This is a genomic window from Acidicapsa borealis, from assembly GCF_059115245.1.
This window is the reverse complement of the sequence record NZ_JCACNY010000001.1, coordinates 6,045,408-6,142,574: the sequence shown is the minus strand read 5'-3', so window position 1 is coordinate 6,142,574 and position 97,167 is coordinate 6,045,408. Positions and strand designations below refer to the sequence as shown.

Below are 97,167 nucleotides of genomic sequence, written 5' to 3'. Positions count from 1 at the left end.
CGTTCTGGTACATTTCGGGTATATCTAAAGTAACTTTTCCCGTGAGAAGATGATTGGCATCAATAGTTTGAGTTTTCCAGCCGGTGCTCTATCGGTCCGTGCGAGACTGGCGATGAATCCCTAGAGGGCTCAAACAGGTTGACCGGGGCTTTCTGCACACCGGGAAATGCAGAATGGAAATGGACAGAGCCAGGATGTCACAGGAACAGGTGCCGCGACGCTTGTCGCAAAGGTCACTGCAACAGTTGGGGCCTCAGCCCCGGCTCGGCCTGTTTCGGACTTTTGTGCTCCCAAACCTGGTTTTCTGGTTTGTAGTTTTCGCATGTGCCTGCTTTCCTTTGGTTTGCCTGGCGGCGGAAGCGCCAGCAAAGATTACCCGCGTAGAACAGGTGGTGGCGCTAACGGGCGAGCAAGCCGGCAAGAAGATTCCCGTGGAGTTGGAAGCGACTGTAACCTGGACGCCCCCGACCGGACACGACTTCTTTGCTCAGGACAACGGTTTCGGTGTGTATGTCCTGTTCAGTTCGGATATTGGTCTTCGGCCGGGCGACCGCGTAGCCATTACCGGCGTAACCGACAACAGCTTCCGGCCGGAGATTGAAAGCAGCCAGGTGCGGCTGATTTCGCATGGAAAGCTGCCTGCAGCGCAGCCGGCGAAATTTGAAGACCTCATTGAGGCCAAGTGGGACAGCCAGTACGTCCAGGTGAAGGGACGGGTGCTCGCGGCCACGACAGACGGCACGAAGCCGGGCGATGCTCTTCGCATTCGTCTAAGCATGGAAGGGGGTGCGATCGACGGCGTGATCGCACGTCCGGGCAGCCTGCGTGCGGAAGATCTTCTGGACGCCCAGGTCCGCCTGACGGGTGTGGCGGGGGGGGAGTTCGACGGTCGCGTGCAGATGTCGGGAATCCTGCTCAACATCAATTCCGCGGAAGATTTGGTTGTTTTAACTTCGCAAACCTCCGATCCGTGGGCGATTCCGGCTCTCCCGATGGAGAGCGTCATTTCCGCATACCGCAACAACAACCAGAGCCGGCGAGTGCGGATTATCGGTACGCTCACCTATTATGAGCCGGGCAGCCTGGCGGTGGTCGAGAATCACGGCGTCGGCACCCTGGTAAAAACACGTTCGCAACAGGCTCTGCAGACCGGTGCAGGTGTAGAGGCGATCGGCTTTCCTTCGGTCGACCAGGAAACCGTGCAGTTGGAGAACGGCCAGATTCGGGAATTCAAGCAGGCGAAACGGACGCAACCACGCACCATCTCCTGGGAAGACGCGTCGATGGGAGAGTATGCCTTCGATCTGGTCTCAATGGAGGGGGAAGTCGTGGCCGTCGTGCCTGACAGCCAGGCCGATATGATTGTCGTTAAATCGGAAGGTCATCTCTTTTCTGCGACGCTGCGGCAACGCTCTTCCAATGCGTCCAATGCCAACGGCGATCTGCCGTTGCCAACGGTGGGCAGCACAATTCGTGTGACGGGCGTCTGCTTTGTCGATACGGACAATCACTGGCATGACCGGCTGTGGTTTGAATTACGCATGCGGTCAATGGACGACATCGTCGTGGTGAACTCGCCGGGCTGGTGGACGGCGCGACGGTTGGGTTATCTGAGCACGGGTTTGAGCGTCGTGATTCTGCTGGCGATGATCTGGGCAGGCATTCTGGACCGGCGGGTGCGCCAGCAGAACGCCATCCTGGCGAAACAGAGCCAGGAGGATGCGATTCGCGAACGGCGGCTGGCGCGGCAGGAGTTGCAGCGGAGCCACATCCTGGAGCTGATCAGCAGCTCCGAGCCGTTGCAGGATGTGCTGCGGGAGATTGCTGCCATGGTTTCCTCCCGGCTTTATGGGGCTTCTTGCTGGTTTGAGCTCCAGGGGGAAGGCGACAGTAATGCCGAGCTGGAGCGGCCGAGCGGCCCCGGCGTTGTTTACAGGGAGTTGTTCGCCCCCGACGGCACCCGGCTGGGATTGCTGCTGGCTACGCCGTTGCTACGCACCTCACCGGACAAGGAGATCGCTTCCGCTCTGGGCGCTGGCGCCAGGCTGGCGGAGTTGGCTATCGATACCCGCCGTCTGTATACCGACCTGCGCCATCGCTCCGAATACGATCTGCTGACCGATATTCCCAACCGCTTCAGCATGGAGAAGCACCTGGATCGCCTGATGCAGGGTTCGCAGACGACGGTTTTCGGTCTTATCTACGTCGACCTGGACCGCTTCAAGCAGATCAACGACCAGTATGGCCATCGGATGGGCGACCTCTATCTACAGGCTGCGACCGGCAGAATGAAGTTCCAGCTGCGTAGCGGCGACATCCTTGCCCGCATTGGCGGGGACGAATTCATTGCGCTGGTGCCAGTCTTGCATGGCCGTGAGGATGCAGAGGAGATCGCGATGCGGATGGAACGGTGCTTCGACGAGCCGTTTGAGATCGAGGGCATCCGCTTCCTTGGGTCAGCCAGTGTTGGCCTGGCTGTCTATCCCGACGACGGCACCACGAAGGAAGACCTGCAGCGCTCCGCCGATGCCGCGATGTACGCGAACAAGGAAGGCAAGCGCCACCAGGAAAAGCTGGCCGAGGCAATGCAGCGGGCGTGGAGCGAAGATCTGCTCCACTAAGCCCGCTCCTCTTCAGACGCTCTTATTTCGCGTCCGGTTTTGCCTTGGCTTCCGGCTTCACTACCGGTGTAAGCGCTGGAGCCAGCGGATCGCCCCATATGTAGTGATTGAACCAGTTCTCGTTTTCCTCCATCACGGCGCGCTGCTGCTTGGGCTTGTTGATGGGGTGGCCGAAGCCGTCGTACACCACCATCTTGACCGGAACGCCATGATCTTCGAGCGCCTGGCGCAACTCGAAGGCGTTCGCGATGGGCACGCGCCGATCCGCGCCGCCGTGCTGAATCAGCGTGGGTGTTTTTGCCTTGGCGATGTAGGTGATCGGAGAGGTTTTCGCGTAGATTGCAGGATCATCTGACGGGGTGGCGTGCAGGTACTGCGGGGCAAACGGCGTGATGTCGGTGTTGTAGTAATACGTCGCCCAGTCCGAAATGCCGGCGCCGACCGACACTGCCTTGAAGCGGTCGCTCGACGTGGTGATGAAGGCTGAGATATAGCCACCTTCGCTCCAGCCCATCGAGCCGACGCGGTCCTTGTCCACGAAGCCCTGCGCGATGAGCGAGTCAACGCCGGAGATGACATCGGCGTAGTCGCCTACGCCGAGATTGCGCACGTTGAGCGAGCGAAACTTCTCGCCGTAGCCTGCTGAGCCGCGGTAGTTGGGGCGCAGGATCAGTGCACCTTTGGCGACGAAGCGCTCCATCGGGTAGTAGCGGTCGGGGGCGATGAGCGGCAAGTCGACACCGGTTGGTCCGCCGTGGATGACGACCAGCAGCGGGTACTTCTTCTTCGGATCAAAGTCGGCTGGCTTGTAGAGCACGCCTTCGACGGTTGTGCCGTCGCCCGATTTCCACTGGACCACTTCCCTCTTCGCGGTGTCGAAGCCGCTGAGTTGATCGGCAAGGTGCGTGATCTGGACGGGCGTAGCAGCGGGCAGAGCTGTCGCGTAAATCTCGGGAAACTGGTTCGTGCCTGCGCCACGATAGCTGATCTCTTTGAAGTCTTTCGAGAAGGAGAACTGCCCGGCGAATTCGCTGCCTGGCGTTGCAATCTGCTTCACGGACTTGGTGCCCGGATCGAGCAGGAAAAGTGCTGATTTCGTTTTCTGGAGCGCGGAGAAGTAGATGCCTTCGGGAGCCCATTTGAGAAGATCCGGGTCTTCATCGAAGCTGGCTGAGAGCACATTCGGTGTGCCGCCATCGGCTGGGACGACCGCAATGTGGCGGTTGGTGTAGTAGAAGAATTTGCTGCCGTTACTGGTGGTGTAAGCGATCTGCGAGCCATCGGGCGACCACTGCGGATCGCTGTCCGGGCTCTCGGTGGACACGATTTTCTTCACCGAGCTGTCCGCAACGGTGACGGTGTAAATATCCGAGGAAAAGTCGGAGATCAGGTCCGGATCGCGCTGCGCGTCAAAGGCGATGCGCTTGCCGTCGGGCGAGAAGACAAAACTGCCGACGGTGAAGGTGTCGCCTGCTGTCAGGAGCTTCGGCTCACCGATGGCGGCGGTGCGGCCAGCGGCGTCGGTCGTGGGTAGATCGACAAGCCAGAGATGCGTCATCGTGTAGTCCGCGTGGATGACGCGGTACTCACCGAAGCTCTCCGTCCGATCCTTGGAGGCCTTGGTCTCGGGAGCCTCGGCGGCGATGGCGATGTGCTTCGAATCCGGCGCCCATTCGAAGCCGCCTACGCCCTCTTCCATCTTGGTCAGCTGCTGCGCTTCGCCACCATCGGCGGGCATCCAGTACACCTGACGCTTGCCTCCGGGTGAGCCGGCCAGCTGGGCCGCGCGATCGGAGAGGAACGCGATCCATTGGCCATCCGGCGACCAGGCTGCCGCGTTGCTGGACTTTGCCGCCGCGGTAAGGCGATGGCGCGCACCGGTGGCTGTATCGGCGATCCATAGATCGGTTTCGAAAGCGTTGGCGTCCCAGTTGGTCCTCGTCTGTTCGTAGATGACATGCTTGCCGTCGGGCGAGATACGCGGGTTGGAAACGCTCTGCATCTCGAGCGACTGATCGATCGTTGGCGTGCGGGTCTGCGCGATAGCGGACTGGAGAAAAACAATGCAGATAGCGAGAGGAAATGAGAGCTTGAGGGCGGTGCGGAGCAAGGGCATTCTCCTTGAGCGGTGGTGAGCGCAGTATACCTGCGCTCACCTGCCCTGCCCTTGCCTTCTACTTGCTGACGCGGATCATGACCACGCTGTGCGGAGCGACGTTGGCCTTGTAGCCATCGGCGGTTGCGCCTTTGTCAGCGTGGGCCCAGAGGTCGCGCACTTTATGCTTGCCCTTCCAGTTGATCTGGCTCCAGTCGATGTGCGCTTCGCCTGCCGTAGTGCCGCGATTGAAGAAGCCCACGGCATAGTCGCCGTTGGCCAGCGGCTTGGTCCAGACGACCAGATCGCCTGTTGCTGAGAGCTGCGTACCGCCTGCGCCGAGCGCATCCTGATCGATGGCGATCACTTCCTTGTTGAGCAGGATGTCGCGAATCTCCGGAGTCATCGTGCGAATGTCATTCCCGGCGATCAGCGGCGAGGCAATCAGCGCCCAGAGGCTGAAGTGCATGCGGTACTCTTCGGTCGTCATGCCACCGTTGCCGATCTCGAGCATGTCAGGATCGTTCCAGTGGCCGGGGCCGGCGTACTTCGCTAGCTCAGTCTGCGCGAAGCCGATCTTGTCCATCGAGTCATAGCGGTCGCGGATATCGCCGGTGGTACGCCAGAGGTTCGCGCCGACCTGCGTTCCCCACGTCTGCACCTCGGACCGGCCGTACTGGCAGAGCGAGTAGACGATGGGTGCGCCGGTTGCCTTGAGCGCGTCGCCCATGCGCTGGTAGACGGCGTGCATGTCCGGGTCTTTCCAGACACGGGAGGCGCTGCACCAGTCGTACTTCAGGTAGTCGATGCCCCAGGACGCATACATCTTCGCGTCTTCCGTCTCGTGCCCGTAGCTGCCGGTGAAGCCGGCGCATGTCAGGGGTCCGGGTGAGGAGTAAATGCCCAGCTTGAGACCCTTGGAGTGCACGTAATCCGCGAGCGCCTTCATATCCGAGAAGTTGGGGTTGGGATGCAGGATACCGTTGGCGTCGCGCTTATCTTCCCAGCCGTCGTCGATGTTGATGTAGACATAGCCGGCGTCTTTCATGCCGGTTGACACCATGGCGTCGGCCATCTCGCGCACGGTCTTGTCATCGATCTTGGTGCGGAACTTGTTCCAGCTGTTCCAGCCCATGGGTGGAGTCTTGGCAAGGCCGTTGGCTGGAACCTGATGGATCGCGGGCACCTCGACTTTGGGCAGGCTTGCGTAGTCCACCGGCGCCGCACGATACGACGGGAACGGAGTTCCGCGATGCGCGATGACCGGCCCCTTCTGCGCACCCTGCATGGGAGACGGAGTTCCCGGCGGCGGACCACCCGCCGCGGGCGGTGGCGGAAGCGGCATCGCGGGATTGATCTCGAGCGTGTCACCAACGATCTTGCCGGTGGCTTCGCGATTCTGAATGCTGCCGTAGCGGTCGATTGCGACGGTGAAATGGAATTCGTTGCCGGTGAGTTGGCCATCGATGATCGGAGGGTCCCCGAAGGGTAGGCCTTCGCTGCCAGTGATCTTGCCATTGACCGACTTGAGCCGGAAGACGAGTTCTGTGTCGCCGTAGGGGCCCATCCAGTGGGCGATCCATGTGCCGGTGAGTCCGGCGTCGTTGGGTGCTTCGGGGCTAGTTTGCGAATAAGCGGTTGACGCAACGGCGAGCATGAACAGTGCGATCCAGCGTAGCGAGCGATTGGTTGTCATAGGGCCTCGAGCGGCTTGCGTTCCGCGCAGCCATTGTAAGTCAGGGACTCTGCCTCATTCGCCGCGTTCGAGACAAACTTGAAAATCAGCAGTTGCCTAAGGCTTTTTCGCAGATGCTTTCTTGGCCGGCTTAGCTTTCTTTACCGAAGCAGCCTTCTTTGTCGGGGCTTTCCTGGCAGCCGCTGCCTTCTTCGCAGGCGCAGCCTTTTTTGCGCTTTTCTTCCTTACGGGCGCTGCCGCGGGCGGAGCGTCTTCCGGAGTGTCGCCGGGCGGCAATGCGTCGAAGCGATGGTTCTTGTAGGGGTCGAACCGGTAAGGATTCACGGCAATCGCAGCGGGCTTCGGTTTTGTCATGGCGGCAGCATACTCTTCGTACGAATTGCTGAGAAGCGTTTTCTAACAGCAATCTGCGGGCAAAACAAAAGCCGCGACCCTGGTTGGGATCGCGGCTTGATGTTTGAGACTTGTCGAAATGCTTAGAGCTCTTTGACGCCTTCGACGAAGGCGCGCAGCTTGCGGCTGCGGCTGGGGTGACGCAGCTTGCGCAGCGCCTTGGCTTCGATCTGGCGGATACGCTCGCGGGTGACCTGGAAGCTCTGCCCGACTTCTTCGAGCGTGTGCTCGGAGCCGTCTTCGAGGCCGAAGCGCATCTTGATCACGCGCTCTTCACGCGGGGTCAGGGTGCGCAGGACCTGCGAGGTGTACTCCTTTAGGTTCACGCTGATCACGGCCTCAGAGGGCGAGACAGCCTGACGATCTTCAATGAAGTCGCCAAGATGCGAATCTTCCTCTTCGCCGATCGGGGTTTCGAGCGAGATCGGTTCCTGCGCGATCTTGAGTACCTTGCGGACCTTGGCGACGGGAATGTCCATGCGGCGGGCAATCTCTTCGCTCGAAGGTTCGCGGCCAAGCTCCTGCACCAGTTGACGCGAGGTGCGGATGAGCTTGTTGATGGTCTCGATCATGTGCACCGGGATGCGGATCGTACGGGCCTGATCCGCGATGGCGCGGGTAATGGCCTGACGAATCCACCACGTTGCGTAGGTCGAGAACTTGTAGCCGCGGCGATACTCGAACTTGTCCACCGCCTTCATCAGGCCGATGTTGCCTTCCTGAATCAGGTCGAGGAACTGAAGTCCGCGGTTGGTGTACTTCTTGGCGATCGACACGACGAGACGAAGGTTGGCTTCAATGAGCTCGCGCTTCGCCTTCTCGGCGTCCATGTCGCCCTGGATCATTTCGCGCTGCGTGCGGCGCAGCTCAACAACCGTAACGCCGGCTTCCGACTCAACCTTTTCGAGGTCGATACGGCAGTTCTTCTGCTGGCGCCGGTATTCCTTCTTCAGGTCCTCAGACTTCGAAGCATCGTGCTTCTGGTCGAGAGACTTGATCTGCCGCTCGAGCGAACGCATGATCTCGACGGTCTTGTTGACCTTGTCGAGCAGGCGCTTCTTTTCCTGGCCGGTGTACTTCAGTTCACGAACGATGCGCGAGATCAAGACCATTTCGCGGGCGATAAGCCAACGGGTCTTGCGCGCTTCGCGAGCCTTGGTCTTGGCTGCGAGGGTTTCGAGCTTCTCGTTGAGCAGCAAGATTTTCTTCTGGTGCTTTACGAGCGCGTCAATGCGGCCGGCCGTGGCGCGAACGCGGGCCTGCACTACATCTTCGGTGAGCTCTTCTTCATCGAACGTGACCACTTCCTTCACGTTGCGGACGCCGCGCTTCAGGTCCTCTCCGAGGGCCACGATTTCGCGTATCACCACGGGCGAACGGGAAAGCGACTTGAGCACGCGAAGCTGCCCGCGCTCAATGCGCTTGGCGATTTCGACTTCGCCTTCGCGGGTGAGCAGCGGCACGGTGCCCATCTCGCGGAGGTACATGCGGACGGGGTCGTTGGTCTTTTCAAGGGTACCCGGGGTCAGGTCCAGCTCAACGTCTTCGCCGTCTTCCTGGTCGAAGTCCTTATCGCCGAACTTGGGCCCGTCGAGCAGATCAATGCCCTGAGTACCAATGGTGGTAATCAGGTCGTCCAGATCGTCGGCATTATGCATATCGTCGGGCAACATGTCGTTCACGTCGCCGTAGGTCAGATAGCCTTTATCCTTGCCGGTGTCGATCAGGCTGGAAATATCGTCTTCAAATTTGTCGTCAATAGCCAAGGCGCTCACATCTCCTGCGCGAAAATTCTGGACCGCTTCTGGGAGCAGGCGCACTGCGATGAACGGTTCCGGTGCCAAAGTGGGCGCTGAAAAATAATTCAGCACGCCCGGCAAACCGATGCCGTACAGGCAAAAGCGACCCACAACATCGGGAAGCGATGTCCGGTTGAGTTGCTCGGATCAGGATATTCAGCGCAAGTGGCCTATTTTGGCCTGCCCGCGAGCCGTGGCTCATGTGTGGGGCAATGGGGCGCACATCCTTCAGAGAATACAAGAATACCACAGCGAACCTCCCGGATTAACAGCAGAACCCCTGACAAAGTCAAGTATTTTCGCCTTGCAGTCGGGGCGGGGCCGTATTCCTGCGGTCTCGCTCTGTGTATATAGATGCTATAACTCGGAAATTAGTTCCAAATCGCCATCTTTGGTCAAGAAGTCGCCAGCACGCAATCAGATCGGCATGGATTTCAGCAATTTCCGCATATTCCGCTTTCCGTGCGCGATTCCGATAACTCGGACCGGGCTGGGCTCCGGTATGTATAAGACGAGGTAGTTAGGGTACGCGGGAATAGGCCAGAATCGAATCGGACGTTTGGTGATGCCTTTACGAACCGATCCCATCATAGGATTCGTACCGAGCAGATGACACGCGCTGTAGATCGCTTCCTCAACCTGGTTCGCAGCATCCACATTGTCCATCGAGATGTAGTGCCAGATTCTGTCAATATCATTCGCCGCTCTGGGAGTTAACCGGTATGGATGCGACATAATTCATGCTGTCTTTCGATTTTGGCGACGTTCCTGCAGCATTTGTCTGACCTGGTCCGGATCCAGCAATTCGCCTCGCTCAGCCTGTGCATACCCTTCTTCAATCTGAGTTGCGATTTCTTCGCGATTCTCAATCAACCAATCGTCCATGTCGTGCTGCGCCTGGATAATTGCAAACGCCTGATCCAGCACTTCCTCCAGCGTTCTGCCTGACAGGATCTCCTGTTCGAGAATTTTCTGGTGCTCAGGTTTGAGTTCCAGGATCATGTGTCAACCTCCAGTCGGATGCTGGTAAAAGTATATGCAGTTTTCTCTCATCACTACTGGTGCAAGCTGCGGATTTCGCGATCTACGGCTAGTTTGCGCTGGGAGAGAGCGGCCACTTCGGCGAAGTCTCCGCGTCGCTCGGCTTCCGCGATCTGCGCACGCAGGGCACGCTGCTCGTTTTCGAGACGGCGCAAGTGGAGACCGTGCAGGGCGCCCTCAACCGCCACTTCATCGGGCGGATGATTTTCCTGCAGCAGCACCTGGGCGACGAGGGCGCGCTGGCCGGGATCTTGGACCGCCACCATCGGGTCCGGAGCGGGTTGCGCAGCCAGGGCCAGCAGGGCTTGAAATGCCGAAAGATGCTCAAACCACTCCGGATGCTCCAGAATCGGGCCGCTGGCGGTGTGCCAGCAGGCCTCGTTCGTGGCCAGCGCGCGGAGCAGGATGCGCTCGACTTCGGTCACCGTTGGCGTGCGGGATTCGACACGGGCGTCGAGATGATCCTGGCGCTTGAGCGCAGCCTGGCGTAGTTCATCCTGCAACACAGCGGAGTCGATGCCCAGCTTCTGCGCTGCGTCGTGGGCAAACTGGCCACGCTCCAGCGTCTGCGGAATGCGCCGGATGTGGGGAAGCAGGTAGTTCATCGCCTTGATCTTGGATTCGGGATTGGCTCCGGGAAACTGCTGGCGGGCGCGCTCGATCAGATAATCCGACTGGCGGCGGGCTCCCTTGATGGCCGCGACATAAGCTTCTACGCCGCGCTCGCGGATGAAGCGGTCCGGGTCGAGGCCGCCATCGAGGGTGATGACCTTGATCGAAAATCCCTCCTCGGTCAGAAGGCCGATCGACTTCTCGGCGGCATTGGCTCCGGCGGCATCGGGGTCGAAGTTGACGATGACGTTGGTCGTCTGGCGGCGCAGCAGGGCCACCTGGTGCTCGGTGAAGGCTGTGCCGCTGGTGGCGATCACGTTCAGGATGCCGCGCATGTAGACCGAGATACAGTCCATCTGGCCCTCGACGAGCAAGGCCCACTCGGCGGCGCGCATCTGGGCTTTGGCCTTGTCGAGATTGAAGAGGACCTGACCCTTCGAGTAAAGCGGCGTTTCGGGGGAGTTGATGTACTTCGGTCCCGCTTTGTCGCCTGTCTCTAAAGCGCGGGCAGTAAAGGCAATAACTCGTCCTGACTCATTCGCGATCGGGAAGGTGACGCGCTTGCGGAAGCGGTCGTAAAGGCGCCCCTGAACGACGTTGCCGCCCTGGTCTTCCGTATCTTTCGAACTGAAAAGACCGGATGCTCGCAGAGTCTCACCGTCAGCCATCGGCGCGAGCTTGTCGCGCAGGCCGTTGAAGTTGTCCGGCGCGTACCCGATGCGGAATGTCTTGATTGCCTCCGCCGTGACGCCGCGCCCGGCGAGGTATTCGCGGGCCAAGGCACCCTCCGGCGACCGGAGCTGTTCTTCGAACCACGTTGCTGCGGCCTCGTGCAGGTCCAGCAGCTTACGCCGCATTCCGGCTTCGGCGGCCTCTTCTGGCGAGTTGTACTCGCGCTTGGGCAGCGGAATGCCGCACTTTTGCGCCACGATACGGACCGATTCCGGGAAGCTGGCGTTCTCTATCTTGCTGACGAAGCTGAAGATATCCCCGGACTGGCCGCAGCCGAAGCAGTGGAAGAACTGCCGGCCGGCATGTACGGAAAACGACGGCGACTTCTCTTTATGGAAAGGACAGAGGCCGGAGTAGTTTTGCGCTCCCGCCTTGCGCAGACGGATGTAGCCGCCGATCACCTTGACGATGTCGGCCTGCTGTTTCACGGTTTGGGCGAAGTCGGACATGAATTCTGGAGGAGCGGGCGCTGTCTTCAGGATACCGCCTGTACCACTGGCTGGAACGCCTCTTGCGGTGGGAAACGAGGTGTTAAATCGGCCAAAGTGATCATCCGAAATGCCCTGATGTGATGGGAAAACATGAGTCTCTGCGGGCGAATCGAGCGATAAAGTGAAGGTGGCAGGATGCACCTTCCGGCGATGAGAACGACTGGAAGCAGGTCGTTAACGTCATAACAATTTCGCCGTCTCAGGTTGACACAGGACGCTTACTCGAAGAGCCTTAAGTTATTACGTTGTTATCAGGTCTGAAAGCTGCGAACGTCTCCAGACTGTTTCAGGCAGGCGAATTACCACCGGAGCAGCCAGACCAATCCATCATCGGCCCCCAATCCTCCCATCCTGGGCGGCCCCAATTCATAGGAGTACATCTGTATGCCATGCAAGCCTGTTAAAGCTAGGCTTTTTGCCTTTGCTCTCGCAGCAATTCTGTGTTGGGTTACGATCCTGCCAGTGACAGCCCAGACATCTGGATCCGGCAACATTACCGGAACTGTAACCGATTCAACGGGTTCCGTCGTGTCGAACGCGGCCATCGTGATCACCGACGTCGATACCGGCGTTTCCCGCACGCTCACCACCAACGACTCCGGCGAATACACCGCCACCTTCCTGCAGCCGGGCCACTACGAAGTGACGCTGGGCGGCAACTCCTTCGGCAAAGTCTCCCGCACGAACCTTGTCCTGACAGTCGGCCAGGTGCTGACGGTGGACGCCGTTCTGCCCGCTGCCTCGGTTTCGACCTCGGTGGAAGTTTCGGGCGAGTCTCCTCTGCTCGACACGGAAAAGACCGAAGTCTCGCAGACCGTGGACCAGCAGCTGATCTCTAACCTGCCAGTGAACGGGCGTAACTGGAGCGACTTTGTCCTCCTCACGCCAAACGTGGTGCAGGACGGCGGTTCCGGCCTGGTCAGCTTCCACGGAATCAGCGGCCTCTACAACCAGAACTATGTGGACGGCGCGAACAACAACGAAATGCTGTTCTCGGAAGCCCGCGGACGCGCTTCCGGCGCTCCTTATATCTACTCACTGGACTCGATCAAGGAATTCCAGGCGGAAACGTCAAACTACTCCGTCGAATTCGGCCAGGCGGCAGGCGGTCAGGTGAACGCCATCACCCGCTCCGGAACAAACGCAATCCACGGCGATCTCTTTTATTATCTGCGCTATCCGGACCTGAACGCGCTGGACCCGTACAACAAGTACCAGGGTCTGCATGGCGGAAATCCCTTCCTGCTGACGCAGCCGATCCACCAGCAGCAGCAATTTGGCGGCTCAGTAGGCGGACCGATCATCAAGGACCGGCTCTTCTACTTCTTCACGTATGATGGCTTCCGTCGCGTTGGCCGCGTGCTCTACGCAAACACCAACACGCTCTCGCTGACCCCTCAGACGGATTCGAATGGCTCCGGCACAATCATCACTCCGACGCAGTGCCCGGCGACGATCACCGCAGCCCAGTGCACCTCCGCCATTACCTTCCTGATCGACAACTCTGGCGGGGCAGGTTCGCCGCCTTCGCGCTTCAGCAAGGAAAACATCTTCTTTCCGCGCCTCGACTGGCATATCAACAGCCGGAACGACGCGTTTGTGAATTACAACTTCGCGAACTTCGACTCGACCAACGGTTACTCGGGCGCGCCGACCTTCACCAACAGCTCGCCCTCGACCAACGGGCCGACCAGCTACCACGAGCGCTTCCTCGTCGGCGGCCTGACGACCCAGTTGGGCAACACGACCGTGAATCAGGTCCATTGGCAGTATGGACGCGATCTGGAGACGGCGGGCGCCAATGCGGCTGGCCCGAGCATCGGTATCGGTTCGCTGCTGACATACGGCATGCCAAACGCGCTGCCGCGTATTGCTGAGCCGGACGAACACCGCACCCAGCTTACGGATGTGGTTTCGATGATCCATGGCCGCCACACGATCAAGTTCGGCGGCGACGTCAACCTCGTTCACGAAATCATGATCAACCTCTTCCAGGGCGGCGGTATCTACAACTACAGCGGCTCGACGGCAGTCGCGAACTTCCAGAACTGGGCTGCTGACTCGTTCCAGGGCCAGCCAGGGGACACCGATCCTTTTGCCGGATACCACTACACCAGCTTTGTGCAGACGGTAGACCAGATCAACAAGGGCAACCGCGCCGGCGCCGACGACTTCTGGATGAAGATGTTCGACGGCTTTGCCGAGGACTCGTGGAAGATTCGTAGCAACCTCACCATCACCGCGGGTGTTCGCTATGACGTGCAGCTGACGCCTAACCCGACGAAGAACAACACCAACTACGGCGACCTCTCCACCTACTACAGCAGCACGATCAAGAACGTGACCGATCGCGTGCAGCCTCGTGTGGGCTTTGCGTGGCAGCCGTATGCAGGTACTGTGGTTCGTGGCGGCTATGGCCTCTTTTCCGGCCTGAACCAGGGCAGCACGTACTACGCGATGCGCGTGGAGAACGGCGTTGTCCAGGTGAACTACAACTACACCGGTTGCGGAAGCAGCTGCAACGCGTCCAACTCGGCGGCTGCAGGACTGATCTATCCTAATGTGCCATTCAAGCCGACTGGCCCTTCACTCGACAACTCGCTCTATCCGAACGGCGGCGCTCCGCCGACCGTCGAAGGTACGGCCAAGGTCGGTGTGCAGAGCTTCCACGGGCTGGACCCGCAGTTTGTTCCACCGCTGGCGCATGAAGCTGACCTGAGCGTGGAGCAGCAGTTGCCCGGCAAGCTGACGCTTTCGGTGGGTTACGTGGGATCGCGCGGGCTTCGCCTGCCGGTCTTCCTGGATGCCAACCTGGTGGGCCAGACGCCGCACGGGCTGCGCTCGTACGACGTGCTGGACAAGAGCGGCAAGGTCACCCAGCAGTTGACCGTACCGGTGTACCTGCGGTCGGACCGCATTAACTCCTCGCTGCAGAGCTACAACACGGGCTTCAGCGTGGCGAACTCCTGGTATAACTCGCTGGCAGTGACGGTGCGCCGTCCGTTCGCCAACGGCCTAGAGATCCTGGCGAACTACACGTGGTCTCGCGCCACGGATACGGACCAGGTTGCAGGTGCTTTTGGTACCTTCTACGGCGGCAACCCTGTGCTGGACCCGAACAATGTGCGCGGTGAGAATGGGCTTTCCGATCTCGATGTGCGCAACCGCTTTGTGGGCAGCTTTGTGTACCAGCCACACGTTTTCGAAGGCAACAAGTGGATGAAGCTGACGCTGGATGGGTTCAAGTTCTCGGGAACCGATACAGCTTCCGCGGGTCAGCCAATTACGGCTTCGATGAGTGGCACGGTTTACAACGGCGGTTCGTCGAGCTTTGGCGCGGCGGGCAACATTTACGGTGGCGCGATGAGCTCAGGCTCCGGCGCGGCGACCACTGGCCGTCCCCCGCAGATCGGGCGTAACTCGTTGATCGGACCGGGGTTCAACGACTTCGACTTCCGCGTGACGCGGGAGATTCCGATCCACGATGCGATGCACATGGAGATCGTTGGCGAGGCATTCAACCTGCTGAACCATGAGATCATCACCGGTGTGAACTCGACCTATTCGACGTACATTGGCGCTGGAGCCACCACGGGCGGCATCAAGTGCGAAACCACTGTTTCGACGGAAGCTCCGCTGCAGGGCTGCATCATTCCCTACACGGGCAAGGGAACGGCGGCGTTCGGGAACAAGTCGAGCACCAACAACGTGTTGTATGGGCCGAGGCAGCTGCAGGTTTCGGCTAAATTTTTCTTCTAACTTGCTTTAGGAAATGCGAACGGCCCCTGCCAGGGTTCTGGCGGGGCCGTTTTTTTTGGCACATTCTTTCGCAGGGGAAGAACTTACGAATGGAGGGGGAGGGTATTTATTTTCCTCTGCCAACGAAAGGCGAGAAGCAGATTCCCTTCGGGAATGACAACTAAAGAGCATGTGCTGCTGAGCTGTTTCTTATGATGCGCTTTTCGGTAGAAAATACTCACAATCTGCTGGCAGATTTTTTCAGACGTTCTGCTGAAGGCTCAGGGTGTTGCCGAAGGGGTCGGTGAACCAGGCGATCTGAGTGCCGCCGGGGGCGGTCCAGATGGCGAGCGGGTGGTCGGCGTTGAGGCCGGGGTAGCGGGTGAAGTTGACGCCCGCGTTGGTGAGCTGCTGGACGGTGGCAGCGATGTCGGGGACGGTCCAGCCGAGGATGGTGAAGGGCTGGGGCTTGAAGTCTCCCGCGAACGTGGCGCGGAGCGTGGTGCCGGTGGAGGCGCCGATCGCTGAACCTGGGAGGTCGTCATTGCCGGAGCGGCTGATGCCTTCTCCACCGGTGCCGGATTCGCCTTGTAGATTTTCGCGCAAGTCGCCGGAGATCTCGCTAGGGATATGGAGCCGGAAGACGAGGGCGAAGGGCGACTGGTCTTCGACAAAGGTGAGGCCGAGCTGGTCGCGGTAGAAGGTGAGCGCTTTGGCTTTTCCCGTCTCGGTGTCGCTGATGGGGACGAAGGCTACGGGTTGGGCGGTCGCGAGTTTTTCTAAGGTGCTCATTCTTATTCTCCCAAATCTATAGGATGCAGTTCTGACTGCTGACCGCATTGATTTTCTTCCGTGAATTGACGCGGTTCAATCCCCTATCTTTGCATCAGGGGTCGATGATGCCTGACTGGTTTCGAAATACTAGTTGGTCGCCTGAGATTGAGGCGCAGTTTCTTGCAAGGCTGAAACGCAGCCGCAGCCAAAGGCCGCAATATCTAAAGATTCAGGCATGGACATTGAGGTCGACTGAGCCGCGGGTTGCTTTGCGGCTGATCGAGCTGTATTTCGAATCTGGAGATGAATCCTTCATGGCAGACGCATTGAACGTGCAGGCGGAAGCATATGTGGCGTTGGGATTAATTGATGAAGCCATCGATTCTTACCGGCGTTCACTTCAATGGGAGGAGACGCATCGTGGTTCTACCACGAGGGCGCGCTTCAATCTGCCGCTTTTGATCGCTACCTATGGCAGGCGGGAGCTTTACGACTTTGCTATCGAAACATTGGAGGCCCGTAGTTTGAACATGGTTTTCCCGGTTGAGGTCTTCATGTATTCAAGTGCATTGGCAATCGTGTATTCGGAGCTTGGGAATTCCGAACTGGCGTTGCGTCATGCGGAGCATGCACTGAAGATGGCTGACATCAAAAAGTCTCCACTATCGCGGCATCCCGATCTGGGACTTGTTAAGGGCGAGTATGAACCAGTCGTTGAGCGGATAAGGGCTTTGGTGGACAATGAGGGCGCAAACAAAACGAAGAGCGACGGTTTTGTGGACAAAGTGCGGCGAGCGTTGCGCTTGCATTGATGCCACGCAAAGACTTATGGGCTCATCGTTCGACGAGAACCGGCCGTTACCGCTTGTCTTGGAAGTTCAAGTAGCCCCACTTTTCCGGGACGTGCATGTTGATTACGCCTTGGGGGGACCAGACCCAGTTGGCTTCGTGTTCGCCGGGTTGCTGGTGGCCCTGGAGCCATTCGACGCGGCTGAAGTTGAAGCGCCATTGGTCGCCGGCCTTGGGGTGCGCTACGGGCAGGCGGCTGGTGTAGGCGGCGAAGGGGATGGCGATTTCTACGGTCCAGCCGTGGTCTTTGTCGGACGCGTTGTTGAGGGTGCCTTTGAGGGCTACTGCGGTTTTGAGGCCGGGGATGTTCCAGCTGTCGTCGGCTTTGCCGCCCTGGTTGTAGGGGCGGTTGAGGTAGAGGTCCCAGCTGGTGTTGCGGGCGTTGATCTCGAACTCGAAATAGCCGGGGGCCGGCATTTTCTGGCCTGCGGGGCCTTCTACGGTGGCTGGGGGTTTCACGAAGAATTCGAAGTCGTTGTCTTTGAAGATGACGGAGTCGTGTTCGGTGAGTTTGGCCTGGAGGTTGGGTTCTTCCAGCTCGGCGGCGATGTAGAGGTACTGGTCGTCCCAGAGCAGCTTGGCGCGGGTGCGGTAGCGGGGCTTGGGATTGGCAGGATTGGCTGCGCCTTCGATGTCGATAAAGTCTTCGGTCCAGGGGGCGGTGCGCCAGGCTGGGTCGTCCAGTTTGCCGTCGATCTTGATGGGCTTGGGGGTGTGGAGGCAGTTGTAGGTGAGGGGTGTTTCAGGGGTGGGTTGGGCTTGGGAGAGGCTCAATAGGCTGAGGGCGAATAGGGCTGCCAGGGGCTTTGCGGCGGATAGGTACATGGGCGGTATTGTTGCATACGCGGACTGGCAACAGCAGATTCCCTTCGGGAATGACTGCAAGAAAGGCAAGGGCAACGACGGGCTGGGATTTGTGATTCCCACCCTAGCGACAAAAACAAAGGCGTCGCGAGGGTGGGGCACCCGCATTTGTTCTCGCGCCAGTGAAGACAGGCTTGCTTTTGCGGCTGGCTGCCTGCTGTTCGTTGCTATCTGCTTGCTGCTATCTGCGGCCGTAGCCGCCTCGGTCGCCGCCTCTGCCTCGGCCACGATCACCTCGGTCGCCTCTGCCGCCGCGGTCTCCACCTCTACCGCCTCGGTCGCCGTAGCCGGTGCGGACTGGCATTTGGGGGATGGGGGCTGGGAGGTCGGTGCGGCCTTTGGGGTAAACGACTAGGTAGCGCTCCTGGCCTTCGCCGAGGGATTGGGTCTCTACGTCTTCGATGGAGCGGAAGGCGAGGTGGAGCATACGGCGTTCGCGGGAGTTGGTGGGGGGGAAGCTGTAGGGGGTGCCGGTCTCGCGGACGCGCTCGGCGGCGGTTTCGGCGGAGAGCTGGATCTCCTGCTGGCGGAGGGCCTTGAAGTTGAGGGCGTCGAAGCTGACGAGGTCGTGTTCGCGGACGTCGAGGCGGAGGATCTGGATAGCGAGGTGCTCGAGGGAGCGGAGGAGTTCGCCGCCGCGCTGAGTAAGCAGGGGTGCGTCGAGGCCGTTGAGCTCGACGTTGAGGACTTCGGCGCCTACGTGTTCGCTGTCTGCAGGGACGGGGCTGGCGCTGATGCGGTACTTCAGCTTGAGGCCGCCGAGCTTGACGATCGAGTTGAGGAGAGTGGCGACTTTCTGCGCGGCCTGCTGAATGTTATCGATTGGCATGACGACTTAGTATTGCAAATTACCGGGGCAGGTGGGAATTGCTGGGCGGCCAAAAGCGATTTTCCGCGGTGGATCTCAATTCGATGCCGCAGGGGCTGAAGCCCCTTTTTCTGTTCGCTCGGATAGTGCCGGGGATAAATCCCCGGCCTACCCTACTGGCCCAGTGAGCAGGATACAGCTAGCGCTTGGCGCGGATGGGTGCGGGCTGGAGAGTGTTGTTATCGCGGAAGTGGCGGACGGTGGCTTCGGCTCCGAAGGCGAGGGCGAGGACCAGGCCGGTCGAGACCACGTCGCGTCCGTAGAAAGGCAGGCCGGCGATGTAGGCGGTGATGAGGCCGCCGAGATTGCTGGCGTACATGCTGCCGGGGCGGCTGAGGATCTGCCAGGCGGCAAAGTTGGAGATGAGGAAGAAGGAGGTGGGGCCGAGCAGGCCGGTGGCGATGAAGCGGACGGCTGAGGTGCGCGCGGAGAGCAGGATGTGGCCGAGAGCGATGGCGGCGGCGTACCAGGCCCAGGTGGAGAGGTAGTTCACTACGTTGAACTCGGAGCTGTAGACCTGGGTGGTGAGGTAGTAGTCGACCGCGGCGAAGGCGGCGACGGGGAGGAGCATCTCGCGCCAGTTGCGGCGGGCACCGAAGTAGAGCAGGGCGCCACCGACGGCGGTGAATCCGTACCAGCCGGAGTGGGGAATGACGCGGCTCAGGAGAGCGGCTAGCAGGAGCAGGTATGCGGGCATTGGTACCTCGGGTGCTGGATGGACCAGTGATCTTTCAGCGATGGATTGACAAGACGATACGGGAATCGACAGAAGTCTATGACCATTCTGGGGATTGAATGGGCTGGGGTCAACCGGGAATTGTTGATCGAGTCAATAAACGCGGTGATGCGGGTGAAATTTCGCGTGTAACGCTCCATCAGCGGAGTAGTTTCGCGATTTCGGTCATTTCGAAGTGGATGCCCTTCTCCGGGTGGGAAAAGGTGGTGCTGTCGGCGAGGCGACCCTGGTGGAAGCGCTGCCAGACCGGGAACGCACCGGCAGCGGGTGGGTCGATGAGCCAGATCTGGGGGATGCCCATTTGCTCGTAGAGGTCGAGTTTGCGCATGATTTCGCGGATCTTGTTTTCCGGGCTCAGGACTTCGAAGACGGCGACGGGAGGGAGGGTAGCGATCTTCTCTCGCGGATTTGCGGCGTCGAGGATGGTAACGTCGGGGACGAGAAAGTTCTCGCGCCTGACTTGCACGCGCAGTTCAGGACGGATACGGATGTTCCATTCGTCTTCATGCTGGTGAAACCAGTAGCAAATAGCGCCTAGCCAGGAGGAGTGGTCGTCTTCGCCCACGGGTCGCTCCATAATTTCGCCATCGATGTATTCGGCGTCTGGCTGATAGTCGGAGCGGAGGTAGACTTCGACGGGAACCTGGGTTGTCGCGGCCATGGCGCTCTCCTATGGGTCTTGATTCTACGCCTACTTTTGTTCTCTGCCTCCGATGAACTGGCCGGCTTCTTCCTTGCTGCCGTTGGGGCCATCGACGATGTAGACCCAGCCAGCCAAGCCTGTGGTTGGCAGGGTGGCGGCTAGCGGGCGGCTGGAGCCGGTGCCCATGCTGGTGTCGAGATAGGCGTAGGCGAAGCGGAGGTCGCTGAACTCGATCGTGGTCCAGTTGCGGTTGGCGGGGAAGTCTGGCGGGGGCTGTTTAGGGGCGGCTTGCGGGCCGATGTCTCGGACGACTGGCCACTGGGACCAGTCGAGGTAGACCTGGCCGAGGCGCGACTGGCGGGCGGCGATGATGGCTGGGGTCCAGGCTGGTTTGAGGAGGACGTTGTTGCGGGGGTCGGATTCGACTTGATTGGTGCGAGTGTCGACTTCGGCGGTTTGCCAGGTGGTGCCGGTTTCGAGCAGGGCGTGCCAGCGGAAGGGGCTGAACGGATAGGGTTCGAGGGCGGTGCGGCTGGCTGGGGTGGCTGTGACCTGAGCCTGGGCTACTAGATTGGAGGCTTTGGCGTGCTGTGACCAGCGGAGGCCCCAGACGGCGACCATTCCTATCAGGGCGAAGATGGCCCAGCCGCGGCCTCGGAACTGCTGGCGGTGGGCGCCTACTTCGCGGTCGGTGAGGCCGAGGAGGGCGGGAACGATTATGGCGAGGAGGAGGAGTGCCCAGAGGACGGGGTCGGCTATGAAGACGAGGTCGCCGGAGTACCAGCGGGTGTTGAAGGGGAAGAAGGGACGGACACCGTAGTTGTTGGTCCAGTCGAGCAGGATGTGGCTTAGCGCGGCGATGAAGGCGGAGAAATAGACCCAGAGCCAGCGGATGGGTTGGGGATCGCGGATGGGTTTGCGGCGGGAGCTGATCGCCTTATCAACGCACCAGACGAAGCCGGTGATGACCAGCGCGACGACGGGGACGGCGACGAAGGTATGGGTGATGCCGCGATGGTGGGCGAAGCTGACGACGGGCCCGGCGACGCCCCAGAAGACATCCATGTCAGGGGCTTCGGCGGCGAGGGTGGCGGCCAGTGTGGCGTAGGCGGTGCGGCGGTTGAGGCCGGCGCGTCCGATGCAGGCTCCGGTGAGGAAGTGGGTTACTGGCTCCATGGTGGCCATTCTAGCGGGATTGTGGAGGGTTCGTTGCCTGATAACGGCCAGTGTTCACAGGAAGACTTGCTGTACCCCGCTCTGGGGTGGGGTCAGGAACGCTGCGGATAGATTCCGCGTAGTATCACTGGGATTGTTTTTGGTTGGCAATTCTGTCAGGATCTGTACTTACTTCCATGCGTAAATCGAAAGAAGTTCCACTTACTTTGCTGGCTGCTGCCGCGATGGTTTCGATCGGCTGCCATAACGGTCCGCGCCATTGCGTGGATGCGCAAAATCACCTTATGCCGGACTCCTATTGTGAGGTCTCTCACGGTGGCGGCTACTTCTATGTGTATGGCGGTTCGAGTGGCGGGCATATCGGTGATTCTGTCGTCGGAGCCAGCAGGTCGAGCGTGAGCTTTGGCGGGTTTGGGCACGGCGGCGGCGAAGGCGGCGAGTGATGCGAAGGCGCACGATTACGCCACGAGCCGACTGGCAGCGGAAGGTAGAGCGCGTTGGGCTGACGTACCACTCGCTCGACGATGGCAGCCCTTATTGGGATGAGTCTGCATACTGGGAGTTTTCCGCGGCAGAGATTGACCGGCTGGAGGCGGCTACGGCGGAGATTCAGCGATTGGCGCTGGCTGCTGGTGGAGTGATTCTGGAGCGCGACTGGCTGGGCCGGATGGGCATTCCGGCGAAGGCTGCGGCGCTCATTCGCGAGACGTGGCAGAGCGAGCCTCCGGCGCTATATGGACGGCTTGATCTGGCCTTTGACGGGCCGCAGATCAAGCTGCTCGAATACAACGCGGATACGCCTACTTGTCTTGTGGAAGCGGCGGTGGCGCAGTGGTATTGGCTGGAGGAGTGTTTCCCCAAGGCGGACCAGTTCAATTCTCTGCATGAGAAGTTAGTGGCTAAGTGGAAGGATCTGCTGCCGTATGTTTCTCAGCCGGTCTACTTCGCCCATGATGGGGCGGAGGAAGATGGGATGACCATTGCCTATCTGCAGGACACGGCGCATCAGGCGGGATTGAAGACCTCCGGGCTGGCGATGCGGCAGGTGGGATGGGACAGCGCCGGTGAGCGGTTTGTCGATGGGCGGCGGGATGAGTTGCGGACGATCTTCAAGCTGTACCCGTGGGAGTGGATGCTGGGGGATGCGTTTGGGGATCATGCGCTGGCGACGATGAATGCTGCTTCGCAGAAGCCGGTGGCGGGCAAGGTCCAGTGGATTGAGCCCATCTGGAAGATGATGTGGTCGAACAAGGCGGTGCTGGCGATTCTCTGGGAGCTGTTTCCGGATCATGAGCTGTTGCTGCCTGCTTATCTCGATGGACCGCGCAAGATGCAGAACTATGTGCGTAAGCCGCTGGTGGGACGTGAGGGCGCGGGGGTGCAGGTGTTTCGTAACTGGGCTGAAGAGGGCGGTGCGGCGAAGGCCAATGCTCTCGATGCCAAGGCGGCTGGCGGAGGCTATGTTTACCAGGCGATGGCTTCTATGGCGCAGGCGGATGGGAAGACTGCGGTGTTGGGGAGTTGGCTGATCGATGGTGAGCCGGCGGGGATGGGGATTCGGGAGTCGGATGGATTGATTACGAATAACTTGAGCCGGTTTGTGCCGCATTTGTTTCGGTGATGGCCGGCCGGAACAGCAGATTCCCTTCGGGAATGACAACCAGAAAAGCAAAGGCAGGTGCAACGACAGGCTGGCATTTGCTACTCCCACCTTAATCGCAAGTGCGCGATGAAGGTGGGCCACCCGGCGTTCGGTTGTACTGCCTGCTTGCTTATAGAAGCTCTGGCTATTCTTCGATGATTGCCAAGTCCCAGGGCTTCAGGGTTATGGATTGGTTGGGGTTGACTGCTGTGCTAGTTAGCAGGTCTTTCCCTGCGGCGTAGGGGTAGTTGAAGGTCTGAGTGTCGCTGGAGTAGTTGAGGTAGTAGTGGAGTTTTTTGCCTTCGCGGTTGGTGCCGTGTTTTACGTGGACTGGGGCTGGGAGATGCTGGTCGGCGCTGGCCAGGCCTGCGCTCTTGATTTCATCGGCGATGAGTTTGGCTTGCAGGGTGTCGGAGAGTTCTGTGCCTTCGTAGGTGAGCTGGCCTGAGCCGAAGTGGTTGCGGGTGATGGCTGGCCATTTTCCGAAGAAGGGGTGGTCGTAGTATGCGAGGGCTTCGGCGTGTTCGAGCAGGAGGAACTCGGCCCAGGTGCTGACCTTGTTTTCTTCGCCTGCATGGAAGGGGTCACCTTTGAGGGCGAGCGGCTTTTCTAAGTTGGAGAACTCCTGGTAGCTGAAGCCTGCTGCTTCGCGGAGTGGGCCGGGGGCGCGGGTCCAGCGGACTGCAGAGTTTTCGTTGGCGAAGCCGGATTTGAAGCACATCAGGACATGGCCGCCATTTTTGACGTAGTCGCTGATGCGCTTCAGGAGGGCGTCATCGGCCACATAGAGCGGCGGAATGACGAGCAGCTTGTATTGCGAGAAGTCGCCGCTGTTGGGGAAGACGAAGTCTACTCCGATGTTCTGGTTGTAAAGGCTGCGATGGAGCTGGCCGAGGACGGTGGTGTAGGCGTCGCCGGGGACGCCGGGGGTCCAGCCATTGCCGTATTTGCGGTCATAGGGCATGAAGACGATGCCGTTGTCGGAATCGACGCTGTAGAGGATGGCGACCTGATTCTTGATCTTGAGGTCGACGAGCTGGGGGCCGATTTTCTGGAGTTCGTGAGCGGTTTTGGAGACTTCGGCGTAGACGCGGTTGGGTTCGAGATCGTGGCTCAGGATGCCTTTCCAGTAGGTCTCCTGCCCGGCGTGGATGGAGTGCCAGTGCCAGTACTCGACCATGTTGGCGCCGCTCGAGAGATAGGTATAGACGTCGAGGCGGACCTGGCCGTCGTAGGGCGGGAACTGTCCAGCTGAATCCCAGCCGAGGGTCTGGGCGTTGGTTTCGGTGATGAGGAAGTTGTCGCGCTTGAGCGAGCGGGCCCAGTCGCTTTCCTGCGCCTGCCAGGCGCCGTCCATGTGGTCCTGAGTGCCGTGGTAGGTGTTGTTGGCGACGATGTCGAGAGCTTTGGCGACGGCCAGCTCGTCCTTGTCTTTCTTCATGGAGCCGCCGTAGTCGTGGGTGACGAACTGGTCTGGGCCGCGGAACTGACGAACGAGACCGGCCTGCCAGGTGAGGAAGTCTGCGACCCGCATCTGCTGCCAGCGGGACCATTCGAGCTTGTAGCTGGTGCTGGTGGCGTGGTCGGGGCGGGGCATGTTTTCCCAGCCGTTGACGTCCTGGCCCCAGTAGTTAAGGAACCAGGCTTTGTTCATGGCATCGGTGGTGACGAATTTCTTCTTGAGGTGCTCGACGAAGCCGTTGAAGACGTCGTCGTTGTAGGCGCCGTAGGAGGTGGTTTCGTTGTCGATCTGCCAGCCGATGACGGTGGGGTTGTTGCGGTAGTGGGCGACCATCTTCTCGATGACGCGTGCGGAGTACTTGCGGAAGATGGCGTTGTCGGTGTCCATGTTCTGGCGGATGCCGTAGGTGACTTCGCCGCCGACGAGGGGCGCGCCCTGCGGGCGGACGAGGATTTCGGGGTGGGCATTGGCCATCCAGGTGGGGATGGAGTAGGTCGGGGTGCCCATGATGACCTTGATGCCGGCCTTGCTCATGGCATCGACGACGGTGTCCATCCATGCGTATTCGAAGTGGCCGTCGGAGGGCTCCCAGAGCGCCCAGCTTGATTCGCCCATGCGGACGACGGAGATGCCGGCGTCTTTCATCATCTGGACGTCTTTTGCGAGGCGTTTGGCGCGTAGGGCTGGCTGGCCGTCGCCTTCGTCGGGCATGTATTCGTTGTAATAGGCGGCGCCGTAGAGGATGGTGGGGAGCGGCTTGGAGGTGTTCTGGGCGTGGGCGAAGGGCGCGGCGACGAAGGCCGAGAGGAGGCCGATGGAGAACGTTTTCTGGAGGCGGCGGAAACGGGATTCGTGCATTGGCTTCACTTCCGTTGGGGGTTTCAAAAGACGGTTCATCCTACAGGATGGAAAAGGCGGCGCGCATCTCAAAACCGCGATGGCACAGAGGAACTAGATTACGGCGGTGCAATTGGAACCAGTTCTTTTTCGCGCGGCGGGGAGATAATTGAGAGTCCTGCGGGATGTGTGTGGCTTCCAATAGACGTTGCTGGCTGTACGAAATTTGTTCGAGAAAGAGGGCCTTTGATGCGTATTTCCCCCACCCCATTTGTTGTTTTCCATGTGCGGCCGGTGATGGCTGCGGCTTTGCTGGCGGTTGCCATGTCTTCTGTGGCGCTTACGGGTTGCAAGTCCGCGCAGGATAAGGCGCTGGAACAGGCCAAGGCGCAGGCTGCCTCGAGCGGGCAAGCACAGCAAATTGTGAGCACGGATAAGGACGGTAATACGGTGACGACGGTGGTGCAGCCGCCGGTGCCCGGGCAGCCGGGACAGGTTGTTTCTACGACTGTGACGCCGAAGGGCGCGACGGCTGCGGCACCCGCACCCACTACGGATCAGGCTGCGACGGGAACGGCTCCTGCTCCCGCGCCGACTCCGGCTCCTGCGCCGAATCAGCCTCCTGTCGTTTCGCCGGTGCCGCCTCCGCCACCGCCACCGATTAATGTGGCTGCGGGGACGACCCTGGTGATTCGTGTGGATCAGACGATCAGTGCGAAGGGCAGCCGGCCGGGAGACAAGTTTACTGGCGAGATCGTGGAGCCGGTGACGGCTGGCGGCCAGGTGGTGATTCCGAAGAAGACGCCGGTGGGCGGTGAAGTAGTGGCTGCGAAGGGTCGCGGGAAGTTCAAGGGAGCGGCGGATATTGAGCTTAGGCTGGTATCGCTGACGCTGGATGGGAAGCAGTATCCGCTGGATACGAAGGATGTGCTGCGGACGAAGAAGGGCAAGGGCAAGCGGACGGCTGCTTTTGTTGGAGGCGGCGGTGGATTGGGCATGCTGATTGGCGGACTGGCCGGTGGCGGCAAGGGTGCGCTGATTGGCGGTCTGGCTGGGGCTGGCGCGGGTACGGCGGGTGCGGGATTGTCTGGGAATAAGGATCTGGTGATCCCGGCGGAGTCGATTGTGCGGTTCAAGCTGGCGGATGATTTGGAGATTGACCGGGACTGATAGGGCAGCGATGTTGGCCGCGATGCACAGGAATAGCTAACAGAGAACAGCAAAAGCCTGAGGTTGACAGCCTCAGGCTTTGCTTTGCTCGTTGTTTGATCCGCTGGTGGAGGTTGGTTATTGGTCCGGGTCGTCCTGGTCTGGCTCGGGGCCGTTGGCGGCCATGCTGCGGAGGACGGAGACGGGCTGCATCTGGTACTGGTCGGGTGGGGTGGCGCCTGCGAGGTAGCGCACGAAGTAGTCCCAGCGGCGGCGTGTCATGTAGAGGGTGGCGTACGCATAGCCGTGAGGGACGTTGGGAATGAGCAGGAGGTCGAAGTCCTTATTGGCTTTGATGAGGGCTTCTACGACGATCAGGGTGTTGTTCGGCGGGACGTTGTCGTCCATGGTGCCGTGGGCCAGGAGTAGATGGCCTTTGAGGTTCTTGGCGTAGTTCTGGTTGGCCTGGGTGTCGTAATTGCTGGTGCCGTCGGCGTTGACGACGGGGACGCCTGCCCACTTTTCGGCCCAGTCGTCTTCGTAGTCGCGCTGGTCGTGGTTGCCGCTCTCGGCGATGCCTACTTTGAAGAAATCCGGGTAGTGGAACATGGCGGCGCCCGTAGCGTTGCCTCCGCCGGAGTGACCCCAGATACCAGCGCGGTCGAGGTCGATGAAGGGGTACTTGGCGGCGAGCTGCTTCATGCCGGTGACCTGGTCGGGGAGGGTGTTGTCGCCGAGGTCGCCGAAGTAGGCTTCGTGGAAGCTCTTGGAGCGGAGGTTGGTGCCCATGCCGTCAATACAGACGACGACAAAGCCGAGTTCTGCGAGGGCCTGGTTGTCTCCGCGGGCAGCGCTGAAGCTGCGGCTCCCGCAGGAGCCGATCTGAGGGCCGGGGTAGACGTAGTTGATGATGGGGTATTTCTTCGATGCATCGAAGCTGGTGGGCTTGAACATGAGGCCGTAGAGGTCCGTCTTGCCGTCGCGGGCTTTGACGGTGATGGGGGTGGGCGGGACCCAGCCTGCGGCGAGGAGTTTGCTGATGTCCTGCTTGGCGACTTCCATCAGCTGCTTGCCTTCGGCGTTGCGGACGATGGTGATCTGGGGCTGCGTTGGGGTGGAGTAGGTGTCGACGAAGTAGCGGCCGTCGGGGGAGAGCTTGATGGTGTGATCGGCATTCTCCGGCGTGAGGAGCTTCTGGCCGGTGCCGTCGAAGTGGATGCTGTAGAGGTGCTGGAAGTAGGGGTCGCGACCCGCTTCGCGGCCTACGCCGAGGAAGTAGATGGTGCGAGCTTTTTCGTCGACGCGGAGGACCTGGGTTACGTTGCCTTCGCCGTGGGTGATCTGGTTCTTGAGCTTGCCGGTGATGAGGTCGTAGAGGTACAGCTGGCCCCAGTTGTCGCGCTCGCTGAACCAGAGGATTTCGTTGGACTTGGGCAGGTAGTGCCAGTTGACCTTGTTGTCGCCGCTTTCAAAGAACTTGGGGGCGGACTCGGTCAAGACTTCGCGGACTTCGCCGGTGGCGGTGTCAGCTACGCGGAACCATTCCTGCTTGTGGTCGCGGGAGGTGGAGACGAAGGCGAGGTAGGTGTTATCGGGGCTGAATTCGACGTCGTCCCAGGTAGTTCCGTGGCAGGCTACGTCATCGCAGATGGTCGAACGGTGCTGGTCGGGCGGCATCTTGAGGCGGGTCATTTTGCCGGTCGGGAGGTCAATGACGACGCGTTCGATCATGGTGATATCTTTGTCGCCGACTAATGGGTACTTCCAGGCTTCGAGCTTGGGGTGGCCATTGGTGACGGGGACGAGGTACATTTCGCCGGTCTTGCGCTGGTCCTGCTGGAAGGTCGCGATCTTCTTCGAGTCGTCGGACCAGAGAACGATGGCGGCGTCAGAGTGCTTCCAGCCGGCGTTGTCGGTAGCGTAGCCGTAGTCTTTCTGGCCGTCGGTGGTGAGCTGGGTTTCTTTGCCGGTGGCCATGTCGCGGAGCCAGAGGTTCCAGTCGCGGATGAAGACGCCCAGCTTCTTGTCGGGCGAAAGGTTGAGGCGCTCCTTCGGCGGCGCGGGCGCTGCGGTACAGGTGTAGGCGGCTGCGAGAGTGCAGTGGTAGGTGGCGCCGGCGTAGGTGAAGTCGAGGATTGAATCGTGGTCGGTCAGGGCGAGTTCGGAGAGCTTTAGGTGGTGGGCGTCGTCTTTGAGCTCTGGCTTGGCTACCGCCTTTAGAGCTTCCGCTAGTTTTGTGTGGTCGAAGGCTGGGGCGTGGGTGCCTTTAGCGGGGTCGACGAGGGTGTAGGTGATGCCGGAGTCGTCGACGGCGCGGTACCAGAAGCGGGGTTCCTTCTCGTCTTTCCCATCTGGCAACCATTCCGCTTTGACTACGCCCTTCCAGGCGAGCGGGGTGACGTTGTAGGACATGAACTTTTCGGCCTGGGCGTAGTCGGCGGTGGTGTATTGGCGGGGCTGGCTTGCGACCTGCGCGACGGAAGGGATGGAGAAGCTGCAGGCCAGAGCGGCGGCAGTAAAAATGGCGGATCTGTGGATGGACACTTCGCGGGTTCTCCCGGAATTCGAATTACGCAGGCGGTTGCTGGCTGACTCGCTGTGGCATTGCGTGTGGGGACATCTTATATCGGGGAGGGCTGCGGGCAAAGATTCGCAGGGCTGGCGATCAGCGCGGCGCTATGGTTTCTGGTCAGCTGTTCCCAGCCAGGGGCGGCCGTTTTCCCTGATCCAGGCTTCGAGTTGCTGCCGGGCATGATCGTAGCCAATTTTGGACATTTCGTCGCCGCGATGGAAGTCGCGGATGGCGAACTGGTCGAGCGGGATGGTCATGTAAAGGTCGGCATTGTCCTGAATCTGCTGCTTGTGGCCTACGCCGCCGAGACGGATGAGGCGCATTAGAACGTCCGCGAGGGTGCCCATCTTCTGCTGGCGGCGGAAGGGATTGAAGTTGCGGGCGGCGACGCGCCAGCCGGAGACTTCCATGCCGAATTCCTGCCCGGCGGTGAACTCGGTTTCCGGGGAGACGTCGACGGCGAAGACGGTACCTGCCCCGGCGGTGTTGGTGATGGCGGCGCGCATGACGTCGGCGGGGATGTTGTTGACCAGGCCGCCATCGACGAGGACATCACCGTCCCAGCCAAGGGGTGGGAACATGCCAGGGGCGCGGCAGCTGGCGACGACGGACTTGAGCGCGGAGCCCTGGCGATGGACAACCATGCGGGCGTTGACGAGGCTTGCGGAGATGGCGAAGTAGGGGAGCCAGAGGTCTTCGATATCGAGTTTTTCAAGGTATTTGCCGAGGGCCAGCGTGACTTTTCGGCCGGAGAGCAGGCTGAGAATGGGCAGCGTGTAATCGCCCTTGAGGGCCTGGGCGCAGCCGTGATCCATGACTTCGAGCATCTGGTCGTGGGTAAACTCCTGGGCGCAGGCGGCGGCGATGATGGCACCCATGCTGGTGCCGCCGACAAAGTCGATGGGGATGTGGAGGTCGCGCATGGCATCGACGACGCCGATGTGGGCGAGACCGAGGGCGAAGCCTCCGCCGAGCACGAGGCCGACGGACTGGCCATTGAGGGCGCGGGCGATGCGGCCAACGTCGCCGGGGTGATGCTGGCCGAGACTATTGCGGCGGACGTGTTCGTGGGCGGTGAAACCGAGGGCGCGCTTCCAGCCGATGGTGTGGGTGACGCTTCCGGGGCCTTCGGTGTGGGTGAGGATGAGCGTGGTTTTGACCGAAGGGATGGTCTTGCGATTGAGGCGGACCATGGTTTGTTCGCTCTGGCGAGGGTCGGCGGGACCGCCGGCAACGACAAGCAGGACGTCGGCCTGTCGGAGGCAGCGGGAGGTCCATTCGCTTTCTTCGAAGCCGGATTGGTAGTCGGCTTCGTAGACGACGTGACGATAGATCCGTTCGAGGTCATCGAGCCAGGCGAGGAGGCGCCGTTGGGCTACTTCGGCGACCTGGGCGGTGAGCTGCTGTGCGGAATGCCTGCGTTGGACTGGCTGGAAGACGCGGTCGACGACGGTGCGGCTGAGGTGCAGGGTTGGTCCGAAGGCGGAGAGCTGGCGGACGAGCTCTGCGGCGAAGTCGCGGGCGCTGCCGGTTTGCTCCGTGGGTGAGAGGGGCAGGATGGCGATGGCGACGGGCGGGCGATTGAGTTGTCGAGATTGTGACGTGCGGTCGTGATTTTGCCGGCTGAGCCGGCCGGCGAGCTGGCGCGCAAAGAGGCCGAGGATCTCTGTTGGATGAGCGGCGACGAGGCGGTCGAAGGCGGTGCGATCGAGGCGCGCGAGGTGGGAATCGCGGACGGCGACGGCTGTGGCGGAACGTGCCTCTCCGGTGAGCATGGCCAGTTCGCCGAAGAGGTCGCCCTTGCCAAGTTCGGCCAGCTCGGCTTGTTCGGCTGGCTCGCTGGGTTCAGATGGGCTTCCGAGGGATGCCGATTCCGGCGTGCGCATAAGGCGGATTCGGCCGCTGAGGATGAGGAAGATGGCGTCGCCGGGTTCGCCTTTGTGGAAGAGAGTCTGGCCTGCGCGGACGTCGATGCGGGTGAGAGCCAGCGCGAAGGCGTGCCTGGCGGTGGAGGAGAGGCTGCTGAGCTGGCTGCTCTGGGCTACGGCTGTCGCGATCGAATAAGCATCCAGGCGTTCCACCATCCAGACGAGGGTGGGGGCCATTTCACCTGGAGATTCCGAGCAGAGCTGGTCGAAATCCGCTGCGGATAGGCATGCGACGGTGGTGGGCTCGGTTGCGGTGATGGTGGCGGGGTTGGGATGGCCGGTGAGAAGGGAGGATTCGCCGACGATCGAGCCGGGGCCGGCTGAGCCTAAATCGAGTGCTTGATTGAGGTGAGGGCTATCGAAGGTTGGGTTGGCGGCATGACTGGTGAGGGCGAGATTTCCGTTGAGGACGAGGAAGAGATCGTTGCCGGGGTCGCCTTCCTGGGCCAGCACTTCGCCGCGGGCGAGTGTTCGCAGCGGCATCCGCAGCGCGATGCGGCTGCGGATTTCGGCGGGCAGCTGAGCGAAGGCGGGTGTGGCGCTCAGCAGGGTGGCGATGGCGTCAGACATTGGTTGGCTGCGAAGAACAAGGCGATTGTAACCAAACTCGAAAAGCGAGGTCTTGCTATTGAACCATGTGGATGGTGTGCAGCCAGAGTTCTGCTGATTTGGGCCAGGTGGTGATGGGCCATTTTTCCTGGGGGCGGAGGCCGTAGCCGTGGCCGCCTTCGGCGTAGAGGTGGAGCTCGGCTGGGACTTTGGCTTTCTTCAGTGCGAGGAACCAGGTGGTCGCGTTTTCTACGTGGACTGGGTCGTCTTCTGCCTGGACGATGAAGGTGGGTGGGGTCTTTTCGGTGGGGTGCAGATCGAGCTTGTCGAGGAAGTTGCTGGTTTCGTCGGCAAGGTAGCCGGGGTAGATGACGACGGCGAAGTCGGGGCGGCAGGAGACCTGGTCTGTGGCGTCGACGGGGGTGTCGAGGCGCTTGTCGTAGTGGGTGCTGATGGCGGCGGCGAGGTGGCCTCCGGCGGAGAAGCCGAGGACGCCGATCTTGTTGGGGTCGATATGCCACTCGGCGGCGTGGACGCGGGTGATGCTGACGGCGCGCTGGGCGTCTTCGAGGGCGGCTGGGGATTTCGGATAGGGGCCGGTGTCGGGGACGCGATATTTGACTAGTAGGCAGGCAATACCCGCTCCGTTGAGCCAGTCGCAGACTTCGGTGCCTTCGAGGTCGATGGCGAGGATGTTGTAGCCGCCGCCGGGGAAGACGACGACGGCTGTGCCGTTGGGGGTGCCTTTGGCGGGGTAGACGGTGAGCGTTGGCACGGAGACGTTGTGGTGGATGATGATGGGGTTTCCTGCAATGAGGTCGGCCTTGGCTTTGGAAGAGGTGTCGGCTTCGGGGCCGGTGGTGGGGACGGGGTCGGGCGCGGCGGCGGGCCAGAGGTTGAGGGTAGTCAGGGTGGACGGTGGCGGCCAGACGCTTTGGGCAATTGCGCCAGGGGTGGCGGCTGCAAGGAGAACGGCTAGAGCGGCGGCGGATTTGCGCATAGTTGGGTCTGGCCTTTTGATTTCGCAGCGATGATTGCAGAGTGCGGGCGGCTCGGGCAACTATGGCTGACGGTTCCCAACACCGCACGGGGATGCCAGATGCTGGAATGGAAACGTTACACCCCTTACTTGAGGTGCGGGTATTGGTATATCGTGGCTTGCAGTTCACATCAGGCTCGTGGGTGGATGGTCTAAAAGGAGCGGCGGATATGAATTCTGTTTCGAGACGGCGTTTCATGGCGGTAACCGGTGCGGTTGGCGCCGTGGCGATGGCGGAAAACTTGCTGCCGCGGATGGCGAATGCGGCCGGGCTGGCGTGGCCGGTGGGCATTCAGCTCTACATGGTGGGCAAGGCGCTGACGGCTGATCCGGCGGGGACGCTGAAGCAGCTGTATGCCTGGGGCTACCGCGAGGTGGAGACGGCGGGGCTGGCCAAGCTCTCTGCAAAAGAGTTCCGGAAGTTGCTGGACGATACCGGGCTAAAGTGCCCGAGCGCGCATCTGCAGTTTGCTCCGGAGGAGATCGAGGCGCAGTTTGAAGTGGCGAAGACGCTGGGCGCGCACTATGCGGTGAGTTCGGTGCTGCATGGGGCTGAGCCGAAGCCTGAAGGGCTGGGCGTGGACGGGTTCAAGAAGGCGGCGGCGCTGATGAACGAGGCCGGAAAGAAGGCCAAGGCCGCAGGCCTGCAGTATGCGTATCACAATCATCATTTCGAGTTTGAGAAGATGCCGGATGGGAGTCCGGGCTACGACATCATCCTGAAGGAAACCGATCCGGCGCTGGTGAAGTTCGAGGTGGATTGCGGCTGGATGAGCATCGCCGGGCACAATCCGGTGGAGTACTTCAAGAACTATCCGGGGCGGTTCAAGATGTTGCACATCAAGGACTTCAAGCCTGTGGCGACACCGATCACCAGCTTTTCGGGAGATCGTCCGGTGGGGCGGGACCTGGGCACGGGGTTTGTGGATTACAAGCCGATCTTTGCTGCGGCCAAGGCGGCGGGTATTGAGCATATCTTCGCCGAGCAGGAAGAGCCGTTCCTGGTTTCGCAGATGGAGTCGGCGAAGGCGGACATTGCTTATCTGCACAAGATCAGCTCCTAGGAATCAGTTCCTAGGAATTTGAATCTCGGGTTTGAATTTCAGTACATCAGTTCGGGGCATTTCACTTTAGAAGCAGGAGACTGGAACATTGAGCAATTCTTGGAATCGTCGTGGTTTTCTCAAGGCAGCTAGCGTAGCCACTGTGGGTTCACTGGCAAGCGGCAAGCTGCATGCGTTGAGCGGCCTTCGGGCTGAGGGAGCAAGGGCCATTTCGGCCAATGATCACATTCAGATCGCGCTGATTGGCGCGGGTATTCAGGGGCAGGGGGATACGAAGCACGCGGTTGAAGTTCCGGGCGTGAAGCTGGTGGCTGTGGCGGATTGCTACCAGGGCCGGCTTGACCATGCCAAGGAAATCTGGGGTAAGGACATCTTTACCACCAAGGATTACAACGAGATCCTGGCGCGCAAGGACATTGACGCGGTCATCGTTGCGACGCCCGATCACTGGCACAAGACGGCGGCGTGCGACGCGATGAAGGCGGGCAAAGATGTTTATCTCGAGAAGCCGATGATCCATCTGTACTCGGACGGGCCGGAGATTATTGAGACGGCGGCTTCGACGAAGCGGATTCTGCAGGTGGGCAGCCAGCGCGTGAGCTCGATTGTGTACCAGAAGGCCAAGGATCTGCTGGCGGCCGGTGCGATCGGTCAGTTGAACATGATCCAGGCGCGCTGGGACCGCAACTCATCGCAGGGCGCGTGGAACTACACGGTGCCGCTGGATGCTTCACCGGAAACCTGCGACTGGCCGCGCTTCCTGGGATCGGCGGAGAAGATTCCGTGGAACCCGGAACACTTCTTCCAGTGGCGCAAGTGGAAGGCGTATGGCTCGGGTGTTGCGGGCGACTTGTTTGTGCATCTCTTCAGCGGAACGCACTTTATTACCGGTGCGAAGGGGCCGACGCGCGCTGTAGCTTCGGCGGCGTTGCGGTACTGGAAAGATGGGCGTGACGCTCCTGATGTGATGCTGGGCATCTTTGACTACCCCGAGGGCTTCAACCTGAGCTTGCGCGTGAACTTTGTGGACGGCGGCGAGGAGAGCGAAGGCTTTGTGTTCGCCGGCAGCGAAGGGCAGATGGAGATTGCCAATAACTCGGTGATTGTGACCCGTGCTCCGCGAGAAAAGGGACCGGGATTGACGATCGGCACCTATACCGAAGCGATGCAGGGGCAGCTGATCGAGAAGTACCACGAGAAGTATCCGATCGAGCATGAGAAGGGTTTGCCGCCGCTCAGCGAGGACAAGTACTCGGCTGATCCGATGTATTCGGACAGCTATGACCACTTCCACAACTTCTTCAACTCGGTGCGCAGCCGCAAGCAGCCGGTGGAAGATGCGACGTTCGGCTTCCGCGCGGCGGGTGCTGCGCTGCTGGCGAATGAAAGCTACCAGAAGGATGCCGTGGTTCACTGGGATCCGATTGCGATGAAGCTGGTTTAACCACCAACGCAGGTGGGCTCGAAACGGGTGTCCGGAAACGGACGCCCGTTTTTTGTTTTTGGGCTTTGGTTACGCCAGATTTGTGGGGATGTTGTTGAAATCACTGAGGCTCGGTCTGGAAATCGACGTGCATACTGTATTCAACCGCGACTTGAGCTAGAGACGCGAATGGAGGCAGGGCATGTTCAGCGTGATGCAGGATCTTCGATTGGCGGTACGGCAACTGCGGCGTTCGGGGACGTTTACGGTTACCGTGATCCTTACGCTGGCGATTGGCATTGGGCTGAATGCGGCGATCTTCACGATGGTGGACTCGATCCTGCTGAAGCCGCTGGGCTACCACGATGCGGACCGGATCTATTCGCTGAACACGCGCTTTCTGGATGAGAAGCGGGCTATTCCGCGCGTCGGCGGGGATGATTTCAAGGACATGGCGACGCGGGTTTCTTCGCTTGAGGCGACGGCCTTCTATAACAACTATCAGGATGGGATTCAGGCTGGGTCGCGGATGCTCTACACGGATATTGCGCTGGCCAGTCCGCAGTTTGGGCAGGTGATGGGCGTGGAGCCGGTTGCGGGGCGGCTGTTTCTGAGCAACGGCACGGTAAGCAATCCCGATGAAGTGCTGATCAGCAATGGATTCGCGCGGCAGAACTTCGGCTCTGCGTCGCAGGCGCTGGGGCAGACGATGAAATACTTCGGGGCACTGCGAACGATTGTGGGCGTGCTGCCGGATGGGTTTTCATTCCCGGGGAAGACACAGGTTTGGGTGGAGGGGCCTTCGTTCCCCGACGTTGCGAACCGGACTTCCTACAACCAGCGGGCGATCGGAAAAGTAAAGGCGGGGGTGTCAGCGGAGCAGCTGAATGCGGAGCTGGGGACGCTGTCGCGGCAGCTGGAGGCGGCGTATCCGGAGGACAAGCAGAAGGCGCTGGAGGCGGTGTCGCTGCAGGAGCAGCTGGTGGGCAAGATTCGCCCGACGCTGCGGCTGCTGCTGGGCTCGGTGGCGGTGGTGCTGCTGATTGTCTGCGCGAACATTACGCATCTGCAACTGGTGCGGGCGACGCAGTTGCGGCGGGAGATTACGATTCGGACGGCGCTAGGGGCTACGCGTGGTGCATTGGCGCGGCGGGCGGGGCTGGAAGTGCTCCTGTTGGCGCTGGCGGGATGTGCGGCGGGTGTACTGATTGCGCTGCCGGCGCTGCGGCTGCTGGTCCAGCTGGCGCCTCAGGAGATTCCGCGGCTGGCGGAGATTCACCTGAACTTCGACGTAGTGCTGTATTCCTTCCTGATCAGCGTCGTGACGATGTCGCTGGCGGCGATGCTGCCGTTGTGGCGGGCATGGCAGGTGGACCCAGCGGGAGCGATGAAGCAGGATGCTTCGCGAGGGACGGAGAGCCGGGGGTCGGGCCGGCTGCGGCAGGGTTTGGTCATTGGCGAGGTTGCGCTGACGTTGATGCTGAGCGTGGCCGCGCTGCTGCTGGTGAAGCAGTTGATTGCCGAGTCAGAGCAGGATCTGGGGTTTTCTCCGGAACGGCTGGTGATGCTGGACACGCACATGGCTCCGCACATGGGCAACCCTGATCCGAAGGCGCGGTATGCCGTCGATTCGCCGGATGGCATGGCGGATGTGGCTTCGCTCAACCAGATGCTGGCGCGGCTGCGGGCTGTTCCGGGTGTGGAGGGCGCCGATGCGATCTCCGGAGCGCCGATGAGTGCGGGCGGATCGAATGTGGGCTATGCGATCAAGGGACGGGCGGATTTCAAGCCGGGTGTAGAGAACCTGCCGGTAGCCAACATCATGGCGATGACGCCGGGATACTTCGCGACGATGGGTATTCCTGTACTACGCGGGCGCGGTCTTATGGAGACGGATGTAGCGGGTTCGGAGCCGGTGGTAGTGATCAGCGAGTCGCTGGCGAAGGAGCAGTTTCCGGGGCAGGATCCGATTGGGAAGCAGATCAAGTGCGGTTGGGATTTTCTCGAGGGCTGGATCACGATTGTGGGTGTGGTGGGCGATGTACGGCAGGATTCGCCGGCTTCTGTTCCCTTCCCCACGTTCTACACGCCGTTGACACAGCATGCGCATGCGGCGACGGATATGCAGGTGCTGGTGCGCACACGCACGGAGGCTGGTGTGATGTCGGCGACTCTAGCGAAGTTCATGAAGCAGAGCTTTCCTGAGGTCGCGGTGCTGAGTTCGACGATGAAGGAGAGCGTTGGCGAGACGGAGCGGGCGCAGCACTTCCGGACGCTACTGTTTGCGAGCTTTGCCGGGGTGAGCATTCTGCTGGCGATGACGGGGATGTACGGGGTGACTGCTTACACCGTAGCGCAGAAGCGGTTTGAGTTTGCGCTCAGATTCGCCCTTGGTGCGCAGCGGCCACAGGTGCTGGGCTCGGTGCTGCGGAGTGCGCTGACTGTCGCGGCAATTGGCGTGGTGGGTGGTGTGTTGTTGAGCATGGCGCTGATGCGGGTGGTGGTCAGCCTGCTGGGGAAGATGCCTGCGTTCGATGCGTTCTCGTATGCGGTGGCGGCTGCCGGGGTTTTGGTGGTGGCATTGATAGCTACGCTGCAGCCGGCATATCGCGCGGCTACGGTGGAGCCGATGCAGGTGTTGCGGAACGAGTAGCTGGCCAGAGAACAGCAGTCAGGGAACAGAGAACAGCAAAAGCATGTGCTCCGCCCAAGATGACAGCGCTGGTGATTGGGGTATTGATGCGACCCACCTTGAACGGCAAAGGATTCCGATCAAGGTGGGTCGCCCGGTGGCTGATCATTCCGGCAGTGGCTTGATTTCTACTGTGCGGCCGGTTTTGGCCGATTCTGCTGCGGCGGCCAGGATCTGGACTACGATCATGTTGGTTTCGAGTGAACTCATGTCGCCTGCGGGGTTGATCTGGCCACGGAGTACTGCGGCAAGGTAGTTGAGTGAGCCGGCTTGATTTTCTGGCAGCGGCGGGACGGAGATTTCGGCTTCGGCCTTTTGTCCGGCGTAGCGGGCGCGGACGTGGTCGGCGGCTTCCGTGATGGCGTAGCCGGTGGCGCCGTAGACTTCCATGTCCTTGCGGGCGAAGGGCCAGGTCCAGGAGGGTTGCAGGACGGCCTGGGCCTTGGGGTAGCGGACAATGATGGTGGCGTCGTCGTCGACCTTGGGATAGGTCTCGGGCTTGTCCGTGAGGGCGACGGCGGTGACGCTGAGCGGGGCTTCGCCGTGCATGATTACGGTCATCATGTCGGCTCCGTAGCAGCCGAAGTCGAACATGGCGCCTGCGCCGTTCTTCACAGGGTCGGTGAGCCAGCCGAGGAAATCCTTGCTGACGCCGATCTCCTTGGGGCCTTCGTGGCCGTCGTGAACGACAACGCGGCGGATCGGTCCTAGCTTGCCGGCTTTGGCCTCCTTGATGGCCTCGGTGTTGCTGGCGTACCAGGTGGTTTCGTAGTTGACGAAAACCTGGACGTGATGCTCGCGGGCGGCTTTGCGGATGGCGAGGGCGTCTTCGACGGTGGTGGCCAGCGGCTTCTCGACCATCGACGGGATACCGCGGCTGGCGGCGGCTTCAATGACTTTGCGGTGGTCGACGATGCTGGTGTAGACGAGGACTGCGTCGGGGTGAAGTTGGTCGAGCATGGTGTTCATGTCGGAGAAGAACAGCTTGGTGTCGAGGTGAAATTGCTTCGCGTATTTTTCCTGGAGCGCTTTGTCCTGCTCGGCGATGCCGACAAGTTCGGCGTTGGGATTGCCCTTCATGCTGTGGAGGAAGCCGAGGGCGTGGTCATGGGCGAGGCCGACGATGACGACGCGGATCGGTTTGTCCGCTGGTAACGGTGCCGCGGTGGCAACGGGCAGGATCGAGGCGGCTAACGCGAGTACGACGCAGGTGAGCGGAACGCGCAAAGTTTTCAGGCGGATCATCATGGGCACCTTTGGATTGGCTGATTGGCGTGCGGATCGTCCGGGATAAGGGTAAATGCTGACGGCGGCTTCGACCTGAGGCATTGAGTACGGATTCGGTTCGAAGCAGATTCAGGATGCCGAGTCTGCGGGGGTTGGTGTATCTTGGCTCTCAGTATGAAAACGTATCGTTACCATGCCCTCTCTGCCCTGGTTGCCGCGACATTCGCGATTGCCGTGCCCGCTTTTGCCCAACAGGAAGCCGGCGCACCGAAGCCGGAAGATACGGAAGTCTACGAGCCGGTGCCGCCTGTCGTGACTCCGGGGAATGCCGCTACGGCCAGCGCGCCTTCGGACGCGATTGTGCTGTTTGACGGCAAGAATCTGGACGAGTGGGTGCAGAATGCCGACAAGTCGCCGGCCAAGTGGATTGTCCACGACGGCATTGTGACGGTGAGCAAGGCGAAGGACTCGGGCAACATCGAGACCAAGAAGAGCTTCAAGAACTACCAGCTCCATCTTGAATGGCGGATTCCGGAGGGCATCACCGGCAGCGGACAGGCGCGCGGAAACAGCGGCGTCTTCCTGGCTTCGACCGGACCGGGCGACGCTGGCTATGAACTGCAGATTCTTGACTCCTACGAGAATAAGACATATGTCAACGGCCAGGCAGCCAGCATTTACAAGCAGGGCGTTCCGCTGGTGAATGCGAACCGAAAGCCAGGCGAGTGGCAGAGCTATGACATTATCTGGACCGCGCCGACGTTCAACGCGGATGGTTCCCTGAAGTCGCCGGCGTTTGTCACTGTGCTCTTCAACGGCGTGCTGGTGCAGAACCACTTCCAACTGCAGGGTGAGACGCGGTACATCGGCAAGCCGTTTTACAAGGCTTTTGATGGCGCGCCGATCAAGCTGCAGGCGCATGGAGACCACAGTGAGCCACTCAGCTACCGCAACATCTGGGTTCGCGAGCTCAAGTAATTGGGCTGTCATCCAACCTTCATCGGCCTGACTTTTTCCACAGGCAAAAGCGTGCTACTGTAAGTTACTCTTTCGGCGGAAGGCGGAAGAGTAACTTACATCAATGCGCAGACGCACATGGTTGCTCCTGGCTGCACTGCCCGCCCTTACGGCGCTGGGCATTGCGGCCTTTGTCGTTTCCGGGGTGCGGCGGTCGCTGGATCGGGCGCGTGCCGATGTGGCTTCCGAAGGGCGATTTCCGGCGGAACTGCGCACGCTGGGTACTCTGCCCAATCCCGGATTTGAAACGATCGCTTCGCCGGCCAGTTATCGTTCCGCGGCGCTCTATCAAGGCAAATTGTATGTGGGAGGGTCGGCTGGCCTATTCGTCTACGGCGCTGGATTTGGCGCGGGCAACACGCTGCTGAAGAGCTATCGCGTGGGCGTGAATCTGCCTGCTGCGCCACTGGGAGCGATGGCCGTGGGACGGTTGCGTGGCGATGCTGCTCCGTCGCTGATGATTGCGACAGCGGGCGAGGGAGTGCTGCTGTTCTCTGAGGAAGCCGCAGGCAACGGCGTCTTTCGACAGCTCTGGGCTAAGGATGCGGAGGCGCGGGATGTTATTGCGCTGCTGCCTTTGGCGAGCGGCGAACTACTGATTGGCACGCGCAAGCGTGGACTGCTGGTCTATCGCGGTTCAGGGGCCAAGGGCGCGATGCTGGAGAGCTTTCATCCGCAGTTGGCCGGGCTTTCTGTGACAGCGCTGACGGCGGACGAGACTGGCTTCTGGGTGGGCACGCAGAATGCCGGAGTGCGCCACTGGCATGGCGGTGAGATCGATACCTTCACTCACGGTGCCGGAGATTCGGGCGCGGTGGCCGGAGATCTGCCGGATGACCAAGTGGATGCAATTGCCGAGTACGGTGGCAAGGTATTCGTGGGAACTCCGCTGGGGGTTGAGGAGTTCGATAACGGCCGTCCCGCGCGTGTGCTGGCGAGGAATCTCTTTGCTCATGCACTCTATGCAGATGATGCGGGTGTGACGATTGGCTCGCTGGAGCAGGGAGTTCAGCGAGTGTCGCTGCATGGCGGACGCCGGCCGGGTGCTGCGAATCTTCGCAGTGATTTCACGATGCAGGGCGACGCTGCGCCGAGTGAGGCAATGCAGTTCCTGCCGGACCGCTCAGAAGTGAGCGGACGCGTGTTGTATGCGGTGATGCGGGACGGACTGCGGCGTGAGAGTTCCGATGGAAGCTGGTCGCCGATGGCGGCGAATCTGGACGCGCATGACAACAAGCTGACGGACGGCAATATTTCTGCGCTAGCCTTTGGCCCGGATGGACGGCTATGGGTTGGATACTTTGATCGCGGGCTGGATGTGGTGAACATCGACGGGGATGCGTCTGCTGCTGCGGAGCATCACGAGAATGATCGTCTCTTCTGCATCAATCGCATCGTGCTCGACCCGCGCCGCAATACGATGGCGGTGGCGACGGCGAATGGGTTAGTGCTATTCGATACGCAGGGCAAGCCGCGTCAGGTTCTCACGCACAAGGACGGGCTGATTGCGGATCATGTGACCGACGTAGCTTTCACGCAGGACAGCATGATTCTGGCGACTCCCGCGGGTGTCACCTTTGTGGATGCTGCCGGCGTCGCGAGTCTGTATGGCTTTGAGGGACTGGTGAACAACCATGTCTACGCTCTCGGAGTTGCGCCGCATGGAGATGAGTTTCTGGCTGGCACACTTGGAGGGATCTCTGTCTTCCGCAAGCAGAGTATTGAGCGCAATCTGACCGCGACGAACTCAGGCCTGAAGCACAACTGGGTGACGGCAATTGTTCCGTTGAGTGACACCGATGCCAAGCAGGAGTGGATGGTTGGGACCTATGGCGCAGGCGTGATGCGACTTGGCACGGATGGTCTCTTTACTGCGATGGATGGCGTGAGCGCGCAGATAGTGGTCAATCCCAATGCGATGCTCTCGACAAATACACATATCTTTGCGGGGACGCTGGGTAGCGGGCTCTGGGTATGGTCGCGCTCGACGGGCCGCTGGCGGCAGGTTACGGCTGGTTTGCCTTCAAACAATGTAACGGCGCTGGCGGAACACGGTGGCGAAGTGTATGTGGGTACGGACAATGGGTTGGTGCGGATTGCGGAGCGGTTGTTGGACTGATATCGGGCTAGGCGTGGCAAAGATTTGTGTGCGCTGGAATGGTTAAGAGCGGGATACGGAGATACAACGGTGATCGGCCTTCGGAGTTGGCGTACACGTTCTGCACAACTTATTCTTCTGGCACTGTGCTGCCTCCAGCCGTGCGTTGTGTGGGCCGATGCTGGCGTGTTGATTCCTCGCGATAAGCAGGCTCCCGACTCTGCAGTGCTTTCGCTGACCGAGATGAAGGTCGAGATCCGCATCGACAATGGGGATGCGCGTGTTCGCATTACACAGATCTTTGCCAACCATACGGACAAGATCGAGGAAGGCACGTATGTCTTTGCTCTTCCGGACCGCAGCACCGTCTCTGACTTTGCCGTATGGGATGGTCCGGTACGGATTCCTGCAGTGATACTGGAGCGCAGACGTGCGGAAGAGCTATACGACCAGGCGCGTATGCAGGCCATTGATCCCGGCCTTTTGGAAACGGGCGATGCCAGCAATGGTGGCGATGCTGCAAAGACTTCCATCTTCAGCGTGAAGATCGTGCCTATTCCAGCGTGGGGAACGAAGCGACTGGAGCTTGAGTATCATCAGAAGCTTTCTGTCAGCGATTGGAAGCAGTTTCTTGCGCTACCGCTCAAGCCTGGAGCGTATCAGCAACAAAAGGCCGGTCATCTACAACTGAGCTTTGAACTTCACTCCGCGCATGCCATTGCGGACTTTCAGCTTGCTTCGAAGCTCTATCCGCTGCAGATGGATGCTGCGAACAATGGCACGACTGTGATGGGTCGATACGAGGGCAAGGATATATCGCTCGATGAAGACTTTGCCGCGACGTGGAAGATCGATGCCGGGCAGGCGGATAAGCTTCAGGTGATCACCTATCGCAATCCGCGCGCACCACTGCCTCCACCCGACGAGAAGGCGCCGCAGAAACCGACTGTCGCTGAGCCCGGATTCTTTCAGGCTGAATTGCCGTTGGGTGAGGGTAAGGCTGCGGTTACACCAGCTCAGCCCGCTACGCCGCACACCGTAGTGCTGCTGTTCGACAATTCTCTCTCGATGCAGTGGGACAAGCTGGAGCGCAGTTATGCCGCGCTCGAAGCACTGTTACGGAACCTGCATGCTGAGGATCACTTCAATGTCATTTTGTTTAATCAGGACGCAGTGCTCTTCAAACCGCAGGTGGTATCGGCGGATACTGCGGCGATCCAGCAGGCGCTGGATTTTGTGCGCGCCAGCAAGCTACGCGGAGGTACGGATTTAGGGAAGGCTCTCTCAGTCGGATTGAAGCAGTGCTCAATGGATAACTGTTCGCTGGTATTGATGACCGATGGCGGTTCGGATCGAGGAGAGACAGTGGTTGCGCGAAAGATTGCTGCTAACTATGCGCAACAGTGGAAGGCTGCTGCGCATGCTCCGCGCACGGATGTATTTGCGGTGGGCGATGATGCCAACCTGCCTCTACTGAAGATGCTGGCGAGCCATGGCGGGGTGCTGGAGCATGTGCTCTCGACGGAGCCCATTGCGTTCAAACTGGAGGGGTTTCTTTCGCGTATCGCGCGCAATCCGGTCACTGGTCTTGGACTTGCGGTGCAGCCCGAGGGCAAGGTGAGCATGGTCTATCCGCTGGATGACGAAGTCTATACGCGATCGATGGCTTCGTGGGTGGGGCAGTATCGCGGTGCAGCAAGAGGTGTTTCATTCAGTGCGCACGCAACACGCGACGGCGGGCAACTCGATGCGTCGGTCAAGGCCGATCTGCCTACAGAAGCACTGGATCATCCGCAGTTGCCGCGGCTTTGGGCGCAGGCACGCGTGAACGCACTGCTGGATCAAATTGCCCGCGAAGGAGAGTCGCGACAGCTTATCGACGAGATTATCGCACTGGCACGCAGATACAAGCTGGTCACGCCCTATACTTCTTTTCTTGCGGCTCCGCGTGCTCTGTTACGGCCCCGGGTAATTCGCCCTGGCGACCCGATTCTGCGTGTGCGGACTGATCCTGCTATTGAATCGGTGGTGGCCTTGTTCCCCTTCGGATTGACGAAGCCTCTACGTCATCTTCCGGACGAGGACACGCCAGGCGACAACGGCGGACGATTGTGGGAGACGCGCTTCCTTGCTCCTTCCGATATGAAGGACGGCACATACAATGTTCGACTGATTCTGCGCGATAACAAAGGCAACACCTATCGCGAAGGCAAAACATTTGTGATTGCCAGCACACCGCCGACGGTGAAGCTGCTGCTCAGTCACAGCCAGTTGCATGCGGGGGAGACGCTGCAGTTGAAAGCCAGTGCATCGTCCAGCACGCGTACACTTGTGGCGCGTCTTGAGGGCGTGGCACCGGTCAATCTGCAGTGGAATCGCGCAGCAGGAGCGAACGTGGGAACGCTGACGATCCCTGCAACTTTTCCCATCGGACGCTACACGCTCACTGTGACTGCCGAGGATATCGCTCACAACATGGGGAGCCAGGAGGTGCAGGTTGAAGTTGTCCCGTAAACCTCAAACATTGGCGCTCATGGCAATCAGCGCGTGTGCCATCTCGCTGATCGGATGGCAGGCTCGCGCATCTCTGCCGCGATGGATGCAGGATGCGATAGGCGGTAGCGAGATTGAATCCGCGCTGTATCGCGCCATGGACTTGCCCTCAGCTAAGACGATGTATCCACGGCCTCCTAATGAAGCTGAGCATGAGCTGAGTGCCTTGATTAGCAAGGCTCCGCAACAGGCTGAGCTCTATTCCTTGCGCGCGTTGGCGGAAGAGCAGGCTCTCGATTTCAAGGCAGCCGAGGCTGATTGGAAGGCCCATGCTTCCCGCGCTCAGGACACTGTTGGCGCGAAAGCTGAGCTCGCCGATTACTACCATCGCAGGCTTGAACCGCAGAATGAAGCTCAGGTGCTGATGCAGATCGGTGCGTCGCCTGCCTCTCCTCTCGAACAGTATGAGTCAGTCACGAATCAGCAGTCCTGGAAAGCATTTGAGCGGTTGCTGGTACTCGCCAGCGACCAGCGGATGAGCGATGATGTCGTGGCCGCTGCGTATCGCGCGTGGATCGGCCGCTATCCCGAGCAGAGCTCTCTGTATGCGCGTGAATTTCGCTGGCTGCTCGAGCGCAAGCGATGGGACGCTGCTGCGGCTCTGCTGGCGCAGTATAAGCATGCCTTTCCCAACGATGCCGTCTTTCCTGTGAAGGCTGCTGCACTGCTCGAGTACAGGCGGGGATCCAAGGTTGAGGCACTGGTGATCTACGATAAGGGCTTTGAACCACTCTGGCCTTCCGAGCTGGTGGCAAGCTACTACTCTCTCCTGGCTGAGACACACAATCAGCGACGCTTTGCTGCCGAAGCACGCGGCAAGCTGGCGCAGTCGCCGGATGATTTGAATGCGATGGCGCGGCTCTTCTACTACGCGCAACAGCAAGGGCATCTGGAGGAAGCGGCGCAGATTACGGAAGCCTTTCGTCGTAGCAAAGAGAGCCGCAGAGCTGCGTGGACGGCGCAAGAGTTATACACACTGGCGCAATTAACGGAGGCGATTCACGCGTATCCAGAGGCTGCTCGCTATGACTTCGCGCTCTATCATGCGCAGGGTTCACTCGCGAACGGGAGTTCTCCTCAAGCTGAAGGTCTGAGCAGCATGATTCGCATTCTACTGACTGCACCTGAACAGCCTGTCGCGCTCGGATCCGGCAACCTGACGATGTATCGCGATGCGGCCACGCTCGATCACGGACCTGGATACTGGAACGGAATATTGTCGCTATGGCTGAACAGCACATCGCCTGAGCAGTCCTACATTGAAGAAGAAAGCCGTGCGCGACCCTATTTTCATCGCGCGAAGGCCGTGGAGCTACTGGCGATGCTCGACAAGCAGTCGCCCACAGCAGTGGAGCGCGCTGGACTGCACAAGCAACTCATCGGCTTGCTTGCGGAGTACGGTGAAAGTGATCTGGTGATTGCAGGCGGCAGTAATTTTCTTTCCACCTTCTCTGCTGCTTCGGACCGGGAGAATCGTTTTTTCGTAGCCATGTACATGGCGGACGCCTACGCTCGGAAGAGCGATACTGCCAGTGAATTCGCTTTGTATGAGCGGATGCTGACAGAGTTGAGTGGGCAGGCGGGCGGCATGCCGTTGACGCTGGCCTCAACCGCAGCGTCCGCGACGAACAAGAAGAGCGTCGCGCCAGAAGTCTCAACTGATCCCGCTGCCGATACGGATGGTGCAACGACACAAACGAACGCGCAGACGACACGGGCCTTTGAACTTGAGACGACTGAACCCACCAGCACTGCACCTGTCGTTGCACAGATGTACCAGCAGTTGCTCGAACGATATCTCGGAAGGCTAACAGCCGCGGGCCAACTGCCACAGGCACTCAAGGTCTTGCGCACACAGCTTGATCGTAATCCGAACGATCCCTTGCTCTACGAGCGGCTGGCTGAATTTCTGCAACAGAACAATCTCAGCGCGCAGCAGGAGGCAGTGTATAGCCAGGCGATTCAAAAGTTTCAGAACAAGAGTTGGTACGACAAGCTGGCAAGGCTTTATCTGCGGGAGAAGAAGCGCCAGGCTTTTGCAGATCTAACGAAGCAAGTTACGGACATCTTTCATGGAACGGATCTTGAAGAGTATTTCGGACAGGTGAGCCAAGGTGGTCCGGAGTTGTTCCTGCAGTTGAATCTCTACGCCCATCAACGGTTTCCGCATAACGAAGTGTTTGTCCGCAATCTGCTGCAGGCATATCAGACGAAACAGACACGCGATCCAGCTGCATGGGAGAAGCTGTTGCGCGAGCACTGGAGCGATTCACAGCCCTTGCGGATGCAGTTCTTTGACTATCTAAGCCGCAATGGCAAGCTGAATTCAGAGTTGTCGCAACTGCATACGCTGATCGCCGATACGAAGAAGCAACAGGCGAATCCAGCGGCGACGCGGGAACTGGCAGAGATTGAGATGTGGCGTTCGCACTTTGAAGACAGTGCTCCACTGCTGAGTGATCTTGCCGATTCCTATCCTGCCGACGAAGAGCTCGGCGTGCAGGCATCGAGTGTATTTCGATCACTGGCTTATTTCGATGAAAAGCAGACGCAACGTGCCGTCGGCATTGAAGCACACCTGCTGGCTGCGAGGCCTGCCGACATGGAGCGACTGGCTCGCATTGGCGATATCTACTCCGACTCCGGCGCGGACGGGGTGAGTGGACACGAGGATATTGCGGCGGCGGCTCTATACTGGCGTCGCATGCCGTCGGTGCATCCGGGAGATGCGAACGGCTATCTGCAGGCGGCGACCGTGTTCTGGGATTACTTTCAGTTTGACGACGCGCTGGCTGAGATTCGCGAGGCTCGCACCAAGTTCAGCAAGCCAACGCTCTTCGCTTATGAGGCTGGCGCGATACAAGAGGGTAAGCGAGACCTTCCCGCTGCGATCCGTCAATATGTGCAAGCAGCTTGCAGTGATGAGGGGAGCACGCCTGCGTCTTCACGGCTTCTGCAACTGGCACGGCGCAAGGCCACGGCGCAAAGTGTAGACGAAGAAACGGCTCAGGCACTTTCTCGGCAAAGCAGTATCGCAGCGTTGCAATTGCGAGCACGCATTTTGACAACGCAGAAGCGGGAGGCTGAGATTGCGCCCATGCTCACTGCGGCTCTGGCCAAGGCTTCTACGACTGAGCAGGCCCAGGCCATTGGAGCCGAAGCGCAGTCACATTTGCTCGACGTTGTATACGAGCAGGCGCTGGAGCGAGAAATTGCGCTTGCGAGTGATCCGGTACAGAAGATCGAGCTGTCGTATCAGCTTGCCCGCTCCCTTGAAGATCGCAAGAACGTGCAGGGCGCAACGCATGTGATCGAACAGGTTTATCGAGAAAACCCAAAGCTTGTGGGGGTTGTGCGGACTACTGTGGATTTTTACTGGCGCAACCAGCAGCAGGCGCAGGCCATTACAGACCTGGTAAACGCCGCCGATGCGGCGAAGGCGGTTCAACCAATACTCAGCCGCCAGTACGCGTTGGAGGCTGCGAACAAGGCCAACGAGTCCGGTAACTATGCACAGGCTCGCGGGCTTGCGGTTTCGCTGCTTGACCCTGCAGCTGCTGCTACAGCTGGAGCCGATGTTTATGATCCGCAGGCGCTCGCACTGGTTGCGAACAGTTATGCGCTCGCTGGGGACGGTGCAGGGTTGAAGGAGTTTTACCTCGCAGAGTTGAAGTCGATTCGGGATGGCGGGGCGAAGATGAGCGCTGCTGATCGCAAGCAGAAGATTGTGCTGGTGCAGCGCTCCTTGATTCCCGCGTACACGAAGACCAAGGACTACGCGGCGGCGACGGAGTTGTACATTGCCATCCTGAGTGCGTATCCCGAGGATGCGGGTGCGACTGCCGAGGCGGTTGAGTATGCGCAGCGCCATGGCCGGCAGCAGCAGTTGCTGGACTTTATCAACACCACCGTCAAGGCATCTCCTCGTGACTCGCGCTTCGCTATCATGCAGGCACAGATTGAAACGGGATTCGAAGCATACCCGGCGGCGATTGATGCGTACGCCAGGGCGATTGCGATTCGTGGCGATCGCGCCGACGTGTTTGCCGCAAAGGCTGATCTGGAAGAGCGTTTGCAGAGGCTTGATGACGCATGCAAGGAGTATGAGCGCCTGTATGTACTGAGTTATCACAATCCGGACTGGATGGTGAAGCAGGCCCAGGCTCGCGCACGACAAGGACGGAAGGAAGATGTCGTGAAGGCTCTACAGCGAGCATGGATCGATGGCCACCCTGTTCACGCCACGGATGATTTCCATGTCGCTACGCAATTGGAGGAGTGGGGTCTGGTCGAGGAAGCTCTTCACTTTGCAGAAATGGGTGTGAAGGCTGAGGGAGATGAGCTTCTCGCTGGTGCGAGTCCCGGCAGCCACACGGGGGACGATGCGCAGGGCGCTGTGATCTATACGCGATTGATGACCCGCGTGCGACAGCAAGAGAAGGCGCTGGCCACTCTCGATGAGGCGCGCAAGGCTGCAGACGCCTCACCTAATTCGCCAGGGCTGTTTGTTGAGCAAGTAGAGAAGCAGGGAGCGCTCTCGGTTGGCGACAGCGAGTGGCGCAAACACCGGATTGAACAGCGTCAGCAGAGTGCTACACAACGCTACAACAGCGCGGTCCTTGAGATGGGCAAAGTAGCAGGCGCCTATTTCACGCCGGAAGAGAAGACCCAATTTGTGGGCCTTCTTGAAACACGCTGGCGGATGATGGAGCATGCTGCATGGCCTGAGCGGTCGCGATGGATCGACGTTGCGGTGAATGCTTGTGTGCCCGATGTGGAAGCAATGATGCGCAGGCAGATTCTGCTCGACCGGAGCGTGGAGAATGGCACGGCTTCCGATGCGCAGTTCACTCCTTACGTTGAACTACAGCAATCACGCATGGAATATGTTGAACTGGCGAAGACGCTTGAAACCTATGCGTTGAAACTCAAGCCGGAGCAACGTGCGGCAGTTCGGATCGCAGAGGTGAAGGCCTATCGCAATGCCGGGGAAGAACTCGCTGAGATGCGTGCATTACGCATGGTCGGCTTTGCTGGCAATCATCATTCGGATTTGCGCGAACGATATTTGCAGCTCCTGTTAAAGCATGATGTACGTGGCTTCGAGTCTTACGGCATTGGTAGTAAGGATGATGCGAATGCTCTGGCAGCGGCGGAATACTCCATGGCTCATGCGCCCTTGCCGGTAACGCGTGCAGCGATGCATGCACATGGAGCGAGCTTTGGTGCAACGTGGGAGCCGGCATACTCTGCATTGACCGGGCTCTACTATCGCGATACCAGCACCACAACAGAGGCGGCGTTTCATCAGACGCTGGGCGATGAGCAGAATATTGGTGAGCGGCTGAAGGCGGGACCCTCCGCGGCTACTTCGGCAGTCACGGGAGGCACATGGTTCTACTATGGCATGCGCTACGGCGTTTATCGCACGCTGGCTGTGCAGAAGGATTGGCCGCAGCATGATCCGGAAGACTTTCTTGCGGCAGGCCTGGAGCGCAACCCCGACGCGGCGGTGAATTATGTTGAGCTTGCGCGTGCCTATGCTGACGCGGGGGAAACCGATGCGGCATTGACTGAGTATCACCATGCGCTTGAGTTAGCACCTGACTCGCCTTCGCTCTACGATGGCATCGCGGTGCTTCTATGGCATGCGCATAGAAACGATGAGGCGATTGCGAATTGGCGGCAGGCACTTATGGCTCTCAATCGTGTACAGAATAACGGCCCTGCGCCGGAGAGCTTCTGGACTGGCTTCACGCTCATTGCCCAGCACATTGGCGAGTATAAGCTGAGTGTGCAATTGCATCCGGAGTTGGATAGAGTTCTGCGAACTTATATTGCGCGCAACGGCGACTACCGTGTTCTGGAGCTTATCTGCGCTGCGCTGCAGGCCTCGGAGAGCAGCAAGGCAGGCGTGGATTGGATTCTCTCGCTGAGTACTGCTGCATCCAGTCCGGCGGGGGTGTTGCTCGAGATCGTGGACGCGGAATGCCTGCCTGACGAGGCACGTGAGCCCGTTCTACTCCGGGAACTCGAGTTGGATCGCATCGCTGCATCGCACAACGATCGCGACACCGGGTACATGGTTGACAGAGTTTCGCAGGACAAGCGAAAGCTGGCTCTCTACTACTACTCGCAAAAGCAGGACGCCAAGGCGGAAGCATTGGTTGAGAGCATGAGTGCGAAGGAGCAGATGGAGGATGATCTAGTCGTTGCTCATCTCCTCAGTGCATCGCGGAGCAAGCGACTGGATACATTGCTATCCCGCTATCGCACCGCTACAGACTCTGTCGCTACCACGATTCCTGGCTCTGATGTACTGCGAAGAGCCGCAAGGGAACTCACATTGCAGGGCGACAATGCAGGAGCTCTGGCCGTTTGGGAGTATGTGTTCGAGCGGGAACGAACGCTGGGTGGCGCCAATGCAATGGACTATCTTGCTCTCGCTGAAGCTCGCATTCAGACAGCGGATGTCAAGGGCGCGGTGAAGTTGCTTCATGATATGACGATGCTGCCGGGCGACGTCTATGCAAACTACGATCTGGCTGCCCGGCTGCTTGAGAAGAATAAGCTGTCCAGCGAGGCTGTTCCGTTCCTATTACTACTCTCGAAGAATGTTCCGTGGGACAGCAGTTACGGAGTCCGGCTGGCCGTGGCCCAGCTTCATGCGGATAAGAGTGATGAAGCTGCTGTGTCCACGCTGCGCGCGGTGGCTGCCGGAAAGGCCAGTCCGTACGATCTCCGCGCGCAGGCGGCACTGGCTTTACGCGTTTCCGCGCATGCACTGGACGCGGAGACGCAGTCGGGAAGCGATGAGTTAAGCTTGCTGACTCTGCGTACCCTCTCAGCGGTACAAGCCGAACGACCCTACTTTGTTTATGCGCGGGCTGCCCTTGCAGATGCGACGAAAGACGCAGCACAACGAGAGCGCATTCTGCGCGGAGCTATTTCGATCAGGCCACACGATGCGACGAATGCCAGGGTATTTGTGCGAGACAAAATTGATGGCGAGCAGGGTGCCTTTGAACTCTCCGCTTACGCGCTCAGGACCAAGTTGTTCGATGCAGAAGCGTCTGCAGGGCGCCATGCCACAGCACTCGACGTACTGGATCGATTGCTGAATGGCGCTTCTGCCTATGGCCAGTCGACCATGCAGGATGTGGAAGGGGATGAAATGGGCAGCACCGGGAACGACCACCCCGGTTCAGGAAGTGAAGACATTGGCATGGAGACACAAGATTCCAGCGCCGCCAGCAGCCGTCAGAATTTGACGCTGGAGGCGCTAGAACGCGCGGCACCGATGCCTCGCGATCGAAGGCTTGCTGTTGGAGATTCTAAGGGGATTGCTCTTGCATTGCGGATTGCACAGACATACGAACATGCTGACGATAGCGGTTCAGCTGTTGCGTATCTCCGGCTTGCGGCGTATTTCGAGAAGGATGCGAAACTCCATGCTGAACTGGAGCGGCGTATTCGGAACATAGACAGTACGCTGACTCTCGAGGTGCGCAATGAAGAGCGAAGACCTCACTTACAGCGGGCTCTGGATCAGAGCGGAGTGGTGCGGCCGCAGCTCACGATGGCGGATCTTGCGCACGAAGGGGTGGCTCATGAATAAAACGATGAGCATGCGTGGATGGATGGCGAAGTTGCGATCGCGGCCAACGCGAAGACCGCTCGTGATTGCTTGCATTGTTTTCGGATTCATGGCGGCAACCTATGGCACGCGCGCTGCATGGTTTGCCTTCGGTGCGGCAGATGGTGGTGCGCCGCTGATGGCAAAGATGCTGCCGCAAGGTGCGCTGCTGAGCATTGAAGCGAAGGATTTCTCTGCGCTGCTGAAGCGTTGGAACAGCTCGCCAGAAAAGACTGCCTGGCTGAAAAGCGACAACTACAGCGTATTTTCAAACTCACGCCTGTTTGGCCGTCTTGTTAGCGCACAGGATGAGTTTGCAGTGGCCGCGGGTTTGCCTCCCGACGAAAGTTTTTTGAAAGAAGTTGCCGGGCGCGAAAGCATCTTCGCCTGGTACGACATTGGCAATCTCGAGTTTCTCTACATCACGCGCATGCCTTCTGCTACTGCGGAAAAGACGCGCCTGCTGCAGCTGCGTTCGAAGTTTTCCGCGCGGCAGGTGGGCAACCAGACCTTTTACGTGCGCACGCAGGGAGATGCTGAGAAGGGCGAACAACAGCGCACAGTGGCCTTCGCCACCAGTGGAGACTGGCTGCTCCTCGCCACGCGCGACGATCTGATAGCAGGCGCACTTACACTCATCGCCGACACAGATCACACCGCTGCGACCAACTCACTTTCGGCGGAACCTTGGTTCGCGGATGCGCACGGGGCGGCGAAGGCACAGGGCGATCTGCGCATGACGTTAAATCTCGAGAAGATCGTGCCCACTCCATACTTCCGTAGCTATTGGGTGCAACAGAACGTCACCGAGATGAAGGAATGGCGCTGCGCTCTTGCAGATCTCTTTACCGGCACGGACGCATTTCATGAAGAGCGAGTGCTGTTGCCGAAGTCGACGAGTGAAGCAACCACTGCGCCGGATCTTGCTGAGTTGACGGCGCTACTGCCAGAGCGTTCAGGCGTCTATCGCGCAGTGGCTGCGCCGACCGTGGACGATGCAGTGACCAGGTTGAATGAAAAGCTGCTGCAACGCGGGGCGGGAGGCGCGGGCCGATCGGTCGTTGCGCCGACAGCGCAGTTGCATGTGGAGGACGTGGGCGCTACGAGCGATCTCGAAACACGCATTGATGCGGAGCCCTTGACGATAGCACCTCGTGCTGGAGCCGAACTCGACGCGCTACGCGATGTGCTCGCTCGTTCGGAGCTGCAGTCGATGATGACGGTGAGCCGCACTGGGCAGGCAGTTGACGGCATGTGGATTCCCTTTCAGTCCGCCGTGGTATTGAGTGCTGCTAAAGAGTGGGATGTAGCAGCGTTGCAGGCGGCGCTGCAGCGGCCTTGGGGGGAGCGGCTTACGGCGAGTTCGCTGGGGCTCGAGTGGAAGTCCGACGGTGCCGTGTATTCGATTGGCGACGTGCGTCCGATGGAAGTCGCGGTGAAGGGGAAGCTGTGCATTCTCAGCGACAACGACGGGCTGCTGCGGGAGATGCTTGCTGGGCACCCGAAGACCGGCACGTCGAGCAATGCACAGGCTACCTTGATCGCTGGCCTTGATCTTAAGGGCGAGCGTGCCAGCTTTGAGCGCTGGACTGGCATGGTGGACCGCGGAAATTCGGGGCAAACGAAGAATGGAGACGCTGGTTTGGACGGCTCCAATGGCGGAGAAGGCGCAGCCCCTGCCTTCTTTTCGCAGAACATGCGTAGCCTCGTCGAGGTGTTTGCAGCGCTCGACAAGGAGAGCCTAGTGGAGCGCAGGACGGGCGCGCTTACGCGGCAGACTGTGACCTACACATGGCACCGATGAACCGCTGCGTCTCTGCGAGTGCGTTGGTTCTGCTGATGTGCGTTACATGGACAGTGCCGGAAGCAGCACAAACGCCCGGCACGCAGAGTTCTGCGCTCTATGCACAGGCTGTATCGAGTCTGCTGGATCACCAGTTCCCCTCTACGCAGATTGACTACCTGCTGATGGATACGCAATCGCAGCAGGTGATTGCGATGCGCTGGCGCGATGCTGAGACGCCGATGCCACCCGGGTCGCTGCTGAAGCCGTTTGTTGCGTTGGCCTATGCAAGGCTGCACATGAATCACGCCATCACTAGCGATCCCTTTCCTGCCTTCGTTTGCCATGGCAAGAGCGATGGCTGCTGGCGTGTCGGCGGCCATGGTGCGATGCGACTGGAACATGCGCTGGCCGGGTCCTGCAATGCCTACTTCCTTGCCCTGGCTCGGGAACTTGCTACTTCTCCTGGAGGACTTGAAGCATTGCAGGTGACTGCTGCTGAATATGGCCTGCCTGCGCCTCCTGATCCCTTGGGCACGGAAGATAGTACTGCGGGAATGTGGATTGGCGTGACGCCCGAATGGCGTATACCGCCTCGTACGATGGCCGCGGCATATGCAAGGCTTGCATCGCAGCCTGGCTCATCCGTGGCCGGCCGCCTGCAGGCAGGTATGAAGCTGGCTGCGCTTCCGGGAGGTACGGCATGGCGATTGCAGAACCGTGATAGAGACACATTGGCAAAGACCGGCACAGCTCCCTGCGTACCGCGCAGCAACCGGCAGGAAGACCGCTGTCGCGTGAATGGCGATGGGCTCGTCGTCGTTGTGACTGGTTCGGAAGGTATGAGGGCGCAATCCGGTATGCTTTGGCTGGTACGCCAGCGCGGAACCACCGGTGCAATGGCTGCAGAGCTTGCGGGCAGGATGATGAAGCAGCTTGAAGATGCCGATGGGAGTCGCGCCGGTCACTCCGTCAACTGAGGTCGAGATGCGCTGGATGGCAATGCAGTTGAGATGCGAAGCGGCAGACCAGTCCATACCGCTTGCTGTGCGGATGCTGGTGCTGTTCTGTCTATTGGGCTCAGCATGGATTTGTTCAGCGCAACGGCCAGCTGGACATACGGTACGCATCAGTGTGCTCTCGCTCTTTCACCCAACCACACTGCGGTTGCAAGCCGCTCCGGGAGCGACGCTACAGGTGGTTATGAACGGCACAATGCACACCCTGACTAGTGCAGAGTCGGCTTCCATTGTGCGGGATGACAGCGGCAAGCTGCGATTCCAGACCGGCTCGCACGAAGAAGAGAATGCTCTCCAGGGAACGAGCGTTGTCGCTGTGCCTCGCGCTCTTGTGGCAACGGATGAAGCTCCGGTGTTCTCAATTGAAGTGCCCGGCAAACTGCGCCGCTCTTACGCTGGAACGCTGGAGATTCGTGTTCACAATCGACAGCTGGAGGCCATTGTGACCATGCCCCTGGAAACGGCGGTTGCTTCGATCGTGCAGGCCGAGAGCTCCTCTGGCGCGGGCATGGAGGCACTGAAGGCGCAGGCCGTGGCGGCGCGCTCTTTTCTGGTTGCGCATAGAGCCGGACACCATGGATTCGATTTCTGCGATACCACGCACTGCCAGTTTCTACGTTCGCCGCCGGCCACACAAAGCCCTGCCGCGAAGGCTGCGGCGGCAACGGAGGGTCTGGTGCTCACCTATCGTGACGAAAGCTTAGGGCAGGATGCCACGCTGGCTGCCATGTATGCGCGCAGTTGTGGCGGACGCACTCGTACATTGCGCGAGATTGGAGTACGCAAGCCGGGGGGCTATCCGTACTACGCTGTCCGCTGCGTTTATTGCTCGCGTCATCCGGAGGCATGGAAGCGTCCGCCTGGAACCGCGAGTATTCGTAGTGAGCAGGACCGGCTTGCTTGGAACCGCATTCACGGCTGGTCTGCTCTGCCCAGCATTGGCGCAACGCGGAAGAATGGGAGCGCGGAGGGGGCGGGGGTCGGTCATGGGATAGGACTATGTCAGCTCGGTGCTGCCGATATGGCCCGGCGAGGTGCAGGCTTTGCGGAGATCCTGGCGCACTATTACCCCAACACGCGGCTGAAGCCGATCGATCTCTCCTCCTTGAACGCTGCCCAGTAAGATGCTCGATTCCTGCGTTGAGTTTCGCGGCTTGCGTCCCTATGATGTGGGCATGCAGACGCTCTTTCGCTTCAGCAAGCGCACTGTTCCATCAGCCGTGCTTCTCGCGCTCACCGCATCAGCAACATTGATTGCGCAAGCGCCCGATGTGACCCTATCCAGCGGCCCTGGCAAGGCGGGCATTCCGGCGCACGAACGCAAGGGATTTGTCGCTCTGAATGAGCATGCGCTCCGCTCCGACCTTGCCTACATCGCGTCGGATAAGCTGGTCGGGCGGATGAGCCTGGAAGCGGGCGACGATGCCGCTATTGCGTGGATTGCCGGCGAGTTCGCCAAGGCAGGGCTGAAGCCCGCCGCGACCGATGCGGCAGGCAAGCCAACCTTTCAGCAGAGCTTTGAGCTGGTGGAATACCGCCCCGATCGCGCCGCGTCCAGCATCACGCTGACCCGTGCCGGGCAGCCTACCGAATTCAAGGCTCCGCAGGCCTTCGGCGTTTACAAGCACTCGGTTGACGTGACTGCGCCGGTGATCTTTGCCGGCTACGGGATTACCGCTCCCGAGCTGGGTTATGACGATTACAAAGGCATCGACGCAAAGGGGAAAATCGTGCTGGTCTTCGACCATGAGCCGCAGGAGGATGACCCCAAATCCATCTTCAACGGCACGGGCAACACACGCTATGCAACGTCGCGCGTGAAGCTTTTGAATGCCCAAGCCCACGGAGCCGTTGCGCTGGTGCTGGTTGCTGAGCCGAACCGAAAGCACCTCACCAACGCCGAGCGCACTGCTCGCATCGGCGGCAGCGTGACGCGCGCCATCCCACTGCCGTCGCAGGCGATTGCCGACGATGAGTTGCGTATTCCCGCAGCGCTGGTGCAGGACGCGGTTCTCGCCGCCCTACTGGCGAATTCCGGCACTACTGGCAGCGCGCTGCAGGCTGCGATTGATAAGGATCTAACCCCGCAGAGTCGCGCGCTGCCGGACACAACGCTGACGCTGCATCTGCGCAATACAAGCGAGCGGACCGGCACCACCAGCAACGTTGCCGCGCTGCTCGAAGGCAGCGACCCCAGCCTCAGTGCAGAGACCATTCTGATCACCGCGCATCACGATCACGATGGATTCTCTCCCTCGCAACCTGGTCAGTTCGGCGTTGATGAGAACGGCAAGCCAACCCCACCCGGACCGGATACGAAGCAGGTGTGGCACGGCGCCGATGACAACGGTTCCGGCACGGTCGGCGTGGTGGAACTGGCCAAGGCCTTCGCCGCGAACGGCGCCCGCCCGAAACGGTCAATTCTCTTTGTGGTCTTTGCATCGGAAGAGCGCGGACTGCTTGGCGCCTATTGGATGGCGGCGCATCCACTGCGTCCGCTGGCGACAACGCGCGCGCAGATCAACTTCGATATGATTGGCCGCGATGAGCAGGCGAGTCCGCAGACGGATGGCCTGATTACCATCCCTGCCAACACCACGAACCGCCTCAACCTGATTGGCGCGCTCTATTCGCCGGACTATGACCGCGTCGTCAAGGAGGAGAACAAGTTGATCGGGCTCGACCTCGACGATCGCTTTGATCATGAGTCTGCGCTGAACGTCTTCTTTCGCAGCGACCAGTTCCCTTTCGTGCTCAAGAACATCCCCGCATTCTGGTGGTTCACCGGCTTCCATCCCGACTATCACCACGTTACGGACACGGCGGAAAAGATTGACTACCCCAAGATGCATAAGATCCTGGAGCTGGCTTACCTGTCTGCATGGCGCTTCGCAGAGGACGGGAAGACGCCTGCGTTCATTGCCAATCCGGGCCTGGCCGCGACGCCAGCGCGCTAAGTCCGACGGTCAAAGAAGAAGGGGAACAGGCAAGCAGCCGGTTCCCCGTTTCCGATACACTGTTGTCTGCGACGCCCGTCGCCGGCAGGGCCTATAGCTCAATTGGTTAGAGCAGTGGACTCATAATCCATTGGTTCCAGGTTCAAGTCCTGGTGGGCCCACCAGACCTTCTTCTTCCGGTATTTGAGTAGATTTCCGCGCCTTCAACTTCGAACCCGGTCAATTCTATTCCTGAGCAATTGCATGACGGTCGCGCGCAACTGCCTGGGTGAACTTCATGCGGATTCCGTTCTTCGGCCGCAGGATGACCATCGGACGCGCTTCGATCGTCTGGCCTGGGGGCAGCTCAAAATCATATTTTCTGAGCAGAACGCTCAGAATCATCAGGACTTGCAGCATCGCGTAGTTACCGCCGATGCAGCCCCTTGGGCCCGCTCCGAAAGGCAGATAGGTAAAGGGTGTTTGCAGTTTTTCGTTCGCTTTGGCAAAGCGCGCCGGGTCGAAACGTTCCGGGTCTTCCCAATAGCGTGGCGCATGGTGGGCACCGTAGACGAAGACGATGACCGTCGATCCTCGAGGTATTTCGAGATCGCCTACGCGGTCGTCCGCAACAGCCATGCGGTCGATCATCCAGAACGGTGGGTAGAGGCGAAGCGCTTCCTGGATCACCTGCGTGGCAAACTCGAACCTGGAAACGTCGCCGAAACTCAACGGCGCGTCACCCAGAACGGTATCAAACTCTTGGCGCACCTTTTCCAGACCATCCGGGCGCGAGCTTAAGAGGTAGAGAAGCCAGGATAGAGCATTCGACGAAGTCTCATGGCCGGCGACCAGAAGCTGCATGCTCTCGCTTAGGACCAGCTCGTCGCTCATCCCTTCGCCGTCCGAGTAACGCGCATCCATCAGCGTTTGCAGCAGATCGTGGCCGGGCGCCTGGTGGCGGCGTTGCGTGATGTATTCGAGCAGAACGCCATCTGCGCGCTTACGCATCTCTTCATGTTTGCGGAGTTCGCCCGAGAGTTCAAACCAAGGGTTCAGGTAAGGCTGAAGCGTTTGGCGAACGATAAATTCCTGAACGGTACAGATGGTATGGCTGACGAGGTCGATGTCCTCTTCTTTCAGCTTCGCGCCGAAGAGCGACCTGGCAACCATCGCGAAGGTCATCTTCATGAGCTGGGGGTAGATATCTACAGGGCCTGCCGTTATTTGCTCGTCGAAATCCCGCAGCGACTCTGCAAGAGAACCCTGCATGATCGCTGAAAGCGCCTCTAGTTGCTTGCGATCAAACCCCTTCTGGATAAGCCGCCGCTGGGTGCGCCACGCTTCTCCGTGGGTGGTGAGAAGGCCTTTCCCGAGGAAGTGGCCCATGCGCTTTACTTGAATATCGGACTTCTGGTAATTCTCCGCGTTTGCCTTCAGGACATGCTGAATCACAGCGGGATTGGTTGTAACGATGGCCTCTTTCAGGCCGCCCAGATAGAAACGGAAAGTGTCGCCGTAGAGCTCGATGTACCTGGAGAGAACCTTCGCCGGATTGAGGAACATCGCGCGTGAGTCGGCAAAGGAGCGAAATCGGGAGACGACTGGGGTGGGTTGCGGCACGATTACGCCTCGCTGTCACGGTGGCTTCCCGGCTGCGGGAGTTTCACTGTGGATATTCTATGTGGTTTGGCTGAAGCGTTTGGGTCGACTTAAGTAACAGAGACGGTGAGGACGGTGGGCAGATCAGTTCTCGTTGCCCAGTTGCCTCAAAAGTATCAGATGATGCCAGATTGCTTTGGTCATCGTCGGGTGCTGCCGGTAAGGAACGCCAAATTCTTCGGCAGTCTCTTTTGCGATCTTCGTGAGCTTAGCGTAGTGCGTGTGGCACACGAACGGACACAGATGGTGAGCGATGTGGTGGTTCAGCCCGCCAACGAGCCAGCTCACAATCGGGTTGGTCGTCGCATAATCTGCCGTGGTGGCGAAGATGTGATACACGCTGTTGTCAAACTCGTTGCGGCTTGCCGGGAAGTACGTGGTGTCGATGGTGTGCGTAGTCTGGAACACCAGCGCTACGCTCAAACCAACCACCAGGTGGACAAGGAGAAACGATCCGGCGACCAGCAGTGGTGCTTTGCCCAAGACAATCTCCGGAAAAATCAGCATGTAGGTGAGGTAGAAGGCCTTGCTGGCGAATAGGATGACGTACTCACGCCGCGGATGTTTGGTGCGGCGTAAGTAGTCGTGGGAGGGGAAGAAGAAGGATTCAAAGTCGCGTACGAAGACGTAGTCGAGAGAGAAAAGCGCGTAAAGGACGAGCGCGTAAATATGCTGAAAGCGCTGCAGCGGAGTGCGCGGCTCATGGGGTGTAAAACGCAGCAGACCGCGGCCGGTCAGCGCGTCGTCTTCTCCGTGGACATTGATGCAGGAGTGGTGACCGCGATGATGCAGGATGCGCCACATATACGAGTTGATGCCGCAAAGATCGAAAACATAGTTGAGGAGCTTGTTTACGAACGGCACCGACGAGACTGCGTTGTGGTTGCTGTCGTGGGCGATGTTGAGCAAGAGGAATGTCTGGGCGAGGCCGCTCAAGAGGTAGAGGGCTACGAACTTCCATGAGTCCGGCCGGAACGCGTAGAGAGCAATCCAGCTGCCCGCCAGAACTGCCAGACCCGCAGCGATCTTGACCCACATCGAGCCGTCGGCCTTGGGAGAAATCTTGCCGTCGGCAAACAGGCTGTCCAGCCGGCGGCGCAGGACTTTTGGGAAGGAAGATGCGGCGGCAGGATCGAAAACAGACTGTCGTGGCGAGACCTGGGCCGGAGCAAGATCTTCTACATCTGGACACAGAGAGATTTCCGCTTCGGTCTGGGACGTCACCGGTGCCTCCGCAATCGCGTTCAGTCTATTTGACGCGTTCTGAACTTCAGCATCGGCGGGCCAGAGCACGAGCGGATCTGTCATCCCACCCATTCAGCGTCAAACACCTGATACTATCGGGTAGCTCTGAGAATAATCAAGGAAATTCGATCCAGGTCAAGCATGCGTGAAGTGGTCGCGCATGAGATGCAGGTACACAGTGCAATGATGCGCGGCTCTGTTAACATGATGTGACCACGCCACATGACGCAACGGCAAAGATTTCTATGCTTTTGCTCTCAAATTGGCCTACACTACGGTTCCGCACTCCGAGACTCAGCCGTTCTTCACCCTGCCGGGACACGGAGAGCCGCGAGACGTTACGTGTTTCTGATGACTGGGCTTTGCTATTCAACTTCGGGGGTATTGCTGACCTATTATGGCGTCGATTCTGGACCAACTGGATAGGCTGGGTGATGAGCACCCGCACAAACTCCTGTACTCGTACCTCGACCTGAACGGTAATCCGATCGAATGCTATTCCTACGCGTCGTTTCTACAGCGAACGAAGGTGATTGCAGGGCACTTGCGGAGGGAACACCGGTTCGCGGCTGAGGATCGGCTCCTGCTTGCCTACCCGCCGGGGCTCGAAATGATCTGCGCGTTCTTCGGTTGTGTGCGCGCTGGATTGATCCCGGTGCCGGTCTATCCGCCTGGTTCTCGTGGCTTCCAGAGCGCCCTGTACAAAATGGTCCATATCGCCAGGGATTGCCAGGCAGCCGGAATTCTGACGAGCAAGGACTACCACGCTTCTTTGAAGACGAATCTCGCACGGAGCGGCGTTTCTGCGTCCGGCGTCGACGTGGACTACATTTCCAGTCTTCCGTGGATCGTCACGGAGAACTTCGTTGATCCGCATGCGGATACGGACATGGATGAACCTGTTTTCGACCCTTCGAAGATTCTGTTCCTCCAGTACACTTCGGGATCGACGATGGAGCCCAAAGGCGTCATCGTGACGCACGACAACATCCTGGATACATGCCCGCTTGTGATCGACCACCCAGAGCCGGTCGTGGTGTCATGGCTTCCCCAATATCACGATATGGGATTGATTGGGTGCTATCTCTATCCCGCTCTGAAGGGCGGCACGACGTACGGCTTCGCCCCGATGGACTTCATTCAGCGACCCGGTCTGTGGTTCGACGCGATGACGACCTGTCGGGCCACAGCGACGGCAGCGCCTAATTTTGCGTACGACTATTGCCTTCGCGCCGGAAGGCTTTCGAAGGACAGTCTGGAAAGCTGCGATCTGAGTTCGCTTCGCGTGTTGATGTGCGCCGCGGAGCCGGTGAAGCCGGATACGTTTACGCGATTCCTGGAAGCATTCCAGCCTTATGGATTGAAGTCTGAGAGTTTCTATGCCGCCTACGGGCTGGCTGAGAATACCCTGGCGGTTTCGCTTGGCGGCCGGAACATTATCTCGGTCAACAAGCGCGCACTGGCCCTGGGCAAAGTTCGGATGACGACCGAGGTTTCCGAAGTCGACGCGGCAACACAGGTCGTCAGTTGCGGAATTCCTCTTCCCGGTATCGACGTGAAGATTGTCGAACCAGAGCAGCACAACGCTCTTCCGGAGGGCCACGTTGGCGAAATCTGGATCGCCGGCAGCGGCAAGTGCCTGGGCTATTGGAACAATCCGGAACTCACGCTGAAGCAGTTTCGCGCGCGACTGGTCGATGACAGTCCTTACGACGATGGGTACCTTCGGACCGGCGATATGGGCTTCTTCCATGATGGCGAGCTGTTCGTCTGCGGCCGTATCAAGGACATGATCATTCTGCGCGGGCAGAACCATTATCCGCAGGATATTGAGAGTGTGGTGGAAAAGGCGTCGGGCATGATCCGCCACAATTGCGTGGCCGCCTTCCAGATCCATGAGGATAGCGAGCCTGCACTCGCAATCGTGGCTGAGGTCAAGAATCCCAATGTGCTGCCGGACGCGCGTATGATTGCCGCCGCGGTGCGAAATTATCTGAACGTGGAAGTGGCGCTGATCTCTTTCATTGCGCCTCGCGCCATACCGAGAACCAGTTCCGGCAAGATTATGCGCCACCGCGCCAAGCAGATGTGGGTTGCGGGCGAGTTTACGGTGCTGTCTGAGTTCTCGCGGGAGAAAGATGCCGGGGTTTCCGAGTCTGGTTCGGAGAGCCAGTCGCCTTTCGACGTGTTGAAGGCCCGTTACAACCTGACAGGGAACGAGTCGTACAACCTGGTCGAGGCCGGCCTCGATTCCCTGGACCTGGTCGTCTTCATGCATGAGCTGAAGGAGCTCTTGAAGGATAAGGGCGCAGAGATGTTAGCGCGGCAGGTCGACATCGGGGTAATTCAACGGGTCAGTGTAGCCGATCTTTTCCGGCTGGCGGAGCAGTTGGAGAGCGCTCCCGAAGAAGCGCTGGTTGAACTGCGCCATGCCCTGGGCGCCTTCCGGGAAGAGCAGCGCGAAGCGGAAAAGCAAATGATGTCTAACGACAGGATGCTCGCTTTTACGCCGCCGGAACCTTCGTCATTGCCCGTGGCATCCAGCTTGAATCATGTACTTCTGACGGGCGGAACCGGCTTCATCGGACCGTTTTTGATCAAGAGTCTGCTCGAACAGACGCGGGCTAAAATCTACGTTCTGGTACGGGCTTCAGACGAGGATCGTGGGCAGCAGAGGCTGAAGGCCGCCATGGAGTCGATGGGGCCTTGCAGCAGCGGGCTGATGCAGATGTTCGAGACGCGTGTGGTTCCCATTTGCGGCGATCTGGGACAGCCCATGCTGGGACTGGCTCAGGACGCCTGGGATTTCCTGGCCAATGAGATGGACGCGGTCTTCCACAACGGCGCGACCGTGAACTACCTGTTCAATTACGACCGGATGCGCGACGCCAACGTAATGGGCACGAACGAGGCATTACGGCTTGCGTTTGAAGGACGGCCCAAAGACTTCAACTACGTGTCGACGACCTTCATCTTCGGCTGGGCGGTCAAGAGCACACTCTTTGAGACCGACGGCAACGAAAATATGGAGCTGCTCGATTTCGGCTACAGCCAATCCAAGTGGGTGGCGGAAAAGGTGGTGGAAGATGCGCGCAGGAAGGGACTTCCCGTACGCATCTTCCGGCCTGCCCTGGTCAGTCCTTCAGTTGACGGCGGCGGCAACAACTTCGATATCGCTGTCCGCCTGGTTGCGTTCATGGTCAATCACGGCATCGGAGTCGATACGCTGAATCAGGTCAGCTTCGTCCCCGCGGACGTTGTGGCGAACAACATCGTCGCGATCTCTAACACTCCCGGTACTGAGAACAAGACGTACCACGTGGTGCGCGACGATTATTCGAACATGCTGGACATCACCGCGCTCATTACCAAGTCGACCGGCCGGCAATTCGAGATCTTCAGCCTCTCCGACTTCGTTCCTGAGCTGATCCGCAGATGCCGCAAGGAAGATCTGCTGTTTCCGCTGCTGGATTTTCTGGTGGGTTCTGTCGACAACATATCCGCGATGGAGTTCAAGCGCTACGAAAGCTCGGAGTATCAACTGGCTCGCGATGCTTCGACGTGGGGCATTGCAGATCCGACGCTGGAAGACACCGTGAACGGCATTCTGAAGTTCATGTACCGTAAGGGCATTATCTCGGTTGCGCCTCGCGAGCTGGATCCTGCGCCGCAGGCCGGAAGCCACCTGGCCTGGACTGACGCATAAAGGCCGACGCTCAGGGCTCTTCGCATAATCCAGGATTGCTTGACCTGCGGCAGTATCGGAGCCAGCTCCGTTACTGCCGCTTGAAAACCAGCTTCTCGTTGATATGCTGACCCGTTACAAAAGTGCCGGTACTCGTAAGTGTCATCTGCTGTCCATCCGCGGAAACTACCCACCGGTCCTTCTGCGTCACCTGGTCGTCTCGGCGGTAAGTTGCGTCTACCGTATGCGGATCGACTAGCTGAAGCGTTACCGTATCGTTGCGGGAATTCTTCACATCGTACGTCTTGCCGTCAAAGCGGGCCGTAAAGCTGAACTCGCCAGAGAAGCGCACCCCACCGCTCCCATCCGCTTCGATCTTGAGCAGTGGTCCCTGTCGTAAGTGCGTCTTGCCGAAATCCTGCGTCCACTCGCCCGCAAACGGGTCGCCTATGGTCTTCGATCCACCGGTTCGCGTCCATACTGTGATCTTGTCCGCTTGACCTGGAGTTACCGTCGTGATCGTCAGCTCTTTCCCGTCCTTCGAAATCTGGTCGCGAACTGTCGCGGCCAGCACTCCATTCTTCATTTCCTTAATTTCGGTCTGCGTCTTGCTGATACGGTGCAACTCAATTTGATTGAACGCCGGATTGCCTGGAACGGCTGTTTCATGACCGTCCGGTTTGGCCGTAAAATCAAAGCGGGTTTCACCCGACATAGCGACATGCACGGCGCCATGAACCGTTGCGATGGAGAGTTTGTTGGGAGGATCGAGCGTGGACTGAGACGAAATGAGCGTCCAGGAGCCAATCCAGGATTCAGTCGAGGTGGCGACGGGTTCCGCAGCGACAAGACTCGCGGCAGTTCCCAACGGAAAGGCGGTGGCCAATCCTAGTAACAAAAGCTTACGCATTGGTTCTCCTGAGCTTCCCTATGGCGGCAAGCTTGAATAGATTGATGGTGGCCGAGGTGTCGATCCGGCCAGAAACATGCATCTTAACCACTATACGAGCCGGCTATGGACCGGTTATGCAGTGAAACCTCCACTTTGAGGCGGAGATCCTGAGAGGATTTCGCTCACGCTGCCGGACCGTTGGAACATCCGGAGGAACATCCGGTAAATTTCGCCGATTTTCAAGGACATCATGAGTTTCGAGTATTTGCGCCGTTTCTGGTTGGCCGGGATAGTGTTCGCCGCCGTTGTCGCGCTTCTTCCCTTCTCATTTCACTCCGAGCGCCATCTTGAGACCGCGACCCGTCTCGAAGTCAGCGAAGCGCAGAATGTCCAGCAGGAACTGGCGACCCGCTTTCACTCCCCTTTTGTGGACCGCGTGGTCCTGGTGGTCGAAGGGCTTCCACCCGCGGACTCAGAAGACGGCGGACAAGCGCTGGCAACGATTGTGACGGCACTACGAGGGATGCCCGGCGTCTCCGGGGTCGTTTCCTATCTGGATTTGCGCGATCCGATTTTTCTGGGCCACGACGGTGGAACGTTTGTCCTGGTTGGACTCGCATCCTCAGACGGGCCAGTGGAGTCACTGATTCCCAGCTTGCACGGGTTGGCGGATTCTCTGCAAAACCAATTCAAGGCCCGCTATCCGGCTGTGAAGATGGAACTGACGGGCGAAATTCTGCTGAATTTCGATATTCGAAAAGTAAGCGCGGATGAGGTGAACCGCGCTGAAAGCCTGGTGGTTCCTGCGACGCTGGCGCTCCTGTTGGTGGCCTTCGGAAGCTTCGTCGCCGCGCTCATTCCGCTGGCCGTGGGTGAATTGGCAATTGCGGCAACCATGGCGATCACCGGATTTCTGGCCCATTACATGCACTTGTCCATCCTGGTGCAGAATCTGGCCACCATGCTTGGGCTGGGCCTGGGCATCGACTACGGGCTGCTCATGGTCAGCCGCTTTCGGGAGGCACTTGCAGCCGGAAACGACGGACACGCAGCCTCTCTGATTGCTGCGCGGCAGGCAGGTCGTACGCTCTTGATCTCCGCTTCGACGGTCGCCATCGGTTTTCTAGCCCTGCTGACAGTTCCCATCAGCGAAATCCGTTCGATCGGGATTGCGGGATTCGTGGTGGCGGGTGTAAGCGTATTGCTCGCTAATACCCTGGTTCCAGCCCTCTTAGGTCTGCTCGGTCCGCGCATCAATGCGGGCCGGCTACCCTTCACCCCGAAGTTGGATGCTCAATGCGACGCGCGCGCCGGAAGGCGCTGGAGGCAATGGGGGAAAGTGATTGTTGCCCATCCCTGGCTATCCCTACTGCTGGCAGGCACCCCATTGCTGTTCCTCGCATGGCAGGCTACAAGGCTCGATACACGCGTTCCCAATGGGGATTGGCTTCCGCAGGGAGCGGAATCCGTGCATGCGCTTCACACCCTCGAAAAAATGGACCGGAGCGGCATCGTGCAATCCATGCGCGTGATTGTCCAGCTGCCAAGCGAATCCATTACGCAAACCGACGCAGGTTGGAATGCGATCGATCGTATCTCCAAAAAACTGGCCAGCGACCCGCGCTGTGACCGTGTCGTTTCGATCACAACCGTCGCCGATGGCAACCAGTCATTTCTCAACAGCGTGTCGCGTGAAACGCGCCGCACATTCTTGAGTAGTGACGGACATGCGGCGCTGCTCGAAGTATTGCCGAAGACTTCGGTTTCACTCCGCGATCAAGTCGATTGGGTGCGCGAAATCCGAAAGACCGGTGCACCAGCGCTCACCGAGGTACCCGGCGCAAGCATGCAAGTCGGCGGCATCCCTTCGCTCAACGCCGATTATCAGACGATCGTCCGCGATCACGTTGTGCCGGTTACGACATTGGTGGTGGTGGGGACGCTGCTGGCGCTCCTCGGCGGATTCCGGTCGCTCTTCGCTGCGGTGAAGGCGATCGCGCTTGACCTGTTCTCGGTCTTAGCCTCCTTCGGAGCCCTGGTCCTGGTTTTCCAGGATGGTCACGGGAGCGGCTTGATGGGGGTTCCGGGCGGAACAGGTAGCATCTTCCCCCTGGTCCCCATCGTGAGTTTCGCCATCGTTTTTGGACTCAGTATGGACTACGAAGTGTTCCTGGTCGCACGTGTTCTTGAAGCCAGACGGAGCGGGCTGAGTGAAGAAGACGCGATTCCGGAAGGATTGGCCAGAACCGCCGGGCTCATTACCAGCGCAGCCGCGATCATGATCGTCGTATTCGCGGCATTCACCTTTGGAGATTTTCTAGTGATCAAGATGATCGGATTCACGCTGGCGGCGGCAGTATTCATTGATGCCACGCTGGTGCGGATCGTGATCGGCCCCGCACTCCTGCGGATTGCAGGCGACTGGAACTGGTGGCCCGGGGGGCTGGCAACGGTGCGCCGTCAGCCCACGATTGGGGATCCCGAAACACGGATGCCTTAAGCAGGATGCTGCTAACTACGCAACCTCGCGCCCTGCGTGGTCCTCAACGCCGGTCAAAGTGGCGGGCCAGACGGTTCCCGGTGAATTGCACGCCCTGTACCAGCACGATGAGCACGACGCAGCACAGCGCCAACACGTCGATGCGAAAGCGTTGATAGCCGTATCGAATCGCGAGGTCGCCCAGGCCGCCTCCGCCCACAGCGCCTGCCATCGCGGAGAAGTTAATCATCGTAATCGCCAGGACAGTGAAGGCGCGAATCAGGCCTGGCACCGCTTCCGGCAGATACACCTTGAAGACCGCCTGTTCCGGGGATGCTCCCAGCGTAACGACAGCCTGGATCAAGCCTGGATTGACATCCAGTAATGCAGCTTCGACAAGCCGCGCGGCGTACGGAGTTCCGCCGATCACCAGCGGCACAATTGCCGCGGCGGTGCCGATCGATGTGCCTACGAGGAAGCGAGTGAGAGGCAGCAGCAGCACGATGAGAATAAGGAAAGGGATGCTGCGCGATATGTTGGCAACCGCCGCCAGTATCTGATGAACCGCTGACGATGGCGCGATGCCCTGCGGTGAACTGGCCGCAAGCCATGACCCAAGAGCGAGTCCAAATACGACGCACAAAAGTACGGCCACAGTCACCATGACAAGCGTCTGGAGAGTGGCTTCGGCAATGAGAGGAAGCAGTTCGGTTAAGCTGCTCATAGCTGGCCAATCTCCTCGAGATGCAGATGAGGATGAACCGCCGGCTGACTCTGCGGAGAAGCGGTGTGACCCAGCAACCGGCGTGTCACGTCTGTAGCAGGATGCGTGAGCAGTTGTTGTGCCGAGCCGCTTTCTACCACCCGCCCGGCGTCCAGCACGGTGAGCGAATCGCAGATCGACGCGGCAGACTGAAGGTCGTGGGTAATCATCAGGATAGTTACACCGAACTTCTCACGGATGTTCTTGAGAATCGCAAGCACCGATGCGCTGGTTTCAGGATCAAGAGCCGAAGTTGGTTCATCCGCTAGCAATACACGAGGGTTCGTAGCCAGCGCTCTGGCCAGAGCAACCCGCTGCCGCTGCCCTCCGGAGATCTGCGCCGGATACGCACCCGCTTTATCTGCAATACCGAACCATTGAAGAAGCTCGGTAACACGCGCATCGATCTGGGCTCGCGGTTGGCCTTGAAACTCAAGCGGCAGAGCGACATTCGCGGCTACAGTGCGGGATGCTAGCAGATGCAGTTGTTGAAAGACGATTCCCATGCGGCCGCGCTCATGGCGTAACTCGGAGCTCGACAGCTTCGTCCAATCCTGACCGGCTATAACAATCTCACCTGCGTCGGGCTCTTCGAGACGCGCAATGCAGCGTAACAGCGTGGATTTGCCTGCGCCACTCATTCCGAGGACGCCATGAATCGTGCCTGCAGAGACTTCAATATCCACGCTGTCCAACGCAGGACGAACATTGAGCGAGAATCTTCTTGTCAAACCTCGTACAAGGATCGCTGGAGAGTCATCGTGCGCTGCGGAAATGCTCTTGTCAGTCGGCAGGATAGACCGCGCCTCCATAATGCGCTGTGATAAAGCTACGTGCCTCAGGCGACGCGAGCGCAGCAGCTAATGCACGAACTCTTGGATCAGACTGCGTATCTGCATTCACCGCAAGCACGTTCGCATAAGGGGAATCGCGCGTCTCGCTTAACCACGATCCCGTATGCGGATTAAGCCCGGCATCGAGAGCAAAGTTGGCGTTGATCACCGCTGCATCTACATCCTCAAGGGAGCGCGGCAGCTGCGCCGCATCGAGCTCTACAAGCTTCAGTTGTTTCGGATTTCCCACAACATGCACAGCCGCTGAACCAGCCTCATGCTGAAGGGTGATTAGCCCAGCCTTTTCCAGCAGCAGCAAGGCCCGATCATGATTGACTGGGTCATTCGGGATGGCGATGCGCGCGCCATTCGCCAGCGAGGACAGCGTCTTCGTTCGACCAGGATAGATCGCCATCAGCGGAAGATATACGCGGCCTGCTGCTACAAAAGTAGTCTGGTGGTCATGATTGAATTGCGTGAGGAACGCCACGTTCTGGTAAAGATTCACATCGAGATCATGGCTGGCGAGAGCCATGTTGGGCTGGATGTAATCCGAGAAGCGCACGATCTGCAACGTAAGCCCCTGCTTCGCGAGTACTGGCTCAACAGCATGCAGAATATCCTCCGCCGGGCCTGGGGTAATGCCAACCTTGAGCGTATTGCCGGAGTGAGACTTGCAGCCGCTAAGAGCGATAAGCGAGAGCACGATCGAAAGACTAACTCCAGCCAGGAATCGCTGGAGAAGTTGCCCGGCATACCGCCGGTGAAGTGTTGCCATGAGCTTGAACATTGACTATACCTGCACTAAAGATGAGATGACCGTCTCGCCGAAACGTTCCATCTCTTCCAATTGCGGACTGAACTGCAGCAGTACAAGGTTCACGCCCGCGGCTTCGAATTTGCCCAGTTGATCCTGCACCTGTGCCGGAGTGCCGACGAGGCCCGAACGCAGCCCGCGGTTTGAGACCGAGTATTCTTCGATCGACATCCGCTGCTCAAGCTGTGTGCCGTTGAGCCACTGCTGGTAGTTCGCGAAGCCAGATGCATTTTGCTTCACGTCAGTGATGCGATCAAGTTCACGCTTAGCCTCTGCCTCGGTGTCGCGCACAATGGCATAGCCGGCAACGCCGAACTGCATGGGTGGCAGGCCAAAACGCTCACGGCGTTCCCGCATGTCAGCGATCTTTGCTGTAACGTACTCCGGCGAATCCCCGTGCATCACGTAAGCGTCGCACTTGAGCGCAATCAGGTTCTTGGCAGCCTCTGACTCTCCACCGGCATACAGCGTTGGCCGCGGCTTGCGGACAGGCTTGGGCTCGAGCACAGTGTTTTCGACGGAGTAGTATTTACCCGCATAGCTGAAGCTTGGCTCGGTCCAAGTGCCGTTGACAACATCCAGCCACTCCGAAGTACGCGCATAGCGGTCGTCGTGCTTTTCAAAGTGGACGCCGTACATGCGTGCCTCCTGCTCCCACCACGAGGAGACTACGTTGAGCGACAGGCGGCCATTGCTGATGTTATCGATATTGGCTGCCTGCTTGGCTAACAGCGCGGGCAAATGAAACGTCGGCCGCACCGCGACCATAAGCTCCAGGCGTTGGGTGATCGCGGCGAGCGCAGCTGAAGTAGACCAAGCATCAAGGCTGGGCGCGCCGACTCCTTTGATGTCATTGAGATTGAGTTCAGCGATCAGGGAGAGATCAAAACCGATCTCCTCGCTACGCCGTGCAAGCTTGCTGACGTAAGCCCAGTCCGCTTGCATCTGCTCATCTTCCACGTTGCGCAGCCACCCGCCAAACACGGGCATCCAGTATCCGTAGCGAAGCCTACCGTTGGGCATTGGCAATCTCCGCTTCAAGATAGTCGGCAAGGTTCTCAAATGGATTGAAGCCAATAACGCGCTGCGCATCTGCGACGAAGTTTGAAAGAGCATTGACGTCGTAGTAGTAGATCTGGCCGTCGCGGTCGTCGATGATATACTCGATGCCGCCCACGTCGATCTTCGCTGCGCCAACGATGCGCTCAATGGCTTCGATGACTTCTGCTGGGGGCGTATAACCTTCAACCTTGAGGCCCGCCTTGGCTCCTTCAATGACGCAGGCATTGGCAAGGCTCTCACCACGCGCGGTCTGGCAGATATCAGCAGGGCAAAGATCAAATGTTTCTCCAGTGAGATAGACATTGATCGCGTAAAGATATTTTCCACCGAGCGTTTCTACGCGGGTGATGTGGCCGCCGCGAGCCGGGATGAACTCCTGCACGAGACCGATATGATCGAAGCCCAGCTCAAGCGTTCCTGCATCGATCGCGGCCTGCAGGGCCTCGGGCGTATCAAAACGAACGATACCTGCGCCGCTCCCACCGACATTAGGCTTCACTACGACCGGATAGCGAAGTCCTTCTGCCGCAGCGACAGCATGACGAGCATCATGAATCACTCGCGACTTGGGATAGGGAATACCGAGGGATGCGAGAAGAGAAAGCTGAAGCGCCTTCGATAGCTCATAGCGGAACGCAGTTGTTCCGTTCAGTACGCGTACACCCTGCAGCTCCAGTTGTCCAAGCCATGCGAGGGTGTGGAAGAGCGCTGATCCATGCTCGCGGCGATCCGCAGAAGGGCTCATGCGGTTGAACAGCACGCGAAACTTTGGCTCAACCTCTCCGGCCGCATAGAAGTGCTCGGGCGCATAGATCTTGTCGAAGCCCACTCCCCGACGCTCAAGCTCCGCGAAGATCGGGTTGAACCACTGCGGATGCTCGTAAAAAAATGCGATGGCCTGGTCTTTCCCGGCATGTGTCTCTTGCTGCTTCGACTCGATAGTAGCTGTGCTCACGGCTGATTTACCTCTTCAATTCGATAGGAACGAATGCATGAAACAAGAACATGGTATCGCGCCAACGCTACCGATCAGGATAGCCCTGGCGATCTATTTTCACTGGCTGACAGCAGGCGCGGGCGTCTTCAGCAATTCCTGTATCTGCTCCACTCCATATTGGATTTTCAAATCGATGAAACGCTTCCCAAGTTCATAAGAAGAGCGCCTCGCATCTCCGCTGATACCGTTGTGGATCAGCTTCACATTGGGATCGGGAGCCTGGCCTGGCTTGCGTGGTGCGTCACCCAGTGCAGTGGGCAACAGCTCCTTGCGAATCCAGGGCTGATCGCCTTCGAGATACAGCATCTCAGAAGTATCCGGGATACCCGCATGCGTGCTGGGCGGGTAACCGTTCTTGTCTAGCCATGCAAAGAAGTCATCATTGGCCTTGGTGTAAGGTCCATCGGAATAAATCACGCGAATCCCCTTGCCTGCATACTTGGCATCGAGCTTCGCAGCCACTTCCTTGATCTCCTTCTGTCCTCCACCATGGTCGCCAATGAGTACAACGTTGCTGAAGCCGTTTGCAATCAGCTGCTCCGCTACCTGCTCATTCAGTTCTGCGAACACGGAACTGGAAAGACCGATGGTTCCAGGTAATTCCGCGTTCGCGCGGTTGATAGAGTATGGGATGACCGGAGCGACCAGTGCGTTGCCAAGTTTTCTTGCGATGGCGTCCGCTGTCGCGTGCGCAATGAAAGTGTGAGCGCCGGTGACTCCTTGTGGTCCACGCTGCTCGGTACCGCCATCAAAGATGATCGCCGTAGTCTTGCCTTGCTCATGGATGGCCTTGTAAATCTCTGGCCACGTCAGCAACTCGATATCGACGACTGGCTGATCCTGCGGAGCGGGGAGATCCTGCGACTTCCTGCTGACCTTGTGGTCTGCCGCATTGGCAAGCCCCGCGCCCAAGCCCAACAGTACAGTGGCGATTCCAGCCGCAAGGCGAACGGTTCGTCGCGTATTCGCGAATGTGAGATGTTTCATTTCGAGGCCTCTATGTCTTTTTCTGGATGAGTCTCACCCTGGTGCCAGCCAGGATATTCCTGCACTGGCGCCAGGGTGGGAGTGATCAGTGCTAGAAGGAGTACCGAATGGCAAGTTGAATTTGCCGAGGTCCCCCGGTAGCTGTCGGAACGCTTGAGTTCACCGTCGACGTAATCACAGCCGTGCTGCCGGGCGTGATGCCTGTGCCCGTCGAACCGCCATAGTTTGCCGTAGGGTTAGAGAAGTTGGGGTGATTGAGCACATTGAAGAATTCGGCCCGAACCTCAACCGTGTGGTGATCGTTGATTGCGACCTGCTTGATCAGGCTGATATCCACGTCCTGCAAGCCAGGGCCACGAATGTTATCGAATCCAGCCGTGCCGTAGTTGTAGACGTAAGGCGTCGTGGACGTGGAGGATGCAACGTTCTTGTAGAGATCTCCATTGGCTGGATCATTGGAACGAAACGCTGCGGTATTGAACCAATCATGTGGAGTATGTGTCCGCTGGCCCGTGTTCCCGTCAACCTTCGCAGTCGGGCTCACACCGGCAACTATGAACGCTCGATCCGAGGTTCCCGTGTAGGAAGCATAGGTGTCGCTCGTGCTTGTGTTGATGGGACGCCCACTCTGAAAAGTCACGACGGGCGATAACTGCCATCCCGCAACTGCATACTTGACGATCGGGTTTGGAGTATTCAGCCACTTCCTACCTGGGCCAAAGGGAAGCGTATAAATGCCAGTGGTTACCGAACGGAACTTCTGATCGTATGCCGATGGTCCGTAGTTCGAGGCGAAGTCATACGGGTTCTGAAGACTGCTTACCTCGAGCGACTTGGCATAGACGAGATACGACTGGAAGTTCAATCCATTCTTGAAACGGCGCTCGGCACGCAGCAGAAGGCTATTGTAGTTCGACGCAAAGCCATCGCTGAGGTAGTTGATCGAGCTCCACTTTGAATCCGTTCCGATTGAGTTGAATGGGCGCAGCGCGTTCACAGAAGTGCTCACTGCAGGATTATTAATGCGAGTTTGTAGACTTGGAAGATTGATGTTCTGTGTGCTTACGTTGTGATACGTGTGTGATGCCTCGTACGTAACTTCGACGATCGCAGCATTGCCAAACGTATGCTGAATACCGAAGCTCCACTGATTGGTGTAGAGAGACCGTTGGTGAGGATTGATCGTTGTGACCGAGATGGCATTGGGCGTTTGATTGGTCGATGTACCAAAAGCCGTCGCACCCCAAAGATAAGGATTGGTGGTGATACCGGTGGTCTTCGAAGGCGTGGGCCCGGTATAAGACTTCGAGAGCAGGAACGGTGCACCGAGGCCGTTCGCCGAGTTCCATGTCTGGATCGCCGGAATACCAAAGAACGTGCCAAAACCACCACGTACCACGGTATCTTCACGGCCAAAGACGCGATAAGCAAACCCGAAGCGCGGTGCGAAGTCGTTATAGCGAGCCGCATAGTTGTCGCGATAGGAAGGTGAAGTACCTGTCTGCTCCAGGATGCCGGTCCTGTTGTTCAGCGCGTAAACCTGCCCCTGGCCGGTAACGATCTGGTTGGCCGTCTGGTCAAAGTGGTTGATTAGATTGTAGGCTTCACGTACCGGCCCAAGATACTCCCAGCGAAGACCGTAGTTAAGCGTAAGGGACCGCGTTGCCTTCCACTCGTCCTGTACATAGAGGGCTCCGCTGTGCTGGGTGGGGTACTGATTCTCGTTGCCGTTGCCGTAGCTGTCGGACTGGATATAGCCAAGGAGGAAATCCGCAAACTCATTCTGAACGTTGCCCTGGCCACCCGTATATTGTCCGTTGAAGGTGAACGTGCCACGGCCCGTTGATACGAAGAAGGAGTGCTTGAAGAAGTCCAGAATATCCAGGCCAGCCTTCAATGTGTGGCTGCCGCGCACGATGGTGAGGCCATCCGAGAGTTGGACCGTGTTATCGCCACGCCACTGCGGATTATTGGCAGTACCGATTGAGCTGATACCTGCGATCACAATGCTCGGCACACCAAGATTGCCGCTGGTAGCAGGCTCCATGTAGTTGCCTCCCTGCGGCAAACCAAGTGCTCCCACAACGTTGCCTTGAGAAGCGTCCTGGTTACCGTAACCGGCATCCATGCGGTTAAACCCGATACGAACTTCGTTCAAGAGTGTTGGGCTGAATGTATGCTGCTCGGAGATTGACCCATGCTGATAGATATGTGGTCCCGCTCCACCGAAGCCGGGAACGATAGAGTTAGCAACCACGAGGTCGCCGATAGTGCCAGTATCAAATCCATCCAGTAGGGTGTAGATACCGTTCAGATTGTCTTTCGACGTAAGTGCCTGGTCGACGCGAAACGTGCCCTGATCCTCCTGCTGAGTGTTGGGTTTGTGATTGGCAAACGTACCGACCGAGCCCGTCTGCGTATTCGCCGTAGGAAAGTATTTCAGCAATAGTTGAGAAGCAGGAGAGATGCGATCACTGGGAATCTCATAGAGACCTGCGGCGTTGGTCGCAAAAGGCTCTCCTGTAGTTGGATCAATGATCGGCGTACTGAACTGCGCATTGCCATCGGAGGAATAGCTCCCGCCCTTCCATGCATCAAGCGGAGTCGTGCCGGTAACCGCAGGATCAGCAGAGAGCCGCGTCCCTTCATAGGTCGCAAAGAAAAACGTCTTGCCCTTGTGTATCGGTCCGCCGAAGGATCCACCAAACAGTTTGGTCTGGCCAGCAGGAGCCGTTGCGGAAGCGCCAGGAACATAGTTGAAGTTGTACTGGGGCGCGTTCCACTTACCGTTGCGATAGAAGAGGAAAGCTCCTCCATGGAAATCATTGGTTCCTGAGCGCGTGGTCAGGATAATCTGTCCGCCATTGCGGCGTCCGAATTCCGCAGACGCTCCACCGGTGAGAATGCGGAATTCCTGGATAGCATCGAGCGACGGACGCACTGTCGGCTGGCCGGTTGTCCAGTCGTTGTCGTCGGAGCCGTCGAGTAGATAGTTGTTATTCGCGGAGGGGATACCGGCGACCACGAATCCACCGCGGTTGGCAAGACTGTCCCCGGCAGGCGTGGGACTCACGTTCGGATTTAATTGCGCGACCTGCCAGAAGTTGCGGCTGTTGGTCGGCAGTTCCTTGAGCTTCGCACCATCTAGCAGAGAGCCGTTGACGGAGTCCTCGGATTGCAGAAGGATCGCCGTCGAATTGACCTCAATCTGCTGCGCCACCGCGCCAACGCCAAGCGTTGCATCCACGCGCGCTTGCTGATTTGCATCGAGAATGATGTGGGTAAATTTGCTTGGCTGAAAGCCAGCCTGAGAGATGGTGACGGTGTAGGTAGCTGGGGGCAACTGCAGCACGACATAGTCACCAGTGCTGTTCGTCGTGGTCGTGCGAATTGTGCCTGTGCCGTCGTTCAGCACAACAACTGTAGCGCCCGACACCTGCGATCCAGTGCTGTCAGTGACCGTGCCGTGCAGTGTGGCAGAAATGCTCTGCGACCAACCTGTGTGGGTCAGAGCAATGAAGAGAAGAAGTGCGAGGGTGAGCTTGCGACGTAGCATGATGCGGTGATTCCTTTCTGGTAGACGCCTCTTGACGTGAGAAGCGCGCTGAATCTTGTCTTGGTGACTGTCTTTCCAATCCGACGGTCATCCTGCAGTTGCACTGGCCTGCCTCATAGAGGCGACAACATCGTTGCATGCTCATCATTTCTGCTTACTCTCCGTTGGGGATATGCTGCTCACAACCTTCTCCGTGGGAGCAGAGTGAGCGGGTGAAGGTTTCTGTTCTCCGTCTTTCGCGGGTACTTCTGGCTTCTTGCCTGCGCCAGCTACGGCGGCCTTGTCTTCTTTGGCCGGGACAACGCATTCATTCGACCGGCAGTTATGTGCATTGCTGCTGCCCGACTGCTCAAGAAGCGCAACCGTATCGAGATGCACCATTGCATGCTCGAAAAGACCGTTAGCCACATCCGCCACGGAGTCGCCATCTTTGGTCTTTGCATGGACGTCTGCGTCTTGCGCGATCAGGTATTTCACCATCTCGTTATCGCCGCGAAAGGCTGCGCCATGCAGAGCCGTATAGCCTTTGGCATCTTTGGCGTTGAGCTGAGCGCCATGGTCAAGGCAGAACTTGACCACATCCAGGCGCGCATAGGGGGCATTCGAAGTCCAGTAAGCAGCCCATCCTATGCCGGCAGCTGCCATGAGTGGCGTATCACCGCTGGCAGTCGCTGTGTTCGGATCGGCGCCGTGGGCTGCCAGAAGTTTGATGGCTGCCAGATCGCCCGCTACGGCTGCACGAAGAAACGGGGTCGCACCTTCAACATCGAACCATGTCTCATCGTTTGCGAAGACACGGAACCAGAGCTTCTTGCCTATCTTTGCATTGGGGTCCGCTCCATGCTCCAACAGCTTCGAAGCGAGATCCAGGTAGCCGATGTGCTCATTGCTGATCACCGGTTGTGGATACCAGGTATGTGGAGCCCACTGTACATCGATGAGCGCATACAAAGGAGCGACACCGTCGCTTGTTGCCAGCTTCGGATTAGCGCCACGATCGAGTAGAAAACTGGCGAGATCATAGTGACCATTAATCAAGGCCAGAATCAACGGTGTTGCATGATCTGTATCGCTGACTTGATTCACATCATCATGAGCATCGAGCAACGCGTCGACAGCGGCCTGCTGCCCATCACGCGCGGCGGTCAAGAGTGCTGTCATGCCGCCGATCTGCTGTGTGCCATAGACGCGCTTCTTTCTGTCCGCGGCAGTAAAGCCATAGGCATCTTTCGTCTTGTCGTCAGGCTTGGCAGGGGCCTTTCCATCCGCCTCTTCCTTGGTGTCCCCGGCAGGCTTGGAGTTCGTGGGTGCCTCAGCCTTGCTACCACCGGCTTTCTCCACATTCGGCGAGGGCTTCTTGCTGTCCAGCACTTCACCGTTCACGCCTAGAGTGACTCGTTCAAGCTTGGTGATAGTGGTCTTGGCCTTCGGATCTGCGCCCTTGACCAGCAACAGCCGGACGACCTCCGCTCGATTCCGTGAGGCTGCAAAGAAGAGGGCAGTTTCACCATAAGTCTTCTCGCGCGCATTCACGTCAGCTCCGTGAGTGAGCAGAGTCTCCACTGCCTGAGTGCTTCCAGAAGCAGACGCAATCATCAATGCTGTCGTGCCGGATTCATTGCGTGCATCAACCTGCGCGCCACCTTGGATGAGTGCTTCGAGCAGCGTTGCATCACCGCTTTCAGCGGCCATGTGCAACGGCGTCAAGGCACGAAGGCGTGTGCGGGGGTCGACCTTCGCTCCAGCTTTCAACAGCGCCTTCACCAGTGTTACGTCGTCGTTATACGCAGCCCAGTGCAACGCTGTTGTTCCATCGCCGGAAGCCGCATCTGGAGACACATGCTTCTGCAGCAATTGCAGCACGCGCGATGAATCATCCTGCTGTGCGGCCTGCAGCAATTCAGCCTCGAGCTTGGCCTTCCCGGAAGCACTTGTCTTTCCTGACGCGGACGCTTTGTGAACAGGCACGTCATCGGAAGCCTTGCTGCCGTGGGCAGTGGCTCCTGTCGCAAGTGTCAGCGCCATAATCGCAGTTGCCGAAATTGTGATTACTCTACTCATCTGTATTCCTCGTCAAGACCGGATGGTCATATCGCCAGTTCGCCAGTGCTGTCTCCGATACTCGATACGTCAAGACCAAGCCTCCGCATCAGCGTCAGGTATGCATTCGCCGTTGGCGTCCCATCGGCTGTCTTGAGATGAAGATTGCCCTTGAAGGCACCATTCGCGTGTCCAGCCAACAGCAGTGGGACGCGCTTGTGGTTGTGCACATTGGAATCACCCATCGGACTGCCGTAAAGCACAACGGAGTGATCCAGCAGATTGCCGTCACCGTCCGGTGTGTTCTTGAGCTTGTCCAGGAAATACGCAAGGAGCGTGACGTGGTAGCGATTAATCTTGGCGTATTCAGCAATCTTTGCCGGACTCTCTCCATGGTGCGAAGCGGAGTGGAACGGTGTCGTCACCCCTGCTTCAGTGAAGACTCGCTGACTCACGTCGCGGCTGAGCTTGAACGAAGAAACTCGCGTGACATCGGTCATGAACGCAAGCACCTGAAGATCGAACATCAACTTCACATGATCCTCGTAGGACTCAGGCACACCGACAGGCGCCGTGGGCAATGCTGCGGCCCCTTGCTGCTTGTTGTAACGCTCGACATTCTGTATACGCCGTTCTAGCTCACGAACACCGGTGAGATACTCGTCGAGACGAACCTTGTCTGGCGTAGCCAGCGAACCCGACAAGCGCGACACGTCCGACAGGATGCCATCAAGAATGCTGCGGTCGAGCGTTCGCCTTTCGGCACGTTCCTTCGCTGTAGCACCATCGCCAAAGAGCCGCTCAAAGGCTACACGCGGATCACGCACCATAGGCAGCGGCTCGGTGGGCGATGCCCAGCTGATCGTGTCCGAGTAGACGCATGCGTATCCGTACGCGCAGGCACCGGTTGAATCCACATCTTCGATGCAGAGTTGCAGAGAAGGAAGAGGACTCTGCTGGCCAAATCGCTGCGCATAGAGTTGATCGATGGACGTTCCGGCATGAATGTCAGAGCCCTCGGTCATCTTCGGATGCGATGCAGTTAAGTACGCCGCACTTGAACGAAAATGATCGCCACCCTCCTCGTGAGGATCAAAAGCTCCTGCAGCATTCAGATCGGTCCCCGTAATGATCGTGAGATAGTCCCGCAGCTTGGAGAGAGGTTCGAGCGTCTGCGTAAATTCGAAGTCGCGCCCCTCTTTCACTGGCGACCAATAGTGCTTGCCCGTGCCATCCATCGTGCTTCCGGCAGCGCCATGCACAATCTCCAGGCAGGCCAGCCGGGTCTTGGTGTTCGCAGCAGGGGATTGCGCCATCGCCGGGGACATGGCCTCGAGCAACGGTAATCCCAATGTCACTCCCAGACCTCGCAACACTGACCTACGTGATAGATGCTTCCCAGTGATGAACACGACAACCTCCAGCGATGGTGAATGCGCTACACCTGGCAGCGCGGTAAGAAGAAATTGTTAAGTGAGGTATCGATCTGATTCCGGAGAGCGGCCGCTAGCGACAACAACAGGCACGCATGTGCTTCATGCGCATAGGCATGCACATATATCGACACGAGGAGCGACAGATAGAGATCATCGAGTTGGAGATCATCGAGCGCCCCCGTCGACATGCAATGGCTTTGCGGAAAGCACCGCATGCTCATGTAGCTGCACCTCTACATCGGCCTTGAGCAATGGCTTCGCCGGCTGCAGATGATCCTTGTCTGCTGGCACACTGCGCTCGGTGAATGCGGGGCTTTCTACGATGCCAAGCACATATTCCGAGAAACGATTGTTCCGCTTCTCTGCACGGTCAACGATCGAACGCACCTGCGGCAGATCGCGATAGTCGGGAATGCGCCCAAGTCCATAGGCGTACAGATTCTCGGCGAATGCTCTCAGGAATGCCTCGCGATGCTTGAGTATCCCGTTCCGCAGATCAGCGGGACTCTTGAGCGGCGTTCCGTCAAACAGTGTGCCCGTTGTATCGATCTTGATGCCCGTATCGCTGTTGCGCCATGCCCCCGTGGGGTCATAGTTTTCGAGCGAAAAGCCGATCGGATCAATCACCCGATGGCAGCTTGCGCATGCAGGATTCTTACGATGCTCTTCCATGCGTTGCCGGACGCTTTGTGGTGTGAGGATTTCTGAAGCCTCTGCCAGCGCAGGAATATTCGGCGGCGGCGGCGGCGGCGCACTCCCGAGCAACACCTGCATCACCCATTTGCCGCGCGTGACCGGCGCTGTGCGATTGGCCGTTGAGGTGAGCGTAAGAATGCTCGCCTGCCCTAGCAGGCCGCGACGATTGTCGTCTGTGATCTCCACGCGACGAAAGCGATTGCCGTACACATTGGGAATGCCGTAGTGCTTCGCCAGCTTTTCATCCACGAAGGTGTAATTGGCTGTCAGCAGATCCAGCACATCGTGATCGCCGCGCATCACGTCGCTGAAGAGAAGCTCGGTCTCATGGCGCATGGACTGCGCAAGGTTCTTATCGAAATTCGGAAACTGATACGGGTCGGGAAGAACATCGTCGAGGTTCTTCAGATTCAACCACTGCACCGCGAAGTTGGTAGCCAGGGTGCTCGACCGGCTGTCAGCAAGCATACGCCGAGTCTCACGTTCAAGCACCGCTTTCTGATGTAGATTGCCCGAGTTAGCCATACGAATGAGTTGATCGTCCGGAGGTGCGCTCCACAGGAAGAAGGCCAGCCGCGAGGCAAGTTCGAGATCGTGAATGCGATAGTTGCCGCCAGGCTGCCTGCCCGCGGGGAGCTGTTCGAAACGGAAGATAAACTGCGGATTTGCAATGATCGACTCAAGGGCTGCACGAATGCCTTCATCAAACCCCGCGCCATCCTCGCGGCGTTGGGCATAGTAGTGCAACGCGCGGTCGATATCGACCTTAGCCGCGGGCTTACGATAGGCGCGCTTCACGAGATTGGTTACGATAACCCTCGCTGCAGCGGGCTCATCCGCAGGACGCGCAGGATAGACCACAAAGACCTTGTCGCGGCTCGGTGTTTCGGAAACACCCGTAACGTTATTTGGCCCAATGATGGAAAGGCCGCGCAGATGAACCAGTGTTGTCAGTCCAGGCAGATTCGCTACATTCACATCGAGCAGGCTTTGTTCGAAAGGCTGCACTTCATCCTGAACGGGCCCGTCGAATTTGTTAATGAAAGCAGCCGACACAACTCGCTGTCCGGCCTTGATTCGAATGGGCGCGGTATGCAGATTATCCGTATCCTTGAACTTCGGATCGACATCCACCAGGGCCACCCGCTCCCCGTCTACAGCAATTTCCAACTGCTGCCCTTTGGCCTGCGTCTGTCCAAAGAGATATCCCTGCTGATGCGTGTAGAACGCGATCTTGAATGTGTACTCCCCGTCCGCTGGAAAGTTATGAACGATAGCCGCCCCGCCACGTGTACCGAAGGGTGTTCCATCCACGCGGCGCGTCTGCGAGACTACCCGCGGAATCATGTACGTGGCCATCACGGGTGATGCTTTCGGATCGCCAATCGCGGCGCGGCTGATCTTACCCGCAGCCGCGACATACGCTTCAAGCAGCGCGGGAGAGACCGTCAGCACATCGGCCATATTGTTAAAGCCGTGGCTCAGATCGTCGGCTGGCAATAACGAGGTTGTATCCACATCGAGATCCAGCAGAGCTTTGATCGAATTTGCATACTCGATGCGATTCAGCCTATGCAAGGGCATGAAGCCCGCGTAAGGATGAGCCGCCGCAGCCGTGTCCACACGGCTCTCAATCGATGCTGCGAATGCGTTCAGCTCTTCATTCGAAGGACGCTGCCGCCCCGGCGGTGGCATCATGCCTGCGCGTAGTTTGCGGATGATCTTTTCAGCTGTCTCGGGTGATTTCTCTGGATGTGCGAGATCAAAGCTCTCCAGGGAAAGGCCGCCGCGACGCGCATCATCGCTGTGGCAACTCACGCAATATCGATCCGCCAGGGCAGCTGCGTCGATCCTAGCCGGTTTGGTAACAGGCGTTGCCCCTGTCCTGCTTTGCTGACTCTGGGCAATTCCAAATGATCCCGACACAGCGATCAAGGCGAGAGCAAGCAGATGCCGCAGCCTCGCCTGGCGAGTTCTGATCTCCTCACCTAGCGACGTAGCAACGGGGGTGCCACCAAGCCTCTTTGGATGTGAATCTCTGCGTCTCAAGACGAATCCCTATGCCGTCAGCGAAAGTGGACTGGCAAGTTGGGTCGCGCGGAATATCCATACAACTAAGACACAGGCGAAAGTTCACTGTGCAGAACGAATGATGGAATTACGGCGATGATACTGGAGTGCTGGGAACGTTGGGAGGGGCGAATTTATATGAGTCGACAACAACACATTCGTGCGTCTCGCTGGAGAGGCGAGGCATCGAGCGGCATCAGAATTGGGTTCTGGGTCAACATGTCAATTCACTCTAAGAATTAGCATCACCTGTTGCAGAAGTCAACCGCAGCGGCTTCATCAACTGCACTCGTGGAATCGCGCAAAAGGCCTTTTGCAGCTGAAAATCGGGTCGTTCGGCACTCACTCCGCATCCCAAGATTGCCTAAAAAGTGGAAGCATTGCCGTTTAGTCGCCCACCGAATCCGCATACCGCGACTCATTCAGATCCAGTTCGCGCTCAATCTTCCTGAGCACCTGGTCATTGATCCGGCCCTCGTTCCGCAGCCGGACTGCAGTTTCCCGCTCCACCCGCGTCGTCTCCCTCGAAATCTCCTGGAAACTGTAGTGGTTCGAGACATGTTCCGGGTCCGCCTCGCTCGGAACCAGCCCGGCCAGCCGGTGTTGGTAGTGCCCAATCAGGTCGTCGAAGATCTCATCGGCGACCTCATGCCGCTCCGCCTTGATCGTCCGCAGGTGCTCCAGCGCCGCTGTCAGTACGATTCGCCGCGCCTCCTGCTCCTCGCAGTCAGGGCCATCGGCACCCTCCAACCCAAGCAGGCGAACCAGTGGAGCAAGCGTCACTCCCTGCAACACCAGCGTCACCAGGATCACGCAGAACGTGAGGAAAACAATGAAATTACGTTGCGGAAACGCGCTCCCATCCTCAAGCACCGTGGGCAGCGCCAATGCTGCTGCCAGCGAAACGACCCCGCGCATTCCAGTCCAGCCCACCACAAAAACTTCGCGCGGCTTGGGCGGTTTCTCCCGCGTGTGGCTCATCTTGCAGCGTACATAGTTCGCCAGCCACGATCCCGGAAACACCCACACCAGCCGCAACACGATCAGCACAAGGCTAAAGACCAGCCCATCCACCATCATCTTGCCCAGGCTCAAGCCGCGAATCGACGCCAGAATCAGCGGCAACTGCAGCCCGATCAGCACAAACACCAGCCCATTCAGCACAAACGTGAACGACTGCCAGAATGACCACACCTGAATCCGCGCCTGTGGCGAGAACATGTGTGCGCTCCGTCGCGTGAGGAACAGCCCGCAAGCCACCACGGCCAGCACACCCGAAGCATGCGCCGCGTCTGCAAGGAAATAGGCCGCATACGGCACCAGAATGCTTAATGCAATCTCGATCGGACCATCGTCGATCCAGCGCTCCAGCACGTAAACGATCCACCCCACCAGGAGTCCGATAGCCACCCCGCCAATCGTCAACCACGCCAGGGTGAACGCCCCATGCGCGACCGTTGGAATGGTGCCGCTGAACACAAGCGCAATCGCAAACTGCAGTGCCAACAGGCCGGTGGCATCATTGATGAGGCTCTCGCCCTCCAGCACGTCCACGATCCGGCTGGGCAGCCCAATCTTCTTCGCAATCGAGGTAGCGGCGATCGCGTCCGTCGGAGCCACCACTGCGCCCAGCACAAGGCCCAGCCGCCAGTCGAATCCCGCCAGGACCTTTGGCGCCAGTAATCCAACGCCCAGGACCGTGAAAATAACCAGCCCGAACGCCAGGAAGAGAATTGTTGTCAGATTGAGCCGGAAATCCCGCCACGAAGTGGTCCACGCAGAGGAGTAAAGCAGCGGCGGCAGCACCACCAGGAAGATCAGATCTGGATCGAGTGCGATCCGGGGAATTCCCGGCACCAGTCCGATCAGCAGGCCGCCAATAATCATCACGATCGGATAGGGAGTACCAATCCGGCGCGCCAGTTGCCCAAACGCAATGATGAACATCAGCAGAAGCAAGAACAGCAGCTCAATTGCCTTGATGTCCGTCATAGCCCCGGCTCCGTGAATCCCAGCGTACCCATCATGCAGCAATCTTACGGGAGGATCGCTCCGATGAAGCGGCTCATGCAAGCTGGAAAGCGTTCGTCAAATCGAGACTAAGCGCATGCAATGGATGGTACGGGGTGGAGCGAATCTGTTAGCTGCGTCTCGCCCGTTTGCCATGTCTGGAGCGTCCCGCATGCCTGTGGTGGGAGTGAGGACTGTACGTCCACTCCCGGACTGGGCCTACGTCCACGTGGACAAACTGGCTTGCCGGGTAGTAGCCCACTCCGCCAGCTTCCAGCGACTTTGCTGCATCGCGCAGCAGCGGCGCCGGAACGCCATCAACACGGAGATCGACAGCCTTGGCAACGATGTGCTGCGAATGTTCCGCGGCATTGGTCTTGCCGCTCTCGCGCAACTCGTCATTGGTTTCCTGCGAGCGATAGCCTGAGAGAACATCGATCACGCCGTTGGATTTGCCCAGCTTGGCCAGCATGGTGTGCAGCACATCGAAGGTGCGCGGATCATACTCGCTAACCTCTTCATTGTGGCTGTCGCGGAGGAAATTATTCAGCTGCGTCAGTGCCGCGGGGATATACGTGTCGCCAATCCGATAGACCACATCGACCATTTCGCCGGTATGGCCGTGGGCCAGTTTCAGCTCATACTTCTGACCGTCAGCTGGCAGATCGCCTTCATCTTCGGGCAGCAGGCCTACGCCCGGCAGCGCTACGCTGGCAAAAGCGTGCGCGATGGCGTGTAGCCTTGGATGCCTGTGGGCTGCGGTCTTGCGGGCGCTGGCTGTAGGTACGATCACGCCCAAAAGAGCGATCATCGAAAGCGCGGCGAGTTTGCGGGAAGTGGCGAGCGAGCGAAGAAAATTAGGCAGGTGCAGTGACAAATCGGCAAATCTCCGGCTATGAATTTGCGCGCCACTGGAAACGGGGACCCAAATGGGGATTGCCAGTCGTCATTCGCTCCTTCGATTGTAATGCATAGCGGATAGTCCTGAGAAAAGCGAATTCAGAAACCTGGCAGCCCTAATCTGGGCTCCTGAACCGCGAGAAGCAGGCAAGTGAGCCGGACGGTTCGCGCCCGGCTCGATTCCTAGTGGTTCAGCAGGCCCGGAATCACCGGCGTGTCCGGAAACACCGTCGATAGCGTGAACTCGCGGAACTTCGCCGCCTCCGCTGCTCGTGCCGCCTCGACGTTCTTGACGCGCATCTCGGCATCCTTGCCCAGAATCAGGCGCTTTGGCACGTCCTGCGCATTCGCCAGCCGCACAATCACATCGGCGATTCGTTTCGGATCGCCCTCTGCGTTGCCGCGAATCGAAGCAAGCAGCTTGTAGATCGCGCCGACCGACTCTTCGTACTCCGGAAGCACTTCCGGCGAACCCTCACCTGCCCGCTGCGCCCAATTCGTCCGAATACCTCCCGGCTCCAGCGTGCACACTTTCACTCCAAAGGGTGCCACCTCTGCGGCAACCGAATCGCTGAAGCCGCCCACAGCCCACTTCGCCGCGTGGTAGGGCGAGTTGCCCGGCATCGCAATCCGTCCGCCCACCGACGATATCTGGAAGATGTGCCCGCTCTTCTGCTCGCGCATCACCGGCAGCGCAGCATGCGTCGTATACACCACACCGAACAAGCACGTCTCCACCACATCGCGAAACTGCTCCGAAGTCATCTGCTCAAAGGGAGCGAAGTATCCATAGCCGGCGTTGTTCACCAGCACATCCAGCCGGCCATATTTGTCCACAGCAGTTTGCACAGCGGCCTTCGCAGCCGCTTCCTCGCGGACGTCCAGCTTCACAGGCGTCACGCGCTCCCCATACCGCTCCACGAGCGAATCCAACTCCTCCAGACGCCGGGCTCCTGCGACGACGCTGTCTCCAACCGCCAGGGCAGCCCCAGCAATATCGCGCCCCAGACCATTGCCACTCCCTGTAATCAACCAAACTTTAGCCATCTCTCTGGCCTCCTGTGGAATAGATTCGATAAATGAGCGAGTAGTTGCTCATTTATTTCAGATGAAGAGACCGGCTTATTTGGCCATCCGCCAGAATGCCTCAAATGCCTGCTCCACCAACTTCGATCTCTGCCGAGGCTTCCTTGCTGCCATGTCCATCACAGCCTCCTGCATCGCCGTCATCGCAGAGGAAGCGAATCCCCGCGGCAGTTCCTTGAACGCGCCCCGTTCTCCAAGCTCATCAATCGCCTGCGTGACTTCCCCACGTTCCGCGCCGATCCGTTCGCGGGTTGCGGCAGAAATGATCGGAGAAAGATTCAGGAGCACCGAAACCCTACGCTCTTCCGGCTTTTCCATCGCCCAGCGAAGGTACTCCGTCCACACATGCCGCACCCGCTCTCGCAACCCGGCCTCATGCGGAAAACCCGCATGAATCCGCCGGTACACATCACTCTTCAACTCGACATAAAGCTCGTTGAACAACTCTTCTTTGGAAGAGAAGTACGTGAACATCGTCCCCTCAGCCAGCCCCGCACCCTTGGCAATGCTGGCAGTAGAAGCGCCGAGGCCAGTGTCAGCAATCGCGCGCACCGCCGACTGCAAAAGAGCCTGCCTTTTCTCCGGACTCCGAGATCTAGCCATATAGGAATGATGCTATCCCAGCAACAGGCAAAATCACGTTGATTCGCATGCTAGAGTGAAGCGTCGCAAATTTTGGTGTTTTCGACTCACCTTCTGGAGTCTTGGAATGAAGCAGGATGGCTGGAATCGTAGAGACTTTCTCAAGGCCGGGATCCAGGTCGCTGGCGTAGCCGGGGTAGGAAGTAACGCTCATCTTCTGGCAGCTGCAGAACGGGGAGGGTCAGACTCCGCCCTCAGAAATCCTGCCTCCCATGCAGGAGGATCAACCAGGTACGAGAATGAGAGCCTGTCTCGGGTCGCTTATCCTCTGGGGGGAATCGGCGCTGGAATGATTTGCCTTGAGGGAACCGGCGCACTCTCGAATGTCTCTATTCGCAATCGGCCGGACATCTTCAATGAACCTTGCGTCTTCGCCGCAGTGGCCGTGCGCGGTCCCAAAGCCGCAGCTCGCGTACTGGAAGGACCGGTCCCAGGTTGGAAGATCTTTGGCATGCCGAACAGCGGGTTGGGTGAAGGAGAACACACCTACGGATTTCCCCGCTTCAAGAATGCAAGCTTTACCGCCCGCTTTCCTTTTGGAACTGTATCGCTGAGCGATCCAGATATGCCGGTCAAGGTAGAACTCACTGGCTGGAGTCCCTTCACCCCAGGCGACGCAAACAACTCCAGCCTTCCTGTGATCGCATTGGAATATCGCTTCACGAATCCTACCAACGAGACCGTCGACGCTGTTTTCTCCTTCAACGCCAAGAATTTTCTCGTACCGCCCTATTCCCCAGCGGACTACCCTCAAGCGGTTCGCAAACTCGAAGGAGGCTTCATTCTTTGGAGCGGTGGAACGCAAGCAAAGCCATGGGAGGAAGCAGCTTTTGCCGTGACGACGAACGAACCCGGCTCGAAAGTTAACTACAGCTGGTTCCGGGGTGGCTGGTACGACGCCCTCACGATGGCCTGGAAGGATGTCGCAAGCGGCGCGGCATTTGACCGGCCTCCGGTCGCGCCGGACGAGCAGCCTTCGCCGGGTGCGACGTTATTTGTTCCCTTCAGACTTGCGCCGCAAGAGGACCGTACGGTCGCCTTGCGCATGTGTTGGTATGCGCCGCAGACCCATCTACGCGTGGGAGCTCAGGGAGCGCCGGATGAATACAAAATAGAGCCGGGCGATGCCATGTATCGGCCATGGTACGCCGATAAGTTTCCCAATATCCAAGCTGTCGCGAAGTATTGGAACGACCACTACTCGGACCTGCGCGCCCGAACAAAGACATTTACCAACACCTTCTACGACTCGACGCTGCCTCCAGAAGTGGTCGATGCTGTTGCGTGCAACCTGTCTATTCTCAAATCTCCCACAGTGCTTCGGCAGAGCGACGGAAGATTCTGGGCATGGGAGGGCACGGGAGATGAGGAAGGGAGTTGTCCTGGGTCATGTACGCATGTATGGAACTACGCGCAAGCTGTGCCGCATCTGTTTCCCGAACTTGAGCGGAGTCTTCGCGAAACTGAATTCGGCCCTGACCAGGATGAGCAGGGACACCAGCAATTCAGGGCGGCGCTTCCAATCCGGCCCATCGGTAACCACTTCCACGCTGCCGCAGATGGACAACTCGGCGGAATCATGAAGATCTACCGGGAGTGGCGCATCAGCGGTGACACAGAATGGCTGCACGGTCTGTGGCCGAAAGTGAGGAAGAGTCTCGACTACTGCATCGAGACCTGGGATCCCAAGCACAGAGGGTGGATCGAAGAGCCTCACCACAACACCTACGACATTGAGTTCTGGGGACCGACCGGCATGTGCACCAGCATTTACCTTGGCGCGCTTTATGCCGCCGTCCTGATGGGAACAGCGCTCGGCGATAACGTAACTCTCTACAACTCTCTCTATGAGAGCGGGCGCAGGCGCATGGAGTCGGAGCTTTTTAACGGTGAGTACTTTATTCAGAAGATCGAATGGAAGAATCTGCGCGCAAAGAATCCCGCCGAATTCCGAAACTTTGGCGGCAGCTATTCAACGGAAGCACGCGAGTTGCTGGAAAAAGAAGGCCCCAAGTATCAATATGGGACTGGCTGTCTTTCGGACGGCGTACTCGGCGCGTGGCTGGCAATGGCCTGCGGCGTAGGGCCGGTCCTGGATCAGGAAAAAGTTGCCAGCCACCTTCACGCCGTACATCGCTATAACCTGAAGAAAGACCTTTCGCACCACGCCGATCCGCAACGGCCCGGCTTCGCGCTAGGCGCCGAGGGTGGACTTCTGCTCTGCACCTGGCCAAAGGGCGGAGCGCTCTCCTTGCCCTTTGTCTACTCGAACGAGGTCTGGACCGGCATCGAGTACCAGGCTGCGTCGCACATGATTGCAAGCGGACTGGTGGAAGAGGGCCTCGACGTTGTTCGCACATGCGCCGCACGTTACGATGGCCGGATTCGCAACCCGTTTGACCAGTATGAGTGTGGGCATTGGTATGCGCGTGCGATGTCTTCCTACGCTCTCCTGCAGGCATTCAGCGGAGCGAGATATGATGCGGTGTCAAAGACGCTCTACTTGAAACCAGTGATGACTGGGGATTTTCGATCGTTCTTGTCGACCAATACAGGATTCGGAACAGTGGGCGTAAAAGACGGCAAGCCGTTCCTCGATGTCACGTCGGGAAAGATCCCATTCCAGAAAATAGAGTTTGTAAGCGCCTGAGCAGGGTTCTACACGAATGACTTGCCTCGCGTCGGCCTCAACCAAATGCCGTAGCATGAGGCAATGGCATTGCTTGCTGGCGGAAACCCGCTCTTGGAAATCGAAAACCTGCGCATCTGGTTCGAGTCGAAGGCTGGCGCGAAGGAAGTGGTGCGCGGGGTTAGCCTCCATGTCGAGCCGGGCGAAGTGCTCGGCCTGGTCGGCGAATCCGGCTCCGGTAAGAGCGTCACCGCACTCGCCACACTCGGCCTGCTCGGACCTTCGGCGCGCGTCGAAGGCTCCATTCGCTGGCAGGGCCGCGAACTGATAGACCAAACAAACCAGGCCATGCGGGTCCTGCGCGGCCGCGAAATCGCCATGATCTTCCAGGAGCCCATGACCGCGCTCAACCCGGTCATGACCGTCGGCCGCCAGATCACAGAAGCGATCCAGGCCCACAGCCACGTATCGGCCGGAGAGGCCAAGCGCCAGGCCATCGCCGCCCTAGAATCCGTCGCCATCCCGGACGCAGCCCGGCGCTTCCGGGACTATCCGCACCAGTTCTCCGGCGGTCAGCGCCAGCGCATCCTCATCGCCATGGCTCTGGTCCACAAACCGAAGTTGCTCATTGCCGACGAGCCCACCACCGCCCTCGACGTCACCGTCCAGGCGCAGGTGCTCGACCTGCTGAAAACACTGCAGCGCGAAACCGGCCTGGCCATGATCTTCACCAGCCACGACCTCGCCGTCGTAGGCCAGATGGCTGACCGCGTAGCCGTCATGCGCCACGGCCAGATCCTAGAAACCGGCCCGGCACAGACCGTCCTGACCCATCCGCAAAACCCCTACACGCAAAGCCTGCTCGCCGCCGTACCGACTCTGCGAACGGACCGGGAGAAGCCTTTAGCCCTTGTATAACGCCGTCTAAGTCAGCAAATGGTGTTGAAATGAAAAACGGCCCACCCACGCCGAAGCGCAGGGTAGACCGTCATTTCAGTTCAATACTCGTTTGAAAAGCTTACGCGGTTACAGGCTCTTCGACTTCCGCTTCGACCACGTTCTCGGCAGCAACAGTCACCTTGACGTGCGCCGTAACTTCGCGGTGCAGCTTGATGGCAACCGAAGTTTCGCCGACAGCCTTCAGCGGCTCGACCAGCTGAATCTTGCGGCGATCCACTTCAAAGCCCTTCGCTTCGAGCTCGTGCGCGATGTCGGCAGAGGTGACCGAACCGAACAGGTGACCGTTCTCGCCCGACTTGCGGGTAAAGGTCAGCACCAGCGGCTCAAGCTGAGCAGCCAGAGACTCGGCAACCAGCTTCTCTGAAGCCGAACGACGAGCGGCCGAAGCCTTCATCTGTTCGACAACAGCCTTGTTGGATGTAGTAGCCTGCAGCGCGAGCTTACGCGGCAGCAGGAAATTGCGGCCGTAGCCCTCGGCTACCTTCACCACGTCTCCGCGGTGGCCAAGATTCGCTACGTCTTCTTTCAGAATGACTTCCATTTGAAACTCTCCAGTGTTGCGAGCGGTGCAACCCTAAACCCTTTCCGTCCTGTCTCTTAGAGCTCCGACAGGATCGGGGGTATGCGCCGCGACAGATTATAGAGCCGTACCACGATAGTTTGACTATGGCCTGAACGATGCAGCATGACGATTTTCTAAAAAATCGGCCAATTCTGATCATTCCTACCGTGAAAAAACTATCGCGAGAATCCTAGTGACGCGCCGCGAAGGCCAGCAATGCGATATTCCGGGCCTGCTTGATGGCGCGGGTAAGGCGACGCTGGTGCGTGGTGCAGACGCCGGTCAGGCGACGGGGCACGATCTTGCCGCGCTCAGCCACAAAACCCTGAAGCAGGCGAACATCGCGGTAGGGGATCGCATCGATCTTTTCGGTACAGAACTTGCAGACCTTCTTGCGGCGGAAGAACTTGCCGCGTCCGCCAGGACCGCCGGCAGGACGGGGTGCGCCCGCGGGACGGTTGCCTTGATACCCACCGCCGCCGGAAGGACGGGATTCTCCGGACGGGCCGGAAGATGCACCGGTCTCCGGTGCCTTTGCTTGAATTTCGTCAGCCATCGTATTTCCTTTTCTGTGCGCGTCACCGGAATCTCCGGAACGCATGTTGCAGCTTGTTTCACCCAGATTCTCCATTGAAGGACCTGGCAATTTCAGCTAAAACTAGACAGTTGCTTCGACCGGCTCGGCTTCCGCAACAGGCGCGGCAGCGGCAACAGGCTCAGCGGCGGCTACAGGAGCAGCAGCAACTGGTGCGGGAGCGTGCTGTACCGGCTGGGCACTGCGCTTCTGATGCGAGGCGCGGTGGGCGCGGATCTTGGCGAGGCGCTTTTCTTCCTCGTCCATGCGCACGGTGATGAACTTGATCACAGGCTCAGTGACGCGGAGACGGCGCTCAAGCTCGGCGACCACGGGGCCGTTGGCCTCGATGGTCAGCAGGACGTAGTTGCCGTCGTTGAACTTGCGCACGGTGTAGGCCAGCTTGCGGCGGCCCAGCTTTTCGGTGCTCTTGATGACGCCGCCGCCAGTGGTAACGGTGCCTTCAAAGCCTGCAACCAGCTTGTCCAGTTCCTCTTCAACCACATCCGGACGGACAATGAACATTACTTCATACAAACGATCCATCTTTGACTCTTTCCGCTGAAACCCTGGGTTCCAGCCCTGCATTTACTGCCTGATCTTTGCTGCTTATTCCTTACTTCTGTTGAACTCGTTCATCGCAGCTGCCGGCCCATCATCCACAATCTTCCGGACTGCTGCTGCCACCCTGTCCAGAACCTCGTCCAGCACTGCCAAATCTCTCTTGCCCATCGGGTCGAGGAGGTAATCCTTACCACCCCTCCGCTTCGCCCCCGCCGCTATTGCCTCGGCAGGAAGATCCGGGCCAACTCCGATCCGAATCCGCAACCACTCGTTCGAACCAAGGCTCCCGGTAATGCTGCGGGCTCCGTTATGGCCAGCCGGCGAACCGCGTTCCTTGATCTTCACCGTGCCCAGCGGCAAGTCGAGCTCGTCATAGAGCACGATCAGCCGGGTAGCCCGGTCTTCCGGCTTGATCTGGAACTCCTTCAACAGAGCGGCTACAGATAGCCCGCTCAGATTCATGAAGGTTTCCGGCTTCGCCAGAATCACTTCCCGGTTCGCTATACGAGCAGTCCCGGTGAGTGCCTTGCATCTTCGGTTCTGGACCACGACCCGTTCCTGCTGGGCGATGCGGTCGATGGCCATAAATCCCGCGTTATGCGGCGTCCAAACATATTCCATACCGGGGTTGCCGAGTCCCACCACCACTACTGGCCCAGTGGGCGTCTCTGAAGCTTCCGGCATTTGCGCTTACTCTTTCATTCCTCAGTGTGAGTGTGACGTGTGAGTGTGGCCCATGATCAGGTCTTTCACACTCACACTCCACACTCGCACTGCTATTTCTTGGCGTCAGCAGCAGGAGCAGCAGCGTCGGTCTTGCCCTTCTTGGCAACTTCCGGCTCTGCAGGTGCAGCCACAACTTCAGCAGCAGGCTCTTCCTTGATCGAGACAACGTGAGCAACGGTCGCATCTTCGGCATCGAGGAACTTGATCGAACCGGAGTGCGGTAGATCGCTGACGTGAATGGCGCCAAACAGAGCCAGTTCGCTGACATCGACATCGATGTGGCTTGGAATTTCACTTGGCAGGCACTCGATTTCCACTTCGCGCAGAACCTGGTCGAGCATGCCGCCTTCCATCTTCACGCCCACAGGAACGCCGATCAGGCGCACAGGTACGCTGGCCTTCATCGCCTTGTTCATCGCAATGCGCTTCAGATCGATGTGCAGTAGGGTGTCGCGGATCGGCTCATACTGCCAGTCAACGATCATGACCTTGGCCAATCCATGGCCGGCAATGTCGACGTCGAAGATGGTGTTATGGCCGGACTCGGAGTGCAGGATCCGCAGAATCTGCTTGGGGTCGAGCTCAACGGCTACCGACTCTTGTCCCGCACCGTAAACAACCGCAGGAATCTTGCCGGCAACACGCACCTGGCGCGCTGCATTCTTGTTGAACTTGCCATTGGCCGGCACTACGCGGGGCTTGGCGATCACTGTTTCAGGCATGAACTTGTCTCATTCTCTCTCGGGCACTGTAAGTAGAACCAGCTCCCTTTGTTCGGCTAGTGATGAGTAGCGAGTGATGAGTGATGAGCGGCCTGATTTTCCGCTCTGAATCACTAACCACTAACCACTGACCACTGGCAGCTCAGTTAAACAACGAGCTAACGCTCGTCTCCATATGAATGCTCTCGATAGCCGCGCCCAATAGCCCGGCAATCGAAAGCACCTTAATCTTCGACAGCTTCTGCGCTGCTTCCCGCAGAGGAACTGTGTTCGTCACCACCAACTGCTCAAGCCGCGAGTTGGAGATGCGGTCGATAGCCGGCCCGGATAGTACCGCGTGGCTGGCACAGGCATGAACCGCAATCGCCCCATTGGCCAGCAAAGCATCTACCGTCTTGACCAGCGTTCCCGCTGTATCCACCATGTCGTCGATCACCAGGCAGGTCCGCCCGCGTACATCGCCGATCACGTGCATCACTTCCGAAACATTCATCTCCGTCCGGCGCTTATCCACAATCGCCAGCGGAGCCCCCATCTTGGTGGCAAAGAATCTTGCCCGCTCCACACCGCCCGCATCGGGCGAAACCACGGTCAGGTTAGGCAGGTTCAGCTCCCGGAAGTGGCTTACCAGCACCGGGCTGGCAAACAGGTGATCCACCGGAATATTGAAAAAGCCCTGAATCTGCGCCGCGTGCAGATCCACAAACAGTGCGCGGTTGGCGCCGGCCGTGGTTAACAGGTCGGCAATCAACTTGGCGCTAATGGCTACGCGCGGACGGTCTTTTCTGTCCTGCCGCGCGTAGCCGTAGTACGGTACTACCGCCGTGATGCGCGCCGCAGAGGCCCGCTTCAGAGCGTCAATCATGATCAGCAATTCAAGCAGGTGCTGATCGACCGGAAAACATGTGGGCTGGACGAGAAATACATCGGTCCCACGCACATTTTCGAGCAACTGAAAGTACACCTCGCCATCGGCAAAACGCTGGAGTTTGCTTTCCCCCAGCTTGGTGCCGACAAAGCCGGCAATCTCTTCGGCCAGAGCGCGATTGGCGGTTCCAGAAAAGAGCTTGAAGCTCTTGTCTTCCCCCAATCCCCGGCTCCGCTTCCGTTCCGAGGCCAGTTTGGCCTCTTTCATCTTCGGACTGCCTTCGGCGGTTACTGCTGCTGTTTCTTCCGGTGTTGCCAATACCACTGCCGACTCTTCCTGCTTCATTCAAACTCCTCCCAAGCTGTTTGGCTTTGGTTGGGGCTCCTCATCTGAGGAACTTACCTGCGGATTCTTGAATTTTCCCCGGCGCATGTTGAGCCCCGGAGGTCTTGGCTGGGCGACTAGGATTCGAACCTAGACAAAGTGCGTCAAAGGCACTTGACCTACCATTAGTCGATCGCCCAACAGTCGAACCGTAACGACCGCCAGCCAGTTTCAACGCTGGGCTGGACACCCGTCAAACTTAAGATTGCTGAAGCATTTGGCGCCAGTAGGCTGAGCGGGGCAGGGTGCGAGTCAGTAAGCTATGCACTCCGATTCCACGCAACCGTTCGCGGGCTGCTTCGGCGTCCCCTTGGCCTCGGTAAAGGCCAAAGAGTGCTGAACCGGATCCGGACAAGGACGCATGGAGGGCCTGCTCCGGGGTTTCGGAGGCCGCAAGAGTGCGCTTGATCTCGCTGAGAAGGGGATGCTGCAGAAAGACAACACGTTCGAAGTCGTTCGCTATCCCGGTGCGGACAAGCGCGGACACCTGAGGTCCCGCTAGGTCCTCGCCCAAGGCAAGGACACCGGAGAAGCCGTCCCGTGCGGTTGCTCCTGTGAGGGAGCTTGCATAGACGCGGCTCAACTCACTTAGTTTAGCCTCACTTGCCTCTGCGGTCAAACCGTCCCGGACACAGAGCGCGTCCCAGTCGCGAAAAGCCTGCGGCGTCGACACCCCCACCGACGGAATCGCCACTACACACCAGGGCGCTTCCGAACCCTCAAAAAGATCCGGCATCGGGAAAACCGACTGCCCCCGATCTAACCCCAAAACCGCTCCACCAATCAGAAAAAGCGGCACATCCGACCCAACTTTGGCCGCAAGCTGCAACCGCTCCGCCGCCCAAGTTGAAAAGAAGTCTGGGTGCCCCACCCTCGCCACGTCGTTGTTTTTGTGGCTAGGGTGGGACGAGTGGCTGGGCTCAGAGGGGGAAATCCCCAGCTCCGCCTCAAGCCCAATCAGCGCCGCCACAGCGTTCGCCGAACCCGCCCCCAACCCACCCTGAATCGGCAACTGCTTCTCAATATGGACGTGGATCTCAGCCGAAATCCCCAGCGCCTGCACCGCCAGCGCCACCATCTTCCAGGCAGTATTCCGCCCGTCGACAGGCACCCGCCGCTCATTCGAACTGAGCCGAATCGTGGTGACAGCAGCCCGGCGCGCGGACACAGTCACCCAGTCATGCAGCTCCAGCGTCTGGTAGAGCGTGACAAGACTATGAAACCCATCCGCCCGGGGCGCACCGATCCCCAGGCCGAGGTTGATCTTCGCATGGGAACGAACCGCTGTCGGCATCTTCTCCAGTTTACTTTGCTCCAGGACCGGGAGAGGACCCTTGGCTTGGGAGCGGCGCGCATGAGGACTGTTTACCCATGTACGTACGCATAATCGTGGCAAGATCTCGCTTCATCAATGACACCCGTCCGGACACATCCACCAGCATCCCGATCCTGTTGGACAGGTCACTGATCGAAATCTTTACCATGGGGTCCGAGCTCGATGTCAGAGCTGCGACTTCGCGCTGCCGTGTCGCTGAAGAGGATGCATCGAGGAGACCGGATTGGACC

At 59.0% G+C, this 97,167-nt stretch carries 64 protein-coding genes and 2 tRNA genes (1 of these 66 cut by a window edge); 22 read left to right on the top strand and 44 right to left on the bottom strand.

The annotated features are described in order from the left end of the window. The first annotated feature begins 194 nt into the window (after positions 1-194). Positions 195-2,621, top strand: coding sequence for a diguanylate cyclase domain-containing protein (locus AC5S27_RS24940; RefSeq protein ID WP_493932592.1), 2,427 nt, complete (start codon positions 195-197; stop codon positions 2,619-2,621). 22 nt (positions 2,622-2,643) lie between these two features. Here the strand turns inward: AC5S27_RS24940 and AC5S27_RS24935 are convergent, their stop codons facing one another. The 7 genes from AC5S27_RS24935 to dnaG form a co-directional block, all read right to left on the bottom strand. Then, a complete protein-coding gene (locus AC5S27_RS24935) occupies positions 2,644-4,731 on the bottom strand; it encodes an alpha/beta hydrolase family protein (protein WP_493932591.1) in 2,088 nt (695 codons plus the stop codon). Positions 4,732-4,795: 64 nt separating this feature from the next. Beyond that, positions 4,796-6,412, bottom strand: a complete 1,617-nt coding sequence (locus tag AC5S27_RS24930) for a glycoside hydrolase family 27 protein (protein WP_493932590.1) — start codon at positions 6,410-6,412, stop codon at positions 4,796-4,798. A 96-nt stretch (positions 6,413-6,508) separates the two neighbouring features. After that, a complete protein-coding gene (locus AC5S27_RS24925) occupies positions 6,509-6,766 on the bottom strand; it encodes a hypothetical protein (RefSeq protein ID WP_493932589.1) in 258 nt (85 codons plus the stop codon). A 122-nt stretch (positions 6,767-6,888) separates the two neighbouring features. Then, entirely contained in the window at positions 6,889-8,571 is a 1,683-nt protein-coding gene (gene rpoD / locus AC5S27_RS24920; RefSeq protein WP_493937248.1) for an RNA polymerase sigma factor RpoD, read from the bottom strand. A gap of 450 nt (positions 8,572-9,021) precedes the next feature. Next, positions 9,022-9,339 carry a type II toxin-antitoxin system RelE/ParE family toxin gene (locus AC5S27_RS24915; protein ID WP_493932588.1) on the bottom strand — a complete coding sequence of 106 codons (318 nt, stop codon included), beginning with the start codon at positions 9,337-9,339 and terminating at the stop codon, positions 9,022-9,024. Between the two features lie 3 nt (positions 9,340-9,342). Next, positions 9,343-9,606, bottom strand: coding sequence for a hypothetical protein (locus tag AC5S27_RS24910; protein ID WP_493932587.1), 264 nt, complete (start codon positions 9,604-9,606; stop codon positions 9,343-9,345). Between the two features lie 53 nt (positions 9,607-9,659). After that, entirely contained in the window at positions 9,660-11,438 is a 1,779-nt protein-coding gene (gene dnaG, locus AC5S27_RS24905) for a DNA primase (protein WP_493932586.1), read from the bottom strand. A 504-nt stretch (positions 11,439-11,942) separates the two neighbouring features. On the opposite strand from dnaG, the gene AC5S27_RS24900 reads away from it, so the two are divergent. Next, positions 11,943-15,239, top strand: a complete 3,297-nt coding sequence (locus tag AC5S27_RS24900; protein ID WP_493932585.1) for a TonB-dependent receptor — start codon at positions 11,943-11,945, stop codon at positions 15,237-15,239. A gap of 240 nt (positions 15,240-15,479) precedes the next feature. On the opposite strand, the gene AC5S27_RS24895 is transcribed toward AC5S27_RS24900, so the two are convergent. Continuing rightward, entirely contained in the window at positions 15,480-16,010 is a 531-nt protein-coding gene (locus AC5S27_RS24895) for a VOC family protein (RefSeq protein ID WP_493932584.1), read from the bottom strand. A gap of 47 nt (positions 16,011-16,057) precedes the next feature. Between AC5S27_RS24895 and AC5S27_RS24890 the strand changes: the two genes are divergently transcribed. Then, positions 16,058-16,804 carry a hypothetical protein gene (locus tag AC5S27_RS24890; protein ID WP_493932583.1) on the top strand — a complete coding sequence of 249 codons (747 nt, stop codon included), beginning with the start codon at positions 16,058-16,060 and terminating at the stop codon, positions 16,802-16,804. Between the two features lie 46 nt (positions 16,805-16,850). On the opposite strand, the gene AC5S27_RS24885 is transcribed toward AC5S27_RS24890, so the two are convergent. The 5 genes from AC5S27_RS24885 to AC5S27_RS24865 form a co-directional block, all read right to left on the bottom strand. Beyond that, on the bottom strand, positions 16,851-17,666 hold the full coding sequence (locus AC5S27_RS24885; protein WP_493932582.1) for a carbohydrate-binding family 9-like protein: 816 nt from the start codon (positions 17,664-17,666) through the stop codon (positions 16,851-16,853). 220 nt (positions 17,667-17,886) lie between these two features. Beyond that, complete coding sequence (locus tag AC5S27_RS24880; protein WP_493932581.1) at positions 17,887-18,534, bottom strand: Jag family protein; 648 nt, start codon at positions 18,532-18,534, stop codon at positions 17,887-17,889. 178 nt (positions 18,535-18,712) lie between these two features. Beyond that, positions 18,713-19,270, bottom strand: coding sequence for a DUF6580 family putative transport protein (locus tag AC5S27_RS24875; protein WP_493932580.1), 558 nt, complete (start codon positions 19,268-19,270; stop codon positions 18,713-18,715). Positions 19,271-19,448: 178 nt separating this feature from the next. Beyond that, complete coding sequence (locus tag AC5S27_RS24870; RefSeq protein WP_493932579.1) at positions 19,449-19,970, bottom strand: Uma2 family endonuclease; 522 nt, start codon at positions 19,968-19,970, stop codon at positions 19,449-19,451. Positions 19,971-20,000: 30 nt separating this feature from the next. Next, entirely contained in the window at positions 20,001-21,128 is a 1,128-nt protein-coding gene (locus tag AC5S27_RS24865) for a metal-dependent hydrolase (protein WP_493932578.1), read from the bottom strand. A 176-nt stretch (positions 21,129-21,304) separates the two neighbouring features. Between AC5S27_RS24865 and AC5S27_RS24860 the strand changes: the two genes are divergently transcribed. Both AC5S27_RS24860 and AC5S27_RS24855 read left to right on the top strand, forming a co-directional pair. After that, the gene (locus AC5S27_RS24860; protein ID WP_493932577.1) at positions 21,305-21,571 is read left to right on the top strand and encodes a hypothetical protein; all 267 of its coding nucleotides are present in this window, start codon (positions 21,305-21,307) and stop codon (positions 21,569-21,571) included. Further along, entirely contained in the window at positions 21,571-22,749 is a 1,179-nt protein-coding gene (locus AC5S27_RS24855) for a glutathionylspermidine synthase family protein (RefSeq protein WP_493932576.1), read from the top strand. Before AC5S27_RS24860 ends, AC5S27_RS24855 begins: the two co-directional genes overlap by 1 nt. 166 nt (positions 22,750-22,915) lie before the next feature. On the opposite strand, the gene AC5S27_RS24850 is transcribed toward AC5S27_RS24855, so the two are convergent. Beyond that, entirely contained in the window at positions 22,916-25,090 is a 2,175-nt protein-coding gene (locus AC5S27_RS24850) for a beta-galactosidase (RefSeq protein ID WP_493932575.1), read from the bottom strand. A gap of 228 nt (positions 25,091-25,318) precedes the next feature. On the opposite strand from AC5S27_RS24850, the gene AC5S27_RS24845 reads away from it, so the two are divergent. Then, complete coding sequence (locus tag AC5S27_RS24845; RefSeq protein WP_493932574.1) at positions 25,319-26,239, top strand: hypothetical protein; 921 nt, start codon at positions 25,319-25,321, stop codon at positions 26,237-26,239. Between the two features lie 117 nt (positions 26,240-26,356). Here the strand turns inward: AC5S27_RS24845 and AC5S27_RS24840 are convergent, their stop codons facing one another. The 3 genes from AC5S27_RS24840 to AC5S27_RS24830 all read right to left on the bottom strand — a co-directional run bounded on the left by AC5S27_RS24840 (position 26,357) and on the right by AC5S27_RS24830 (position 32,267). Next, positions 26,357-28,762, bottom strand: coding sequence for a S9 family peptidase (locus tag AC5S27_RS24840; protein WP_493932573.1), 2,406 nt, complete (start codon positions 28,760-28,762; stop codon positions 26,357-26,359). 132 nt (positions 28,763-28,894) lie between these two features. Beyond that, on the bottom strand, positions 28,895-31,288 hold the full coding sequence (locus AC5S27_RS24835; protein ID WP_493932572.1) for a cyclic nucleotide-binding domain-containing protein: 2,394 nt from the start codon (positions 31,286-31,288) through the stop codon (positions 28,895-28,897). Positions 31,289-31,343: 55 nt separating this feature from the next. Next, positions 31,344-32,267 carry an alpha/beta hydrolase gene (locus AC5S27_RS24830; protein ID WP_493932571.1) on the bottom strand — a complete coding sequence of 308 codons (924 nt, stop codon included), beginning with the start codon at positions 32,265-32,267 and terminating at the stop codon, positions 31,344-31,346. A 209-nt stretch (positions 32,268-32,476) separates the two neighbouring features. Here AC5S27_RS24830 and AC5S27_RS24825 point away from each other — a divergent pair, with 209 nt between their 5' ends. From AC5S27_RS24825 to AC5S27_RS24815, 3 genes are all read left to right on the top strand, one after another. Further along, complete coding sequence (locus AC5S27_RS24825) at positions 32,477-33,370, top strand: sugar phosphate isomerase/epimerase family protein (protein ID WP_493932570.1); 894 nt, start codon at positions 32,477-32,479, stop codon at positions 33,368-33,370. A gap of 88 nt (positions 33,371-33,458) precedes the next feature. Then, positions 33,459-34,814, top strand: coding sequence for a Gfo/Idh/MocA family protein (locus AC5S27_RS24820; RefSeq protein ID WP_493932569.1), 1,356 nt, complete (start codon positions 33,459-33,461; stop codon positions 34,812-34,814). A 181-nt stretch (positions 34,815-34,995) separates the two neighbouring features. After that, positions 34,996-37,446, top strand: a complete 2,451-nt coding sequence (locus AC5S27_RS24815; RefSeq protein ID WP_493937247.1) for an ABC transporter permease — start codon at positions 34,996-34,998, stop codon at positions 37,444-37,446. Positions 37,447-37,590: 144 nt separating this feature from the next. Here AC5S27_RS24815 and AC5S27_RS24810 read toward each other — a convergent pair whose 3' ends face one another. Next, a complete protein-coding gene (locus tag AC5S27_RS24810; RefSeq protein ID WP_493937246.1) occupies positions 37,591-38,814 on the bottom strand; it encodes a Gfo/Idh/MocA family protein in 1,224 nt (407 codons plus the stop codon). A gap of 72 nt (positions 38,815-38,886) precedes the next feature. On the opposite strand from AC5S27_RS24810, the gene AC5S27_RS24805 reads away from it, so the two are divergent. The 9 genes from AC5S27_RS24805 (at position 38,887) to AC5S27_RS24765 (ending at position 57,939) form a co-directional block, all read left to right on the top strand. Continuing rightward, complete coding sequence (locus AC5S27_RS24805; RefSeq protein WP_493937245.1) at positions 38,887-39,690, top strand: 3-keto-disaccharide hydrolase; 804 nt, start codon at positions 38,887-38,889, stop codon at positions 39,688-39,690. A gap of 103 nt (positions 39,691-39,793) precedes the next feature. Next, positions 39,794-41,848 carry a ligand-binding sensor domain-containing protein gene (locus AC5S27_RS24800; RefSeq protein ID WP_493937244.1) on the top strand — a complete coding sequence of 685 codons (2,055 nt, stop codon included), beginning with the start codon at positions 39,794-39,796 and terminating at the stop codon, positions 41,846-41,848. Between the two features lie 165 nt (positions 41,849-42,013). Continuing rightward, complete coding sequence (locus AC5S27_RS24795) at positions 42,014-44,341, top strand: VIT domain-containing protein (protein WP_493937243.1); 2,328 nt, start codon at positions 42,014-42,016, stop codon at positions 44,339-44,341. Continuing rightward, a complete protein-coding gene (locus AC5S27_RS24790; RefSeq protein ID WP_493937242.1) occupies positions 44,331-51,998 on the top strand; it encodes a tetratricopeptide repeat protein in 7,668 nt (2,555 codons plus the stop codon). The genes AC5S27_RS24795 and AC5S27_RS24790 overlap by 11 nt, the downstream gene beginning before the upstream one ends. 88 nt (positions 51,999-52,086) lie before the next feature. Continuing rightward, positions 52,087-53,820 (top strand): hypothetical protein, encoded by a 1,734-nt coding sequence (locus tag AC5S27_RS24785; protein WP_493937241.1) that lies wholly within the window; start codon positions 52,087-52,089, stop codon positions 53,818-53,820. Beyond that, positions 53,808-54,779, top strand: a complete 972-nt coding sequence (locus tag AC5S27_RS24780) for a penicillin-binding transpeptidase domain-containing protein (protein WP_493937240.1) — start codon at positions 53,808-53,810, stop codon at positions 54,777-54,779. The genes AC5S27_RS24785 and AC5S27_RS24780 overlap by 13 nt, the downstream gene beginning before the upstream one ends. After that, a complete protein-coding gene (locus AC5S27_RS24775) occupies positions 54,742-55,941 on the top strand; it encodes a SpoIID/LytB domain-containing protein (protein WP_493937239.1) in 1,200 nt (399 codons plus the stop codon). The genes AC5S27_RS24780 and AC5S27_RS24775 overlap by 38 nt, the downstream gene beginning before the upstream one ends. A gap of 52 nt (positions 55,942-55,993) precedes the next feature. After that, positions 55,994-57,775 carry a M20/M25/M40 family metallo-hydrolase gene (locus AC5S27_RS24770; RefSeq protein WP_493937238.1) on the top strand — a complete coding sequence of 594 codons (1,782 nt, stop codon included), beginning with the start codon at positions 55,994-55,996 and terminating at the stop codon, positions 57,773-57,775. An 87-nt stretch (positions 57,776-57,862) separates the two neighbouring features. After that, positions 57,863-57,939, top strand: a tRNA-Ile gene (locus tag AC5S27_RS24765). Positions 57,940-58,000: 61 nt separating this feature from the next. On the opposite strand, the gene AC5S27_RS24760 is transcribed toward AC5S27_RS24765, so the two are convergent. Beyond that, positions 58,001-59,377 carry a cytochrome P450 gene (locus tag AC5S27_RS24760; RefSeq protein ID WP_493937237.1) on the bottom strand — a complete coding sequence of 459 codons (1,377 nt, stop codon included), beginning with the start codon at positions 59,375-59,377 and terminating at the stop codon, positions 58,001-58,003. A 123-nt stretch (positions 59,378-59,500) separates the two neighbouring features. Next, positions 59,501-60,724 (bottom strand): fatty acid desaturase family protein, encoded by a 1,224-nt coding sequence (locus AC5S27_RS24755; RefSeq protein WP_493937236.1) that lies wholly within the window; start codon positions 60,722-60,724, stop codon positions 59,501-59,503. 334 nt (positions 60,725-61,058) lie between these two features. Between AC5S27_RS24755 and AC5S27_RS24750 the strand changes: the two genes are divergently transcribed. Then, on the top strand, positions 61,059-64,367 hold the full coding sequence (locus tag AC5S27_RS24750; protein WP_493937235.1) for a thioester reductase domain-containing protein: 3,309 nt from the start codon (positions 61,059-61,061) through the stop codon (positions 64,365-64,367). A gap of 70 nt (positions 64,368-64,437) precedes the next feature. Here AC5S27_RS24750 and AC5S27_RS24745 read toward each other — a convergent pair whose 3' ends face one another. Beyond that, entirely contained in the window at positions 64,438-65,256 is an 819-nt protein-coding gene (locus AC5S27_RS24745) for a hypothetical protein (protein WP_493937234.1), read from the bottom strand. Positions 65,257-65,488: 232 nt separating this feature from the next. On the opposite strand from AC5S27_RS24745, the gene AC5S27_RS24740 reads away from it, so the two are divergent. Beyond that, positions 65,489-67,738: an MMPL family transporter gene (locus tag AC5S27_RS24740; RefSeq protein WP_493937233.1), complete on the top strand. Its 2,250-nt coding sequence runs from the start codon at positions 65,489-65,491 to the stop codon at positions 67,736-67,738. 43 nt (positions 67,739-67,781) lie between these two features. On the opposite strand, the gene AC5S27_RS24735 is transcribed toward AC5S27_RS24740, so the two are convergent. The 14 genes from AC5S27_RS24735 to AC5S27_RS24670 form a co-directional block, all read right to left on the bottom strand. Further along, a complete protein-coding gene (locus tag AC5S27_RS24735; protein WP_493937232.1) occupies positions 67,782-68,441 on the bottom strand; it encodes a methionine ABC transporter permease in 660 nt (219 codons plus the stop codon). Then, positions 68,438-69,211, bottom strand: a complete 774-nt coding sequence (locus AC5S27_RS24730; protein ID WP_493937231.1) for a methionine ABC transporter ATP-binding protein — start codon at positions 69,209-69,211, stop codon at positions 68,438-68,440. The genes AC5S27_RS24735 and AC5S27_RS24730 overlap by 4 nt, the downstream gene beginning before the upstream one ends. Positions 69,212-69,263: 52 nt before the next feature. Then, positions 69,264-70,103 carry a MetQ/NlpA family ABC transporter substrate-binding protein gene (locus AC5S27_RS24725; RefSeq protein ID WP_493937230.1) on the bottom strand — a complete coding sequence of 280 codons (840 nt, stop codon included), beginning with the start codon at positions 70,101-70,103 and terminating at the stop codon, positions 69,264-69,266. A gap of 3 nt (positions 70,104-70,106) precedes the next feature. Next, complete coding sequence (locus AC5S27_RS24720; RefSeq protein ID WP_493937229.1) at positions 70,107-71,153, bottom strand: LLM class flavin-dependent oxidoreductase; 1,047 nt, start codon at positions 71,151-71,153, stop codon at positions 70,107-70,109. Further along, positions 71,140-72,147, bottom strand: coding sequence for an ATP-grasp domain-containing protein (locus AC5S27_RS24715; RefSeq protein WP_493937228.1), 1,008 nt, complete (start codon positions 72,145-72,147; stop codon positions 71,140-71,142). Before AC5S27_RS24715 ends, AC5S27_RS24720 begins: the two co-directional genes overlap by 14 nt. Positions 72,148-72,246: 99 nt before the next feature. Next, positions 72,247-73,176 (bottom strand): creatininase family protein, encoded by a 930-nt coding sequence (locus AC5S27_RS24710; protein ID WP_493937227.1) that lies wholly within the window; start codon positions 73,174-73,176, stop codon positions 72,247-72,249. Between the two features lie 91 nt (positions 73,177-73,267). Continuing rightward, positions 73,268-76,732 (bottom strand): carboxypeptidase-like regulatory domain-containing protein, encoded by a 3,465-nt coding sequence (locus AC5S27_RS24705; RefSeq protein WP_493937226.1) that lies wholly within the window; start codon positions 76,730-76,732, stop codon positions 73,268-73,270. A 144-nt stretch (positions 76,733-76,876) separates the two neighbouring features. Continuing rightward, positions 76,877-78,793, bottom strand: a complete 1,917-nt coding sequence (locus AC5S27_RS24700; RefSeq protein ID WP_493937225.1) for an ankyrin repeat domain-containing protein — start codon at positions 78,791-78,793, stop codon at positions 76,877-76,879. Between the two features lie 26 nt (positions 78,794-78,819). Next, entirely contained in the window at positions 78,820-80,130 is a 1,311-nt protein-coding gene (locus AC5S27_RS24695; RefSeq protein WP_493937224.1) for a DUF1552 domain-containing protein, read from the bottom strand. A gap of 243 nt (positions 80,131-80,373) precedes the next feature. Next, a complete protein-coding gene (locus AC5S27_RS24690) occupies positions 80,374-82,830 on the bottom strand; it encodes a DUF1592 domain-containing protein (protein ID WP_493937223.1) in 2,457 nt (818 codons plus the stop codon). A 531-nt stretch (positions 82,831-83,361) separates the two neighbouring features. Next, the gene (locus AC5S27_RS24685) at positions 83,362-84,966 is read right to left on the bottom strand and encodes a Na+/H+ antiporter (RefSeq protein WP_493937222.1); all 1,605 of its coding nucleotides are present in this window, start codon (positions 84,964-84,966) and stop codon (positions 83,362-83,364) included. 148 nt (positions 84,967-85,114) lie between these two features. Next, positions 85,115-85,861 (bottom strand): YcbK family protein, encoded by a 747-nt coding sequence (locus tag AC5S27_RS24680; protein ID WP_493937221.1) that lies wholly within the window; start codon positions 85,859-85,861, stop codon positions 85,115-85,117. A 206-nt stretch (positions 85,862-86,067) separates the two neighbouring features. Further along, entirely contained in the window at positions 86,068-86,931 is an 864-nt protein-coding gene (locus AC5S27_RS24675) for an SDR family NAD(P)-dependent oxidoreductase (RefSeq protein WP_493937220.1), read from the bottom strand. A 75-nt stretch (positions 86,932-87,006) separates the two neighbouring features. Next, entirely contained in the window at positions 87,007-87,573 is a 567-nt protein-coding gene (locus AC5S27_RS24670) for a TetR/AcrR family transcriptional regulator (RefSeq protein ID WP_493937219.1), read from the bottom strand. A 106-nt stretch (positions 87,574-87,679) separates the two neighbouring features. On the opposite strand from AC5S27_RS24670, the gene AC5S27_RS24665 reads away from it, so the two are divergent. Together AC5S27_RS24665 and AC5S27_RS24660 are read left to right on the top strand one after the other, a co-directional pair. After that, the gene (locus tag AC5S27_RS24665; RefSeq protein ID WP_493937218.1) at positions 87,680-90,262 is read left to right on the top strand and encodes a GH116 family glycosyl hydrolase; all 2,583 of its coding nucleotides are present in this window, start codon (positions 87,680-87,682) and stop codon (positions 90,260-90,262) included. A gap of 63 nt (positions 90,263-90,325) precedes the next feature. Then, positions 90,326-91,159: an ABC transporter ATP-binding protein gene (locus AC5S27_RS24660; protein ID WP_493937217.1), complete on the top strand. Its 834-nt coding sequence runs from the start codon at positions 90,326-90,328 to the stop codon at positions 91,157-91,159. A 100-nt stretch (positions 91,160-91,259) separates the two neighbouring features. Here the strand turns inward: AC5S27_RS24660 and rplI are convergent, their stop codons facing one another. The 9 genes from rplI to AC5S27_RS24615 form a co-directional block, all read right to left on the bottom strand. After that, positions 91,260-91,742 (bottom strand): 50S ribosomal protein L9, encoded by a 483-nt coding sequence (gene rplI, locus AC5S27_RS24655; protein ID WP_493937216.1) that lies wholly within the window; start codon positions 91,740-91,742, stop codon positions 91,260-91,262. A gap of 211 nt (positions 91,743-91,953) precedes the next feature. After that, complete coding sequence (rpsR, locus tag AC5S27_RS24650) at positions 91,954-92,319, bottom strand: 30S ribosomal protein S18 (protein ID WP_493937215.1); 366 nt, start codon at positions 92,317-92,319, stop codon at positions 91,954-91,956. A gap of 102 nt (positions 92,320-92,421) precedes the next feature. Beyond that, on the bottom strand, positions 92,422-92,883 hold the full coding sequence (gene rpsF / locus AC5S27_RS24645; RefSeq protein ID WP_493937214.1) for a 30S ribosomal protein S6: 462 nt from the start codon (positions 92,881-92,883) through the stop codon (positions 92,422-92,424). Positions 92,884-92,946: 63 nt separating this feature from the next. Further along, entirely contained in the window at positions 92,947-93,585 is a 639-nt protein-coding gene (gene pth, locus AC5S27_RS24640) for an aminoacyl-tRNA hydrolase (protein ID WP_493937213.1), read from the bottom strand. Between the two features lie 92 nt (positions 93,586-93,677). After that, complete coding sequence (locus tag AC5S27_RS24635; protein WP_493937212.1) at positions 93,678-94,349, bottom strand: 50S ribosomal protein L25; 672 nt, start codon at positions 94,347-94,349, stop codon at positions 93,678-93,680. A gap of 142 nt (positions 94,350-94,491) precedes the next feature. Next, positions 94,492-95,562, bottom strand: coding sequence for a ribose-phosphate diphosphokinase (locus AC5S27_RS24630; protein ID WP_493937211.1), 1,071 nt, complete (start codon positions 95,560-95,562; stop codon positions 94,492-94,494). Between the two features lie 105 nt (positions 95,563-95,667). Then, positions 95,668-95,741: transfer RNA gene (locus tag AC5S27_RS24625), tRNA-Gln, on the bottom strand. A gap of 59 nt (positions 95,742-95,800) precedes the next feature. Then, positions 95,801-96,895, bottom strand: a complete 1,095-nt coding sequence (locus AC5S27_RS24620; protein ID WP_493937210.1) for a 4-(cytidine 5'-diphospho)-2-C-methyl-D-erythritol kinase — start codon at positions 96,893-96,895, stop codon at positions 95,801-95,803. Positions 96,896-96,905: 10 nt separating this feature from the next. Further along, on the bottom strand, positions 96,906-97,167 hold the end of the coding sequence (locus tag AC5S27_RS24615; protein WP_493937209.1) for a hypothetical protein. It continues 695 nt past the right edge of the window; the window shows 262 of its 957 coding nt (coding positions 696-957); its start codon lies beyond the right edge, outside the window; the stop codon is at positions 96,906-96,908.

What these genes read in the sequence shown, in the direction of transcription:
- AC5S27_RS24940 (WP_493932592.1), top strand. Translation starts at nt 195, where the DNA reads ATGTCACAGGAACAGGTGCCGCGACGCTTGTCGCAAAGGTCACTGCAA.
- AC5S27_RS24930 (WP_493932590.1), bottom strand. Translation starts at nt 6,412, where the DNA reads ATGACAACCAATCGCTCGCTACGCTGGATCGCACTGTTCATGCTCGCC.
- AC5S27_RS24925 (WP_493932589.1), bottom strand. Translation starts at nt 6,766, where the DNA reads ATGACAAAACCGAAGCCCGCTGCGATTGCCGTGAATCCTTACCGGTTC.
- AC5S27_RS24915 (WP_493932588.1), bottom strand. Translation starts at nt 9,339, where the DNA reads ATGTCGCATCCATACCGGTTAACTCCCAGAGCGGCGAATGATATTGAC.
- AC5S27_RS24910 (WP_493932587.1), bottom strand. Translation starts at nt 9,606, where the DNA reads ATGATCCTGGAACTCAAACCTGAGCACCAGAAAATTCTCGAACAGGAG.
- dnaG (WP_493932586.1), bottom strand. Translation starts at nt 11,438, where the DNA reads ATGTCCGACTTCGCCCAAACCGTGAAACAGCAGGCCGACATCGTCAAG.
- AC5S27_RS24895 (WP_493932584.1), bottom strand. Translation starts at nt 16,010, where the DNA reads ATGAGCACCTTAGAAAAACTCGCGACCGCCCAACCCGTAGCCTTCGTC.
- AC5S27_RS24885 (WP_493932582.1), bottom strand. Translation starts at nt 17,666, where the DNA reads ATGTACCTATCCGCCGCAAAGCCCCTGGCAGCCCTATTCGCCCTCAGC.
- AC5S27_RS24880 (WP_493932581.1), bottom strand. Translation starts at nt 18,534, where the DNA reads ATGCCAATCGATAACATTCAGCAGGCCGCGCAGAAAGTCGCCACTCTC.
- AC5S27_RS24875 (WP_493932580.1), bottom strand. Translation starts at nt 19,270, where the DNA reads ATGCCCGCATACCTGCTCCTGCTAGCCGCTCTCCTGAGCCGCGTCATT.
- AC5S27_RS24870 (WP_493932579.1), bottom strand. Translation starts at nt 19,970, where the DNA reads ATGGCCGCGACAACCCAGGTTCCCGTCGAAGTCTACCTCCGCTCCGAC.
- AC5S27_RS24865 (WP_493932578.1), bottom strand. Translation starts at nt 21,128, where the DNA reads ATGGAGCCAGTAACCCACTTCCTCACCGGAGCCTGCATCGGACGCGCC.
- AC5S27_RS24860 (WP_493932577.1), top strand. Translation starts at nt 21,305, where the DNA reads ATGCGTAAATCGAAAGAAGTTCCACTTACTTTGCTGGCTGCTGCCGCG.
- AC5S27_RS24855 (WP_493932576.1), top strand. Translation starts at nt 21,571, where the DNA reads ATGCGAAGGCGCACGATTACGCCACGAGCCGACTGGCAGCGGAAGGTA.
- AC5S27_RS24850 (WP_493932575.1), bottom strand. Translation starts at nt 25,090, where the DNA reads ATGCACGAATCCCGTTTCCGCCGCCTCCAGAAAACGTTCTCCATCGGC.
- AC5S27_RS24845 (WP_493932574.1), top strand. Translation starts at nt 25,319, where the DNA reads ATGCGTATTTCCCCCACCCCATTTGTTGTTTTCCATGTGCGGCCGGTG.
- AC5S27_RS24835 (WP_493932572.1), bottom strand. Translation starts at nt 31,288, where the DNA reads ATGTCTGACGCCATCGCCACCCTGCTGAGCGCCACACCCGCCTTCGCT.
- AC5S27_RS24830 (WP_493932571.1), bottom strand. Translation starts at nt 32,267, where the DNA reads ATGCGCAAATCCGCCGCCGCTCTAGCCGTTCTCCTTGCAGCCGCCACC.
- AC5S27_RS24825 (WP_493932570.1), top strand. Translation starts at nt 32,477, where the DNA reads ATGAATTCTGTTTCGAGACGGCGTTTCATGGCGGTAACCGGTGCGGTT.
- AC5S27_RS24815 (WP_493937247.1), top strand. Translation starts at nt 34,996, where the DNA reads ATGTTCAGCGTGATGCAGGATCTTCGATTGGCGGTACGGCAACTGCGG.
- AC5S27_RS24810 (WP_493937246.1), bottom strand. Translation starts at nt 38,814, where the DNA reads ATGCCTCAGGTCGAAGCCGCCGTCAGCATTTACCCTTATCCCGGACGA.
- AC5S27_RS24805 (WP_493937245.1), top strand. Translation starts at nt 38,887, where the DNA reads ATGAAAACGTATCGTTACCATGCCCTCTCTGCCCTGGTTGCCGCGACA.
- AC5S27_RS24800 (WP_493937244.1), top strand. Translation starts at nt 39,794, where the DNA reads ATGCGCAGACGCACATGGTTGCTCCTGGCTGCACTGCCCGCCCTTACG.
- AC5S27_RS24785 (WP_493937241.1), top strand. Translation starts at nt 52,087, where the DNA reads ATGGCGGCAACCTATGGCACGCGCGCTGCATGGTTTGCCTTCGGTGCG.
- AC5S27_RS24780 (WP_493937240.1), top strand. Translation starts at nt 53,808, where the DNA reads ATGGCACCGATGAACCGCTGCGTCTCTGCGAGTGCGTTGGTTCTGCTG.
- AC5S27_RS24775 (WP_493937239.1), top strand. Translation starts at nt 54,742, where the DNA reads ATGCCGATGGGAGTCGCGCCGGTCACTCCGTCAACTGAGGTCGAGATG.
- AC5S27_RS24770 (WP_493937238.1), top strand. Translation starts at nt 55,994, where the DNA reads ATGCAGACGCTCTTTCGCTTCAGCAAGCGCACTGTTCCATCAGCCGTG.
- AC5S27_RS24755 (WP_493937236.1), bottom strand. Translation starts at nt 60,724, where the DNA reads ATGACAGATCCGCTCGTGCTCTGGCCCGCCGATGCTGAAGTTCAGAAC.
- AC5S27_RS24750 (WP_493937235.1), top strand. Translation starts at nt 61,059, where the DNA reads ATGGCGTCGATTCTGGACCAACTGGATAGGCTGGGTGATGAGCACCCG.
- AC5S27_RS24745 (WP_493937234.1), bottom strand. Translation starts at nt 65,256, where the DNA reads ATGCGTAAGCTTTTGTTACTAGGATTGGCCACCGCCTTTCCGTTGGGA.
- AC5S27_RS24740 (WP_493937233.1), top strand. Translation starts at nt 65,489, where the DNA reads ATGAGTTTCGAGTATTTGCGCCGTTTCTGGTTGGCCGGGATAGTGTTC.
- AC5S27_RS24735 (WP_493937232.1), bottom strand. Translation starts at nt 68,441, where the DNA reads ATGAGCAGCTTAACCGAACTGCTTCCTCTCATTGCCGAAGCCACTCTC.
- AC5S27_RS24725 (WP_493937230.1), bottom strand. Translation starts at nt 70,103, where the DNA reads ATGTTCAAGCTCATGGCAACACTTCACCGGCGGTATGCCGGGCAACTT.
- AC5S27_RS24720 (WP_493937229.1), bottom strand. Translation starts at nt 71,153, where the DNA reads ATGCCCAACGGTAGGCTTCGCTACGGATACTGGATGCCCGTGTTTGGC.
- AC5S27_RS24710 (WP_493937227.1), bottom strand. Translation starts at nt 73,176, where the DNA reads ATGAAACATCTCACATTCGCGAATACGCGACGAACCGTTCGCCTTGCG.
- AC5S27_RS24705 (WP_493937226.1), bottom strand. Translation starts at nt 76,732, where the DNA reads ATGCTACGTCGCAAGCTCACCCTCGCACTTCTTCTCTTCATTGCTCTG.
- AC5S27_RS24700 (WP_493937225.1), bottom strand. Translation starts at nt 78,793, where the DNA reads ATGAGTAGAGTAATCACAATTTCGGCAACTGCGATTATGGCGCTGACA.
- AC5S27_RS24685 (WP_493937222.1), bottom strand. Translation starts at nt 84,966, where the DNA reads ATGACGGACATCAAGGCAATTGAGCTGCTGTTCTTGCTTCTGCTGATG.
- AC5S27_RS24675 (WP_493937220.1), bottom strand. Translation starts at nt 86,931, where the DNA reads ATGGCTAAAGTTTGGTTGATTACAGGGAGTGGCAATGGTCTGGGGCGC.
- AC5S27_RS24670 (WP_493937219.1), bottom strand. Translation starts at nt 87,573, where the DNA reads ATGGCTAGATCTCGGAGTCCGGAGAAAAGGCAGGCTCTTTTGCAGTCG.
- AC5S27_RS24665 (WP_493937218.1), top strand. Translation starts at nt 87,680, where the DNA reads ATGAAGCAGGATGGCTGGAATCGTAGAGACTTTCTCAAGGCCGGGATC.
- AC5S27_RS24660 (WP_493937217.1), top strand. Translation starts at nt 90,326, where the DNA reads ATGGCATTGCTTGCTGGCGGAAACCCGCTCTTGGAAATCGAAAACCTG.
- rplI (WP_493937216.1), bottom strand. Translation starts at nt 91,742, where the DNA reads ATGGAAGTCATTCTGAAAGAAGACGTAGCGAATCTTGGCCACCGCGGA.
- rpsR (WP_493937215.1), bottom strand. Translation starts at nt 92,319, where the DNA reads ATGGCTGACGAAATTCAAGCAAAGGCACCGGAGACCGGTGCATCTTCC.
- rpsF (WP_493937214.1), bottom strand. Translation starts at nt 92,883, where the DNA reads ATGGATCGTTTGTATGAAGTAATGTTCATTGTCCGTCCGGATGTGGTT.
- pth (WP_493937213.1), bottom strand. Translation starts at nt 93,585, where the DNA reads ATGCCGGAAGCTTCAGAGACGCCCACTGGGCCAGTAGTGGTGGTGGGA.
- AC5S27_RS24635 (WP_493937212.1), bottom strand. Translation starts at nt 94,349, where the DNA reads ATGCCTGAAACAGTGATCGCCAAGCCCCGCGTAGTGCCGGCCAATGGC.
- AC5S27_RS24630 (WP_493937211.1), bottom strand. Translation starts at nt 95,562, where the DNA reads ATGAAGCAGGAAGAGTCGGCAGTGGTATTGGCAACACCGGAAGAAACA.
- AC5S27_RS24620 (WP_493937210.1), bottom strand. Translation starts at nt 96,895, where the DNA reads ATGCCGACAGCGGTTCGTTCCCATGCGAAGATCAACCTCGGCCTGGGG.